Here is a 115343-nt window from a genome sequence, read left to right on the forward strand (position 1 = left end):
CCGGCGTCTCGCCGATGGAGACCAGCGAGGAACCCCAGACGAACAGCACCGAGAGGATCGAGCCCGTCCAGATCGCCGAAACCGGCGTGCGGTAGCTCGGGCTGACCTTCGACAGGCCGCGCGAGAACGGCAGGCCGCCGTCACGCGAGAACGCGAAGATCATGCGCGATACCGAGGTAACCGTGGCAAGGCCGCAGAGCCACTGCGCGAGCAGGATGAGGAAGTAGAGGATGTCCTTGAGAGCGGGGTTCACCTGCGTGTCCATTGCCCAGAAGAAGACGTTCCAGCCCTGTGCGGCGGCTGCCGCCATGCCATCGGTCGTCGTGCCGTCGGCATTGGTGACCGAGGTCGGGATCAACAGCACGAAGGAGCACAGCATGATGTAGCCGAACAGCGCCGACCACAGGACGGAGGAGACCATGCCGCGCGGCACGGACGTCGCCGCCTTGACGGTTTCTTCCGACGTGTGCGCCGAGGCGTCATAGCCGGTGATCGTGTAGATCGGCAGAAGCAGGCCGAGCAGGAACACCCAAGTGCCGGAGTTTTCCGGCCATACATTGCCGCCGGCCTCGCCGGAGAAGTTCGAGAAGGTGAAGAGGCGGCCGATATCGTAGCTGTCGGCGGCTGCCAGGCAGACGATGGCAAGCAGGATCGACGTCGCGAAGATCAGATAGCCGGAGAAATCCGTGAGCTTCGCGGTGAGGCCGATGCCCATGTGGTTCACGAGTGCCTGTGCGCCGGTGATGATCGCCAGGAAGATAATCCGGGTCATCGTCGTGTCTTCCAGGCCGAAATACGGCGTGCCGAACGAACCCATGAAGAAGTAGTAGGTGCCGACATTGATGGCGCCGAGAACCGTGACGAGGCCGAGCAGGTTGAACCAGGCGGTCAGCCAGCCGGTGAAGCGGTTGCCGAGGATCGAGCCCCAGTGATAGAGGCCGCCGGCCGTCGGATAGGCCGAGCTGATCTGCGCCATCGCCACGGCGAAGACGAGCGAGATGAAGCAGCCGAGCGGCCAGCCGATACCGATCGCGGCGCCCCCCGCGCCGGATGTCGCCTGCGCCAGCGAATTGATGCCGCCGGACAGAATGCAAATGATCGAGAAGGATACGGCAAAGTTCGAGAACTGGCTCATGCGCCGTTCGAGTTCCTGCGCGTATCCCATGGAATGCAGGACCTGCATATCCTCATGTTTATCGTGATCGGAATAATCTGACATCTTTTTCCCCTGTATCGACTGGTCCCTGGCGGAATTGCCGAGGCCCGCCTGTGTCTGAGGCCCACGAAATGCGTGGGATATGCGCCGCGGCCATGCCGCTCCCCGGGTCTTGTTCTTGATTATGCGGCGGGAAGGCTCTCGATGAGCAATCCCGTCAGATAGTCGGCCACGACCCTCTGGTCGACTTCGTCTCGAATGAGGTCGTTGCGGACCTCGATCATCACGTTGAGCAGGCCGTTGGAAAGGCCGTGCTCCTTCAGCGTATGCGTCACGCCGTCCTCCGGTCCATAGGGCTCGTTGCGGCGGATATTGTAGAGGCCGCCAGTGCCTGCGGTCAGCATCGCATCGGCAAGCCGCGCATCGGCATCATGCAGAACACCGATCTCGACCGCCCGCTGCTTGCCGAAATAGACCGGCGTGAAACTGTGCATGGTCACGATCACCGGCGCCCTGCCCTCCGCCATCCGGTCCTTCACCAGGCGGGAGAGTTTTTCGCGGAACGGCAGGTAAAGCGCTTCGGTGCGGGCATTGCGCGCCGCCTGATCGAGGCCGGCATTGCCGGAAATCGCGAAAACCTCGCTCTTCTCCGGCATGGCGGCCGGCGATTCCGGCGGGCGGTTGCAATCATAGACGAGGCGGGAGAAACGCTGGAAAATCAGTGTCGCATCAAGGCTCTTCGCCATAAGGCGCGACACGGCGAGCGCACCCGGATCCCAGGCGATATGGCTCGCTAGCGCCTCTTCGGACAGGCCGAGCGTGCCGAGCGATTTGGGCAGAAGACGCGATGCGTGCTCGCAGACAAGAATGATCCGGCCCCGCGCAGACGCGTTTTCAAGGGCGACGGGGTCGCCCTCCTCTCCAGTCAGAATTCCCATAGCCTGATCCCCTCGACCGGCTTTTGTCATTACTGAAAAGAATTCTTCACAGTTCGGCCGCTGTCAACGGGGTGTTGAAAAAATCTCTTCAAAAAAACATTTGACTCGAATTGTGACAGCGCGTTTTATTTCCAAAACCCCGGCGAAGACCGGGTGCAGGGGAATAATTTGACTCTCAACCAAGCATCCATGACGGTGTCGGATGTGATCGCTGCCCATTTCGACACGCTGACGCGCGCCGAACGGCAGCTGGCCACGTCGTTGCTCGACAACTATCCCGTCTCCGGTCTCGGCAGTATCACCACTGTCGCGGAGAATGCCGGCGTATCCACGCCGACCGTCGCGCGCATGGTGCAGAAGCTCGGCTTTCGCGGCTTTCCGGATTTTCAGGCCCGCCTGCACCACGAGCTGGAAGCCACCCTGTCGAACCCGATCACCAAACACGACCGCTGGGCGGCCAAGGCGCCGGGCACGCATATCCTGAACCGCTTCGCCGACGCGATCATGACCAACCTGCGCCAGACGCTCTCGCAGGTGGAAACGGCCGAATTCGACAGCGCCGCCACGCTTTTGGCCGATCGCCAGCGCAGCATCTACATTATCGGCGGCCGCATCACGAAGGCGCTTGGCGACTATCTCTTCACCCATCTCCAGGTCATTCGCCCGAACGTCACGCAGATCGCCTCCAATCCCAGCTCCTGGCCGCATTACGTGCTGAACATGAAGGCCGGCGATGTGCTGGTGATCTTCGATATCCGCCGCTACGAGCAGGAAATGGAGACGCTTGGCCGGGCGGCGCGCGAGCGCGGCGTGGAAATCGTGCTCTTCACCGACCAATGGGCCTCGCCCGTCGCCAAGGCGGCCGCGAAGGTTTTCCGGGTCCATATCGAGGCGCCGTCGGCGTGGGATTCGTCCGTCGTGACCCTGTTCATCGTCGAGGCGCTGATCGAAGCGGTGCAGAGTTCGGGCTGGGAGGAAACCAGCGACCGAATGAAGACGCTGGAGGGTCTCTTCGAGGCCAGCCGGCTTTTCCGCAAGCCTCGCCCGGAGGCCCCCGGCAAATCCTGACAGACAAACGAAAAAACCGAAACAAAACTGTCACATAACCTTCATCTGCCACCAGTATCAGCTTCGCCGAAGTTGACTGACACACCAAAGGAGAACACCCGTGATGTCACAAACGAAACGTCTGCTTTCGCTCTCCACCGCCCTGGCCATCGCGCTTCCCTCGCTCGCCTTCGCCGAGCCGAGCGCCGAGCTCATCGAAGCTGCGAAAAAGGAAGGCATGCTGACGACGATCGCGCTGCCGCACGACTGGTGCGGCTACGGTGACGTCATCGCCTCCTTCAAGGCCAAGTACCCGGAAATCCAGGTCAACGAACTGAACCCGGACGCCGGCTCGGCCGACGAAATCGAAGCCATCAAGGCCAACAAGGACAACAAGGGCCCGCAGTCGCCCGACGTGATCGACGTCGGCCTCGCCTTCGGCCCGCAGGCCAAGGCAGAAGGCCTGCTGCAGCCCTACAAGGTCTCCACCTGGGACGAAATCCCGGACACCATCAAGGATGCCGAAGGCTTCTGGTACGGTGACTACTACGGCGTGATGTCGCTGCTGGTTAACAAGGACCTCGTTGCCAACACGCCGAAGGACTGGGCCGACCTCCTGAAGCCGGAATATGCCGGTCAGGTTGCCCTCGCCGGTGACCCGCGCGCGTCGAACCAGGCCATTCTCGGCGTTCTCGCCGCCGGCCTTGGCAAGGGTGCGAAGTCCGGCAAGGAAGCCGGTGAAGCTGGCCTCGCCTACTTCGCCGAGCTGAACAAGGCCGGCAACTTCGTTCCGGTCATCGGCAAGTCCGGCACGCTCGCTCAGGGTTCGACTCCGATCGTCGTCGCCTGGGACTACAACGCGCTCGGCTGGGCCAAGACCCTCAACGGCAACCCGCCGACGGAAGTCGTCGTTCCGGCGACCGGCATTCTCGCCGGCGTCTACGTTCAGGGTATCTCGGCCTATGCGCCGCACCCGAACGCTGCCAAGCTGTGGATGGAACACCTCTACTCCGACGAAGGTCAGCTCGGCTGGCTGAAGGGCTATTGCCATCCGGCGCGCTTCAACGCCATGGTCAAGGCCGGCAAGGTTCCGCAGGACCTGATCGACGCCCTGCCGCCGGCAGCATCCTATGAGAAGGCCTACTTCCCGACGCTCGAGGAAGTGGATGCCAACAAGGCTGCCGTCACCGGCGCATGGGATAGCGTCGTCGGCGCGAACGTGCAGTAAACGACATACTTCGTCGCCCCGGCCTACAAACCGGGGCGACGATTTCGATATGCGCCCTGCATATTCCTCAAAGCGGAACCGATTTGAGGAATATGCAGGTTTTTCAAAATACTGCAGCTCCACGGGCCGAAACGGCGCGCGGCGTTGTGGCGACGGCAACCCCATGAGGCTCTCTTGATGTCTTCAGACAGCTCAGCCGCGGCACCTCAAACGCGAGCGCCCTTCCGCCTCCCGCTGCATTGGCTGGGTGCGGCACCGTTCGCGATCTTCGTCCTGTTGTTCCTGATCATGCCGACGATGCGCATCGTCATCGGCGCCTTCCAGACACCCGACGGGAGCTTCACCCTGGATAATATCCGGGGTCTGTTCACCACTTCCATCCTTTCGGCCTACTGGATCTCGATCAAGATCAGCATCGCCTCGGCCCTGCTCGGCTGCCTGATCGGCTTTTCCGTCGCCGCCGCCGTCGTGCTCGGCGGCCTGCCGAAATGGATCCGCGGCCCGCTGCTCACGTTTTCGGGCGTCGCCTCCAACTTCGCCGGCGTGCCGCTCGCCTTCGCCTTCCTCGCGACGCTCGGTCCGGTCGGCCTGCTCACGGTCTTCCTGAAGACCCAGATCGGTATCGACCTGCGCGCGCTCGGCTTCAACATCCTCTCCTTCTGGGGCCTGACGGTCACCTACCTGTTCTTCCAGATCCCGCTGATGATCCTCATCATCACGCCGGCCCTCGACGGCCTGAAGCGCGAATGGCGCGAAGCGGCCCAGATCCTTGGCGCGACGAATGCGCAGTACTGGCGCATGGTCGCCTTCCCGATCCTGCTGCCGTCCTTCCTCGGCACGCTGGCGCTGCTCTTCGCCAATGCCTTCGGCGCCGTCGCGACGGCGATCGCGCTGACCGGCTCCTCGCTCAACATCGTGCCGATCCTGCTCTTCGCGCAGATCCGCGGCGACGTGCTCGGCAATCCGCATCTCGGCTACGCACTCGCCTTCGGCATGATCGTCGTGACCGGCATCGCCAACACGATCTACATCTGGCTTCGCGCCCGCAGCGAAAGGTGGCTGAAATGAAGAAGTTCTGGGCCTGGGGCGCCCTTATCTTCGGGCTGCTCTATTTCATCCTGCCGCTGCTCGGCATGACGAACTTTTCCCTGAAAATGCGCCGTGGCGTCTATTCGCTCGACGCCTACGCCGTCGTGCTCGGCGACCCGCGTTTCCAGGAAACCTTCACCTATTCGATCCTGATGGCGCTCGCCACCATCGTCTTCGGCGTACTGCTGGTGGTGCCCACGGCCTATTGGGTGCGCCTGAAGCTGCCGGGCCTGCGCCCCTATATCGAGTTCATCACGCTGCTGCCGCTCGTCATTCCGGCGATTGTTATCGTCTTCGGCTATATCCGGCTCTACAACACGTCGAGCTGGCTGCCGCTGACCGGCACGACGACGGGCACGAACATTCTCTTGATGTTCGGCTATGCGACGCTGGCGCTGCCCTACATGTACCGCTCGGTCGATACGGGCCTGCGCTCCATCGATATCGCCACGCTCACCGAAGCCGCCCAGAGCCTCGGCGCCGGCTGGACGACGATCCTTGCCAAGATCATCCTGCCGAACGTGCTGGTCGCGGTCCTTTCGGGCGCCTTCCTGACCTTCGCCATCGTCATTGGCGAGTTTACCATGGCCGCCCTGCTCAACCGTCCGGCATTCGGCCCGTACATGCAGCTGCTCGGCGCCAACCGTGCCTATGAACCGGCAGCGCTCGCCGTGATGTCCTTCGCCTTGACCTGGGGCTGCCTCGGCCTGATCCAGCTTGTTTCCCGTTTCCAGAAGGGCGCGCAAAGCGCCGCCTAAGGATCTTTCATGAGCTTTCTCACCCTCACCAGCATCCAGAAGTCCTTTGGCCCCGTGCAGGTCGTCAAGGACTTCAACATGTCGATCGAAAAGGGCGAGTTCGTCTCGTTCCTCGGGCCATCGGGCTGCGGCAAGACCACCGTGCTGCGCATGATCGCCGGATTCGAGACGCCCTCGGGCGGCGGCATCACCATCGACGGCAAGAGCCAGGTGAACCTGCGCCCCAACCAGCGCAACATCGGCATGGTCTTCCAGGCCTACGCGCTGTTCCCGAACATGAACGTTGCGGAAAACGTCGCCTTCGGCCTCAAGGTCGCCGGTCGCCCGAAAGCGGAAATCGACCAGCGCGTCAAGGAAATGCTCGGCCTCATCAAGCTCGACCATCTCGCCGACCGCTATCCCTACCAGATGTCCGGTGGCCAGCAGCAGCGCGTGGCGCTCGCCCGCGCGCTTGCCCCAAAGCCGCAAGTGTTGCTGCTCGACGAACCGCTGTCGGCGCTCGACGCCAAGATCCGCGTGTCGCTGCGCGAAGAAATCCGCATGATCCAGCAGCAGCTCGGCATCACCACGGTCTTCGTCACGCATGACCAGGAAGAGGCCCTGTCGATCTCGGACCGCATCGTCGTCATGAATGCCGGCAAGGCCGACCAGATCGGCAAGCCCGCCGATATCTACAACCGCCCGGCCACCCGGTTCGTCGCCAACTTCGTCGGCACGCTGAACCTTATCGAGGCGAAAGTCGTTGACCCGGCAACGAACCGCGTGTCGATCGGCGATCAGGGTGTCACGCTGCGCGAGCCGCTCGGCACCGTGAAGGCCGGCGACACGGTCTCGCTGGCGCTGCGCCCGGAGGCCGGCTCCACCGCCCCCGATGCCAAGGGCGACACGGCACTGACCGGCGAGGTCATCTCGTCCAACTTCCTCGGCTCGGTCATCCGCACCCGCATGAAGGTCGGCGATGCCGTCATCTCCTTCGACATGTTCAACAGCCCCGGCCTCGTACCACCGGCCGTTGGCGAGACGTCGACACTGCGTTTCACCGCAGGCGACCTCCTCATCATCCGCGACTGAGACGGCAGTTTCATTCCAGGCCTTGCAAAAGGCTTGGAAAATTCTGTCGTGAATCGTGCGTTTTCCGTCGTCTGCGGATTTGATCTCCGCGCGATGGCCGGTTAATCTCGCATCGTTCTCAGGGCGGGGTGAAACTCCCCACCGGCGGTATCGGCAAGCTTTTCCGAAAGGAGGCTTTCCGGAGCCCGCGAGCGCCTTCCGCGAATGGAAGGGTCAGCAGATCCGGTGCGATGCCGGAGCCGACGGTCATAGTCCGGATGGAAGAGAGCAAGCAGGAGGCACCCGCCGCACGGTGGGTCAGCGTGCCTCGTGCGTGTTCGCCCAAGGGGATCATTGAAAAATGGCTCAACCCTTGAAAGGCCTAGATATGAATGCGAATGCCACCCCCGCCTCCCGGATCGCCGTCATCCGTGCCCGCTGGCACGCCGGCATCGTCGACCAGGCGGTCAACTCCTTCGTCGCTGAATGGAAAGCGCTCGGCGGCCGCGCCGAGGATGTCGACGTGATCGACGTACCGGGCGCGCTTGAAATCCCGCTGCACGCCCAGCTTCTCGCCCGGACGGGCCGCTATTCGGCGATTCTCGGTGTTGCCCTCGTCGTCGACGGCGGCATCTACCGTCACGATTTCGTCGCCGGCACCGTGGTCGATGCCATCGTGCGCGTTGGCCTCGACACCAATGTGCCGGTGCTGTCGGCCGTGCTGACCCCGCACAATTTCCAGGAATCGGACGCCCACATCGCCTTCTTCCGCGAGCACTTCGTGCTCAAGGGCAAGGAAGCCGCCAACGCCGCCCGCCAGATCATCGACGCCCGCGCGCAGGTGGCGCTCGCAGCGGTCGCTTGAATCGACACCTCAACGACCGGACTCAATCCGACAGGATGAGATGGCAAACCGTTGAAAAGACTCAAGGGAGCCCGGCAGCAATGCCGGGCTCAATTCGTTTGTCTGCAAGGCCCCCTCATCCGCCTGCCGGCACCTTCTCCCCGCTGGGGAGAAGGGGAAAACGAGACGTTGCATCCATCCCTTCTCCCCCACGGGGAGAAGGTGCCGGCAGGCGGTTGAGGGGGTACCCACCATCACTACCGCCCGGCCGGCTCGCCAAGCTTGGCTAGGATTGCAGGTTCTTCAGATAAATCGACAACAGCTGGATCTGCGAGGAAATCCCGAGCTTGCGGTAGACGTTGCGGCGATGGACCTTCACCGTGCCGGTGGAGATGTCGAGCTTGAGCCCGATCGATTCCGACGAATGTCCCTGAAGCACGAGTTCGATGATCGAGGCCTCGCGATCCGTGAGATTGAGCCTGCGCCAGACGCGATCCGCCGCGCTCACCGGCTCGCTGCGGCGTCCCCGCCCCTGTCCCACCTCTGCAAAGCGCCCGGCAAGATCACCCCAGGCCCGGCGCACGAAGGCAGTGGCGAAGGGTTCCACATCCTTGAGCAGGCCGAATTCACCGGACGGGAAGACGCCCGTCTTCTCCCGCCGCATCAGCGAGACGACGACCGTCACGCCATCCGTGATCGGCACGAAGAAGCCGAGCTCTTCGGCAAGCCGGGTCTGGGAGTAGTAGGTGCGGTAATATTCGCTGGAGAAGAAGCGATCCGGCGCCAGTTCCCGCATGCGGAACACGCCGGCCCGGGCCGCACGCGCCGTATGGTAGAACGGATCGAGCAAATAGGGTCCGGCCTGGTAGAGCGTCACGAAGATATGGTGGTCATCCGCATCGAAGGTGCTGAACAGATCGATCGGCCGGGCTTTGTCGCGATAGGCGAAAATCACCATGTCGTCGAAGCGCACCAGCGCCCGCATCATTGCCAGCAGCGTTTCGCCCGTCTTCCGATCTGACGTCTCGGCGGCGCCGGTCCAATCGGCAAGCGTTTGGAAAAGTGCCTTGAAATCGACCTGCATGGCGTTCCTGCTCCCCAAGTCCGCGCGCGCAAAACCTCTTCTGCTGCCGCACGGGTATACTCCTCCCATAGCCAATTTATGGATAAAATACCTCTCTCGGGGTATATACCAACCCGCAGGCCGCTGACTAGCATTCGACCTGACGGTGGCCATAGCGGCAGAGATCGCTGAGAGACCAACAACCGCAGGGAACAGACGTGACATCCGCACCAACGAACGACATCGAGTTCCGTTCGGTGACCAAGCGCTATGGCGCGGTGACCGCGGTCTCCGACATCAACCTCGCCGTGCCGAAGGGTGCTTTCGTGGCCCTGCTCGGCCCGTCCGGCTGCGGCAAGACCACCTGCCTGCGGATGATCGGCGGCTTCGAGCAACCCAGCGAAGGCGAGGTATTGATTGCCGGCAACGTCGCCAACGGCGTGCCGGCCTATCGCCGCCCCGTCAACATGGTGTTCCAGCAATATGCGCTCTTCCCGCATTTCGATGTCACGCAGAATGTCGCCTATGGCCTGAAACAGCTTCGCCCGAAGCTGCCGGCGGCGGAAATCTCGCGCCGAGTCGGCGAAGCGCTGGAAATGGTGCGCCTGTCCGGCTTCGCCAAGCGCCGCATCCACGAAATGTCCGGTGGCCAGCAGCAGCGCGTGGCGCTTGCCCGCGCCCTCGTCAACAAACCCTCCGTTCTGCTGCTCGACGAACCGCTGGCCGCCCTCGACAAGAAGCTGCGCTCGGCGATGCAGATCGAGCTTCAAACCCTTCAACGCGACCTCGGCATCACCTTCGTGCTCGTCACCCACGACCAGGAAGAAGCGCTGTCGATGAGCGACCTCGTCTGCGTGATGAGCGCCGGCAGCATCCGCCAGCTCGCAACGCCGCAGGAAGTCTACGACCGCCCGGCCGATCTCTTCGTCGCCGATTTCGTCGGCAAGACGAACCGCCTCGACGGCGTGCTGGAAGCCGGCGGCGCCGTGCGCCTCCGCAACGGTTCGGCGCTCGCCTCCTCGCGCAGCGACCTTGCCCCCGGTGCAGTCACCGTCGCGCTTCGGCCCGAGGCGATTCGCCTCTCCCGCCGTTCCGACGCAGCGGCGTTCGAAGGCATCGTCACCCATCGCATCTTCCTCGGCTCGGCCGCAGAATATTCCGTCTCCATAGAAGGCCTCGGCGACCTGCTGGTCACCGCCGAACGCCACAGCCAATCAGAAAACGACCTCGTCGCGCCGGGCGAGCGGGTCGCAATAAGCTTCGATCCCGGCACAGCGCATATCTTTCCGGCCTGAGGGAAACAGGCCCGTCACAACAACAAGGGAACAGTGTGATGTCGAAATGGTTCAGAGAGAATGCCCCGATCAGCGCCCGTGACCTGACGGAAGAGTTCATGCGCCTGAAACGCGGCTCGGTCACGCGCCGCCACTTTCTCGGCGTCACGGGCCTCGGCCTTGCCGCAGCGGTTCTTGCCCGCCAGCCGGGCCTCTTCGCCTCCGAAGCCCATGCGGCCGAAGATCTCGGCTCCACCATGTCGCTCGCCACCTGGCCGAACTACCACGACCCCGCAACCTTTGAAGCCTTCACCGCTGCGACCGGTGTCGCCGTCGAGGTCAACGTGTTCGGCTCGAACGAGGAGATGCTGGCGAAACTCCAGGCCGGCGGCACCGGCTGGGATCTTTTCGTCCCGACCAACTACACGATTTCCACCTATGTGAGCCTCGGCCTGATCGACCCGATCGACCTCGCCAAGGTGCCGAACTTCGATCCGAAAACGCAGAACACCCGCTTTACCAACGAGGGCACCGTCGATGGCAAGGTTTTCGCCCTGCCGAAGAACTGGGGCACGACGGGCATCGCCTTCAACTCCGACAAGATGAAATCGAAGGTCACCAGCTGGAAGGACTTCTTCGAACTTGCGATGACCGAGGCCGACGGCCGCGCCATGGTGCATGACTACCAGCTTACCACCATCGGCAATGCGCTTGTCTCGCTCGGCTTCTCGTTCAACTCTGTGAAGGCGGAAGAGCTTGCCAAGGCGGAAGAGTTGCTGATCAAGGTCAAGCCGCATCTCTATGCCATCAACAGCGACTACCAGCCCTCCATGCGCGCCTCCGACGCCTGGATGACCATGTGCTGGACGAATGACGGTGCGCAGCTCAATCGCGACATTCCGGAAATCCAGTTCGTGCTGGGCAGCGACGGCGGCGAGATCTGGTCGGATTTCTATGCCGTTCCGAAGAGCGCTGCCAACAAGCCGGCCGGCTATGCGCTGCTCAACTTCCTGATGGATCCGCAGAACGCCGTGAAGGAGCACATCGCCAACGGCGCACCGACGACCGACAGCCGCGTGATGTCGCTGCTGCCGGCCGATATCACCGGCAACAAGATCGTCTATCCGGATGAGGCAGCCCTGACGCCACTGGAATTCGGCGCCGCCGTGACACTGACCGACCCGGCGCGTGCGGAGCTGATGGCCCGGTTCAAGTCGGCTTAGCGGGAAAGGCATCTCCGCAAATCGATCTCCCCCACAAGGGGGGAGATTGGTTGGAGCGCGCAGCACAGTTCCTTCTCCCTGCCTGCGGGGAGAAATGGCCAGCCGGCCGGATGAATACGCAACAGGACCTCACGCAATGCCCCTGACAATGACGACGAAGAGACGGCTGGTGACGACGGCGCTGCTGGCGCCGGCGTCCGTCTGGCTGTTCGTCTTCCTTGTCCTGCCCTTCATCGCCATGGTGGTCTTCTCCGTCGGCGAGCGCGGACCGGCGGGCGGCTATCAACCGGCGTTCACCCTCGCGCAATATGCCAACCTGCCGGCCCGTGCCGCCGCCTACTGGAACACGCTGATGCTGGCGCCGGTCGGCGCCTTTCTCTGCCTCATCGTCGCCTACCCGACCGCCTATTACCTCGCGGTCAAGGCGCCGCCGCGTTATCGCCTGCTGCTCGTCTCGCTGGTCGTCGTGCCGTTCTGGACGAGTCTGCTCGTACGCACCTATGCCTGGATGTACATTCTCGGCTCGCGCGGCATCCCGAACCTGCTCGATATGATCGGCATCGCGGATGTCCGCCTGCTCAACACATCGGGCGCCGTGCTGCTCGGCATCGTCTACGGCTACTTGCCGCTGATGATCATGCCGATCTATGTCAGTCTCGAAAAGCTCGATCGACGCCTGCTCGAGGCTTCCGCCGATCTCGGTGCCAAACCCGTCTCGACCTTCTTTTCCGTCACCCTGCCGCTGTCGCTGCCGGGTGTCATGACGGGCGTCGCACTCGTCACCATTCTACTGCTTGGCGAGTATCTGATCCCGCAGCTTCTGGGTGGCGGCAAGGTGTTCTTCATCGGCAATGCGCTGGTCGATCTCTTCCTGCAATCGCGCAACTGGCCGTTCGGCTCGGCGATTGCCGTGACACTCGTCGCCGTGGTCGTGGTGGTGTTGATGGTCGCCATGCGCATCGCCTGGCGCATTTCCGGCACACGACAGGTGGATCTCGTCTGATGCGCGCGCTGATCACCTACGTCTATCTGTTCCTCTATGCGCCGATCGCACTCGTCGTGCTGTTCTCCTTCAATGCGGGGCGCAATGCGAGCGAGTTCACCGGCTTCTCCGTTGAGTGGTACGGCAAGGCGCTCGCCAATCCGTTCCTCATCACCGCGCTGCAGAACAGCCTGATCATCGCCGTCACCAGCGCCACGCTCGCCGCCGTCTTCGGAACCATGGCAGCGCTTGGCCTCGAACGGTTGGGCAGCCGCGCCCGCGCCGTCTTCGACGGCCTGCTCGCCGCGGCGATCGTCGTGCCGGGCGTCGTGATCGGCATTGCCACGCTCGTCGCCCTCGTCGCCGTCTTCGGCGTGATCAATCCCGCCATCGCCAGCCTGTGGCCGGGCGAAAGGCCGCCGCAGTTCGGCCTCGGCTATGGCTCGATCATCGCCGCGCACGGCCTCTTCACCATGGCGCTCGTCACGATGATCGTGAAGGCGCGCATCGCGACACTCGGGCGCGACATCGTCGAGGCATCGGCCGATCTCTACGCCACGCCGCTCACCACCTTCCGCCAGATCGTGCTGCCGCAGATCCTGCCTTCGGTGCTTGCCGGCTTCCTGCTCGCCTTCACCTTCTCTTTCGACGACTTCATCGTGGCCTTCTTCGTCGCGGGCTCGAAGACGACGCTGCCGATCTACGTCTTCGCCTCGATTCGTCGCGGCGTGACGCCGGAGGTCAATGCCATCGCCACCATGGTGCTGGTCGCGTCGCTGCTGTTGATCGTGATCGCCCGCCTGCTGATGCGGGAAAAAACCAGAAAAACGACTGCCGGGGAGTGAGACCGATGATCCTGAAGAACCGTGTCGCCATCGTCACCGGAGCGGGCTCCGGCATCGGCCGGGCCGGCGCGCGCATCATGGCGCGCGAGGGTGCCACCGTCTGCGTCGCCGATCTCAACGAGACGCGCGCCGCCGAGACGGTCGATTTCATCCGCGCGGATGGCGGCAAGGCGGAGGCGGTCATCGTCGACGTCACGGACGACGTGGAACTGAAGATGGCGATCGCCGGCGTGCTCTCCCGCCATGGCCGGGTCGATATCCTGCACAATCACGCCGGCGCCCAGGTTGCCGGCGATCTTGAAAGCGTGCCGCTCGACGGGCTGGATCTTTCATGGAACCTCAACGTGCGCGCTCACCTGATGGCCGCACGCCTCGTCATGCCGGCCATGAAGGCGCAGGGCAAGGGCGTGATCCTCAACACCGCCTCGTCCTCCGGCGTGCTCTACGACCGCGAGATGATCGCCTATACGACGACGAAACACGCCGTCATCGCCATGACGAAACAGATGGCCGGCGACTATGCCGGGCACGGCATCCGCGTCAACGCGCTCTGCCCCGGCTGGGTCGACACGCCCTTCAACGCACCCTTCATCACCCAGATGGGCGGGCGCGAGGCGATCGAGGCCTATATCAAGGAGAAGGTGCCGATGGGGCGGTGGGCCGATGTGGAAGAGATCGCCGAACCGATCCTCTTCCTCGTCTCCGACCGGTCAAGCTACATGACCGGTCAGATCCTTGTCGTCGATGGCGGCGAGACGGTGACCTAGAATATTTCCGCTTTTCTTCGGATCGCGAAAAAGTCCTATCTCTTTGCTTTTACGCAAAACCGCTGCGCACTTTTGCTGGAATAGCTTTAAGCGCCGACCGCGGCGCCCATCGGCCCCTGATGCACGACGATGCGGGCGTGATAGGGCACGCGCTTGTAGAGATCGAGCACATCCTGGTTGATCAGCCGCACGCAGCCCGAAGAGGTTGCCTTGCCGATCGACGCCCAGTCGGGCGAGCCGTGCAGGCGATACAGCGTGTCCTTGCCATTCTGGAAAATGTAGAGCGCGCGCGCACCGAGCGGGTTCTTGATACCAGGCTCCATGCCGCCATTCTCGACGGAGTACTTGGCAAGGCTCGGCGTACGGGCGATCATGTCCGCCGGTACCTTCCAGCGCGGCCAGGGCTGGCGCCAATGGATGATGCCCTCACCTTCCCAGGCAAATCCTTCGCGACCAATGCCGACGCCGTAGCGCATGGCAGTGCCACCCGGCTCCACCACGTAGAGGAAGCGGCCGGGCGTATCGACAACCACCGTGCCCGGCGCCTCGCCGGTCGGGTCCTTCACGCGCTGGCGATAATATTTCGGGTCGATCTTCGTATAGGGGATGGCGGGGATGAGATGGCCGCCGTCCTCGACGGCCGCATAGCGCGCCGCCAGTTCCTCGTCCGCTGCCGGCACGATGGGATAACTGACCTTCTGCGGTACCGGCGCGACCTTGACCGACGTCTCCGTGGTTGCGCAGCCCGCGAGCGTCGCAGCAGCGCCAAGGAAAAAGGCTCTGCGCGACAATGAGCACACCGTAGGCATTCTCGATAAGACTCCAATGGGATAGACAGATTGAAACCGATGGCTAGCCAAACGACGGGTGGGCTGGCAAGAAGCAGAGGCATCACATTCGCGGCACTGGTCGTTCATTCCGCCTGACCGATGCAAAGCAGCCACGTCCGGTGGGCGATGAGGGGAAAACGCGATGGCGCCTGTGGAAATCAACCCTGCCCACGTCCGGGAATTCGCCGACCCGGAAAGCTTCTATCGCTGGCTTGCCGAAAACCATGGCACCGCTCCCGAAGTCTGGATCAAGATCCACAAGCGCGGCTCGGGCCTCAAATCCATCAACGCCGAAGAGGCGGTCGAGGCGGTGCTGTGCTGGGGCTGGATCGACGCCATCCGCAAGGGGCTGGACGAGAAAAGCTTCTTCCAGCGCTATTGCCCGCGTGGCAAGAAGAGCGTGTGGAGCAAGAAGAATGTCGAGACGGTCGGCAGGCTGATTGCCGACGGCCGGATGACGGAACACGGGTTGAAGCAGGTCAACGCCGCAAAGGCGGATGGTCGCTGGGACAAGGCCTATGGCAGCGGCAAGGATCTTAAAATCCCCGCGGATCTGCAATTGGCTATCGATGCGGACCCCGCGGCCAGGGAGATGCTCGGGAAGCTCACCGAACAGAACCGCTTCGCGCTGGCCTTCCGCATGCACAACATCAAGACAGATGCCGCGCGTAAGCGCAACGTCGATACCTTCGTGGACATGCTGAAACGCGGCGAGACGATCTATCCGCAGAAGCAGAAGTAGATCGTCCCCCTTGCTCGCTTGAAACCCGTCACCGGTCAGTCGAGACTGGCCGACCGTGCGTTGGACTGGCCGTTCAGCCAGTTGTGCCAGTCGTTCTCGCTGCCGGCAAAGACGTTGAGGTCGATCTTGCCCTCGACGCCATGCGACAGGCCGGAGCCGGAATACTGCCAGAACATCCAGCGGCGGTTCGGATAGCGCTTCGAGGGATGCGCGGCGACCGAGCGCAGCCAGAACGGATGGTTCTTGAGCTCGCCGGAGAGGTTGTCCTCATAGAAATCCGGGGCCGTGTAGATGATCGGCCGCTTGCCGTAATGGCGCTCCAGCATATCGGAGAAGACCTTGATCTTCTCGACATACTGCGCCCGCGTCAGGCGCTTCTTGCAGCTCGATTCACCGTTGTATTCCGCGTCGATCACCGGCGGCAGCGCATCGGGATCCCTCGGCACGTTGCGGATGAACCATTCGGCCTGCGAGCTTGCAACCCGGCACCAGTAGAAGAAGTGATAGGCACCCCGGCGGATGCCAGCCTCCTTGGCCCTGCGCCAGTTCTTCTGGAACATCGGGTCGAGGTGGTCGCCACCGTCCGTTGCCTTGATGAAGGCGAAGTTGGCGCCCTGCGTGCGCAGCTTCACCCAGTCGATATCACCCTGCCAGCGCGAGACATCGACGCCGTGCACCTGATAGTGTTTTGGCGCGCGCTTGCCGAAGTTGATCGGATGCGCATCGCGGAACTGCTGGCTGTAGACGCGTGAACGCTTGCGCGAGCGCCCTTCGGACGGCATCTCGACAGCCGAAACCGCATCCTCCGGCCGCTCGGAAGGAACCGCCGATTGTTTCGTGACGGATTCGAAGACGTCGCTGCCCGGTCCCGGCCCGGCCCAGGCGAGCATTTCCGCGCCTTCGGTCTTCACCCGGCTCTCGCCGACAGCGACCTCGGGAACGGGGCTGTTGGCCTTGGAAACAGAGCTTGTGATTTCCGCCGACGGCTTTATCGACAGCGCCGCCGTCGGATTGGAGCTCGACGCACAGCCAGCCATGGAGGCACAGCCAAGGAGGACCGCTGAAAGGACCGAAAGACGCATAGGCACCCGCACGCAAAACTAACCGAAAGCCCCGCCCTTTCGACACATGGACGGAATTACTAACGGAAGATTACCGCGAAATGTTAAATGCGAGGTTTACGGCAGAGTCGACATTTCAGGTAGTTAGGCCCGAAAGCTCTCACGATTCCTGACGGCTGCGGTCACGAAAGCGTGTCCGCGCGGCGAAAGCCGATAACCGACGGCCAGGCTTTCCGTCAGTCCCAACGCCTTGAGCTGGCGTATCTTTCGCTTGAGAGCGAGCTTTTCGATGCCGAGCCGTTCGGCCATCTCTGCGGCCGTCCTGCCGTCCCGTTCTGCGATCATGGAAAGGGCGGCATTCGTCCATGCACCCGTCCGGTCGAGCCCCGCAAGCGCCTCCGTCAAGGCTGCGATGTCGCCGCCGTCGAGCGTATCGTTTTCACGCAGGTTTTCCCGCGGGTCCTTGCCAGCGACATGGAAGGCAATGCGGTAGAGTTCTCCGTCGGGCCGAAGATCGCGCGCTAGGTCTTCCCGCGAGGCATAACCTGCCGCCTGGACATCTCCAGCAGGAATGGCATCGGGGTCCACCTTTTCGATGCTGTCAATGGCAAGCACGCCCGCCGCAGTCAGCAGCGTGCCGCCCGCCCGCACCGTGGGCTTGGCCCAACGCCGAAAGGCGAGTGTCACCTCGCCTCTGCCGATCCTCTCAAGCACCTTCGCCTTGAACAGCATTCCAACCCTCAGGTGTTGCCGATCCTGACATAGCCGATCTGCTTCTCCTCGATCTCGTCGAACGATTCGTCGTAGCCGGCATCCGCATAACGGATCACACCGAGCGAGGTGTCGTTGGTCAGCGCATGCGAAAGCCGCTCAGTCGCCGCTTCCGTCCCGTCGGCGACCAGCGTGACGCCGCAGCTCGTCATATAGCCGGCATAGCCGCCGCCGCCGGAATGCACGACAACAAGATCGGCCATCGACGAGCACAGCAGCATGGCGTCAAGCAGCGGCCAGTCGGCGATGGCATCCGAGCCGTCCTTCATGCGCTCCGTCATGATGTTCGGATGCGCCATTGCGCCGGCATCGAGATGGTCGCGCGAAAAGGCGATCGGCCCCTTGATCTCGCCCGATGCCACGAGCTTGTTGACGGCCAGTGCGAGTTCCGTACGCTCGCCGTGGCCGAGCCAGGCGATGCGCGCCGGCAGCCCCTCGAAGGGCACGTTCTCGCGGGCAAGGCGAATCCAGTTGGTGACGATCTTGTTGTCCGGGAACATGTCCATGACGAGGTCGTCGATGCGCGCGATATCGCTCTCCTCGCCGGACAGCGCCATCCAGCGGAACGGGCCGATGGCCCGCGCAAAGAGCGGGCGAAGATAGGCTTCGGTAAAGATCGGAATGTCGAAGGCGTTCGCGACGCCGCCTTCCCGCGCCTGCGTGCGGATGAGGTTGCCGTTGTCGAAGACCTCCGATCCGCGTTCCTGGAACTCCAGCATGGCGGAGACATGCTCGACGATCGAGGCCCGGCTCGCCGCCATCAGCTGCCCCTGCCCGTCGTCGCGCAAGCCTTTCACCTGGTCGAGGTTCATGCCCTTCGGCACGTAACCGTAGACGAGGTCGTGCGCCGAAGTCTGGTCGGTGACGATGTCAGGCACGATGCCGCGCCGGGCGATCTCCGGGTAGATTTCCGCCGCGTTGCCGACGAGGCCGATCGAGGTCGCGCGTTTCGCCTTCACCGCCTCATCGATCATCGCCAGCGCCGTATCGAGATCCGACGCCACATGCTCCAGATAGCCAACCGCCTTACGGGCCGCTGCGCGCGCCGGATCGATATCGACGCAGAGGATCGCCGCACCCGCCATGCGGCCGGCGAGCGGTTGCGCCCCGCCCATTCCGCCGAGCCCGGCGGTTAGGATGAATCGCCCGGCGAGACTGCCGTCGAACCGCTTTTCGGCGATGCGCATGAAGATTTCATAGGTGCCCTGGATGACGCCCTGGCTGCCGATATATTGCCAGGCACCGGCCGTCAGCCCGCCCCAGCAGATCAGCCCCTTGCGCTGGAGTTCATAGAACACCTCCGCCTTCGCCCATTGCCCGACAATGTTGCAGTTCGCCATGATGACGAGCGGCGCCTTGGCATGGGTCTTCAAGAGCCCGACCGGCTTGCCGGACTGGATGACCAGTGTCTGGTCCTCGTCCATGTCCGTCAGCGCCTTGACGATCGCCCGATGCGCCGCCCAGTTGCGCGCCGCCTTGCCAAGCGCGGCATAAACGATGAGATTGTCCGGATCCTCGCCGACCGACAGCACGTTTTCGAGCAGCCGCAGCAAGGCCTCCTGCCGCCAGCCCTTGGCGCGCAGCACGTCGCCGCCGGGGATCGGATAGTTCGGATGGCGCGGATTGGGCTTCGGCATGGTGGTCCCTCTTGCGTGGAATATTGCGTTACTTCGGCGGCAGCGTGTCAACGAAGGCAACCGCCTCGGAAATCAGGCGCCGGCGCAGCACCGCGTCGGTGCAGGCTTCAGGCGAGGCTCGAACCCAGCCTTCCATCACCCGATCGCCCATGATCATCTGCGCGATGCCTGCCGTCTCCAGAGCCCAGGCATCGTTGCCCTTGCCAAGGCGGACCAGCATCCCCTCCTTGCGCGCGCCGCAAAGCAGCTTGCCGTCGAGAAGCCAGGCGAGCCCACCGAACATCGTTTTTTCGGAAAGCCCCGCACGAAACCCGAGATCGGCCCGCACGACATCTTCCAGATCCCTGTCCCGTGCCATCGCCCGTCACTCCGGTTATTTGGCCAATACATAACTCACGAGATCGATGCCCATCGCCTTCTCGACCGAAGGATAGACGGTCGGGTCGAGCACGCTGGAGGCCAGCGGAATGATGGTCTTCGGCACATGCAGCACGAAAACCCGCATGCCGACTTCAAGCTGGCCGACGCTGAGCGGCTCGCCGTCCGGCGAAAGCGTGGTGATGACATCCGGGAAGGTGGCAAGCCGTTTTCCTTCAGCCGATTCGACCGCCATATACTCGTTCATCACATGCAGGACCGCCGCCTTGTCGCCCGTGCCGAGCGTCACGGTGCCGATATCGAAGGCCTCCTTGGTGTAGACCACCGATTTGTCGGTGATCGTGCCTTCGGAGAGGATCGAACCGCCCGTCGTTTTGACCATCGCATCGATGATCGCCGAACCGCCCTTGCCTTCCGCCGCAATGATCGCCTCGCCGAGCGTCAGCGCCAGCGAAATGCCGCCTAGCGCCGCATTTTTGCGAACGTAGGAGGCACGCAGCGGGTTGCGGCAGGAGGCAATGAAGCCGCCGGACATGTCGGACGCCGTGCGCAGGATCGGCGAGACTTTCGCGGTCGCGCCACGAACGACAAGCTCGATATAGCGGTTTTCGTCGCGGTTTCCCCCGACGGCCGTCTGGATCATCTGCTCGGGCGAACCGGCCATGCCGATCGACCCCATATCGCCGGTCGGATGTGCACGCATGTCGCCCACCGCATCCAGCACCTTCGTGCCAAGGATGGCCGAGGGCAGCCAGCCGTTCAGCGTCGAGGACTTGCCGTTCTGCCCGACCATCAGTGCGGCGACCTTCTCGCCGAGCGCCTCCTGCAACAGCTCGACAGCCTTCACATAATCGACACCGCGCATTTCCCACGGCGTGGTCGAGGCCGGGGCGCCGATGGCGGCGGCCGTCGCCACCCAGTCGTCGTCCGAAAGCTCATCGATGGAAACCAGCTCGGGCTTGCCGATCGACACCGCCGCATAACCCAGCATGCGGCCATGATCTGCCCAGCCGCCACCACCTGCCGCATAGACCGAGCCGCCCTTGACCGCCGCTTCGACGTCTTTTTCCTTTAGAATCCGGCCCATTAGACGTCCTCCTGAATCACTTTCTGAAGTTTTTCGTCGAGTTGAATCACTGCATTAAGAAGCACCGCCGCGCCGAGCGCGATATCGTCCGTCTCGGCGAATTCTTCCGGTGCATGGCTGCGCCCGCCAAGGCAGGGCACGAAGATCATCGCCGAGCGCGTCACCCGCGCCATCCAGGCAGTGTCGTGCCCGGCACCGGAGGCCATGCGTCGATGGCTCGCCCCCACCGTCTCGCAGGCCGCATCCAGCACGTCGAGCAACAAGGGATCGCCGGGTGTCGGCATGTTATCGGAGATGCGGCGCGGCGCCTCGATGGCCGTGCCCGTCTCGCGGGCAAGCTGTTCGACCAGCAGGTCTACCGACCCGGCAAAGAGGTCCATCGCCGTGCGATCCTCCGCCCGCGCATCGATCAGCAGGCGCGCGCGGGACGGCACGACATTGGCGGCGTTCGGCTCGATGGAGAACTCGCCGACCGTCGCCGTGAAATGGCTTGGCCCGTCGGACAGCGATTTCGCCAGCGCCTCAATGCCCGTCACCAGCCGCGCAGCCGCGGCAAGCGCATCGGCGCGACTGCCCATCGGCGTCGTGCCGGCATGATCGGCCCGGCCTTCGACGATGATCTCGATGCGTGTGATGCCGGCAATCGCCGTCACCACGCCGATATCGCGTTTTTCCGTTTCCAGCACCGGCCCCTGCTCGATGTGCAGTTCGAGGAAGGCTGCAATATCCCTACGCGCCTCGGCCTGGATGCGGGCCGGATCGCCACCGGCGTCGCGGATGCCCTGCTCCAGCGTCAGCCCGCCGCTCTGGCGCGTCAGCCAGTCTTCCGGCAGCACACCGGCCATGCCGCGGCTGCCGATGCAGGAGACCCCGAAGATGGAGACTTCCTCGGCGAGGAAATCGACGACCTCCAGATCATGGTCGAGTTCGATGCCCTGGTCCGCCAGCGCGCGGGCCACTTCCAGCGCCACCGCCACGCCGGCAATGCCGTCATAGCGCCCGCCATCCGGCACCGTATCGGAATGCGAGCCCAGCATGATCGTGCCAAGACCGGGCTTTTTTCCCGGCCGGCGCGCCGTGAGATTGCCCGCGGCATCGATGCGCGTCTCAAGCCCCGCGGCCTGAAACTTGTCGAGAAGAAAATCCCGCCCCGCCGGGAACAGAGCGGTAAAGGCACGCCGTGTATAGGGCCGGCCGGGCTCGGTGAGCCGGGCGAGCCCGTCGATCACGTCCGCGATGCGCGCGGAATCGACCGGCAGATTGGTTTTTGGCGCCGCCATCAGCGGGCACCGGACGAAACGAGAGTCGGCAGCGGCCGCACGAAGGCGCCGGTGCCGGGCTCGGCCAGCACCCTGGTACCGTCGAAGGCAAGCCGGCCGCGCAGATAAGTCGCGGAAATGCGCCATGGCAGCTTGATGCCGTTATAGGGCGACCAGCCGACGACGTTGTGGCCGCTCGCGGCCGCGTCATAGGTGTAGGGCTCGGGCGTCAGCACGGTGATATCGGCATCCTTGCCGGCTTCGAGTGCGCCCTTCACATGATCCAGCCGGAAATGCCGCGCCGGGTTCAGCGTCATCAACTCGGCCGCCCGCGTCAGCGGAATGCCGCGTTCCAGCGCACCCTTGACGAAGAGCGGCACCATGACCTCCAGCCCCGGCACGCCGGAGGCATTGGCCAGCATGTCCGGATTGGTCTTGCGGTCTTCCGACCAGCTCACGTGGTCGGTGGAAACCAGCGTGACATTGCCCTCGGCGACATGCCGCCAGAGTTTTTCGACTTCGGCGCGCGGGCGGATCGGCGGATTGATCTTCGCCTTGCCGCCAAGCCGGCGCACGTCATTTTCCTCGTCGAGCGTCAGGTAGTGAATGCAGCACTCGATGGTGGCGCGAAAACCCTGGGCGCGATAGGCGGCGGCGATCTCGTAACCACGGCCAAGCGAGCAATGCACCACATGCGCCGGGCAGCCTGTTTCGGCACCGGTCTCGTAAATCTGGTTGGAGGCAAGCAGCTCCGTCAGCGGCGGGCGCGACATTCCGTGTGCGCGGTAGTCGGTGATGCCGGCGGCCTTCACCTTGGCGATCGCCGCGCGCACCGCCTCGTCATCCTCGTTGTGCACACCGGCGGTCAGGCCCGTCGGCGCAATGGCGCGGAAGCAGTCTTCCAGCAAGGCCGCAGGAATGCGCGGGAAACGCTTCGGGTCGGTCCCGAAGGTGGAAAACTTGAAGGCGGCGACGCCCGCCTCGACCATCTCGCCGATGCGGGCCGGTCCCTCTTCCGGGTCGACCGTGCCGTAAAGCGCGAAATCGACGCGCGCCTGCGGCGCGGCATGGTCGACCTTGATCTTCACCGCGTCCGCCGAGCAGACGAGATTGCCCTCGTCATAGGGCATGTCGACGATGGTCGTGACGCCACCGGCTGCCGCCGAACGCGTCGACCAGATGAAATCTTCCTGGTTCTTCTGCGACAGCGAATGGACCTGGGCATCGATGGCGCCGGGCAGGATCAACGCGCCGGAAAGGTCGTGCCGCTCCTTCGCCGCCGGCATCGCGCCCTGCCCGACATGCACCACCTTGCCGTCCCGCACGGCGACATGGCCGCCCTCGACGATACGATCGGCCAGAACCACGGTGCCTTTCAGAACGAGATCAAAGTCGGCCATTCGCGTATCTCCGTTACGGCGTGAGGGCGAAGAAAGCGTCGAACCCCGCCATGGGCGCGGCCTCAACGAAGGCGGCCAGTGCCTCCGGGCTCGCAAGATCGCGGTCGAGTGCCTCGATTTCGGCAGAAAGCGGCCGGTCCTTGCGATAGAACGGGCTGACCGCCCGTGTGCGCTGATAGACGATGGCGGCAACGCCTTCGGGATTGTCGCCGGCAAGGTCGATGGCCTGCGCCGACAGCATGGCTTCGAGCGCCGCCAACTGATGGAGATCCCGCACCTGGCTCTCCATGCGCTCGACGATCAGCGGTAGGAAGGTCGCCTCTTCCTCAAGGCCGCCGGCAACCACGATCGACTGCGCCGAGATCGGCACGGCGAGCGACTGGATGCGCATGTAAAGTTCGACGGCGAGTTTCAGCAGGGGACCAAAACCTGTCGCTGCCTCTCCGGGCGCAACAAGGTTGACCGGAAGGTTGCGACGCACGCCGTTCGAAAGCAGCACGCAGCGATTGAGCACATTGCGCGCCAGATGCGCAAAACCCGTCTGCGCAGCCTCGACATAGAGCGTCGTCGACAGCGGCAAAGAGCCACCGGAGGCCATGACATGATTGTCGATGACGACCGGATTGTCGTCCGACTGCGCCGTCGCCTCGACGATGCGCTCGGCGGCGTTCATCAGCGTATCGAGGCAGGCGCCGAAGACCTGCGCGGTCATCCGCAGGCTGAGCGGATCGTGGATTGCCGACGGTTTCGGCCAATGGCCGGAGGAGGCCTGCGCCTCGAACCAGCAGCCGGCCAGCGCCTCGCCATGCGCCGAGAGCCGCGCGGCCACCCGCCACGGGTCCGCCGAGGCGCCAAGCGCCAATGAGGAAAGAAGCCCGGTCACCATGAGATTGCGGATCGCCTTGGCCGCCTCGCGCACCACATTGGCGGCGGCGGCATGCGAGATGGCATTGACGCTGAGGGCGGCCAGCGCATCCCGCGGCTGCATGCGATACGGCTTGAGCCCGGCGCGCTTCAGCGCGTCCGCGGCCGGCAGCCGCACGCCGCCAAACCAGGCCTCACCCTCACCGGTCATGACCGAGGCGATCTGCCCCATCAGGCCAATATCGGCACAGCCCATCGAGCCATGGCGGCGCACGACGGGCACGACATCCTTTTCGAGAAGACCAAGGAAAGCACCGATCAGTTCCGGGCTGCAGCCGGAATAGCCGCCGAGCGCCGTGTTGACGCGGATCGCCATCGCCTTGCGCACGATCGGCAGGGCGAAGGGTTCGCCGGTGCCGAAATGGTGTGCCCTGACGAGGCTGTTGTTGAATTCGACAAGGTCGTCGGCTGTCCAGAGCTTGTCCTTCATCGAGCCGACGCCGGTGTTCGCGCCGTAGATCGGAAGCCCCGTGGCGAGGCGATCCGTGATGACGAGGCGCGATGCGCCGATGCGCCCCATGCCGATCTCGCAGGCGACCGGGCGGCGCGTGGCGGCGCCGATCGCCTCCAGCGTTGCGAAGTCGAGCGGTTGACCGGTCAGATAGAGCGTGTCGGCGGAAGCAAGCATTTTCAAGGAACCTGTTTTCACGGTGGATGTTATGCGGAACGCGGGCGAAGCGTATATCCCAAAGTCCGTACGGTTCATGCTATAAGCCGAACAGTCGTCGGACGCGGGAAGGAGCCGCCTGTGGATCTATCCACGCTTTGCCTTGTGCACAGCATTCTCGAAGAACGCGGCATCCGCAGGGCAGCGGCCGTTGCGGGGCGCCCCGCCTCCAGCGCCAGCGCCGCCCTCCGCCGCGTCGAGGCCGTTCTCTCCGTGCCGCTCGTGCGGCGGGACGGCCAGACGCTTGTGCCCACCCTCGAGGCTGAAGCCCGCCTGCCCCGCTTTGCCGACATCGCCCGCGCCGCCGACGCCCTGGCCACCCTCGGCAAAGGTGGACAGGCACGCGCCACCGTTTCGCTCGCCGCCCTCGCCCGCTTCGCGGCGGTGGCACGAGCCGGCAGCATCAACGCCGCCGCCAAAAGCCTCGGCCTTGGCCAACCGCAACTCACCCGCCAACTCAGCCATCTGGAGGCGGCGATCGGTTGCAAGATGCTCGACCGTTCGGCGACCGGCATAAGCTGCACGCCCGCCGGCCTCGAGGCCCTGGCTCTCGCCGAACAGATCGGTTCCGCCTGGGAACTGCTCTTCGCCGCCTCCGCCGAACGCTTCCGCCGCAGCGCCGCCACCTGGCGGCTTGGCACGATCATTCCCTTCGGTCATGAAAGCGAGATCGCCGCCATGCTGGCGGGCCTCGCGGTCGAGTGGCGCGCTGCGCGGCCCCGCCAGCCGCTCTTCCTCTCTTCCACCACGGCAGACGAACTTGTCTCCGGACTGAAGAACCGCCGCTTCGACCTGATCCTGCTCGACACGGACCGCTACCCCGCCGAATTCGAAGGCAAATTGATCGGCCGTTCGCAACTCGCACTTGCCGGTCCGCGCACGATGGAGGCGCCCAAACCGCAAGATTTCCCGGCACTTCTGCGCCGTTACCCGATCGCCGTGCCAAGTCCACGCAGCGGCCTGCGGCAGATGACCGACCGGTTTCTTGAGGCAACGCTTTCCGCCGCCGAACGCGCGCGCCTGACGCTGGTCGAGGTCGATTCGATCCCGGTCATCATCAATCTCGTGCTGGACCACGGCCATCTCTCGGTTCTGCCGGAGCATTCCGTCGCCAACATCAACCCGCCGCCAACGCTGCTGCCGCTGGATGCCGCCTACCAGCAATCGCTGAGCCTCGTCTGGCCGCGCGATGCACTCTCAAGGCAGGCGGCCGAAACGATGTTCGCGCTCCTTCCGAAACCTTAGCCCTTCGCCCCGGCGCGGAGGCGTCGACGGGTTTCGGTCGGGCTCTCGTGGTAATGCGCACGGTAGCTGCGCGAAAAGGCGGAGGAAGAATTGAAGCCCGTGAGCGCTGCGATATCGGCAAACTCGGCCTTGGTCTCGATGACCTTGCGCCGCGCCGCATTGAGGCGCAGCGCCAGATAGTGCTGGTGGGGCGCAACGCCCATCGATTCCTGGAACAGGTCCTGGAGGTGGCGGGCGCTGATACCGACGCGTTTGGCCAGCCGCGTCAGCGTCAACGGCGCGTCCACCGTCTCCTCCATCACCCGCACCGCCTGGCTGACGCGCTGGTCGGCGATGCGCATGTTGCCGAGCGCCGGCACCTGCAGCAGTCCGCCGGTCCGCTCGTGTTCGTAGATGAACAGCCGCGACACTTCGAGCGCCAGCGAATAGCCCTGCCGGCGGCGGATGATCTCCAGCATCAGGTCGAGCGTCGGCAAGGAACCGCCGGTGGTGATGCGCTTGCCGTCGATGACGTAGCGCTCGCGCATCACCGCGATCTGCGGATAGCGGGAGGCGAATTCCTCCATGTCCTCCCAGTGGATCGTCACGGAATGGCCGTTCAAGAGACTGGCCTCGGCAAGCAGCCAGCTTCCCGATTCGATGCCGGCCATCATCGTGCGGTGACGCGCCGTCTGCGAAAGCTGGCGCCGCAACAGAGGCGTCGCACTCATCTGCCATTGATAGCTCGAAAGCACGAACAGCGGCTCTTTCTCCCGCTCAGGCCGGAACAGGCCGTCGACCGGCACCGGAATGCGGCTCCGCGTTTCGACCGGCTGGCCGTCGGGGGAAAAAATCCGCCAGCGGTAAAGCGCCTGGCCGGAAATGCGGTTGGCAGCGCGCAGGGGCTCGATGACCGAGGCGACGAGGATGAGGTTCGTCTCGGGCAGCACGAGGATATCGATGTCGAGGGTATCGGAGGAGGGATCGAGCATGGCGGAAGCATGCGTGTTCATCTCTCGAATTGTCAAGAATGGATCCGAAAAGTGAAAGCATTGCGCCTTCTCTTGGCTCGTAATGGACCCAATGAGAATACTGGGAGAGATCGAATGCCCTTAGCCATGAACCGTGATGTCTTCATCACCTGCGCCGTCACCGGCTCCGGCGACACCGCCGGCAAATCGCCCCACGTGCCGCGCTCGCCCAAGCAGATCGCTGAATCGGCCATCGATGCCGCCAAGGCCGGCGCCGCTGTCGTGCACTGCCACGTCCGCGATCCGGAAACAGGCGCGCCGAGCCGCCGCAACGACCTCTACCGCGAAGTGACCGAGCGCATCCGCGATGCCGAGGTGGACGTGGTGCTCAACCTCACCGCCGGCATGGGCGGCGACATGATCTTCGGTGGCACGGAACAGCCGCTGCCGTTGAACCCCAACGGCACCGACATGGTCGGCGCCACCGAACGCGTGTCCCACGTCGCCGAATGCCTGCCGGAAATCTGTACGCTCGATTGCGGCACGATGAATTTTTCGCTCGGCGACTACGTGATGACCAACACGCCGTCCATGCTGCGCGCAATGGGCAGGATGATGACCGATCTCGGTGTCCGCCCGGAAATCGAGGCCTTCGACACCGGCCACCTCTGGTTCGCCAAGCAGCTCGTCGAGGAAGGCGTGATCGAGGATCCGGTGCTCATCCAGCTCTGCATGGGCATTCCGTGGGGTGCACCTGATGACCTCAACACCTTCATGGCGATGGTCAACAACGTGCCCGCCAACTGGACCTTCTCGGCCTTCTCGATCGGCCGCAACGCCATGGCCTATCCGGCCGCTGCGGTGCTTGCCGGCGGTAACGTTCGCGTCGGCCTGGAAGACAACCTCTATGTCGGCAAGGGCCAGCTCGCCACCAATGCGCAGCTCGTCGAAAAAGCCGTCAACATCGTCGAAAGCATGGGTGCCCGCATCATCGGCCCGGCCGAAGTGCGCGAAAAGCTGAAACTCCAGAAGCGGGCACCGAAATGAGCCAGATCAACAAGGCAGCCTGCGTCGGCGGCGGTGTCATCGGCGGCGCCTGGGTGGCGCGCTTTGCGCTCGCCGGCATCGACGTCAACATCTTCGATCCGCACCCGGAAGCCGAGCGCATCATCGGCGAAGTGATGGCCAATGCCGAGCGCGCCTATGGCATGCTCACCATGGCGCCGCTGCCACCAAAGGGCAAAGTCACCTTCTGCAAGAGCTTGGAAGACGCCGTCAAAGACGCTGATTGGATTCAGGAAAGCGTGCCCGAACGCCTGGAACTGAAGCGCGGCGTGCTGACCCAGATCGATGCGGCGGCAAAGCCCGATGCGCTGATCGGCTCGTCCACGTCCGGCCTGATGCCGACGGACCTGCAGCGCGACATGAAGCACCCCGAGCGCCTGTTCGTGGCGCATCCCTACAATCCCGTCTACCTGCTGCCGCTCGCCGAACTCGTCGGCGGCGAGAAGACCAGCAAGGCGACGCTCGAAGCGGCCAAGGCCAAGCTCGCCCCCATCGGCATGAAGGGCGTGATCATCAACAAGGAGATCGAGGCCTTCGTTGGTGACCGCCTGCTCGAAGCCGTCTGGCGCGAAGGCCTCTGGCTGATCAAGGACGATATCTGCGACACCGAGACACTCGACGACGTGATCCGCTATTCGTTCGGCATGCGCTGGGCGCAGATGGGCATGTTCGAGACCTACCGCATCGCCGGTGGCGAAGCCGGCATGCGCCACTTCCTCGCCCAGTTCGGCCCCTGCCTCTCCTGGCCGTGGACGAAGCTGACCGACGTCGTCGATCTCAACGACGAACTGGTCAACAAGATCGCCGACCAGTCCGACGCCCAGTCCGGTGCCCGCGGCATCCGCGAGCTGGAACGCATCCGCGACCAGAACCTCGTCGGCATCATGCATGCGCTGAAGGCCGGCGACGACGGCAAGGGCTGGGGCTCGGGCAAGCTGCTCGCCGAATTCGAGGAACATCTCTGGGCCAAGGCCGGCAAGGCGAAGGTCGAGGTTTCCGCAAACGAGCCGCTGCGCCTCGTCGACACCAAGGTCAACGCCGCCTGGGTCGATTATAACGGCCACATGACCGAGCACCGCTACCTCCAGCTCTTCGGCGACACCTCCGATGCGCTGCTGCGTCTCATCGGCGTCGATTTCGCCTATGTCGAGGCCGGGCACAGCTACTACACGGTGGAAACCCACATCCGCCACATCGGCGAAGCCAAGCTCGGCCAGGCACTCTACACGACGCTCCAGCTTCTGGCCTCCGACAGCAAGCGGCTGCACTACTTCACCCGCATCCACGATGCGGCGACCGGCGATGTCATCGCGACGGCCGAGCAGATGATGCTCCATGTCGACAGCAAGGCCGGCAAGAGCGTGGATGCGCCCGCGGACGTGCTGGCGAAGATCAAGCCGATCGCGGAAGCCCACGCCAAGCTGGCAACGCCCGAGGGTGCCGGCCGCAGCGTCGGGCAGAAGCACAAGTAAGGCGCAAGCCTCGCCCCCCTCTGCCCTGCCGGGCATCTCCCCCACAAGGGGGGAGATCGGCTAGGGGCAAGGCGGTGCCACAATTCAATCTCCCCCCTTGTGGGGGAGATGCCCGGCAGGGCAGAGGGGGGTGTCACACGCACCTCCCGTAAAAAGAATACTGGGAGGACATTTCAATGAATTTCGCATTGACCGACGAGCAGCAGATGATCGTGGATACGGTCCGCTCCTTCGTCGAAACGGAAATCTATCCGCACGAAAACGAAGTCGAGCGCACCGGCCATGTGCCGCCGGAACTTGGCCAGGAAATCGCCCGCAAGTGCAAGGACATCGGCTTCTTCGGCTGCAACATGCCGGAAGAAGTTGGCGGTGCCGGCCTCGACCACACGTCCTTCACCCTCGTCGAGCGCGAACTTGGCCGCGGCTCGATGGCGCTGACCGTATTCTTCGGCCGCCCCTCCGGCATCCTGATGGCCTGCAACGACGCGCAGCGCGAACAATACCTTCTGCCGGCCGTGCGCGGTGAAAAGTTCGATGCGCTCGCCATGACCGAACCGGATGCCGGCTCCGACGTGCGCGGCATGAAATGTTTTGCCCGCAAGGACGGCGACGATTGGGTCGTCAACGGCACCAAGCATTTCATCAGCCACGCGAACATCGCCGACTTCGTCATCGTCTTCATCGCCACCGGCGAAGAGGACACGCCGCGCGGTAAGAAAAAGCTCATCACCTGCTTCCTTGTCGATCGCGGCACACCCGGCTTCGAGATCCGCAACGGTTACGAGTCGGTCTCACACCGCGGCTACAAAAACTGCATTCTCAACTTCGACGAATGCCGCCTGCCCTCCTCGCAGATCCTCGGCGAAGTCCACAAGGGCTTCGACATCGCCAACGATTGGCTCTATGCGACCCGCATCACCGTCGCCGCGACCTCCGTCGGCCGCGCCCGCCGCGCCTTCGACTACGCATTGAACTATGCAGCCGAGCGAAAACAGTTCGGCAAGCCGATCGGCGCAAACCAGGGTGTCTCCTTCAAGCTCGCCGACATGATCACCGAGATCGACGCCGCCGACCTGTTGACGCTCAACGCCGCGTGGCGACTCGACCAGGGCCTGCCGTCGAACCGCGAAATCGCCTCGGCAAAGGTCTATGCCACGGAGATGCTCGCCCGCGTCACCGACGAGGCGATCCAGATTTTTGGCGGCATGGGCCTGATGGACGATCTGCCGCTCGCCCGCTTCTGGCGCGATGCCCGCGTCGAGCGCATCTGGGACGGCACGTCGGAAATCCAGCGGCACATTATCAGCCGCGATCTACTCAGGCCGCTGGGAGCGTAATGTCGACATGACACGTTCCCTCGACCGCCTCATCCGGCCCAGATCCATCGCCGTCTTCGGCGGCAAGGAGGCGCGCCGCGTCATCTTCCAGTGCGACAAGGTGGGCTTTTCCGGCGAGATCTGGCCCGTGCATCCGCGCGAGGAGGAAATCCTCGGTCGCAAATGCTATCGCTCCGTCGCCGACCTGCCGGGCGCCCCCGACGCCTCCTTTGTCGGTGTCAACCGCGAACTGACCATCGGCATCATCCGCGACCTCGCCGCGCGCGGTGCCGGCGGCGCGGTCTGTTACGCCTCCGGTTTCCGCGAAGCCGTCAGCGAGCTTGCCGACGGCGACGCCCTGCAGAACGCGCTGGTGGAAGCCGCCGGCGACATGCCGGTGCTCGGCCCCAATTGCTACGGTTTCATCAACATGCTGGATGGCGCCCTGCTGTGGCCCGACCAGCATGGCATGCTGCGTGTCGATAGGGGTGTCGCCGTCCTCGCCCAGTCTTCCAACATCATCTGCAACGTCTCCATGCAGCAGCGCGGCCTTCCGCTCGCCTATGTGCTGACGGCCGGCAACCAGGCGCAGACCGGCCTTGCCGATCTTGCCTGCGCCGTGCTGGAGGATCCGCGCGTCACCGCCGTCGGCCTGCATATCGAAGGGTTCGACAGCCTCGAATCCCTGGAACGCCTGGCTCTTCGGTCGCGCGAACTGAAAAAGCCGGTCGTCACCTTGAAGGTCGGCAAGTCGGAACAGGCACAGCTCGCCACCGTCTCGCACACCGCCTCGCTCGCCGGCAACGACGCCGTCTCCTCGGCCCTGCTCGCCCGCCTTGGCATCGGCCGCGTCGAAACGCTGCCGGAATTGCTGGAAACGCTGAAGCTGCTGCATGTCGCGGGGCCGTTGCCGAACTACGACATCTCCTCCATGTCCTGTTCAGGCGGCGAGGCCTCGCTGATGGCGGATGCCGGCGTGAAGCGGAAGGTCAATTACCGCGACCTCCGGCAGGAGCAGCGCCAGCCCTTGCGCGAAACGCTCGGGCAGATGGTGACGATCTCCAACCCGCTCGATTACCATACCTTCGTCTGGGGCAATCGCGAGAAGCAGACCGCCGCCTTCACGACCATGATGCAGGGCGGCTACGGCCTCAACCTCGTCGTGCTTGATTTCCCGCGCCTCGACCGCTGCGACGCCACCGACTGGCTCACCACCTGTCATGCCGCCATCGATGCTGCCAAAGCATCTGGGGCGAATGCGGGCATCGTCGCCAGCATGGGCGAGAACATGCCGGAAGAAACCGCCGAGATGCTGATGCGGAACGGCGTCGTGCCCTTCTACGGCATCGAGGAGGCATTGGCCGCCGCTGACGCTGCCGCAGGCATCGGCGAAGCATGGTCGAAGCCGCAATCCGCACCGCTTCTCAAGGCGATGTCCGACGAGGGCGAAGCCGTCACGCTGACCGAGCATGAGGCCAAGCAGGCGCTTGCCGTCCATGGCCTGCCGGTTCCGAACGGCTTTGCCGCCGAGACGGCGCAAGCCGCTGCCGATGCCGCCGAAAAGCTCGGTTTCCCGGTCGTGCTCAAGGGCCTCGGCGTGGCCCACAAGACGGAAGCGGGCGCGGTGAAGCTCAATCTCGCCAGCCGCGAGGCCGTGCTGGGCGCTGCGAAAGCCATGGCCGGCGTCGCCTCCGGCTTCCTCGTGGAAAAGATGGTGGGAAAACCCGTCGCCGAACTCATCATCGGCGCCCTGCGCGATCCCGTCGCCGGCCCGGTGCTCACCATCGGCGCGGGCGGTATTCTCGTGGAATTGCTCGAGGATTCCGCGATCTTGACGCTCCCGACGGATGAAAAGACGATCCGCGACGCGATCTCCGGCCTCAAGATCGCAAAGCTGCTGCATGGTTATCGCGGCGGTCCGCCGGGCGATATCGACGCGCTGGTCGGCGCCGTCGCATCAGCGGCATCCTATGTCGTTTCAAACGCCTCAATAATCGAAGAACTGGACGTTAATCCCATAATGGTGCTGCCCGCTGGCGACGGTGTCGTCGCAGCCGACGCACTGATCCGTCTGAGGAAAAAATCATGACTGGACCGATCCGCCAACGCCGCGAAGGTGGCATTCTCGAAGTCACGATCGATCGGCCCAAGGCGAACGCCATCGACCTTGCGACCAGCCGCATCATGGGCAAGGTCTTCGCCGATTTCCGTGATGACGAGAGCCTGCGCGTCGCCATCATCACGGGTACCGGCGAGAAATTCTTCTGCCCGGGATGGGATCTGAAGGCGGCGGCCGCGGGTGATGCCGTGGACGGCGACTACGGCGTGGGCGGTTTTGGCGGCATGCAGGAACTGCGTGATCTCAACAAGCCAATCATTTCTGCTATCAACGGCATCTGCTGTGGCGGCGGTCTCGAAATCGCGCTCTCGACCGACCTGATCCTCGCCGCCGAGCACGCGACCTTCGCGCTGCCGGAAATCCGCTCCGGCACGGTGGCGGATGCCGCCTCGATCAAGCTGCCGAAGCGCATCCCCTATCACATCGCCATGGACATGCTTTTGACCGGCCGCTGGCTGGATGCGCAGGAGGCGCACCGCTGGGGCTTCGTCAACGAAATCCTGCCCGCCGACAAGCTTTCGGACCGCGCCTGGGAGCTGGCCCGCCTGCTCGAAAGCGGCCCGCCACTCGTCTACGCCGCCATCAAGGAAGTGGTGCGCGCGGCCGAGGGCGAGACCTTCCAGACGACCATGAACAAGATCACCAAACGGCAATTCCGTTCGGTCGATGTTCTCTACTCCAGTGAGGATCAGCTGGAAGGCGTTCGCGCCTTCGCGGAAAAGCGAGATCCTGTCTGGAAGGGGCGATAGGACGACACCCCTGCATCGGGTGAGATCCGCGCCGTCCCATAAATTCTCCTTTTGGGAGAAATAGATAAATTAGGGCGTTACACGCGCCTGAGACGTGAATAACTTATTACGGACGAGCCGCCACGCGGCGAATGAAGGAGGCATTCGAAAAACAGGAAATGCACCAGCGCCGGCACAAAAAGTCGGCCGTAAGGTTGCCTTAGAGGCGAAAAACAGAAATTCTGCCAATCACAACGACAAATGCCCATTTCAGGGCGAGCAAAGGGAACAGGGGAATGACTGATTACACCAAATACCTCACCAGCCAGGTTTCGCTGGGCAAAATGAACCGCCGCGAATTCATGGGCCGTGCCGCTGCATTCGGCATCACGCTCGCCGTCGCCGGCACCATGTTCGACACCGCCGCCAAGGCCCAGGAGCCGAAGCGCGGCGGCAACCTCAAGCTCGGCCTCGAAGGCGCTGCTGCCACCGACTCGAAAGACCCGGCAAAGGCGCTCTCGCAGTTCATGTTTGTCGTGAACCGCAACTGGGGCGACATGTTGGTGGAATCCGAGCCGCTGACCGGCCAACCCGTTCCCGCACTCGCCGAATCCTGGGAGCCGTCCGCCGATGCCTCGACCTGGACCTTCACCATTCGCAAGGGTGTGAAATTCCACGACGGCAAGGAACTGACCGTTGATGACGTCATCAAGACCCTGCAGCGCCATACCGACGAGAAGTCGGAGTCTGGCGCGCTCGGCGTCATGAAGTCGATCAAGGAAATCAAGGCCGATGGCGACAAGCTCGTGCTCGTGCTCTCGGAAGGCAATGCCGACCTGCCGCTGCTTCTGACCGACTACCACCTCGTCATCCAGCCGAATGGCGGTCTCGACGATCCGAACGCCATGATCGGCACCGGCCCGTTCAAGGTCACCAGTTTCGAAGCGGGCGTGCGCGCCACCTTCGAGCGCAACAAGGACGACTGGCGCCAGGACCGCGGTTACGTCGATACGGTCGAAATGATCGCGATGAACGACGCAACGGCGCGTATCGCAGCACTGTCCTCCGGCCAGGTGCACTATATCAACCGCGTCGACCCCAAGACCGTCGACCTGCTGAAGCGCGCGCCGACCGTGGAAATCCTCTCCACTTCGGGCCGCGGTCACTACGTGTTCATCATGCATTGCAACACGGCGCCGTTCGACAACAACGACCTGCGTCTCGCGTTGAAATATGCGATGGACCGCGAGACGATGCTGGAGAAGGTGCTCGGCGGCTACGGCAAGGTTGGCAACGACTTCCCGATCAACGAGACCTATGCCCTCTTCCCGGAAGGCATCGAGCAGCGCGCCTACGATCCGGACAAGGCCGCCTTCCACTATAAGAAGTCGGGCCACAGCGGTTCGGTCCTGCTGCGCACGTCGGATGTCGCCTTCCCGGGCGCCGTGGACGCTGCCGTTCTCTACCAGGAGAGCGCCAAGAAGGCCGGCATCGAGATCGAAGTGAAGCGCGAACCCGGCGACGGCTACTGGTCGAACGTCTGGAACGTGCAGCCCTTCTCGACCTCCTATTGGGGTGGCCGTCCGACGCAGGACCAAATGTACTCCACCGCCTATCTCTCGAAGGCCGACTGGAACGACACGCGGTTCCTGCGCGAAGACTTCGACAAGATGGTGCTCCAAGCCCGCTCGGAACTCGATGAAGCCAAGCGTAAGGAGATGTACCGCGCCATGGCCATGATGGTGCGTGACGAAGGCGGCCTCATCCTGCCGATGTTCAACGACTTCGTGAACGCCGCCAGCAAGCAGGTGAAGGGTTACGTGCACGACATCGGCAACGACATGTCGAACGGCTTTGTCGCAACCCGCGTGTGGCTCGACGCCTGATGACCGGCGGCGGACCGGCGCACGGTCCGGAGCTGACAGCAACGACGACTGCGGGCGAAGCCCCGCAGTCTGTCGGCGTTGCCGGGTCGGTTGCGTCCACTGGAGCCCCCACCAACGAAGCCACGCCTTCGTTCTGGGCGAAACTCAGCAAGAGCAGCCCCTTGGTTGCGCTCATCCTGCAACGCCTCGCGCTCAGCGTGGCCTTGCTTTTTGCCGTGTCCCTGATGATCTTCGGGGGCGTGGAAGCCCTGCCCGGCGACTTCGCCACCACCTATCTCGGCCAGTCCGCCACGCCGCAGGCCATCGAGAACATCCGCAAGGATCTAGGCCTCGACCAGCCCGCCACCACCCGCTATTTCAAGTGGCTCGGCGGCGCCATCCAGGGTGATTTCGGCAGTTCCTGGGCTTCGAAAAACTCGGTCAGCGAACAGATCGGCAAACGCCTCGGCAATTCGCTGTTCCTCGCCTTCTTCGCGGCCATCATCTCGGTGCCCTTGGCTGTCGGCCTCGGCATGCTCGCGGTGCAATACCGAAACCGCCTGCCGGACAAGATCATCAACGTCATATCGCTGGCGGCGATCTCGCTTCCCGAATTCTTCGTCGGTTACCTGCTGATCCTGTTCTTCGCCGTGCAGCTCGGCGTCGCCACCTTCCCGGCGACCGTCTATGAATCGATGACGATCGGCCAGCGCCTGTCGGCCATCGCACTGCCGACGGCAACGCTTGTCCTCGTCGTGCTCGCCCACATGATGCGCATGACACGGGCGGCGATCCTCAACGTCATGTCGTCGGCCTATGTCGAAACGGCGGAACTCAAGGGCCTCTCCGGCCTGCGCATCATCGCCAAGCACGCCGCCCCCAACGCGCTCGCACCGGTCATCAACGTCATCGCGCTCAACCTCGCCTATCTCGTGGTCGGCGTGGTCGTCGTGGAAGTGGTGTTCGTCTATCCCGGCATGGGTCAGTACATGGTCGACGCCGTGACGGTGCGTGACATGCCGGTGGTGCAGGCCTGCGGCCTGATCTTCGCCGCCTTCTACATCTTCCTCAACATGTTTGCCGATATCCTTGCGATCATCGCGAACCCCAGATTGAGGCATCCGCGATGAGACTTTCTTCTATCCCCGTCAGCGCATGGGTCGGCATCCTGGGCATTGCCCTTGCCCTCTTCTGCGCCCTTTTTGCCCCCATCATCGCCCCCTACAGCGAGAGCCAGATCGTCGGCTCCGTGTGGGAACCGATGGGCGGCGAGTACCTTCTCGGCACCGACAATCTCGGCCGCGACCTCTTCTCGCGTCTGATCTTCGGCGCCCGCACCACGATCTTCGTGGCGCTGGCCGCAACCGTGCTGTCGTTCTCGCTCGGCATGCTCCTGTCGTTCACGGCCGCCGTCACCGGCGGGCTGGTCGACCAGGCCTTCTCGCGTTTCAACGACCTGATGATGGCGATCCCGACGCTGATCTTCGCCCTCGTCGTGCTGGCCGTTCTTCCCCAACAGCTCTGGATCCTCATCCTGGTGATGGCGGTCCTCGACTCAACCCGCGTCTACCGCATCGGCCGCGCCGTGGCGCTCGATGTGGCGGTCATGGAGTTCGTGGAAGCAGCGCGTCTGCGCGGCGAAGGCACCGGCTGGATCATCTTCCGCGAAATCCTGCCCAACACGCTCTCGCCGCTCTTGGCCGAATTCGGCCTGCGCTTCGCCTTCTCGATCCTGTTCCTCTCCACCCTCTCCTTCCTCGGCCTCGGCATCCAGCCGCCGGCAGCCGACTGGGGCGGCATGGTGAAGGACAACAAGGACGGCATCATCTTCGGCATTTCGGCCGCCCTCATTCCGGGCGGCGCGATTGCGGGGCTGGCCATCTGCGTCAACCTCGTCGTCGACTGGCTGATGAAACGCACCTCGAGCCTCAAGGGAGGGCGCGGCGATGCCTGATCTGCTGTCCGTCAAGAACCTCAAGATCGAGGCCACCAGCTATCCCCCGGGTGAACCGCCGAAAACCGTCACCCTCGTCGAAGGCGTGAACTTCGACGTGCAGAAGGGCAAGGTGCTCGGCCTCATCGGCGAATCCGGCGCCGGCAAATCCACCATCGGCCTCACCGCGCTTGCCTATGGGCGCGGCGGGGTGCGCATTACCGGCGGCGAGGTCAAGCTCAACGGCGAAGACCTGCTGAAACTCGGGCCCAACGGCATCCGCAAGGTGCGCGGCTGCAAGGTCTGTTACGTCGCACAATCGGCGGCAGCGGCCTTCAATCCCGCCCACCGGCTCGGCGAACAGGTCATCGAGGCGTCGCTGAAACACGGCATCATGACCCGTGCGGATGCGGAAAAACGCGCGCTCTACCTGTTCAAGGTGCTCGGCCTGCCGAACCCGGAAACCTTCGGCCAGCGTTATCCGCACCAGGTCTCGGGCGGTCAGCTTCAGCGCGCCATGACCGCCATGGCGCTCTGCCCCAACCCGGAACTCATCGTTTTCGACGAGCCCACCACAGCACTCGACGTGACGACGCAGATCGACGTGCTTGCGGCGATCAAGCACGCCATCGAGGAAACGCATACGGCAGCACTCTACATCACCCACGACCTTGCCGTCGTGGCGCAGATCACCGACGACATCCTCGTGCTCCGCCACGGCAAGATGGTGGAATACGGCTCAGTGAAGCAGATCATCGAGGCGCCGACGCAGGATTACACCCGCGCGCTGGTCAATGTGCGTGGCACCAAGCGCGAAGAGGCGCCCGATCAGTCGGACACGCTTCTGAAGGTGGAGAACGTCACCGCCGGCTATTCCAACGGTTTCAAGGTGTTGCAGAACGTCTCTCTGCACCTGCCGAAGGGCCAGACGCTGGCGGTGGTGGGCGAATCCGGCTCCGGCAAATCCACGCTTGCCCGCGTCATCACCGGCCTGCTGCCCCCGCAGGAAGGCACGATCAGCTTTGACGGCAAACCCTTGCCGAAGGCGCTGAAGGGCCGGTCGAACGACGAGCTTCGCCGCGTGCAGATGATCTACCAGATGGCCGACACGGCGATGAACCCGCGCCAGACGGTGCGCGACATCGTCGGCCGCCCGCTCACCTTCTATTATGGCATGCGCGGAGCCAAGAAGACCGAGCGGGTCAAGGAACTGCTGGAGCAGATCGAGATGGGCGGCCGCTTCGCCGACCGTTATCCGGCCGAGCTTTCCGGTGGCCAGAAGCAGCGTGTGGCGATCGCACGCGCGCTTGCGGCCCAGCCGGAACTCATCCTCTGCGACGAGCCGACCTCCGCGCTCGATCCCCTCGTGGCCGAAGGCATCCTGAAGCTGCTGCTGAAACTCCAGGACGAGACCCACGTCTCCTACATGTTCATCACCCACGACATTGCCATCGTGCGCGCCATCGCCGACAGCGTGGCCGTGATGCACCGAGGAAAACTGGTGCGCTTCGGCCCGAAATCGAAGGTGCTCTCGCCACCCTTCGACGACTACACCGACCTGCTCCTGAAATCGGTTCCCGAAATGGAAATCGGCTGGCTGGAGAAGGTGCTGACGACACGGCGCATGGAAAGCGCCGGGAACTGAGTGAGGCGGGCTGCTCCGGCAGCCCGTCGTTGGCAGCGATGTGCACGCTGCCCCTCATCCGGCCTGCCGGCCACCTTCTCCCCGCAAGCGGGGCGAAGGGATATGTCGCACTGGTTTCCAAAGCCAAAATTGCCGCGTAGGGCACGTCCCCTCTCCCCGCTTGCGGGGAGAGGGTTAGGGTGAGGGGCAACGCTTCAGGCGCAAGGCCAGAAACAAGACAGCCGCCATCCAGTGCTCAATTCTGCGTGCAGGCCACGTCCCCAAGACGGCTGGCGGACTCGCCCTCGGCCATCACCGTTTCCTCGCCGCGCGCCGTGCAATTGCCCTTCTCTCCAACGCCGGTGCGGAATTTCACCATCGGCTGGCCTTCGATCATGATGCTCGGCACGATCTCGTAGAGTTCCGGCGGGCAATTCACCACGTCGGAGAGGCGAAGCGCCGGCGCGCCGCCGATGAAGACGCTCTTCGAGCCGGACATGGCGCAGGCGGGAATGGGCACCGCCGCATCCTCTGCAAAGGACATGGATGGCCCCGCTAACAACACCACAGCGACACCTGTAAAGCGCAGAACAGTCATCACGCATCTCCCTTTTCACGCGCCGTCCGGGACAAACCCTTCAGCGTTTCGAGCGCCCGTTCGGCATCCCGCTCGGGAACGAATATATGGTCGTGATGGTAGCCGGCAACCACGTTGGCGCTGATGCCCGCCGCCGTCAGCGCCGTGGCGAAGGCCGCGGTCAGGCCGACGGCTTCCAGCGAGGAATGCACGGTCAGCGTGATCAGGCGCATCGGCGGGCTCGCGGCCAGTCCTTCTGCGGCCTCGGCTGGCAGGATCAGCGTGATGCCTTCCTCCTCCCGGAAGAGGCCGATCAGGCCACGGGAAAGGTGGTTTGCCAGGTCGTCAGCCGGCACGCTGGCATAGACGAAAACGCCCTCGACCAGCGCGGGCTGCATGGTCGCCAGCAGGTCGTCCAGATCGGTCACGCCGCTCATGGGTTCGCCATCCGGCGCACGGCATCACACAACGCAGTAAACCCCACCCTTGCACCCTCGCTCATGAAGCGCGCGCGCAACCATGCGTGAATCATCTGCTTCTCCTCGCGGTACTCTACCGGTACGCCGGAAAGGATCAGCCGGGCGGCATAGGCCCGTGCATCGTCGCGCAGCGGGTCGAAATAGGCACCGGTGATGAAGGCTGGCGGCAATCCGGCCAGGTTTTTCGATTGCAGCGGAAAGGCATGCACCGCATCCTCCGGCGCCTGGTAGATCTCACGATAATAGGCAACATCCGCCGTCGAAAGCCCCGGCGCCTCCGCCATGTCCTGATAGGAGCCGGAGACAAGATCACCGCCAAGGCCCGGATAGATCAGCGCCTGCCCGACAATGCCTTTCAGCCCCTCGTCCCGCGCCTTCAGCACGATGCCGGCCGCAAGGTTGCCACCCGCACTATCGCCGATCACGACAACCGGATGCGGCTCCAGCAGAAGATCGATCAGCACCGCCCAGCAATCATCAAACGCGGCAGGCCAGACATGCTCCGGGGAAAGCCGGTAGTCGACGGAAACGAGTTCGGCACCCGCCGCCTCGGCAATCTCGGCACAGATCGCGTCATGGCTATCGAGCGATCCCACAACAAAACCGCCGCCATGAATATAGAACAGCCGCGTCGCCGTCGTCACGGTCGCCGGTCGGTAGCGGCGCACCGGAATGCGCTCCGCCACCAAGTCATCCTCCTTGACCATGCCCGCCGGCGGTGGTGCATCGAAAGCGGCGCACAGCGCATCGTACCAGGCACGCTGCTGGGTGATATCGGCATCCACCGCATCGGCAGGATAAAAATCCTCGCAACGCTTGTGGAAGGCCAGAATGCCTTGCTCGGTCGGCATGGGGCGTTCGGTCATGGCGGCTCCTCGTCGGTTGCTGCCATCATAACAAGGCCGTGTCACAACGCCTGTCTCGTCCGCGGCTTTCCCAAGGAATTTTCGCCGCTTGCCTCTCCCGAGCCGGCCATATTAACTGCCGCCATGGCATTCACCTTCCGGCAATTGCAATATTTCGTCGCCGTCGCGGAGCAAGGCTCGGTAACGCGGGCCGCGCAGAACCTGTCGATCTCGCAGTCCTCGATCACCGAGGCGATCAAGGAGCTCGAATCGGATCTCGGCGTCGCCCTCTTCGATCGCCACCCGCGCGGCCTGACGACGACGCACAATGGCCACCAGTTCCTGCGTCACGCAACAAAGATCCTCGCCGATGTCTCGGATGCCCGCCGCTCCTTCTCCGACAGTCGCACGGCGGAAAAGGGCCAGCTCAATCTCGGCGTCACCTCGCTCGTTGCCGGTTACGTGCTGTCCGACCTGCTGTCGCGCTACCGCCGCGCCTTTCCGGGCATCGATGTCAGCGCCATCGAGGACAACGGATCCTATCTCGAACACCTCCTGGTCGGCGGCGAACTCGACGTCGCCGTCATGGTCATCTCCAACCTGCGCGACCGCATGGCGCTGCAGGCGGAAATCATCGAGACTTCACCCTATCGGCTCTGGCTGCCGATCGGCCATCCCCTCGTCTCCGCCGATATCATTTCCGTCAGCGATATCGCCAAGGAACCGCTGATCATGCTGACCGTCGACGAAATCGAGGAGAATACCGGAAAGCTGCTCTCGGCCCTCGGCGCCCGCCCCCACGTCGCCTTCCGCACCCGCTCGGTGGAAGCGGTGCGCAGCCTCGTCGCCACCGGCGCCGGCATCGCGCTCTTGCCCGACCTCGTCTACCGCCCCTGGTCGCTGGAAGGCGACCGCATCGAGAGCCGCGACGTCTCCGGCGCGCTGCCGGTCGTGCAGGTCGGCATGGTCTGGCGCAAGGGCTCCAGCCTGCCGCAGGCGGCGCGCGATTTCGTGGGGCTGGCAGAGGCGCTCAGGAGTGGGCGGGGACGATAATCAATGCAAGTCGATTTCCTTCCCTTCACGCACGACAACCTTTTGACGCTCCGTCGGTGGTTCGACGACAAGGAACTGTCAAATCGCCTTTCCTTTCCCGACGACACGTGGTTCGCCTATGTGACAAACGGGGACACGGCACGGTGCTGGATGGCCTATCGGTCCAACGAAGCCATAGCCGAGATCCAAGTCGATAGGGATGGTGAGCTTGGGTATATCGAACTCGCCGTGCGACCCGATCTGCGAGGCCGTGGCATGGGAACAGCCGTGCTTTCAGCATTCCTAGCGGGACCTGGAAAGGCCTATCTGATCCTCGATGCGCGTATAGATCCGGACAATTCCGTGAGTCTGGCGTGCTTCCAGCGTTGCGGCTTCGAAATCCGGCAGCTTTCGGATGCCGACGGCCTCGTACAAGTCGTCCGCCAGCAAATCTCAAGACCGTAAATCATGTCGATTTCGGAATTTCCGATAGCGACATTCTGATTAATGAATTTGCGAAAGCGGCGAAATCGCGGCACCTTTTCTCCCGGGAACAATACCGCACCAAGCGGATCACACCGGGAGACTGTCATGAAGCGACTTCTGCATTGCTGCACCGCGCTTACCCTTTCGCTCGCCTTCACCGCATCCGCCCTCGCGCAGGAGCCCCTGAAGGAACTTGGCCCCGGCGAAGGCGAGGTTTCGATCGTCGCCTGGGCCGGCTATATCGAGCGCGGCGAGACGGACAAGAACTACGACTGGGTCACCGAATTCGAAAAGAAGACGAGCTGCAAGGTTTCCGTGAAGACCGCGGCAACGTCCGACGAAATGGTCGCGCTGATGAACGAAGGCGGCTTCGACCTCGTCACTGCCTCGGGCGACGCATCGCTCCGCCTCGTTGCCGGCAAGCGCGTCCAGCCGATCAACACCGACCTCATCCCGAGCTGGAAGACCGTCGACGAGCGGCTGCAGAATGCGCCCTGGAACACGGTGAACGGCGTTCACTACGGCACGCCCTACCTCTGGGGCCCGAACGTGCTGATGTACAACACCGACGCCTTCAAGGACGAGGCGCCGAAGAGCTGGAACGTCGTCTTCGAGGAAATGACGCTGCCGGACGGCAAATCCAACAAGGGCCGCGTGCAGGCCTATGACGGCCCGATCCACATTGCCGACGCCGCGCAATATCTGATGGCGCACAAGCCGGACCTCGGCATCAAGAACCCCTATGAACTCAACGAAGACCAGTACAAGGCCGCCCTCGACCTGCTGCGCGTCCAGCGCACGCTGGTCGGCCGCTACTGGCACGATGCGATGATCCAGATCGACGACTTCAAGAACGAAGGCGTCGTGGCATCGGGCTCCTGGCCGTTCCAGGTCAACCTGATGCAGGCGGAAAAGCAGAAGATCGCCTCGACCTTCCCGGAAGAAGGCGTCACCGGCTGGTCGGACACGACCATGCTGCATGCCGAAAGCCAGCATCCGAACTGCGCCTATATGTGGATGGAACATTCGCTCTCCGCCAAGGTGCAGGGTGACGCGGCCGCCTGGTTCGGCGCGGTTCCCTCGGTTCCGGCGGCCTGCAAGGGCAATGCGCTGCTGACCGACGAAGGCTGCAAGACCAACGGCTTCGACAACTTCGAGAAGATCAACTTCTGGCGCACGCCGGTCTCGAAATGCGAAAGCCAGGGCGAATGCGTGCCCTATCACCGCTGGGTTTCCGACTATATCGGCGTGATCGGCGGGCGGTAACTTAGAACGGCGCCGCGTACACCAACCGATCTCCCCCCTTGTGGGGGAGATGTCACCGAAGGTGACAGAGGGGGGTGGCCGCAAAGCGGCAAAATCTTATGGAGCGGGTGGGCACCCCCCTCTGCCCTGCCGGGCATCTCCCCCACAAGGGGGGAGATCGGATAGACGCGCCGTTTCCCAGCCTTTGATCCCTTTGCGATGGGCGTTTCGTCCCTCGTCCAAGACAATCCCGGAGCCCCCATGACCGCCGTCCTGTTCCAGCAAGTCTCCCGCCATTTCGGCGCCGTGCGCGCCGTCGACAGCGTGGATCTCGCCATTGCCGAGGGCGAGTTCTTCGCGATGCTCGGGCCGTCAGGTTCCGGCAAGACGACGTGCCTGCGCCTGATGGCCGGTTTCGAGCAGCCGACATCCGGCCATATCGAAATCTTTGGCGAGACGGCGGAGGGCGTGCCGCCCTATCGGCGCAACGTCAACACGGTGTTCCAGGATTACGCCCTCTTCCCGCATCTCTCGATCCTCGAAAACGTCGCCTACGGGTTGATGGTCAAGGGTGTCGGCAAGGCGGAGCGCCTGAAGGCGGCGGAAGAGGCGCTCGCCATGGTCAAACTGCCCGGCTACGGCACGCGCCGGCCCGGCCAGCTTTCCGGCGGCCAGCGGCAGCGCGTGGCGCTCGCCCGGGCGCTCGTCAACCGCCCCCGTGTCTTGCTGCTCGACGAGCCGCTTGGCGCGCTCGACCTGAAACTGCGCGAACAGATGCAGGAAGAGCTAAAATCGCTGCAGAAGTCGCTCGGCATCACCTTCATCTTCGTCACGCATGACCAGGGCGAGGCGCTGTCGATGGCCGATCGCATCGCGGTCTTCAATGACGGCAAGATCCAGCAGCTCGGCACGCCGGAGGAGGTCTACAAGCGGCCGAAGACTCGCTTCGTCGCCGATTTCGTCGGCTCCTCCAATGTGCTACCGCCGGACTTCGTGGCAAGCCTCGGCTTCGGCAACAGCCATGCCAGCCTGCGGCCGGAGGATATCACGCTCGGCGAGGGCCCGGGCCGCAAGCCGTTTTCCGGTCGGGTGGTCGCGACCAGCTTCCTCGGCGCGGCGAACCGCGTGACGGTGGAGGCGGCCGGTGCGCGCGTCGCCGCCATGGTGCCTGCCTCGCTTGCCGTGCCGGCGCAGGGCGAGACGGTCACCCTCTCCTTCCTGGCCGAAGACCTGCACCAGATGGACGCCACCCCATGAGCGCCGTGGTCGACACCTCCATCCTCGCGCGCCGCGAAGGTGCCTCCGGACGGCTTTCGGATTTCTTCTGGCGCAACCCGAAGATCCTGCTCTTGCTGATGCTGACGCCGCCACTGCTCTGGCTCGGCGTCATCTATCTCGGCTCACTCTTTGCGCTGCTCTTGCAGAGCTTCTTCTCGATCGACGACTTTTCCGGGCTGATCAACTACGAGTTCACGCTCGCCACCTACCGGCAACTGCTCATCCCGTCGAACTTCGACATCATCCTGCGTACCGTCGTCATGGCCGCGCTGGTGACGCTCGCCTCGGCCATCATCGCCTTCCCGATCGCCTACTACGCGGCGCGCTATGCGAAGGGAAAGTGGAAGGTCATCTTCTATCTCGGCGTCATGCTGCCGCTGTGGTCGAGCTATCTAGTCAAGGTCTATGCCTGGAAACTGATCCTCGCCAAGGAAGGAATTATCACCTGGGCGCTCGCCAAGCTCAACCTGCTCTGGCTGCTCGAAGCCTGGCTTTCGCTTCCAGTCGTCGGCGGCTCGTCGCTGTCGATCAGTTATACCGGCACCTTCATCGTCTTCATCTATGTCTGGATGCCCTTCATGATCCTGCCGATCCAGGCAGCCCTGGAGCGCGTGCAGGGCAACCTGATCGAGGCATCGGCCGATCTCGGCGGCAACCCGGCACAGACGTTTCGCTACGTGCTGTTTCCACTGGCCCTGCCCGGCATCATCGCCGGCTCGATCTTCACCTTCTCACTGACGCTCGGCGATTACATCATCCCGCAGATCATCGGCTCGTCACGGCTGTTCATCGGCCAGGCGGTCTATGCCCAGCAGGGAACGGCCGGCAACATCCCGCTCGCCGCCGCCTTCACCGTCGTGCCGATCGTCATCATGGGCCTCTATCTCTGGATGGCCAAGCGACAGGGAGCCTTCGATGCGCTCTGACAAGAACACCTCCGCCCCCCTTGGTCTGAAGATCGCCGCCGGTGCCGGCCTCGCTTTCCTGCACCTGCCGATCCTCTTGATCTTCCTCTACGCCTTCACGACGGAGGAGAAGAGCTACCAGTTCCCGCCGCCGGGCTACACGCTGCAATGGTTCGCCGTCACCTGGAACCGGCCGGATGTCTGGGCTGCGATGGGCCTTTCCGTGCGCGTCGCAGCTATCTCGACGGCCATTGCCCTGGTGCTCGGCACGCTCTGCGCCGCCGCCGTGAGCCGCACGAAATTCTTCGGCCGCGAGACGATCTCGCTGCTGGTCATCCTGCCGATCGCGCTGCCCGGCATCATCACCGGCATTGCGCTGCGCTCCGCCTTCTCGTTTGCGGAAATCCCCTTCTCGTTCTGGACGATCGTGCTCGGCCACGCGACCTTCTGCGTGGTGGTCGTCTACAACAACGCCGTCGCCCGCTTCCGCCGCGTTTCGGGTTCGCTGATCGAGGCGTCGATGGATCTCGGCGCCGACAGTTTCCAGACCTTCCGCTACATCATCCTGCCGAACATCGGCACCGCATTGCTCGCCGGCGGCATGCTCGCTTTCGCGCTGTCCTTCGACGAGGTGATCGTGACGACCTTCACCGCCGGCCAGCAATCGACCCTGCCGATCTGGATGCTCGAAGAGCTTGTGCGCCCACGCCAGCGCCCGGTGACGAATGTCGTCGCCATGGTGGTCGTGCTCCTCACCTTCCTGCCGATCCTCGGCGCCTACTACCTCACCCGCGACGGCGACCAGGTCGCCGGCGCCGGCAAATGAACCAACGATAGGGAGAACCACGATGGACACCCAGATGCTGATCGGCGCACGCTTCGAAGCCGGCACCGAGATGGAAGAGCACATCCTGAACCCGAAGACCGGCGGCAAGATCGTCGATCTGCCGGAGGCCTCCTACGCGCAGATCGACGCCGCCGTGGACGCCGCCGAAAAGGCTTTCGTCTCCTGGGCGACAACCACGCCTGCCGAACGCTCCGGCTACCTCCTGCGGATCGCCGATGCCATCGAGAAGGACGCCGATGCCTTTGCGGCGCTGGAATCGCTGAACTGCGGCAAGCCGATCAACGCGGCGCGCAATGACGAACTGCCGGCCATCGTCGATTGCTGGCGCTTCTTCGCCGGCGCGATCCGCACATTGCAGGCGCCGGTCGCCGCCGAATACCTGCCCGGTTTCACCTCGATGGTCCGCCGTGACCCGATCGGCATCGTCGGTTCGATTGCGCCGTGGAACTACCCACTGATGATGATGGCCTGGAAGCTGGCGCCGGCCATTGCCGGCGGCAACACCGTCGTTTTCAAGCCGTCCGAACAGACGCCGCTGACGGCGCTGAAGATGGCCAAGCTTCTGGCCGATATCCTGCCGGAGGGCGTCGTCAACATCGTGCTCGGCCGCGGCGAGACGGTCGGCAACACGCTGATCAACCATCCGAAGATCAACATGGTGTCGATCACCGGCGACATCGCGACCGGCAAGAAGGTGCTGGCCGCCGCTGCAAAAACCGTCAAGCGCACGCATCTGGAACTCGGCGGCAAGGCCCCCGTCGTCGTCTTCGACGATGCCGACATCGACGCCGTCGTCGCGGGCATCCGCGCTTTCGGCTATTACAATGCCGGCCAGGACTGCACCGCTGCCTGCCGCATCTACGCGCAGGATGGCATCTACGAAAAACTCGTCGCCGACCTCTCCGCCGCCGTCTCGACCATCAAGTACAACGACCCGGACGACTCGCAAAACGAGATCGGCCCGCTGATTTCCAAGCGCCAGCGCGACCGTGTCGCGAGCTTCGTCGAGCGCGCCGCCGAGGTGAAGCATATCGAGATCACCACGGGCGGCCGCGCCGGCAGCGACGACGGTTACTTCTTCCAGCCGACGGTGGTGGCCGGCGCCACGCAGGACGACGAGATCGTGCGCCGCGAGGTCTTCGGCCCCGTCGTCTCGGTCACCCGCTTTTCCGAGGCCGAGCAGGCGATCACCTGGGCGAACGATAGCGACTACGGCCTCGCCTCCTCCGTCTGGACGAAGGATATCGGCAAGGCGATGAAGGCGGCAGCCCGGCTGCAATATGGCTGCACCTGGATCAACACGCATTTCATGCTGACGACCGAGATGCCGCATGGCGGCGTCAAGCAGTCCGGCTATGGCAAGGACATGTCGATCTACGCGCTGGAAGACTACACCGCCGTGCGCCACGTCATGATCAACCACGGCTGACGAACAGCCGTCCGCCGCCCAAGGCGGTCTCTCCCAGGGTGTTCTCCGCGCCCCGGGAGGTTGCCGTTTTTCGGAACAATTTCACCCGTCGCGCGTCTTCCTCCGATATCATCGGAGGCATCGCCATGCTGAAATGGGCACTGATTTTTCTTGTTATCTCGCTGATCGCCGGCTTCCTGGGATTCTCCGGCGTGTCTGCCGCGACGGCCACCATCGCCAAGGTTCTTTTCTCGATCGCCCTCATCATCTTCTTCATTTTCGTTGTGCTTGCATTCATGGCCGGCAGCCTCGCCTTCTGAGTGCAGATCATCCACAGTCCGTGTTGCAATCGCGCAACACGGACTTAAACATGAGTACTTGAGTCATATAATTCCTTGCGGCCATCCTTAATCCTGATGAAAACAATCATATTATTGATTGTCCGTCAGAAAGTGATCCGCATGCCCACTCGTTTCCGCACGATGTCTCGCCTGGCCCTCGCCGGCACCTCGCTCCTTACACTCACCACCGTCGCCATGGCGCAGGATCAGGCAGCAACCACGGCGGAAAGCGGCGCGACCGTTCTCGAAGAGATCGTCATCAACGGCGGCAGCGGCGGCGTGATCACGGCCGACGGGTATGTCGGCAAGAGCAGCGCCACGGGCTCCAAAACCGACACACCCTTCATCCAGAATCCGCAATCGATTTCCTCGGTCACCAAGCAGCAGCTGGAAGACCGCAATCCACAGACATTGCTGGAAACCATCGCCTATACGCCAGGCACGCGTGTCGGCGGCTACGGCTTCGACCCGCGCTTTGACAGCTTCACCCTGCGCGGTTTCGACGTTACCTATAACAGTGTCTATCGCGATAACCTGCGCCAGCCCGGCTTCGGCTCGTCACTGTTCAAGACGGAGCCCTACGGCCTTGAAGGTGTCTCGATCCTGCGCGGCCCGTCCTCGGCACTTTACGGTCCTGCCGGCGCCGGCGGCCTCTACAACCTCATCAGCAAGCGCCCGACGGAAGAGGCCTTGCGCGAAGTCGAGGTGCAGTATGGCAGCCACGATCGTTACCAGGGCCAGTTCGATTTCTCCGGCCCGGTCAACGAGGAAGACCCGTTCTACTATCGCCTGACCGGTCTGCTTCGTGAGTCGGACACCGAACAGGTCGGCGTTCCGGATAACCGCGCCTATATTGCGCCAGCCTTTACGTGGAAGCCGGACGAAGACACGAAGCTCACCATTCTCGGCGAATATTCCCGCACCGAGACCGGTGGCACGGCGGCTTACTTCTTCGACGGTGCGGCCGGCAAGGTCACCGACATCTTCGCGGGCAATCCGGCCTTCAACGATGCCATCCAGGACCAGGGCCGTATCGGCTACGAGTTCGAGCACCGCCTGAACGACGTCTTCGTCTTCCGCCAGAACGCCCGTGCATCGTGGCTCAATATCGACGCCGACTGGGCGTTCGCATCCGAGCGCAACGAAGACGATCCGACCCTTCTCGAAGGCACGGCAGGCACCTATGAAGAATGGCTGAACACCTACACGATCGACAATCAGCTCGAGGCGAAATTCGAGACAGGTGCGTTTGAGCACACGTTGCTCGGCGGTATCGATCTGACCAAGATCTACTGGAAGTCACTCAACGGCTACGGCTCTACGCCGCCGATCGACACCGACAATCCCACGGCGGGGCGTCCGGTTGGGCCGATCGCCTTCCAGACGAAGACCGTACAGGACCAGATCATCACCGGCCTCTATCTTCAGGATCAGATTCGCTACGACGCGCTTACGCTGACGCTTGGCGGCCGTTACGACTGGGTATCGACCGATACCGACGATACCGACCTGACCTCCGGCACCGTGGGCACGACCAAGCAAAGGGACCGCGACTTCACCTGGCGCGCCGGCGTGACCTATGAAACGCAATGGGGCATCACGCCCTATGCCAGCTACTCGACCGCATTTTCGCCGAATGGCGGTGTCGACGTCGAAACCCGCGATCCCTTCAAGCCGACGGAAAGCGAACAGCAGGAAATCGGTGTGAAATACCTGCTGCCGAACAGCAACACGCTGCTGACGGCCGCCCTCTTCAATATCGATCAGAAGAACAGCCTGTATTATGAGGTCGTGACACTCCCCGACGGCACCGTCACCAATGCGCAGGTCCAGCGCGGCGAAATCCGCTCGCGCGGCTTCGAGTTCGAGGCAAACACCTCCTTGGACAACGGCCTGTCGCTGATCGCGTCCTACACCTATACCAAGACCGAAATCCTCGATGGTCCGACCGGCACCGTCGGAAAAGAAGTCTCTTCCGTGCCAAACCACATGGCGTCGCTTTGGGCGCATTACGCCATGCCGGAAGACGGCGCCTTGGCCGGTCTCGGCGTCGGCGCGGGCGTGCGTTTCCTGGGTTCGAGCTATGGCGACGACAAAAACACGACCACGAACAGCTCGCGCGCCCTCGTCGATGCGTCGATCTCCTACGATTTCGCCGCGATCAACAAGGACTTCGAAGGTTTGAAGCTTCAAGTGAACGCGACGAACCTCTTCAACCGCCGCGACTCCGTATGCTCGGCCGGCTATTGCTACCGTGACCAGGGCCGCACGGTTATCGGCAGCTTGAAATACTCATGGTAAGCCCTTGACGATCCAATCCTCCCAGGACGGTGAGACCGCTTTCAGGCCCAACGGTCTGAAGGCGGTCTTTACCGGTGAACATGCTTGGTGCGGCGAGAAGATGATGCTCTCGTCGGACCTCGAGGGCGCCATCCCACTTGGCGATTTCCTGGCCGGAGACGGCTTTGCCGAAACGCTCGACCGCTATGCGGCAAGCCACGGCAATGCCGACCGGCGGGCGGCGGCCTCCTTCTGGTCGCTGTATTATTTTTCGGCGCTGACGATCCCCTATGTCGTGGCGCGACGGGCGGAAATGACGCTGCCGATCGCCTTCGACGAGATGACCATCGCCATCGGCGAGGACGGCCTGCCGCGCGCCTTCGGCCTGCCGCATGAGGGTGACTGGAGCGATGGCAAGGATCTTGTCGATCTCATCACGCCGCTGGTCGATTGCCACCTTTCCCGCGCTATCGCGCTGCTCAAAGAAAAATCCGGCATCGCGCCAAAACTTGCCTGGAACAACGCCGCCGTCTACATCGACTACGCCTTCAACACGACCGACCAGGCACCGCCCGAGGGCGAAGACCACTGGCCGTCGCGCCCGCTTTTCGATTGCCCGCTGCTCGCGAACGGCAGCCGCAATCCCTTCCACGGCTGCCTGCGCCACGAATTGGAGGCCGGTGCCGTCCACTGTCGCCGCAAGGTCTGCTGCCTGCGCTATATGCTGCCCGGCATCCCGGGCTGCGGCGAACTCTGCGCCCTTCCGGAACTGAGAAAACAATGATCCTGCGCCTCTTCACCTTCCTCGCTGCCGTCCTGCTGTGGGCTACCTTCCCCGTCCGCGCCGAGGTGCAATACCCGCTGACCGTGACGGATGCGCTCGGCCGCGAGGTCACCATCCCGGCGGAACCGAAGGCCATCCTGCTCGGCAGCGGCTTCAATCTCGTCGCGCTTTCGCTGATCCACCCCGACCCGGTAAGCCTGCTTGCCGGCTGGGCGGGTGACATGAAGGGCGACAATCCGGAAATCTATGCCCGCTTCAAGGACAAGTTCCCGAAGATCGCAGACGTGCCGATCATCGGGGATGGCATCACCATGTCCTTCGAAACCGTGCTCTCGCTGAAGGCGGATCTTGCCATCCTCGCCAACTGGCAGGCCGACACCGAACTCGGCAAGCAGGCCATCACCTATCTGGAGCAAAGCGGCGTTCCGGTCTTCGTCGTCGATTTCAACAGCGACGCGCTGAACAACACCGCCGGCAATATGCGGCTTCTCGGCCAGGTGCTGAACCGGGAGGAGCAGGCGAACGCTTTTGCCGACTTCTACGAGGCGCGTGTCAAACGTATCCGCGATCGTGTTGTCCAGCATCCCGAACCCGGCCCGACCGTGCTGATGGATGCGTTCCCGAACCCGGAAAAGTGCTGCTATGCCTATGGCACCGGCGGCTTCGGCGCCTTCATCGCCATCACTGGCAGCCGCAGCATTGCCGAAAGCCTGCCGGCGCAAGGCGGTATCGTCAATGCGGAATTCATCGTCGCGGCCGATCCCGACGCCTATATCGCCACCGCCTCACCGGGCGGCACCTACAGCTCGTTCTCGATTGGCCCCGGCGTCGATCCCAACGAAGCGCGCGAGACGCTGGCCCGTGCCGTCACCAGCCCGTTCCTCGCAAACCTCAAGGCTGTGAAGGAGAAGCGTGTCTACGGCCTCTGGAACTTCTTCAATGCCGTGCCGCTCAACATCCTTGCCGCCGAAGCCTTCGCGCACTGGCTGCGGCCGGAGATCTTTGCCGATGTCGATCCCGACCAGACATTGAAGGAAATCAACGAACGCTTCGCCGCCGTACCCTTCGACGGTGCCTACTGGATCAGTCTCAAGCCAAAGTGAAGCGTCTGACCTTCCGGCCGCTCGTCGCGCAGGCTATAGCATATTCAGGAGGACCTGAATGATCTGGGCATTTGCAGTCGCGGCGGCGGCAATTCTGTATCTCGCATTGCGTTTCCGGCGCTTTCAGAGCTGGGTCGAGCCGGCCCTCACCATCGTGGTGGCCCTTGGCCTTGCGAGCGCCCTTCTCATCTGGTTCGTCGATGAACGCGCGCCCTCCGGCGAGGCCGTGACGCCAACCCCCGCGGTACCGGCCCTCACGGAAGACACGGTCGAGCTTTCGGAGATGCAGGCGGCTGCCGGCCAGACGAAGACAAGTTTTCGCGTGACCGGCCGCATCGCCAACAAGGGCACGTCGCCCATGCAATCCTTCCGGCTCGATGTCGTGCTCTCCGATTGCCCGAGCGGGACGTGCCGGGAGGTCGGCCGCGACAGCGCGCTGATCGTGTTGCGCGTGCTGCCGGGCGAAAGCCAGCCCTTCAGCACCTTCGCCGTCTTCCCCGGCAGCGATCTCAACCCTGTCACGACTCCCGAATGGGATTTCGGCGCACGCGATGTGCGGGCGGTCACCCGTTAGACAGCCGCGACAAGCTCTGCCGTCCTGAGTACTGTGGCAAATTCGTGCCGGAGCGTTGCAACATGCGCGCGGTGGATATCCCTTGCAGGGATCGTGCCGCCCTCGCCGTCCGGCAGGTTGAAGCAGTCGCAAGCATCTTCGACCAGAATGACGTGGTAGCCCATATTGGCGCCGACGCGCACGCTGGTCGAGACGCACATATCCGTCGAGATGCCGAACAACACCACCGTCTCGGCGCCGAGGCGGCGCAGGCGCAGATCGAGGTCCGTGCCGATGAAGGCGGCATTGACGCTTTTCGTCACCAGCGGTTCGCCGGCCAGCGGCGCGAAGCCGGGCCGAAGCGCGTTGCCCGATGCGTCTGGCCGCAGGGTCGAGCCCGGCTCGACGCTGTCGTGGCGGACGTGGATGATCGGGCGCCCGGCACCCCGCCAGGCGGAAAGCAGAGCGAGACCGTTTTCATCCAGCCGGTCGTTCCAGCGCTGCGGCCAGGGCGCTGCATCGAAGGCGCGCTGCATGTCGATCGGGATCAGGACGGCATTTTCCGGTATGGTCGGCATCGGTCTCTCCTTGAAACGATGACCGACAAATAGTTGCTTTCTTGTCCGGTTTCGCGCAGCAAGGTGACGGATGGCCGGACAATCGTCCGAAAGAAGGGAGGAAACACCGGATGAACGAACTGGACGAAAAGGACAGGCTGCTGCTGGCGGCCCTTCGGGCCGATGCTCGCCAGAGCCTGGTGGAGCTTGCACGCCATACCGCGCTCTCCCGCAGCGCCGTGCATGAGCGCATCCGACGGCTGGAGGCCAGAGGCGTGATTGCCGGTTATACGGTGCGGCTCGGCATCGACAAGGAGCGGCCGGGCGTGGAGGCGCTGATCGCCATCGGCTTCCAGCAAGGCCGCAACTGCGACCATATCGTGCCGCATCTTACCGGCATTCCGAATATCGTGACCTGCTGGTCGCTCGCCGGGCAGACGGACCTCATGCTACTCGTGGAATGCGCCTCGAATGCCGAACTCGACACCGTGCGCCGGCAGATCGCAACGACGCCCGGCATCGCGACCGTACAGACGCATGTCTCGCTCCGCACCCATTTCGACCGCCGCGGCGGCTAGCATGGATGCGAAAACCATCGCATTACCAAACGGTTAGAGCCGCCCGTTGAATCACTATCGAACGGGTCAGAAATAGATCCTGAACTTCTCCCGCACCGCCTGGTCCGTCGCAAAGTCGAAGAGCGGGCCGCCGGCTTCGGCGAGGATGCGGTTCTTACGTTCGATCGCTTTCTGCACGAGGTCGGGCCGGCCGATCTCCGCCCATTCCTTCGGGCTCGTGCGGTCGGCAACGGCGGGATAGACATATTCCGTCTGCATCAGCGAGAGCGTCTGCGGATCACCGAGATAGTGGCCCGGACCGTCAAGGCAGACCGAGCGCATCGTCTCCAGCGAGACCGAATCCTCCGTCACGTCGATGCCGCGCACGCAGCGCTGGACCTGTCCGAGCAGGTCGTCGCCAAGCACGAGGCTTTCCAGGCAGAACCCGAGCAGCGAGGCATGCATGCCGACCGCCTCATAGACCATGTTGAGGCCGGAAAGCCCCGCCATGACATTGGAGATCGCCTGCTCCCAGCCGGCTTGCATATCGGGCAGCTTGGAATCCGCGATGCCGGCGGCGGCACCGCCGGGAAGCCGGTAGAACTGGTGCATCTGCGCGCAGCCGGCGGTCAGCAGGGCCTGCTCGCCGGAGCCGCCCGACATGGCACCGGTGCGCAGGTCCGAGACAAAGGGCCATGTGCCGAAAATCGCCGGATGGCCGGGCGCCATGGCGTTGACATAGACGACGCCCGCAAGGCACTCGGCGACCGCCTGCACGATGGCGGTTGCGAGCGGCGCCGGCGCGGTCGCCCCCGCCTGCCCCGCCGACAGCAACAGGATCGGCATGCCGGCCCTGATGCAGGCCTCCATGGTGATGCAGCTTTCCTCGGCAAACTTCATCGGCGGCACGACGAAGCAGTTGGAATTCGAGACGAACGGCCGTTCACGCCATTTGTCTTCGCCGCCGGCCATCATGTGGATGAGGTCGAAACAACCCGCCACATGGGAAGGATCGGAGAAGCTGGTGCCGACATGCTTGGAGGTGCCGGCACAGCAACCGTAGAGCGTGTTGATATCCATCAGGAAATTGTCGGGCACGTCGCGGCAGACCATCGCGCGTTGGAAGAAATGCACGTTGTCGAGGTGATGGACGAGCTGGGAGGCGTTGAAGAGGTCCTTCGCCGTCGATTCCCGGTACTCCCGCTTCTCGACATCGACGATATGCACCGCTGCACCCGCCGTGCCGTAATAGACGCGCGTGCCCGACAGCTCGAGATCGTATTTCGGATCGCGGCCATGGAGGGTGATGTCGCGCGCGGCGAGCGCCAGCATGTCCTCCACAAGCGCGCGCGGAAAGCGCAGCCGCCCGTCTTCGCCGAGAATGGCGCCGGCCCCCGTCATGATCTCCACGCCGGATTTCGGCGCATTGGCGAGGCCGATATTTTCCAGCGCATCGAGGGCCGCTTCATGGATGCGGCGCACACCGGCCTCCGTCAACGGCTTGTACTGGCCACCCGGCAGGCCCGGCCGTACCGGCCGGACATTTTCCGCCAGGGGCGCTGCGCGCATGGCAACGCGGGCAGCGCGGCCGCCGGAACGCCGGGACAAAACTGCCTGTTCACTCATGGTCCGTCTCCCCCGCCCCCGCGGCAAGCATTTTGTTGATGAGATCCCCCGACGCAGCGGCGGACAATTTGGCGAAACTGCCATCCTTCACGATGGCCTCCATCTGCTCGGCGATGGCCGCGTGGGTGACGCGGGCGATCATCGAGCCGAGCGAGATGCGGCGCGCGCCGATTTCGGCCAGTTGCGACACGGTGAGTTGACGTAGCGGCCCGGCGGCGAGCGCATTGACCGGCTTTGCGACGGATTGCACCACGCGCTTCAGTTCCGCTGCGCCGGGCGGCACGGGCACATAGACGAGGTCGGCGCCCGCCTTCTCGAAGGCCTGGATGCGCCGGATGGCCTCATCGAGATCGTAGACGCCGTTCATCACGCCGTCCGCGCGGGCGCAGAGAATGAAGGGACGGCCGAGTGACCGGGCAGCATCGGCGGCGGCGCGGATGCGATCGACGGCCAGATCGAAACCATAGGCCGGGTTGCCATCGACCATCTGCGTGTCTTCGATCGAGCAGCCGGACAGGCCGACTTCGGCGGCGAGCCGGATGGTTTCGGCAACATCCTCCGGCGCATCAGCAAACCCGTTCTCGAAATCACCGGAGACCGGAAGTGGCGTTGCGCGCACCAGGTCTTCCGCGTGCTTCAATGACTCATCGCGTGTCACGCGGCCCATATCCGGCCGGCCGAGCGTGAAGGCAAAGCCGGCGGAGGTGGTGGCAAGCGCCACGGCGCCGGACGCCGCCATCATGCGGGCGGAGCCGATGTCCCATGGATTCGGGATGACGAAGCAACCCGACTGGTGGAGGTCGTGAAACCGCTGATGGCGTTCGGCAAGCGTGGTCATGCGCGTACCCTTTCCGACTTGGGATCATACATCGGCGCCAATGAGGCCTCGGCCTTCACCCGCACGCCGGCAATCTCGACCTCGTAGCTGGAAGCCAGCACATCCGCCTCGCTCTGGCCTTCGCACGGCACGTAGCCCAGGCCGATGGCGCCGCCGAGATAGTGGCCGTAGTTGCCCGACGTGATCGTCGACACGATCCTGCCGTCGCGCACGAGGGCCTCGTTGTGGAACAGCAGCGGCTCGGGATCGGCAAGTTTGAACTGCACCATGCGGCGCTTCAGCCCTTCTTCCTCCTTGCGCAACACCGCACCACGGCCGATGAAATTGCCCTTCTTCGTACGCACGGCAAAACCGAGGCCGGCTTCCAGCACATGGTCCTCGTCGGTGATGTCGTGGCCGAAATGGCGGAAGGCCTTTTCGATGCGGCAACTGTCCAGCGTGTGCAGGCCGCAGAGTTTCAGGCCGATATCCGCGCCGGCCTCCTCCAGTGCTTCAAAGACATGCGCCGTCTGGTCGGTGGAGACGTAAAGCTCCCAACCGAGTTCGCCGACATAGGTGACGCGGTGGGCGCGGGCGAGACCCATGCCGATCTCGATCTGCCGCGCCGAGGCGAAAGGATGGGCGGCATTGGAAAAGTCGTTGGGGCTCACCTTCTGCATGAGATCACGCGCCTTCGGTCCCATGACGCAAAGCACGCTTTCGGCCGCCGTGACATCGGTGATGACGACGAATTCGTCCGTCAGATGCTTGCGCAGCCAGGCGAGATCGCGCTGCAGCGTCGCGCCCGGCACGACGAGGAAGAAGGCGGTTTCCGAAAGCCGCGTCACCGTCAGGTCGCTCTCGATGCCGCCGCGCGGGTTCAGCATCTGCGTGTAGACGATCTTGCCGGGTGCAACGTCCATCTGGTTGGCGCAGAGGCGTTGCAGGAAGGCGAGCGCATCGCGGCCCTCGACGCGGATCTTGCCGAAGGAGGTCATGTCGAACAGGCCGACGCCGTTGCGCACCGCAAGGTGTTCCTGTTTCTGGTTCTCGAACCAGTTCTGCCGCTTCCACGAATAGCGGTATTCCCGCTCCTGCCCCTCGTTGGCGAACCAGTTGGCGCGCTCCCAGCCTGCGACTTCGCCAAACACCGCGCCGCGCACCTTCAGGTGTTCATGCAGCGGCGAACGGCGAACGCCGCGGGCCGTCGCCATCTGGCGATAGGGGAAGTGGTCGGCATAGAGCAGGCCGAGCGTCTCGGAGACACGATCCTTCAGATAGGTCCGGTTCTTCTGGAACGGCTGGGCGCGGCGGATATCGACCTCCCACAGATCGAACGGCGCTTCGCCGTCGTTCATCCATTGCGCCAACGCCATGCCAGCGCCACCGGAGGAGACGATGCCGATGGAATTGTAGCCGGCGGCGACCCAGTAGCCCTTCAGTTCCGGCGCCTCGCCGAGATAGTAGCGATCGTCCGGCGTGAAACTTTCCGGGCCGTTGAAGAAGGTGTGGATGCCGGCCGTTTCCAGCATCGGCATGCGATTGATGGCGTTTTCCAGGATCGGTTGGAAGTGATCGAAATCCTCCGGCAACTGGTCGAAGCAGAAGTCTTCTGAGATACCGTCCATGCCCCAGGGCTTGGCCTTCAACTCGAAGGCGCCGATCAGCATCTTGCCGGCATCCTCCTTGTAGTAGGTGCATTCGTCCGGCACGCGCAGCACGGGCAGTCGCTGCAGGTTCGGGATCGGCTCCGTAACAATGTAGAAATGCTCGCAGGCATGCAGCGGCAGTGTGACGCCGGACATGTCGGCGAGCGTACGCCCCCACATGCCGGCGGCGTTAACCACGTTGTCGGTCTCGATGGTGAAGGTCTCGCCGTTCTGCTCGCAGGTGACGCCCGTCACCCGGCCGTCCCTGGTGAGAACCGAGATCACCTTGACGTTCTCGATCACCGTCGCGCCGTTCTGCCGCGCGCCCTTGGCCAAAGCCATCGCGATATTGGCCGGGTCGCACTGGCCATCGAGCGGCAGGTGCACGGCGGCCTTCACATCGGCCGTGTTGAGGTGCGGATACATCGCCTTCACCTCATCGACGGTGATTTCGCGCACATCGACATCAAAGGCGCGGGCAAGCGAGGCCTGGCGGTAGATCTCTTGCCTGCGCTCTTCGGTGAGCGCCACGGTCATCGAACCGCACTGGCGCATGCCGGTGCCGATGCCCGTCTCGGCCTCGAGCTTGGTGTAGAGGTCGGCGGAATATTTGGCGAGCCGCGTCATGTTCTGCGAGGCGCGCAACTGCCCGATCAGACCCGCCGCATGCCACGTCGTGCCGGATGTGAGCTGCTTGCGCTCCAGAAGCACCACATCCGTCCAGCCGAGCTTGGCCAGATGATAGGCGACCGAACAACCGGATACGCCGCCGCCGATGATGACGGCTCTCGCCTTGGAGGGAATGGGCTTCGTCATGCACGCAGTCTTTCATTGTTGGGGTCGAACAGCGGTCCATCGGGCTGGACGGTCGCCTTGAAGCGGTCGCCGTAGATTTCCACCTCGATTTCCGTGCCGGGCACGGCGAGGTCGGCCTTCAGCATGCCGAGCGCGATGGATTTTCCGGTGCGGTAGCCCCAGTTGCCGGAGGTCGTCTCGCCGACCACCTTGCCGGCGTGCCAGAGCGTCGACATGTAGGGCGCGTCGCAGTCGCCGGCCTCCACCGTCAGCGTCACGAAGCGCTTGGTGACGCCCTGCTGTTTCTCGCGCTCCAGCGCCGCCTTGCCCTTGAAATCGGGCTTCGCCCAGTCGACGAAACGGTCGAGGCCGCCTTGCAGGATCGTGTAGTCCGTCGAAAGGTCGCCCTTCCAGGCACGATAGCCCTTCTCGATACGCAGGCTGTCGAGCGCTTCCATGCCGAAGGGCTTGAGGCCGTGCTTCTGGCCTGCATCCCAGACCGCATCGAAGATCGCCTTCGTGTCCTCGACCTTCGTATGGATTTCCCAGCCGAGTTCGCCGGCGAAGGAAACGCGCACGAGCTGGCACCAGCGGCCGGCGATCTGGCAGCTCTGATGCGTCAGCCAGCCCTTCTGGAGATCCGCATCGGTGACCTCGGCGAGGATGGCGCGGGATGTCGGGCCAGAGAGGATCTGGCAAGAGAAGTTGTCCGTCACATCGTCGATGGTGAAGGCGGCATCCTTGGGCGCGTGCTTTTGCAGCCACTCCAGATCATGCCACTGGGCGGTCGCGGCGGTGATGAGGAAGAAGAAATCCTCGTCCAGCATCATCACCGACATTTCCGTGACGATGCGGCCCTTGTCGTCGGAGAAATAGGCAAGCCCGATACGGCCGGGCTTCGGCACCTTGCCGGTAATAAGCGACGAAAGCCAAACCGTCGCCCCCTCACCCTTCACACGGAAACGCGAGAAACCCGGCAGGTCGAGAATGCCGGCGGCCTCGGTGACGGCACGGCATTCCTCCTCGATGCGCGGCCGCCAGGGGCCTTCGCGGTTCCAGGTCTGGGTCGATTCTTCCGACGTGTCGTCGCCAGGCTTGGCGTACCAGTTGGCGCGCTCCCAGCCGTTATAGGGCTTGAACTGCGCGCCCAGCGCCTTCATGCGGTCATGGATCGGCGAGTGTTTCATGTCCCGCCCGGCCGGCCAGGCGTGTTTGGGAAAGTGCATGGCATATTCGTGGCCGTAGATTTCCATGCCCTTGGCGACGCAATAGTCCTTGTCGGCGGCAAACGACGTGTAGCGGCGCGGATCGCAGGACCACATGTCCCATTCCGTCTCGCCTTCCGTCACCCACTCCGCCAGCACCTTGCCTGCCCCGCCGGCCTGGCAGATACCGAAGGTGAAGACGCAGGCCTCGAAGGCATTCGGCACGCCGGGCATCGGGCCGATCAGTGGGTTACCATCAGGCGCATAGGGAATGGGGCCATTGATCATGCGCGACAGGCCGGCGGTGCCAAGGATCGGCACGCGCTCGACGGCGTCGTTGAGATACCATTCGAGGCGGTCGAGATCGTCCGGGAAAAGCTGGAAGGAAAAGTCGTCCGGCATCGGATCATCGGGCGTTACCCAATGCGCCTTGCAGTTGCGCTCATACGGACCGAGGTTCATGCCCGTCTTTTCCTGGCGAAGGTAATAGGAGCTGTCGACGTCGCGCAGCAGCGGCAGCTTGTGGCCGGCCTCGCGCGACCAGGCGGCCAGTTCCGGGATTTCCTCGAACAGCATGTACTGATGGCTCATCACCATCATCGGCACGTCGCGACCGAACCATTTGCCGACCTCGCGGGCATAGTAGCCGGCGGCATTGACCACCTTCTCGCAGCGGATGTCGCCCTGCGGCGTGGAAATCACCCATTCTTCGCCCTCGCGGCGCACGCCGGTGGCGGGACAGAAGCGGAAGATTTTTGCGCCCATGTCACGCGCGCCCTTGGCCAGCGCCTGCGTCAACTGTGCCGGGTCGATGTCGCCGTCATTGGGGTCGTAGAGCGCACCGGTCAGGTCATGCGTTTCAAGGAAGGGGTATTTTCCGCGCATCTCATCGGGCGAGAGGATGTCGAGATCCATGCCCTGGTAGCGGCCCATGCCGACGACACGCTTGAACTCCTGCAACCGCTCCCTCGAGTGGCCGAGGCGGATGGAGCCCGTGACATGGTAGTTCATCGGGTAGTCGACGAGATCGCCGAGTTCGCGATAGAGCGACGCGGAATAGCGCTGCATGTTCATCAGCGACCAGGAGGACGAGAAGGTCGGCACGTTGCCGGCGGCATGCCAGGTGGAGCCGGCCGTCAACTCGTTCTTTTCCAGGAGCACGCAGTCCGTCCAGCCGGCCTTGGCCAGATGATAGAGCGCGGACGCGCCGACGGCACCTCCGCCGATGATGACGACGCGCGCATGGGATGGCAGTCCGGACATTCTTTCTCCCCTTTTTTGCAGGGAATTTGTGGCAACCAAAACGCCCGGCAGCAAGCTGCGGAATTCGCTTTATTAATCGAGAATGCCGATTACACTGGCGCCAAACACTCACGAAATACGGCGCATTCATGCAAATCATCCTGATTGAGACATTCCTCGACCTGATGGAAACGAAGAACTTCAACCGCACGGCGGAGCGGCTGAACATCACGCAATCGACCGTCACCCACCGCATCAATGCGCTGGAGGCGGCGTTCGCGCGAAAACTCTTCGCGCGCAACAAGGGTGGCACGCAGCCGACCGCCGCCGGCCTGCGCTTCCTCGATCATGCCAAAGCCCTGCAACATCAATGGCATGAGGCCACCCGCGCGGTGGAGACGGCCGGCGCCTACGAGCGCTCCATGCGCATCGGCCTGCAGCACGACCTCGCCGCTCACTTTGCCGGCGACTGGCTGGCGGCGGTGCGCAAGGAACTGCCGGCCACCTCGATCTATCTGGAGGTCGATTATTCCAACCAGATGAACCGCGATCTCGGCGCCGGCGACCTCGACCTCGCCATCCTCTTCACGCCGCACTACCTGCCGGACCTGCACTACGAGCGTATCGGCGACGTGCATTACGAGATGGTGAGCAACAAGGTGACGCGCATCGAGGATGTGAGGCCAGAAGACTATATCCAGGCTGTCTATTCTCCGGCCTTCGACCGCCTGCACAGGCAGGCGCACCCGGACCTCTCCACCGCGCCGATCGCCAGCGGCGAAACGACCGCCATTCTCGCGCTGATGCAGAAACTCGGTGGCTCGGCCTTCGTGATGGCTGCGGATGCGAAGCGCCTGCTGCGGTCGGGGGCTGCAAGCCGGGTCGCCGGTGCGGAGCCGATCGCGCAAGCCGTCTACGCCGCCGTCAACGTGCGCACCCGCCATGCCCACCAGCACCGGCGCATTATCACCGTCCTTCAAACCCTGCTTGCCACGCTTGGCCATTGAAACCGAACGGACCGATGCCTATTAACGGCAAATCGCATCTGACGAAGGAATCGCCCATGGCCGCCCGTGACCGCTACTCGCGCAAGCTCGAATGCGCCATGTGCGGCAATTCCGGTTATGCCGAAGTGTCCGAAGACGACATGCCGACGCGGAAGAACCCGGATTTCACCGTCGATTCCCTGCCGCGCGGCTTCCTCACCGAGCGGCCGTCGAAATATCCCGAAAAACACATGATCCGCTGCCGCTGCGGCCATGTCTTCAAGTTCCAGCAGAAGACGGTCTATGCCGAAGGCGGCGAGCCGAGGCGGTAACCCTACCCCCGCCCCACGAACGGCATCATCGTTGCCATCACGGTCATCGTCAGGACATTGGCATCGAGCGGCAGGCTCGCCATGTAGATCACGGCATCGGCGACGTGCTTGACCGGCATGGTCGGTTCGCGGGCGATCTCGCCATTGGCCTGAAGCACGCCGGCATTCATCTTCGAGGTCATGTCCGTCGCGGCATTGCCGATGTCGATCTGGCCGCAGGCGATGTCATATTTGCGCCCGTCGAGCGCTGTCGACTTGGTGAGGCCGGTGATGGCGTGTTTCGTCGCCGTATAGGGCGCGGAGTTCGGTCGCGGCGCGCTGGCGGAGATCGAGCCGTTGTTGATGATGCGGCCGCCGCGCGGGCTCTGGTCCTTCATGATCCTGAACGCCTGCTGCGTGCAGAGGAAGGCGCCGGTCAGGTTCGCGCCGAGAACATTTGTCCACTCTTCGAAAGGAATGTCTTCCAGAAGCGCTGGCGAAACGTTCGAACCGGCATTGTTGACCAACACGTCGAGCCGGCCGAAATCGCGTTTCACCTGCGCGAAGGCGGCTGCCACCTGTGCCGGATCACCGACATCGCAGGTGATCGCCTTGACCGGATTACCGGTCTCGCCGGAAATCCCTGCCGCCGCCTCTTCCAGCACCGCCGCCCGGCGGCCGGTGATGACGACCGCATAACCCTCCGCGCTCAAACCGCGCGCGATGGCCAGGCCAATGCCCGTGCCGCCGCCCGTCACGAGCGCAATCCTGTCCTTGCCGGTCCTGCCCCATTCGGTCATTCCGGGTCATCCTCCTGTTTCCGATGCGCAATGGTTTCGACGAAAACCCGTTGCGAGGCAAGCGTCCCGTCAACCCTCTGGCCTGCGTTTCGCCACGTCGGCCTGGGTGATCAGCCGGGCACTTCGCTGGCCGGTCAGGTAGATCCACAACCAGCTCATGGCAACGGCGAGGCGGTTGCGCAGGCCGATCAGGAAATAGACATGGGCGATGCCCCAGGTCCACCAGGCAAGCCGCCCCTTCAGCTTGATCCAGCCGAGATCGACGATGGCAGCGCGCTTGCCGATGGTCGCGAGATTGCCGTCGCTGCGATAAGCGAAGGCTTTTGGCGCTGGTTTGCCGGCAAGGCGGGCGGTGATCGTATCCGCCACGTAGCGCCCCTCCTGCTTTGCCGCAGGCGCAACTCCCGGCACGATCTTGCCATCAGCCGTCGGCACATGGGCGGTGTCGCCGATGACAAAGACATCCGGATGGCCGGGGGCAGTCAGATCCGGCGCGACCAGAACGCGCCCTGCCCTGTCCGCCGGTGCGCCCAGCCATTCGGCCGCAGGTGAAGCCGCCACGCCGGCCGCCCAGAGGATCGTCGCGGCCGGCAGCAACTCCTCGCCGAGTTCGATACCCGCCTCACCGCATTGCGACACGGCCTTGCCGGTGCGAACCTCGACGCCAAGCCGGGTCAGCGCACCTTCCGCATAGGCCGAGAGATCCTCGGTGAACCCCGCCAGGATGCGCGGGCCGGCCTCGACCAGCACGACACGCGCCTCCCGCGTGTCGATGTTGCGGAAATCGCGGCGCAGCGTCTCGTGCGCGAGTTCGGCAATGGTGCCGGCGAGCTCGACGCCGGTCGGGCCGGCGCCGATGATGGCAAAGGTCAACAGGCGGCGACGCTCGGCCGCATCGGGCTCCCATTCGGCCTGTTCGAAGGCAGCAAGAATGCGGCGGCGGATGGTCGTCGCATCCTCCAGCGTCTTGAGGCCGGGCGCGTAGGGCTCCCAGGCGTCATTGCCGAAATAGGCGTGGCGCGCGCCGGTGGCGATGATCAGCGTGTCGTAGGCGATTGCGCGCGCGTCATCCAGTAAGACGGTTTTTGCCTGCGTGTTCACGCCGGTGACGGTGCCGAGCAGCGTGGTGACATTCTCGAAGCGGCTCAGCAGCGAGCGGATCGGCCAGGCGATTTCCGAGGTGGCGAGCGACGCCGTCGCGACCTGGTAGAGCAGCGGCTGGAACAGATGGTGGTTGCGCCGGTCGATGACCGTGATGCGGACATCGCCTTTGGCGAGATTCCGCGCCGCCTCGAGCCCCCCGAAACCCGCCCCGATGATGACGATGTGGTGGTGGTCGCTTGGCGTCATCCTGATGCTCCGTCGCCTTCTGGGCGACGCGTCAGGCGCGGGCCCTTCCGGTGCCGGACGTTAGCCTTTCTCACGTTGCGGTGCCACCAAAAAGCCGACGCAATTCGCATCCGCAAAAAGGAACGTCCATGCCGACGACAGCCGGCATGGACGCGCTTGGGAGGATCGCGCAAGGCTTTCGCTTTACGCATCCCGCGGGAGGCCTAGAACAGGGCGGCCGTGTTCTTCAGCGTGACCCAGATACCCCACAGCAGCGGGATACCGACAACGGCCCAGGCCATCGCCGCCTTGGCATCCAGCCCGCCCGTGCCGATGCCGAAGGAACCGGTCGGACCGGCATTCGCAGCCGCGGTCTTGGCCTGCAACGAGGCGACTTCCGCATCCGACATGAACCATTTGTCGGCAAGCGGCCGCACCAGCGCATTGGCAACGAGGCCGAGCGCCAGCATGCCGGCCAGGATGTACATCGTGCCGGTATAGAGCGCCGGGCCCGGCTCGACGCCGGCGGCGATCTGTGCCTCGCGGATGTAGTTCACCACGACCGGGCCGACGATACCCGCCGTCGCCCAGGCCGTCAGCAGGCGACCGTGGATGGCGCCGACGAACTGCGTACCGAAAATATCGGCGAGGTAGGCCGGGATGGTGGCGAAGCCGCCGCCATACATCGACAGGATGATGCCGAAGGCGAGCACGAAGAGCGCCTTGTTGCCCATATCGGCCAAGGTCGGCGCAATGGCATAGAGTGCAATGCCGAGCACGAAGAACGTGTAGTAGGTGTTCTTGCGGCCGATCTTGTCGGAGAGCGACGCCCAGAAGAAGCGCCCGCCGATGTTGAACAGCGACAGGAGGCCGGTGAAGCCGGCGGCAATCGCCGCGATCGCAGCTTTCTGGTCGGTACCGAGCTGGCTGAAGGTCAACTCCGGCTGACCGATGAGACGACCGCCAAAGATTTCCTGCAACATCGGCGAGGCCATGCCGATCACGCCGATACCGGCCGACACGTTCAGGCACAGCACCAGCCAGATCAGCCAGAACTGCTGGGTCTTGTGCGCATCGCGCAGGTGCACGTGCTTGGTGGTGATCATGGTCGACTTGGAGGCCGGCGGCGTCCAGCCTTCCGGGCGCCAGCCGGCCGGCGGAATGCGGTAGCCGAATGCGCCGCCCATCATGAAGCAGAAGTAGATCGCCGCCATGACGAGGAAGGTCTGCCACACGCCGGGGCTCACATCCGTCTTGAAGGCGTTCATCAGCAGGTTGGCGAGCGGCGCACCGATCATCGCACCACCGCCGAAACCCATGATCGCCATGCCGGTCGCCATGCCGCGCCGATCCGGGAACCACTTGATCAGCGTGGAGACCGGGGAAATGTAGCCGAGGCCGAGACCGACGCCACCGATGACGCCGGCGCCGAGCCACATCAACCACAACTGATGGGTCATGACGCCGATCGCCGCGACGACGATGCCGCCGCACCAGCAGCACGCCGACACGAAGCCGGCCTTGCGCGGGCCGACGCGTTCCAGCCAGCCGCCCCAGATGGCGGCGGAACAGCCGAGCAGCACGAAGAACAGCGTGTAGATCCAGCCGAGATCGGCGACGCGCCAGTTGCAGCTCGTGGTGAAGAGCGCGGACAGAAGGTTCAGGTCGGCGCAGGCCGGGTCGGCCGCGGGGATGGCCTTGGATAGCGGCAGCCAGAACACGCTGAAACCGTAGGCCATGCCGATACAGAGATGGATGGCGAGCGCTGCCGGCGGAACAAGCCAGCGGTTGAAGCCGGGTTTGGCGATGATGCGCTCCCGGTCGAGGATGCCACCGGAATAGGGTCCGGCATAGGTCTCGGTCGATGCAGTCATTGGGTCTCCTCCGCGACGCACCCCTCGGTGCGAAGATTTTCGTGATGGGGAGCCGGGCGAAAACCACCCCTTCGGAGCCATACGCCTGCACCCTCCATGCAGACGCCAGGTCGCCGAACCTCCCGCCCGGGACACTGCAAGGCCCGTGCCAGAGAGGAGTTCTTTTGAAATCAAAGAATTGAAGGGAAGAGCGGAATCAAAATGGACAGTTTGTCCGGATGCCGCGGACAATTTGTCCGCCCACGTCTACCACCTTGCCGACGAGGAAACGCCCATAGATCGCGCGTTGGCCCGTCCGTCCCTACTACCCGCCCCTACGCTGCCTCGGGCAGCCAGACGGTGAAGGTTGCGCCCTCGCCCGGGCGGCTTGCCACCGAGATGGCGCCGCCCTGCCGCGTCACCAGCGTCTGGCTGATGGAGAGGCCGAGACCGGTGCCCTCCTGCCGCTTCGTCGTGAAGAACGGATCGAAGACCTTTGCCGTCCTCTCGGGATCCATGCCGATGCCCGTATCGCTGACGACGATCTCGACCCCGGCGCGCTCGTTGCGGTCGCTGTCCCGCGTCTCGATGCTCAGCCGGCCGCCATCCGGCATGGCATGGATGGCATTAACGATGAGGTTGACGACCACCTGCTGAAGCTCGGTGCGGTTCATCAGCACCAGCCGCCCGGCCGTGTTGTCCAGCCGCACCTCGATCGCCGCCCTTGTCAGCAGATGCTGCACGAGCGGCATGCAATCCGCAACCGCCATGCCCGGTGCGTGGCGATCGACGAAGCCGGCGAATTCCTCCGGCTTGGCGAACTGCAGGAGCTTGGTGACGATCTGGCTGATGCGCTGGATCTGCTCGTCGAGAAGCTGGAACTCGACTTTCGCCAACTCCGCCTTCTCGCCCACCACGGCGCGCACCACCTCCAGATTACCCTGCATGACGGCGATCGGATTGTTGATTTCGTGCGCCACGCCGGCCGTGATCTCGCCGATGGCCGCGAGCTTTTCCGACAGGATGAGCTGCTTGGTGGTGGCTTCGAGCTGGCGGTTGGCAAGCTGGAGTTCGCGGGTGCGTTCGTCGACGCGCGCGTTCAGTTCCTCGTTCCAGCGGCGCAGCTCAAGGTCGTTCTGTTCGAGCTGGTTCAAGAGGTCATCGAGGTGCACGGCGACGCGGCCGATCTCGTCCTGGCTGTCGACGGGTCCGGTGCGCGCGCCAAGATCGCCGCTCTCGACCCGTGCGATGGTGGCGTCGACCCGCTCCAGCGGCTCGAAGATGCCGCGCGCCCAGCGCAGGAAGATCGGCACGCTGGCGGCGGTGATCGCGAAGAAGGCAGCGACGATGGTGAGCACCGTCTGGTACTTTGCCGCCGTGAACGGCGCCTCCAGAAAGCCGACATAGAGCATGCCGACCCGCTTGCCGTGGCTGTCGCTGATCGGCTCATAGGCGGAAATGTACCAATCATTGACGACGAAGGCGCTGTCGAGCCACGTGCGCCCCTCGCCGAGCACGGCAGAGCGCACGGCGGCGGAGACGCGCGTGCCGAGCGCACGACGCCCCTCGAACAGGCGGACATTGGTGCTGATGCGCACATCGTCGAGGAACAGCGTCGCCGTGCCCTGACTGCCTTCCGGCAGGCTCGCCTCGCGATAGACGAGGTCGTTGATCGTGTCGATGAAGACGAGGTTCTGGTTGAGCAGGATGCCGCCGACCAGCACGGCCTTGCCGCCATCGCCGAGCGTGACGGCGCTGGCGCTCTGCACCACCATCCCGCGCCCCTCCTCCGTGCGCTCGGTCGGCACCGCGTTCGGCGTCTGCACAAGCGGCAATTTTGCGCGGGCGGCAAGGCCTGGAGACAGCGTTTCGAGGTCGGCATTGTCGAAAATGTCGATGCCCGTCGCCGGCTTGCCGGCGAGCGCATCGCGGATGACCGGCCAATCGGTGCGAAGCGTGCCGGCGGTCTCTTCCGTGACGGAGGCGACAAGCCGACCATCCGGCGCCATCACATAGAGGAAATCCAGCTCGAGCCGCGCCCGGGATTCTTCAAGCAGCGTCTTCAGCGCCGTGCCATCACCCGCGACATCGCGAAAGCGCGCCGAGGCGCCGAGTGCCGTGATGTGCTCGCCGGTATTGTCGAGGATATGGGCGAGGTACTGGTGCGCGATCGTCAGGTCGCCGTTGACCTTGGAAATCAGCGTCGCATCGAATTTTTCGTTCCAGCGATAGACCGTGACGCCGAGCAGCAGCGGCAGGATCACCAGCATGGGCAGGAGTGCGATGGCAAGCAGCCGGTAGCGCACCGAGCGCGCCGGCCGGATGGTGCCGACTGGCTTGCCGTCAGCCATCCCAGGCCGCCAGCTTGCGGTCGATCGTCTTGCGGGAAATGCCGAGCTGGCGCGCCGCCTCGTCACGCTGGCCGTTGCAGGCGGCGAGCACCGCGAGGATGTGGCGTCGCTCGACATCCGCCAGCGACCCGGTCTCCGCGCTCACGGGAATGGAGCCGCCCGGCCCAAAACCCTCCGGGAAGCGGCCGAGGATCAGCGTGCGCTCGATGAGATTGCGCAACTCCCGTACATTGCCGGGCCAGTCATAGGCGGAAAGCGCCTGCCGCGCCGCGGCATCGATCGGCACGGCGGGCATGGCAAGCTGCGCCGACAGCTTCTTCATGAACAGCGTCGCAAGCTCCACGGCGTCGCCATCCCGCTCTTTCAAAGGCGGGAGATGGATCTGCATGACATTGATGCGGAAGAACAGGTCGGCGCGGAACCGTCCCGCCTGCACCTCCTTCTCGAGCTCCGCATTGGTGGCGAAGATGAAGCGCAGATCGACCGGTACCTCGCGTTCCGAGCCGACCGGCCGCACCTTGCGGTCTTCCAGAACACGCAGCAGCTTGCTTTGTGTCGCCGGCGGCATTTCGCTGATTTCGTCGAGAAACAGCGTGCCACCCTGCGCATGCAGGAACAGGCCCTCGCGTGCCCGCTCGGCACCGGTGAAAGCGCCTTTCAAGTGGCCGAACAATTCGCTCTCGATCATATCCGGCGGGATCGCCCCGCAATTGACCGGCACGAAAGGTTTCGCCGAACGGTCGGACAGGGTGTGCAGCGAGCGGGCCGCCACTTCCTTGCCGGTGCCCGATTGGCCGGTCAGCAGAACGGATGTCGGCAGCGGCGCCACCCGGGCAATCGTGTCGCGCACACGGGCGATGGCGGCGGATTCACCGATCAGCCGGTCACGCAGCAGGATGTGGTCGGAGGTCGCCTTCAGCTCGTAGCGCAGCACGTAGTTTTCGCGCTGCAGGCGGATGCGATCAAGGCAGCGCGCCACGGCGTTGAGCAACTGGTTGGAACGGAACGGTTTGAGGACAAAATCGACCGCCCCCGCCCGGAGCGCCTGGATGGCGGTTTCGAGATCGGCATAGGCGGTCATCAGGATGGCATCGGCGAAGAAACCGATGGCACGCTGTTCGGCAAGCCATTCCACGCCGTTCTTGCGCGGCATGATGTTGTCGAGGATCACCACGTCGAAGTGATACTGATCGAGTTTGCGCGAGGCCTCGTCCGTATCGGCCGCCAGTTCCAGGCGTTTGCAGCGCGGCCCGAGCGTGCGCATGAGAAAGTTGCGCATGCCCGGTTCGTCATCGACGACGAGGATCGAGGCTTGCGCCAGCCATGGTCCGAACTCCGGATCGGCGGACGTATCGCGCAGAGCGCGCACGGCTTCAGTCGGCACCAGCTTCCTCCCAGGTAGCGCTTCGGGCATCTACCATAAAAAGGTGCCGCCACGAGCACAAGGCACCCGCGGCGGCAAGACTGGAGGAGGATTCAGGAGTGTAGATGAATACGCTCGCGGCGTTCTCGCATCGCCGCAAGTTCTTCTTCGATATGAACTTTCCGCGCATCGTCCATCGCCACGGCAATGGTCTGGCTGATGATGCGAACACTGTCATCCGACATGAACGGCGATGCGCCACGGCATTCCGCTGCATGAAGCTTGCAAAGCGCACTGGCCAGCAGCTGCGCATAGTCTTCCGGTTTGCGACCCATATTCCCCATTCCTTCTTGATTATAACCACAGAAAACCACAGAAGAATGCAAAAAGCCACACATTTCTCACATGCCCATGGAAAAAATTGGGGCATCGGGCACACCCGCCCCCATGCCGCAATGCTGGAAAACAAGCATGTCCAGAAACGGAGCAAGCCGCGCGCCGTCTATCGGTCATTTTGTGGCAAGGAGGTGACGCCCGCGTGAAAACCGTCAACACGCCGGAGAACAGCCGGCGACAGGACAAACCTGCCCTCATCGGCATGAGCATCAAGGAAGATCAGAAAGCGGGACTGTTTCGCGGCAATACAGTCGCCCGTCACACCCCGCCAGTCCGCATGGCAGCGGCGCACGGCGGGTGTTTTGCATTGGATGCGCTAAAGCGTGTTGTGGCCTTGCGACAATGAGTGCGAAAGACCAGGAACCCGAAGCGCGAGGAGCGCGCTTCGGGTTCCTGGTCCTTTGCGGATTACTCGGCAAACAGCTTCCAGCGGGTCGGCCGGAAACGAATCGTCGTCCCGGTCGCCGCCAGGGCGTCGAGCGGCACTTCGATCTCGACATGATGCGGCTCGCCGGGCTTGCCGATGTCGAGGTCGGCAATGCGCGTTCCGGCAAGGCGCCGGGAGGTCGCGACGCGGCCCTCAAGGGCGGGTGCTGCCGGATCACCGACGAGCGCCACATCCTGCGGGCGGAAGAAGAGCGTGCCGGTTCCCGATGCCATGTCGTTGGCGCGCGGCGCGACGCCGATGGGTTCGCCCTGAAAACGGACCGTATTGTCCGCCACGCTGACCGGCACATGGGCGCTGTCACCGATGAAGGAGAAGACGAAGGGCGAGTTCGGGCGATCGTAGACGTCGTCGGAGGAACCCACCTGCTCGATCGCGCCCTGGCTCATGACGACGACGCGGTCGGCAAGTTCGAGGGCTTCTTCCTGGTCATGCGTGACGAACACCGTTGTATGACCGGTGCGGTCGTGGAATTCGCGCAGCCAGCGGCGCAGTTCCTTCCGCACCTTGGCGTCGAGCGCGCCAAAGGGTTCGTCGAGCAGCAGTACCTTCGGCTCGATCGCCATGGCGCGTGCAAGTGCCACGCGCTGGCGCTGGCCGCCGGAAAGCTGGTTCGGGTAGCGCTTCTCGAGGCCCGAAAGCTGTACCATCTCCAGAAGATCCGCAACGCGGCGGCGGATTTCGGTTTTCGGCGGCCGCTGCCCGCGCGGACGCACCGTCAGGCCGAAGGCGATGTTGTCGGCGACCGTCATGTGGCGGAAGAGCGCGTAGTGCTGGAACACGAAGCCGACATGGCGTTCCTGCACGGTCCTGTGCGAGGCATCCTCGGCACCGAAGAAGATGCTGCCACGTGTCGGCGTTTCGAGACCGGCGATGAGGCGGAGCAGCGTCGTCTTGCCGGAGCCGGAGGGGCCGAGCAGCGCGATCAGCTCACCCGAACGAATGTCGAGCGAGACATCGTTCAGCGCCGGGTAGCGGTCGAATTCCTTGCGGATGTTTTTAACACTGACGTCCATTGCGGGCGTTGCCTTTCAAATCAATGCTTACGACCGGCAGCGATTTCCGCGCCGTAGTGAAGTTCAAGCGCCGTCTTGACGACGAGCGTCACGAGGGCCAGCGCGGCGAGCAGCGACGCCACTGCGAAAGCGGCGACGAAATTGTACTCGTTGTAGAGGATCTCCACATGCAGCGGCATCGTGTTGGTGAGGCCCCGGATGTGGCCGGAGACCACCGAGACCGCCCCGAATTCGCCCATGGCGCGCGCATTGCAGAGCAAGACGCCGTAGAGCAGCCCCCATTTGATGTTGGGCAGCGTCACGTACCAGAAGGTCTGCCAGCCGGAAGCCCCGAGCGACAGCGCCGCCTCCTCGTCGCCGGTGCCCTGTTCCTGCATCAGCGGGATCAGCTCGCGCGCGACGAAGGGAAAGGTGACGAAGATGGTGGCGAGCACGATGCCCGGCACCGCAAACAGGATCTCGATGCCGTAGCTTTTCAGCCAGGGCCCCAGAACGCTGCCCGCGCCGAACAGCAGCACATAGACCAGACCCGAAATGACCGGCGAAACCGAGAATGGCAGGTCGATCAGCGTCGTCAGGAACGCCTTGCCCTTGAATTCGAACTTGGCGATGGCCCAGGCCGCCGCCACGCCGAAGACGAGGTTGAGCGGCACGGCGATGACCGCCACCAGCAGCGTCAGGCGAATGGCGGCGAGCGTATCGGGATCGCCGAAGGCGGCGAAAAACTCGCCGCTCCCCTTGCGGAAAGCCTCGATGAAGACGGCGGCGAGCGGCAGCAGCAGGAAGAGCGCCAGAAACAGGAAGGCCGTCGTCATCAGCGCATACCGGGCGAGCGGTGCTTCCGTCGTCGGCGAGCGCAGGCGGCGGGGACTATGCGCCATAACCATACCTCCTGCGGCTCCAGGCCTGGATGAGATTGATGACGAGCAGCATGACGAAGGACAGCGCCAGCATGATCGTCGCAATCGCCGTTGCAGCGCCGTAGTTGAACTCCTCAAGCCGGATAACGATGAGGAGCGGCGCGATCTCGGAGACGTAGGGAATGTTGCCGGCGATGAAGATGACCGAGCCGTATTCGCCGACACCACGGGCGAAGGCGAGCGCAAAGCCCGTCAGGATCGCCGGCGCGAGGCCCGGAAGCAGCACGCGGCGTATCGTCTGGAAACGGTTGGCGCCAAGCGTTGCCGCCGCCTCCTCGACCTCGCTGTCGATCTCTTCCATGATGGGCTGGACCGTGCGCACCACGAAGGGCAGGCCGATGAAGACCAGCGCGATGACGATGCCGGTCGGGTTGAAGGCCGCCTTGATGCCGAAGACGTTCAGCACCTGGCCGACCCAACCGTTCGGTGCGTAGAGCGCGGCAAGCGCGATGCCCGCCACCGCCGTCGGCAGCGCGAAGGGCAGGTCCACCACCGCATCGATGATGCGCCGGCCGGGGAACTCATAGCGCACGATGACCCAGGCCACGATGACGCCGAACACGACATTGACCAGCGCGGCGATGAAGGCCGTGCCGAAGGAGACCTCGAGCGCCTTTATCGTGCGCTCGTCGGCCAGGATTGCGAAAAACTCCTCCCCGGACAGGGAGGCGGACCGCCAGACGAGGCCGGCGAGCGGGATGAGGATGATGAGGGTCAGATAAGCGAGCGAAAAGCCGAGCGTCAGTCCGAAACCCGGAATGACACTCGGCTGTCTCAGTCGCCACCGCACCGAAGCAGCAGCAGATGTCGTCAAAGCTCTCAGTTCCCCGGCTTGTAGATCTGGTCGAAGACGCCGCCGTCACCGAAATGCTCGGGCTGTGCCTTCACCCAGCCGCCGAAGATCGGATCGTCGATCGTCACCAGCTTAATGTCGGGCAGCTGTTGCAGCAACTCGGGCTTCACCAATTCGCGCTTCGACGGACGGTAAAAATGTTTTGCCGCGATGTTCTGGCCTTCCTCGGAATAGAGGTAGGCAAGGTAGGCTTCCGCCTGCTTGCGGCTGCCCTTGGCATCGACATTGCCGTCGACGACAGCGACCGGCGGTTCGGCCAGGATCGAGATCGGCGGAGCGATGATGTCGAAGGAATCCGCACCAAACTCGGCGCCGGCCAGATAGGCTTCGTTTTCCCAGGCGAGCAGGACGTCACCGATCTGGCGCTGCGCGAAGGTGGTCAGAGAGCCGCGTGCGCCCGTGTCGAGAACCGGCGCGCGTTTGTAGAGCTCGGCGATGTACGCCTTGATCTTGTCCTGGTCGCCGCCGAATTCCTCGTTCGCCCAGGCCCAGGCAGCAAGGTAGTTCCAGCGCGCGCCACCCGAGGTCTTCGGGTTCGGCGTGACGATCTGCACGTCACCCTTCACCAGGTCGCCCCAGTTGTGGATGCCCTTGGGGTTGCCCTTGCGCACCAGGAACACGATGGTCGAGGTATAGGGCGAGGAATTGTTCGGCAGCTTGCCGCGCCAGTCCTTGGCGATCTTGCCGCTCTTTTCAACGATGGCGTTGATGTCGCTTTCGAGCGCCAGCGTCACGACATCGGCCTCAAGGCCGTCGATGACCGCGCGGGCCTGCTTGCCCGAGCCACCGTGCGACTGCTGCACCGTGACGTCTTCGCCCGTCTCGGCCTTCCAATGTTTCGCAAAGGCTTCGTTATAGTCCTTGTAGAGTTCGCGCGTCGGGTCATACGACACGTTGAGCAGCGTCGTTTCCGCGAACGCCGTCGTGACGCTGCCGAGCGCAAGCCCGACCCCAAGAAGCAAAGCCCCTACCCGTTTTACCAAAATCGACATCTCCAACCTCCTGGATGCTTATCCCGTCTAATACTCTATTGAATTAGTAGAGTTAGTCAACAATACCCGGGAAGTTTGCAAAACAGGTTCTCTTTCGACGCGAAACCGGCAAAACGCGCATCGCAAACACCCGCCGCATGGAACGGATATTGGGAGGAAACGCGCCCACGGGAGTATATTCGTTCCGGGAGAGGTACGAAATCGGCGCGCGCACGGCGCTGCCTCCGCGGGAATAACCAATTGCAAATTGCAATCAGTTTCACGATAATGGACCAACCAGATGGAGGAGAACATCATGAAGCCCGTTCTTTATGCGCACCCATTTTCGAGCTACTGCCAGAAAGTGCTGACGGCGCTTTATGAAAACGGCACCGAATTCGAGTACCGCATGCTCGACCACAATGATCCCGATACGCTCGCGGACTTCGAGACACGCTGGCCGATCAAGCGTTTTCCGATCCTCGTCGACGGTGACCGCACGCTCATGGAGGCAACCGTCCTCATTGAATATCTCGGGCTCTATTATCCCGGCCCGGTCAAACTCATCCCGGACGATCCGAAAGCGGCAATCGAGGTGCGCATGCTCGACCGCTTCTTCGACAACTATGTTTCGACGCCGCAGCAGCGGATCGTCTTCAATTCGATCCGGCCGGAGACGGACCGCGACCCCTATGGCGACACCGAGGCGCGCGAGATGCTGGCACGCGCCTATGCCTGGCTCGACCATCACATGGAAAGCCGCCTCTGGGCCTGCGGCGATGCCTTTACGCTGGCCGATTGCGCCGCCGCCCCCTTCCTCTTCTACGCGGATTGGACGCACGCCATCGACCCGGCCTTCACGCATGTGCATGCCTATCGCAGGCGCCTGCTGGCACGGCCGTCCTTTGCCCGCGCGGTAGACGAAGCACGGCCCTATCGAAAGTACTTTCCGCTGGGCGCACCCGACCGGGATTAACCCGCCGGGCAGTGCCGGCGCTCGGCCGTCGTTGCCGCACGCTCGATCCCGGTCACGGTGAGCGACGGGGCGCTTTGTCCGCCACGTTCGAAGCGGCCGGTCAGCACCAGACGACCGAAATAGAGCGCGTCCGTCTCCCGGATGCGCTGCTGGTCCGCCTCTGAAAGCCGGCTTGTGTCAGGATAGATGCCTTTGAACGCCTGCCCGGTCGCCAGATTGCGCACGGTCGAGGACGGGCATGGCGCCTTGAAGCACCGAAGCCCATTGTCGCAGACGATGTACCGCCCCTCCGCCGCGGCAAGTGGTGACGCGAGCAGGAGTAAGAGAGCGACGGCAGGTTTCAGCGGCATGCGGCATCCTCCGAAGGGATTGCGGCCAAACAGCGGTTACTTGCGGCCGTCCCGCTCGTTGCGCATTTCGGCAAGTGCGCGAACCGCATCCCGCTGGCCGGTCTCGCCAAGCGCCTCGAACAGGCGAAGCGCATCGACACGCATGCCGAGGTTCTTGTAGGCATAACCACGCATCACCATGAGGTCGGTCGGCTCGGCACGCAGCTGTGCCCGCTGGTCAAGGTACACCAGCGCTTCGCGAAAACGGCCGGCGCGGAAGCTGCTGACCGCACGATCGGACAGGATGGCGAGCTGCAATTCGGCGCCACGGCTGCGATCAAGCTTGGCCTTGGTGGCGGCGACCGCCGCATCGCTGGTCAGCCCGGCGCGCAGGTAAGCAAGACTCTGGCCGTAGGCGGCATCGCTGCGTGTGCGCCCCCCGCCCGACAGCGCCGCTTCGAAAGCCTGCGCCGCCTCCAGCGGCCGATTGATCTCCATCAGGCACCAGCCGAGCGACAAGGCACCTGCCGGCGGCAGACCGCGCGGGTCGCGCGTGCTGCGGCAGTCCATCGAACCGCCGGCCCGCCGTGTCGTGCGTGCCGCGCGCTGTGGCCGTGCCGAAACTTCCTCGACCACTTCGCGAACGGGAAGGCGGCGTTGCGTGCGGACAAGGCGCTGCTCACGCTCGCGCAGGGCGGGCGCCGCGTCATCGGTCGTATCGCGTTCACCCAGCCGGGCGATGCGCTCCGAACGTCCGGCCCACGCCTGCTTGACCGCAGCGAGACCGGCCTCGTCCTCAAGCCGCAGCCGTGCGACACCGAGGCCATAGGCAGCAGGTTCGTAATCCGCCTTCCATTTCAGCACGAGCGCGAACCATTCCTCGGCCGTCTTCGGCTGATCCATGGCGAGCGCATACCAGCCGAACTGCTCGCCGGTCTCCGGGTGCTTTTTCTCGAGCGTAACCTGCGCGATGCGGTTCAGCACATTGCCTTCGATCTTCTTTGGCGGATCGAGCGCGAGAAGGTTGGTGGTGGCGGCAAGATAGGTCTGCATCGCCTGGTCGGAGCTGGTGCGCCAAGCATACATCACGTCCTCGGCCTCGGCCGGCATCTTGCGGGCGAGCAGGATCAGCGCCAGGCCCTGCGAGGCCGAGGCGGAATCCTCGACGGCACGCGCCTTGCGGAAGAACGGCTCCGCCAGTGCATTCTGGTCACGGCGCAAATGATACCAGCCGAGCAGCAGCGCGTCGGACGCAAGCCCCTCGTCCGCCACCAGCTTTTCGACGATTTTCAGATAGGCCGGCGCCACGGTGAGCGTGGCGTCCTCGTCTCCGTCGCCGACGAAGCGGCGGGCAAGGTCGGCGCGGATGGGATCGAACTCCTTGACGCCGTCAGCGCCGGCCCGTTCAAGGGCAAGCAGCTCCTGCATGTCGGCATAATTGAGCAAGGTCGATGCCTTCTGCACGCTTGCAAGCCGGATCGGCCCATCTGTGCAGTTGGCGAGCATATAACCATAGGCATCCTTGGCGCGCTGGACACGCTCGGTCTTCACGAAAGCCTCGGCCACGCGCCAGAGCACATCCGCATCCGAACAGGTCAGCAGGCTCGGGGTTTCCGCGCCGAGCCGCACGACGTCCTCGCTGCGGCCGGCATTCGAGGCCGCCACAAGCTCAGCGCGCTTTTCCGCCACGGCAAGGCGGTCGACAAGGTCGGCCGGCGGCGTCCATTGCGGGTCTTCCTGCTGGCGCTTGGTGATGGCGGCACGCACATCCGCATAACGCGATTGGCTGTAGAGCGCCCACATGGCCTCAAGCTGCTTGTCCTCGTTCACCGGCACGGCAAGCGGGTTTTCCGGCGGCGTCCAGGTCGGATAGAGCGTGCGCAACCGGGCGATCTCGGCGTTGAGCCGGGCCGTGTCGCCCCGCGCCGCGAAGTAGCGCAGCGCGCTTTCGTCGACGACGGGCTTGTTCTGCGTGACCTCGACCGCCGGTGTCGTCTGCGCCTGCCCGGCACCGGCCTGGGCAAGCTCGACGCGCGGCCGCTTTGCCGACAGGGGCTGCGCATCGTCCCCACCAGGGACAGCGCCGTGCGTATCCGGCCCGAGACGCGGCAGGCCCTTCACCAGATCTTCAGGCACGCCGAAGGACACGCCTGCGACGCTGGCCGCGCCGGCGGAGACGAGGACGAGCGCCATGAGGATCGACTTCATCCCGAATTTCCTTCGGTACATCACTCACATCCGACTCCGGCTTGGACCGCGACGACACCATGCGTCAGGAACGCAGAGACATGTCGCCACGTCCCCCAAGAAGAGCCAACCAGACCTGATAAAAGCGCGATAGGGTTAACGGCCGGTAAACGGGTCGGGTCAGGATTCCCGTCCGAAGCGGCGCAAAAGCCCCGATGTGGCGATTCCGAGGAGGATCGACAGCACACAGAACACCGCGGCATAGGCGAGAATGTTGGAAGAGAGCCAGTTTGCAGCGACAAGCCGCATATTGGCGAAGGTCCAGGGCTGCGTGGCGACGAATCGGGTGCGGCTTACCGCGCGCGTGTCGAGTGCTTCGGTGTTCCTGCTGTCCAGGCTGACATAGCCGTCGAGCTGCTGCCAGCGCGGATCCTGCGCCACGGCGGTCATGCCACCTTCAAGATCGGTGCCTGTCGGTGCGGAAAGCACCGTCCAGGTCGCCGTACGCTCGGGGCTGTCGCCCTGTGCAATGAAGAAGCGCGCCGTATCGGGGGGCTCGATCGGGGCCTCATCGCCCGGCAGCAGGCGCAGCGACGAAATTGAAATATCGAGCGTATCCTGCAACCAGGTCTCCAGCGCGGAAATCTGGCCGTTCCACGAGCCCTCGCGCACCCTCGATTGCCACGAATCGAACGTCTCCCGCGTCGCTTCCTTGCGCCCCTCCCCCGCGACCTGCGCCCCCCAGGAGGAGGCGCTTTCGGCAGCGATATGCGTCTGGCCAAGCACCAGCGGCGGAAGCTGGGAAATGGTACCGATCAGGATGGCATTGCGTTCGCCGATCGCCAGCGCCGACGCTTCCGGCCGAATCTGAAGCGCGCGCCCGCTCGAAACCGCAAGCTTGCCAAGGAAGGTGGCCCCCGTCGAAAGCGTCGCGGTGTCGAGGCGATCCAGATAGAGCGCGATCGGATCGACCTGGCCATTATAGGGGAAGCCGGTTCCCGAAAGAGCGGAAAGGTTCGGCAGCTGCCCGATGCGGGCAAAGCGCGGCGTCCGGAATTCGGATGTGTCGAAAAGCGCAAACCGCGGCTCCTCCAGCGCGCTGGCGCCGGGCGCACAGACCCTGTCCGCCTGGGTCATAAGAACCGCTTCGATATCGATGCGGTTCGGCCCGGGCCGGAAATGCCGCATGGTCACGCGGATCGGCAGATGGCGAAAGATGCCGCCATTCCGGTTGGTGATCGGCACCGTCGAGGCGATGTTGCCGTTGACATAGATATCGACGTGGCTGCCGGGCAGCACTTCGGGCGAATAGGCCGCGTCGAGCAGCAGCGTCGCCTCGCCATAGGCGTCGGCGTAGAAATCCGATGGAATGCCGAGGTCGAAGCCGGTGCGGAAGCGGCGGCCGCTGAATTCGCTGGTGCGCGCGCCGAAGGAGGCAAGCGTACGCGTGGTGGCACCGGTCAGCAGCGGCATCTCGCTGGCATTGCGCTGGCGCACGCTCAAGGCTTCGCGCGTGACGCCCAGCGGGCGGTCGATCGGCGAGACCATGCCCTCCACCGCCCCTTCGATCGACGGCCAGTCCGGGCCGCTGACGACGAAGACCTTGCGATCGCCGGCCGGCGCATCCACGAAGGTGGCGACGGCCGATGTCCGCGCCGTGGCAGGCAGGGCCGGCAGCAGCGGCGCGAGATCGCCGGCAGTGCCGACCAGCACCGTCAGTTCGCCGGCGGCCGCCGTCGCCGGCAGCGCCTCGGCCACGGCGAAGGTCTGGTTCGGCATCTTCGCCATCAGCGCAAGGCCCTGGCTGAGACGCATCAACGCATTGGTGCTGGCAGGCTGGCCCATTTCCGGCACGACCATGACAAATTTGGTCTGGCCGGTCGGGCCGAGACCGATGGCCGCTATGTCGTCCGTCGTCAGCAACCGGCCGCTCGTATCCGCCGGCACCGTGAGATAGGTGCGCGCGGGATCGAGCGCCGTCCACAGGTCATAGGTGGAACGGATCGTGCAGTCGGTGCGGTGACGGTGGATGGCGTTGAAACTCACCCGGTTGACGCCCGGCCGCAGCAGGCCCGGCGGAAGGTCGAAGCGGATATCCTTCGTGCCCTCCGCCGATTGCACCGGCATCTCCCCCACCATGACGTCGTTGACGACGACGGTGAGCCTCGAAGATTCCGGCGCGACCACGACGGCGTTGGAATAGCCGAGGCTGATCGACGTGGCGCCACCCGCCTGTTGCGGGGTCAGAAAGACAGGGAAGGAATGGCCGGCGGTTTCACCTTCCAGCAGCAGCGATTTCGCCGGGATGATGTAGCGACGGGTGCCAAGATCGGTTGCGACCGCCTTCTTTTCCGGCACCTTCACATCCTTGACCGTTGCACCGCCGCCGCTTTGCTCCGGCGTCTTTTCAACAGTCGGGCCGCGCTCCCCCGACATGTCGAAGGGTGTTGCTCCCTCCTGCGCGAAGGCAACCGAGGCAGCCAGCGAAACGGCGAGGCCGACCAATGCGGCTTTTGCGCGTACGGACATCACGCCGCCTCCCCCTTGCGCCCGCCTCGCATGCTGCGCACAAGATAAAGCAGCCCGCGGCTGGTCTGGTAGACCGCAATGCCGAGAAACCACAGCGAGCCGCGGAAGAGACCAGGATTGTAGCGTCGCGACACCTGGAAATCGCTCCACTGATTGGAGTTCGCAAAGATCAGGTCGGCAACGAGCGAATGGTGCCGCGCGGCCTGCGGCATGAAACGGCAGCCGACGGCGACGACGCTGCCGAGATTTTCGACATTGCGCACATCGACGGGCAGTGTCTCCTCCTGCTCCGAGCCATAGGGCATGAAGCGGAGGAAACAGTTTTCGCCGACGGCAATATCGGGCTCCAGCCCGAAGACCTGCACGCGAGCGCCATTGGCCGAGACATTCTCCAATGTCGAAGGATATTCGCGCTCGCCGATGATGAAGGTGCAGCGGCGCTTGACCGTCACACGCCGGCTGGATGCCCTCTCGCTCCGCTCCGAGACCACGCCGAGCGCACAGCCGGCGATGATCAGATTCAGCAGGTTCCAGCCGCCGACGACGAAGGTCACGTCCGCCTTGTAGGGCTCAGAATAGAAGCGATAGATGCTCATCAGGAACGCGATGAACAGGATGCCGAAAATCACGAAGAACGGCCGGCTGATCTCCGAAAGCCGCGACACCTTGATCGACTCGTCCTTCGCCGTAACCTTGAAGGTCGGCTTGGTCGGATTGAGCATGACCGAAACGACGGCTGGCAACAGGTGCACGCTCTGCACATATTCGTAGAGCTCGGAAATCCACGGCCAGCGGAACGAGCCGTAGAGATAGTTCTGCATCATCAGGTTCACGAGCATGTAGGCGAGCGTATAGCCGAGGAACTCGCCACCCGAGGCCGTGAAGATTTCCAGATCAAAGAACAGGTAGAAGAGCGGCGCAAACAGGAAGATCGTGCGCGGGAACGGAAACAGCCAGAACAGCATCGACGACATGTAGCAGAGCCGCTGCGGCAGCGAGAGCCCGCGCTTGAACAGCGGGAAGCGGAAGCGCAGGATCTGCATCATGCCCTGCGCCCAGCGGCTGCGCTGGCCGATGAAGCTGGCAAAGGTCGCCGGCTGCAGGCCGGCAATCAGCGGTTTGTCGACATAGACGCTGTTCCAGCCGCGTGAATGCAGCGCCAGCGCCGTCTCGCAGTCCTCGGTGATCGAAAGACCGCTAAAGCCGCCGGCCTCGTTCAGTGCACGGCGGCTGAGCAGCGCGGCCGAGCCGCAGAAAAAGGCGGCATTCCACTTGTCGAGGCCGCGCTGGATGATGCCGTAGAACATCTCGTTCTCGCTCGGCATCGTCTCGAACGTGCGCAGATTGCGCTCGAGCGGATCCGGGTTCAGGAAGAAGTGCGGCGTCTGGACGAGGAACAGCTTGGGATCGTCGGCAAAATAGCCGACCGTTTCACGCAGGAAGTCCCGCGCCGGGGCATGGTCCGCATCGAACACCGCGATCAACTCGCCGGTCGAATGCTGCATGCCGTTGTTCATATTGCCGGCCTTGGCATGTTCGTTGCGGGCACGGGTGAGGTAGTTGACGTCGAGGTCGCGGCACAGCGCCTGAAGCTCCCGGTGGCGGGCGGTCGCCGTCTGCGCCTCGATCACCGCGGCTGCATTGCGCTTCTGCTCCGTGCCGCCGTCATCGAGCAGCCAGATCGTGAGTTTGTCGGCCGGATAATCCATCGCCTTGGCCGCAGCGAGCGTATTGGCGAGAAGGGCCGTATCCTCGTTGTAGCTCGGCACGAAGACATCGACAGAAGGAAGCGGCCCGCCGCCTGCCGCCCGGCTCTTGCGTGGCGGCAACGGCATGGCGACAACGAAGAGGCTGAGCGCCAGCATCATCACGCTGTACATTTCAGCGAGGTAGAGCAGAAAACCGGGGATGAAGTTTTCCAGCTGGTTCAACGGCGGCAGCGTGCTGGTCGTGCGCCAATAGACGTAGCGCAGCACGACGGCCGTGCCGAAGGCCAGCGCAATCAGCCGCCAGATGCCCTCAGCGCGCAGCACCTTGATCACCGCCATGAAGGTAACGACAGCAATGCTGGCGATGAGCTGCGTCTGCAGATTGATCGGCAGGGTGATCACGAGGATCACGAGGGCGGAGACAAGCGCCCACAGAATTATCGTACCGGTATGTCTCATATGCCGTCCTTCGCCGTCATAGCGCCTGTCCGGAACCTTACGCACCATTATGTTAAGCAAAAATTAGGGTGCGCGCCTGATAAATCAATTACAGGTTGCCGAACCCGACGCATCCGCAACACAAACGGGCGATGGCACGACCACCGCTTCATCTCCTGCGGTCGTTCCACTCCCCGATGGCGAGGGAACGAGCACCGCCTTGTCCGTATCGATCACATCCGCTGCCCGCGCGGGCTTTTCTTCCGGCAACCGCCGTTCCCGGACGACGCGCTGCGGCGTTTCCCGGCGCACGATAACCGGAACCTTGCGGTCCTCGACCGTAACCCGCAGCGGCTCCCCGCCACCGATCTGGCTGTCGACGGATGCCGGCGTGGCGTAGGGGTTCCACGTCTTGCCGGCAAAGCCGCCGACGATGGTGTAGCCATACATCAGTTCGACCAGGTCTTTCTCCGACGCGCCCGACTGGCAGACCCTCAGACGAATCTGGATCGTCCCGGAATTGTTCATCCGGTTGCGTTCCGCCTCATCCGAGCGGACCTGCTGCCAGCCGTACAGGCAGCCGTCGTCACCCGTCCCGCGGCCATAGGCATAGCCGAACGGCCCATAGCTGTTGCGCACGAAATTGGACGAGATCGCAACCGGACGGCCTGCGAAATACTGTCGGATTTCCGCCCGGATCGCCGAATGCAGCACCGGCTTGAAGGCCAGCGTACCGCCCGGCATCGCCACCGTCTCAGCCGGACCGAAGGCCTGTATGCTCAGGAAATTCTGCCCGGACGTCGCCGCCGAGGTGGAAAGCACGACCTGTTGCTCGATCCCGTTGGTGTATTGGCGCTGGATCACGCTGACGATCGACAGCGTCCCCGGCGCGGGAAGCACCAGCGCGCTGGTGGCCGGAACGGTCGTGGACTGTGTCGCAACACCGACACCCGGCCGCGCTGCACAGCCGCCAACCAGCGCCACCGCCGCGACCGCAGCGCCAAGGGTCGCCCTACGGAACGCCCTGCCGTCACGATCAAAAAAACGAATCGCCGCCGAATCATCCATGCAGCACTCATATTTCGCGTTGACGCGAATAGGAATGCCCAGAAGTAACGAGGCTATGGCACCACCAGCTTCATGCAAGACAGATAACTGCGGCCGATGCGCACCTCGCTGCCATCCTGAAGCTCCACAGCCCAAGCACCGTGCCGCCCCCGGCGAAACCCCTTGATCGCTGCGACACGTAGGATCGTGCTGCGATGCACGCGCACGAACTGCTCGGCCGGCAGACGCCCTTCAAGCGATGCCAGCGTCTCGTCGAGCAGGTAGGTCTCACCCTCCGCATAGATCCGGGCGTAATCCCGCTCCGCGTCGATGCGCGTCACGCCGGCGGCAGCCACACGCACCAACTTGCCTCGTGACCGCACCCAGAACGGCGGCAGGCCATTCTGCTCCTGCCGCACCGCCTGGCGGAGCGCCTCGAACGCCGTCGTCATCTCCGTCAGACGCTCGGCGGCATTGCGCGTTTCAACGCGCTGCCGGACACGTGCAAGCGCCGCGGCAAGGCGCACCTCCTCCACCGGCTTCGTCAGATAATCGACCGCATCGGCGGAGAATGCGGGCAGCGCGTAGTGACCAAAAGCGGTGACGAAGACGACAGCGGGGGGATTGTCCCTGAGTGCATCGACAACATCGAAACCATCGCCACCGGGCATCTGGACATCGAGAAGCAGGAGATCGGGCGCATGGCTGCGTGCTGTATCGATCGCCGCAGTGACGTCCCCTGCCTCCGCGACCACACGCACGCCACCGATCGACGCCAGCAGGCGCGAAAGACGCCGACGCGCGATCGGTTCATCATCGACGACGATCGCCGTCAGATCCGCAATGTCGGTCATGAACGCACCAATGGCAGGGTCAACGAGACAGCGAAGCGGCCGGGCCGGACATAGCCGCTTGAAAGCATCGCCCCTTCCGGAAAATGGGTCGCCATGCGGTCGGCAACATTCCTGAGCCCGATGCCCATGCCGGGCGGCATCGTGCCTGCCATGTCCATGGGCACGTCATTCTCGACCGTCAGGGCAAGGGCTCCGTCCTTCACCTCGGCGCGCAGCGCGATCTCCACGGCACCACGTGTCGCACCGACACCATACTTCACCGCATTCTCGAAGATCGGCTGAAGGATGAGCGGCGGCACACGAACATCCTGCGCCGCATCCTCCACGGAGAACACGACGTTCATGCGGTCGGAAAAGCGCGTGCTTTCCACCGCCAGATAATCCGATTGCAAGGCAAGTTCCTCGCGCAGCGGAATGTCCTCGGTCGGATCAAGCGACAATGTCTTGCGCAGAAAGCCGGAAAGCTGGAGCACCATCGCCCGCGCATTGGTATTGGCGCCCTCCTCGATAAGCCCGGCCATTGAATTCAGGGTATTGAACAGGAAATGCGGATTGACCTGGTAGGCAAGCGCACGCATCTGCGCCGACAGGGCCTCCTCCCGCAGCGCCGCCATGCGGCGTTCCCCGTCGGCAAGTGCGAAACTGTAGCTGAGCGCGAGATAGAGGCAGCACCAGCCGAAGAACAAGGACATGCCGAAAATCAGCCCGAAGGCGAACTCACGCGTGTCGAAATATGCCGGCTCCGGATAGACGCACACGACGTAGATGAAGAAATCGACGACCGCCGAAACCGGCGCGGCAAGCAGGGAAAGGCCGAACGCGGCCGCAGCCTGCTGCCACAAGGGACGGGTGAGCGTTCGCTTCAACAGCCAGGTCATGCCGATCGTGAGCAAAAGCGCGAACGCAATCGAGGCGAGCTTGCCCGGCGCCGATTCGACCGGATCGGTTCCGGCAATACCCCACAACACGCTGGTCGACACGAAGACGGCGGCCCAATAGGCCGCAGCAAGCTTGCGGATGGCTGCCCGTTGCTCGCCCCGCCCCCAATCGCGTGCCTTGTCGTCTCGCGCTGCCAAACCGAAGCCGGCCTCGGTCAGACTGGCCATATCTTACCCCACAATCCTTGACACCTTTTGCGGGACTATTTCTCGCAATGATCCAACTGTCGATAGACGTTCGTCGCCACCACAGTGCCATTCGCAGAAAAGCGCTCACTCCGTAAACCCCGCCGTGCTCTGTGCCTGACGCGGCGGGAATGATCGAGATTCGGCGACCAGCGACGTTTTTCGTGCGGTCGAGGATTGATCCTGCCGTGCCGCGCGCGGGTTTTGCCGTCCGTCGCAGCCAACAGAATCCCGTATCGATTTCGAGGAGTTCATTCCTATGTCCAGCATTCCCGGCAACACATCGACGAACGCAACCATCATCAAGGGGCAGACCATCAAGAACGCCCTGACATCGGCCGGCGACGCCGACTGGTTCAAGGCCGCCTTTTCCGCAGGGCTCGACTACGGCTTCCGCCTTTCCGGCGACGGTTCCGGCAACACCCTGCCCGACCCCGACCTCTATCTCTACGACGCCAACGGCAATTACCTTGAAGGCGAGACGAATTATTCGTCGAGCAGCATGACGATCAGCTTCTCGGCGCTTGCCGGCGGCACCTATTTCGTCGGCGTCAAGGATAATGGCGACGACTTCGGCAACTATATCCTCACCTGGCTTGGCAACGACACGATCCGCCGCGACGTCAACACCACCTCTACCCTCTCCCAGGGGCAGACGATCAAAAGCGCGGTGGACGTTGCCGGTGATTCCGACTGGTTCAAGATCACCCTCAAGGCCGGTCTCGACTACGGCTTCGCCGTGTCGGGCGACGGTAGCAACGCCTCGCTGCCGGACACAGACTTGTTCCTGCGCGACGCGAACGGGAACTGGCTTGCCGGCGAAACGAATTACAGCAGCAGCAGCTATTCTCTCGCCTATGCGGCAAGCCAGACCGGCGTCTACTTCCTCGACGTCAAGGACAACGGCAACGACGTCGGCAACTATAACCTGAGCTGGGTCGGCGCCGACACCATCCTGCGAAACACATCGACCACCGCCGTGCTCGGCACCGGCAAGAGCATCGCGAGCGCCGTGGACGTGCAAGGCGATTCCGACTGGTTCAAGGTCAGCCTCAAGGCCGGCATCAGCTACGCCTTCACCGTCACCGGCAGCGGCGCAGTCGGCCTCCCTGACGGCGACATCTTCGTGCGTGACGCCAACGGCACCTATTTGGCGGGCGAGACCAACTACTCATCCGCAACGGGCCTCGTCACCTTCACGCCCTCCGCCGGCGGCACATACTTCATCGAAGTCAAGGACAATGGCAACGACATCGGCAAGTACATCGTCGCCAATCCCAGCCTCGACACGATCTTCAACAACACGAAGACGACCAGCAGCATCCTGGTCGGCAGAACCCTCACGGGCAAAATCGATGTTCAGGCAGACAGCGACTGGTACGGCTTCAACGTCAAGGCGGGCGTCACGTACACGTTCACCACGGGCGGCACCGGCAGCGCGGCCGCAAGCGGCCTCAAGCTGGTCCTGCGCGATGCCAACGGCAATGTGATCAGCTCGGATTCAGACACGTCTGCCGTTATCGAGTTCACGGCGTCCAATACCGGCAAGGTCTATCTCGACATCGCCGGCTATTCCTCTTCCGTCAAGGGCAACTTCTATCTCTCCGCGGTGTCGAATGAATCACTGCTGAAGGGTTCCTCGGCGGCTGACGGCCTGACGGGGGGCGACAATAACACAACGATCTTCGGCTACGCCGGCAACGACCGCCTCTCCGGCGGTGGTGGAAACGACCTCCTGGTCGGTGGGGCCGGTGCGGACAAGCTTTACGGCGGTACGGGCGTCGATATCGCCTCCTACCGCGACGCCACCTCCGGCGTAGTGGCCAGCTTGCTGAGCCCGTCAAAAAATACGGGGGAAGCCAAAGGTGACAGCTATTCTTCGATCGAAGGTCTCACCGGCTCCGCCCATGCCGACGTGCTCGAAGGCAATAGCGGCGCAAACCGTCTGAGTGGCTCTGCCGGCAACGACAAGATTTATGGCGGCGCAGGTGCCGACGAACTTTATGGTGGCGCCGGCGCAGACGAACTCTACGGCGGCACCGGTGTCGATACCTTTGTCTTTAAGAGCTACAGCGACAGCACCACCACCGCGCGGGACATGATCTACGACTTCTCGAAAAGCCAACGCGACAAGATCGACCTTTCAACCATCGATGCCAGCACCACTGCGTCAGGCAATCAGGCGTTCACGTTCATCGGCGAGAAGGGGTTCAGCAACAAGGCGGGCGAACTACGCTACATAAACAGCGGCGGCGATACGTTCCTCTACGGCGATGTAAACGGCGACGGAAAGGCCGACCTCGCCATCCGGCTCGACAATACGATCGAGTTCGTGAAGGGTGACTTCATTCTCTAAATACCCTTAGGGCCACGACGCCAACAAGACGCCCCGGCATCATTCGATGCCGGGGCTTTCGATTCCTGTTAGCGTTCGACTTACTTCAGCTTGGCGCTGACGGCGTCGATGCCGGCGCGGGCGCATTCGTCGTCGATGTCGCCGCTCGGCGCACCGCCGACGCCGATGGCGCCGATGGTTTCTTCACCGACCTTCACCGGCACGCCGCCGGCCAGCACGAGCAGGCCTTCGATCGAGACGAGCTGCGCGGCAGCCGGGTTCTTGCCGACATTTTCAGCGATCTTCTGGGTCGGGGCGCGCATGGAAGCTGCCGTGAAAGCCTTGCGGACAGCGCTGTCGAGGGTGTGCGGGCCGGCACGGTCGGCGCGCAGAACGGCGCGGGTGACACCGGCACGGTCGACGACGGCGACCGTCACGTTGAACTTCTTGGCGGCGCAGGCCTTGACGGCAGCGTCGGCGGCTTCGACCGCGATGTCGAGCGGCATGTTGCGCTCGGTGAGAACGTCAGCCTGGGCGGCACCGGCAAGGGTCAGAGCGGCAAAGGCGGTGGCAACGAACGTCTTCATGTCTATCTCCATATGGGGCCGCGCGGTCTCGTTGGCGGCGACGCCCTGTTTTCGGAGATTTCCACCCGCTGCGGTATCGGTGGATGGACGGAGCGCAGTCCGTAGGACTACGGAGCCTGCCCGATCAACGCCAGCCGCGCGAACTCCGCCACCGAGGTCGTGCCGAGTTTCTGGGCAATGTTCGCCCGGTGCGTGTCCACCGTGCGGGGCGACAGGGTCAGCGTTTCAGCAATCTCCCGCGTCGACCAGCCGCGCCCGACCATGTCCAACACCTCGCGCTCGCGATCGGTGAGCTGCGCAACGAGCTGCGCCGCCTCCGCCCGCTCCGCCTGCTGGTCCAGCGCGCCCGATGCCTGTTGCAGCGCCTCGATCAGCACCTGTTCGTCGATCGGCTTCGTCAGGAAATCGACAACGCCGGCCTTGAAGGCCCGGCGGCAGGCATGCACGTCGCCATGACCGGTACAGATGATCGTCGGCCAATCGCAGCCGATCGCACCAAGCTTTTCATGCAATTGCAAGCCGGTGATCGCCGGCATGCGCAGGTCGAGGAGCAGCACCCCCGGCTTCAGCTTCGGCGCCCGCGCGAGAAAGGCAGTCGGATCACCGAACGTCTCGATGCGGATGCCGTAGGTGCCGAGCAGCAGCGACAGGGCGCTGCGCACCCCTTCGTCGTCATCGACCAGATAGACCGGCGCCATTGTCATTCCGCTGCTTCCTCCCGTCTTTCCGCGGTCCGCGCCGCGGGCAACCGCACGGTGAAGACTGCACCGCCCGCTACCCCGTTCTCCGCGACGATACTGCCGTCAAAGCGCTCGACGATGCTTTCGCACAGGCTCAATCCCAGCCCCATGCCGTCCGGCTTGCTGGAGAAGAATGGCTCGAACAGCCGCGGCAGAATGTCGGCAGGAATACCGGTTCCATTGTCGGCGACGACGATCTCGAAATTTTCTTCCGAACCCGGCCTCAACGAAACCAGAACCCGGCCATCCACCCTGTCCGCCTGCTCCACCGCATCGGCCGCGTTGCGAATGAGATTGTGGATCACCTGTTCGATCTCCACGGGGTCGATCCGTGCCAGGGCGGGCGTTTCGGGCAGTTCCACGTCGAGCACGATGCCGCGCCGGTCGAGGTCGATGCGCGACAGCGCCACGATATCGGCGACGTGGCGGCCGAGATCGTGCACGCCCGCCTCCAGGGCACTTTTACCGACATAGGCGCGCAACCGCACGAGAATATCGGCGGCGCGCTTGGCCTGAAGCACATTTGCGGCGAGTACGCTATCGATCGGCGTATCCTGCAAGCCGCTCGCCGCCGCGATGCGCCGTCCCGCCTGGCTCTGGCTGAGCAGCGCCGTCAGCGGCTGGGTCAGTTCGTGGGCGATGCCGGAGGCCATTTCGCCCATGCTGTTGATACGCAGCGCATGGGCAAGCTTGGTCTCGTGCTGGCGAAGCGCCTCGCGCCGGGACGCGGCCTCCGCCGCCTCGCGGGCAAGGGCCGCATCCTGCCGATGCCGCAGCAATGAGCGAACGAGCGCGAGCCCGGAAAGCGAGATCGCCGCGAACAGCGCAAAGGGCAGCGGTGGAAGAAGCTGCGGCAACGTCACCTGCCGCCCTACGGATAGCCGCAACGGTTGCGTGGCGCTTGCGATCGGCGCGTCGAACCGAACGGTACGGGCGAAAAGTGACGATGCCGCCAGCTGTCTTGCAGGCATTCCCAGCAGCAATCCCTGCCCCGTCGAAAGCGTCAGCGATGCCCAACGCGGCGATTCTTCACCTTCGACGAGTTTAGCGCCGTCAATGTCGAGGCTCACGGCAAGCGTATCGTTCATGCGCTTCATGAGGCGATAGTGGCCGGGCTTGCCATCCGGACCGTAGGCCGCCTTGCCGGATGCAAGTCCCTCGACGGCCCGGGCAACCGCCAACGGATCCACCGTCGACCCGTCCGCGGACGTCGCGGAACTCACCACGCTCGCCCCCTCGCCCGGCGACAGGCGGATGAGGTCGATCGCGACGATGCGCGGATAGAACCGCAGGATCGATCGTGCAACGAGGTCGAAATCCTGCGACGGCTGCGCCTGCGCAAGGCCAAGGGCGCTCAGGCTCGTCAGATGCGCATCATGCTGGGCGACGCGCTGGGAAATGGCGCGTTGCAGCGAACGGCCGCTTTCCGACACGTCCTGCTCCAGCACCTGCCGATGGCTTGTCGCCGAATAGAGGCCGAAAGCGACAAGCAGCAGCAGCCAGCCACCGACAAGGGCGGCCGAGGAACGAAGAAAAGTCAGGCGTCGATGCATCGAAGGTGAGCCGGGTCGAGGGTCTGGGGTAAGCATCATAGGGCTTGCCTCCTCCCTTGGCGATCCGCAGCATCACGGATGCGGCAGCACCGGCAGCGAGAGCGGCGCCAGCTCGGATGCCGATCGCCCGCGCGGATCGTTCGCCTGCAAGCGGCGCACCGCGAAATCCTGTACCGCCTGCAGTTCCGCCAGGGCACCATCGTAGTCGACGCGGGTCGGCCGGTCGTTTTCCATGACGCAGGCGCCGTCGACATAGACGGCCGCGACCGCGCGCTCGGCGGCGCAGTGCAACAGGTTGCGCAAGGGATCGTAGACCGGCTGCATGCCGGGATGCTTCAGGTCGATCAGCGAAAAGTCCGCCTTGGCGCCCTCGGTTATGCGGCCAATGTCGCTGCGGCCAAGGGCACTGGCACCGGCGAGTGTCGCCACCTCGAAAATATCGGCCGTCGAGACGTCGAACACCGTGCCACCGGCGATACGGGCATTGATCAGAGCCGTCCGCATCTCCTCCAGCATGTTGAAGGGGTAACTGTCGGTGCCAAGCGCCACGTTCACGCCACTGCGGCGATAGCGACCGACCGATTGCAGCACCATGCCGCTCCGCGCAAAAGTGACGGGGCAATGGGCAACGCTCGTCCGGCTCGCGGCAAGACGGTCAAGATCCTCAGCCTTGCGCTGGCGCGTCCAGGTATGGCTGTCGATGAAGATGCAGTGGCCGAGGATGAGGTCCGGACCGAGAAGGCCAAGCTTTTCGAGATATTGCACGGCGGTTAGGCCGTGGCGACGCAGCAGTTCCTCGTGCTCGGCCATGGTCTGCGCGGCATGAATGGTGATCGGCACCTTGCGGCTGCGGGCCGCCTCCGCCGCTTCCTGCAACAGCTCGGGCGAGCAGGTCTCGACCTGCGCCGGGGCAACTATGCCGCCGAGACGGCCGCAGGCATGGGCCTCGGCCGCATCGACCGTTTCCAGTGCGCGCGCAAATGCATCCCGGCCGCGGGCGGCGTCCCATTTGAAATCGAGCCGGTGGCTGTTCTCGACATGCCAGGCAGCCTCCCGGAAACCGGGCGCGACATAGGCGCGGGCACCACTTTGCGCCAGCGTCGGCAGCCAGCATTCGTGCGAGCCGGCAATATCGACGAAGGTGGTGACGCCGCTGCGCAGCAGGTCGCCGAGCATGACGGTGAGCGCCGCCTGCACCGCGTCGTCGCTAATCTCGATGAGCGTCGAGTATTCGTACATCGCCTGCCCCCAGAGGGTGGCGGTGCCCTGGTCCTCGAACAGGCTCTTCGAGATCGGCTCCTCGCCGGAATGGCAATGCACATTGACGAAGCCCGGCAGGACCATGCGGTCACGGCCGGAGATTTCCCGCACGAACGGGCCGTCATAGCGGCCGCCGACATGCAGGAAACCGCTGTCGTCGAAGGCGACGTCCGCATCGTTGAGATAGGCATGGCCGCCCCTCGCCGCATCATAGGCGACGACGGTGTGGGCGTTTCGGATGACGGTAATGTCAGGCATGTGTCGTCCTGAAATGGTTTTCGAGGAAGCGGCTATAGGCGCCCATCAGGGCACTGAAGGTGAAGTAGACGGCAGCGGCGACGAGGTAGCCTTCGAGCACCGCGATGCCCTGCCATTCCGGATCGCGAATGGCGGAGCGCACCGTGTCGAGGAAGTCGACGAGGCCGACGATGGTGACGAGCGTCGTGTCCTGGAAGAAGCCTATGAACAGGCCGACCATCGGCGGAATGACCTTCTTCAACGCTTGTGGCAGCACGATCTTGCGCATGACCTGCCAGTAGTGCAGCCCGAGCGACTTGCCGGCCTCATGCTGGCCGGCCGGCACGTCCTGCAAGCCGCCGCGCACGATCTCGGCGATATAGGCGGAGGCGAACAGGATGATCGCCACCTGCGCACGCACCAGCTTGTCGATGGTGACACCATCCGGCATGAACAACGGTAGCATGACCGTCGCCATGAACAGGATGCTGATCAGCGGCACGCCGCGCACGATCTCGATGAAGCCCACGGCCAGCACCCGGATGGCCGGCAGGTTGGAGGCGCGCGCCAGCGCCAGCACGATGCCGAGCGGCATGGCAAGCGTCAGCCCGATGAAGGACAGCAGGAAGGAGAGCGGCAGGCCGCCCCAACTCGTCGTCGGCACCGGCGTCAGGCCAAAGACGCCGCCGGCCATGAGGATATAGAGCACCGGCAGGATGACGACGATCCAGGCGAGGAGCAGGTTGCGGCTCCAGAAGCGCGGCACCATCGAAACGCCGCAGGCCCCGAAGAGCAGCAGAAGCGCCAGCAGCGGGCGCCATTGCTCCTCATAGGGGTAGAAGCCGAAGACCATGTAGCGCAGCTTTTGCGCCACAAACGGCCAGCATGCGCCGCTTGCCACCTTGCAGGCTTCGCCCGCACCGGAAAACACGGCGTCGATGACCAGCCAGCCGAACGCCAGCTTGGCGATGAAGAGGATGCCGGCGATCGACAGGAGACTGACGATCGTATTGCCGGGTGTGCCGAAATAGGCGGAGAATTTGCCGAGGCGCTGGGCAGTTGGCGCCGGCTGCGGCGGGGCCAGAGCAAGCATTTGAACGTCGGCCATATCAGCGCTCCTTCAGCGCGACATGCGCATTGTACCAGTTCATGACGAGCGAGATGGTGATCGACAGCGCCAGATAGACGCCCATGAAGATCGCGATCGTCTCGATCGCCTGGCCGGTCTGGTTCATCACGGTGTTGGACACCATGACGAGGTCCGGATAACCGATGGCAATCGCCAGCGAACTGTTCTTGAAGACCGTGAGATAGGTGTTGGTCAGCGGCGGGATGATGATGCGCAGCGCCTGCGGCAGCACGACGAGGCGCATGGTCTTGCCACGCGCAAGACCGAGTGCCGCAGACGCTTCCCACTGTCCCTTGTTCACGGCCTGGATGCCGGCGCGCACGATTTCCGCGACATTGGCCGAAACGCTGAGCGCCAGGCCGAAGAGCAGCGCCACGAATTCAGGCCGAACATGCAGCCCGCCCGTCAGGCGGAATTTTCCGGCGGTCGGGAAATCCCAGTTCACCGAAAAGCCGTTGACCAGCCACAGCAGAAGAACCGGCGCGAGCAGCACGCCAAGGGCGATGAGGCCGCCATGATTGGACCGACCGGTCGCGACCCGCTTGCGTGTCGCCGCAACGCGGATGAGGAAGGCCGCCGCCGCGCCGCCGAGAAGGCAGGCGAGAAGCGCATAACCACCGCTTTCCACGAAAGCCGCCGGCACGACGAGGCCGCTGTTGGAGAGGTAGACGCCCGGCAGAAGGTTCAGCGCCTGCTTCACCGGCGGCAGGATCAGGATGATCAGCGAATACCAGAGGAAGAGATAGAGCAGCAGCGGCACGTTGCGCAGAAGCTCGACATAGACGAGCGCAAGGCGGGCGAGCAGCGGGTTGCGCGACATGCGGGCAATGCCGACTGCCAGACCGAGCACGGTGCCGAAGAAGGCCGCGAGCAGCGAGACCTTCACCGTATTGGCGATGCCGACCAGGATCGCCCTGCCGATCGTATCGGTCGCTTCGAAAGCAATGGCCGCCTCGGTGATGACAAAGCCTGCGGGCCGCGTCAGGAAATCGAAACCGGTCGCGATGTTCTGCTTGGCAAGGTTGCCGCTCGCCGTAGCAAACATCGTCCAGCCGACGAGAACGACGAAGCCGACCGCGACGACCTGATAAAAATAGGCGCGAAAGCGCATGTCATGCAGGAAAGTCATGAATCCTCGCCGCCGGACTTGGGAAAGAAATGGGCGCGCGCACCGCCATGCGCGCGCCCGGGACGATCGCTAAAAGGAAAAAGCGATCAACGGATCGGCGGCGAGTAGATCATGCCGCCAGCATTCCACAGCGCATTCGGACCGCGCGTCAGGCCGAGCTTGGTGCCCTCGCCCACGTTGCGCTCGAACACTTCGCCGTAATTGCCGACGCTCTTGATGACGTTGTAGCCCCACTTGTTGTCGAGGCCGAGCATCTTGCCGAGCTCTTCCGTGGCGCCCAGCATGCGCTGCACGTCGGGGTCTTCGCTCTTCAGCTTCTCGTCGACATTCGCCTGGGTGATGCCCTTCTCTTCGGCCGCCATCAGCAGCCAGACCGACCAGGATACGATGTCGCCCCATTGGGAATCGTTCTGGCGGAAGGCCGGCGCGAGCGGCTCCTTGGAGATCGTCTCCGGCAGCACGATGTAGTCGGCCGGGTTGTTGGCGACGGCGCGGATCGAGGCGAGGTCAGAACGGTCCGAGGTGATCGCCTCGCAGCGGCCGGAATAGAAGGCGGCGCGGTTCTCGTCCGGGCTTTCGAAGACGACGAGTTCGAACTTGCCGTTGATGGCGCGGAAGAAGTCGGAAATATTCTGCGCCGTCGTGGTGCCCGGCAGGGTGCAGATTGCCGCTTCCGTCAGTTCCTTGGCGCTGGAAACGCCGAGCGACTTCGGCACCATCAGGCCCTGGCCGTCGTAAAACACGGTCGGACCGAAATCGAGGCCAAGCGACGCGTCACGCGAGAAGGTGTGGGTGGTCTGGCGCGACAGAACGTCGATTTCGCCGGACTGCAGCGCCTGGAAACGGGTGTTGATGTTGGTCGGGACGAACTCGACCTTGTCGCCATCGCCGAACACGGCAGCGGCGATCGAACGGCAGATATCGGCATCAAAGCCCTGCATGCGACCCTTGTCGTCGGGCGCTGCAAAACCCGGCGTCGCGAGCGAAACGCCGCAGACCAGCTTGCCACGCGCCTTGACGGTTTCCAGCGTGCTGGCTGCCGAAGCCTGGCCGGCCATCGTCAGGCCCAGTGCGGCTGCGCAGATCGAAAGAAGTGCCTGTTTCATGCTTCCCCTCCCACGGGTGTTGTTGGATGCAGACGGCATGCCGCCCTCCAGCAGCCGCCACTTCAGTGCGATCTTTCAGACCGCAATAATTGTGTACAATGTAAAAAATGGATCATCAACAGTTCGCTACATAGAATGTCGACAATCCATCCAAAACTCCGATGTGCAATGGACATGAGCCTATGTTGGGCAGGCATCAACCAGTTGCCGCGCAGCAGACCGGCACTATCGATGTGCGTTGAACGCGGGTTTAGTTCGAAAAAATATGACGGTTTCAACTTCTCGTATGCGATTTACGTCTGACACTCGACTGACGCCTCTGAGGTCAAGCCGCTTCGCGCAGATTCCGAAATATGGCTCTTCCGTAATTGACGAGGGCACGCGACAATCACAAACGGCGAGCAAGGCGTCGGGGCATCGGCGATGGAACCCCATCGGCCACGGAGAAGACATGACTGTCGAAACACGGAACGGGGATGATCAGGTCGCGGCGATTGCGGATCTCGCCATGGCGCTGCTGGAGGGCATCGGCCGGCTGGACTTTCAGGAGCGCATCATGAATGCCCTGAAGCAGCAGGTCACCTTCGACGCGAGCCTCATCCTGCTCTACCGCCGCGGCTTGGCACCCAAAATCCTGTTCAACGACACACGCACAGACCGGGGCCTGTCCAACATCCAGCAATATCTGCAGGGCTACTACCGGCTTGACCCGTTTTACCGCCTGACGCTGGAAGAAGGCATCGACGGCGTGCACCAGTTGAGCGAAATCGACAGCAGCTTCGGTGACAGCGACTACTACCGCGAATACTACCAGTATTCGGGCCTGCAAGACGAAATCAACGTGCTCGTCAGCCTCGACACGGACACCAAGTTCGCTATCTCGCTTGCCCGGCGCCATGCGCGGCCGGGCTTCAAAAGCCGGGACCTGACATTTTTGCGCACCGCGACGCCTCTTCTGGTGAAGGCCATCGTCCGGCATTACCGTGATCTCCGCCCCGGGGGACAGGAAGGCGAGGCGCAACTGCAAAGCGCGCTGGCGCAGGCGGTGCGCAATTTCGGCCGCAGCGTTCTGACAAATCGCGAATGCCAGGTGGTGCAGCTGATCCTGCGGGGTCATTCAGCGAAGGAGATCGCGGCAAAACTCGGCATCGCGCCGACGACCGTGAAGCTGCATCGCCGCAATCTTTATGCGAAGCTGGACGTCACCTCACAAGCCACTCTGTTCTCGCTGTTCCTCGATGCCGTCTGCTCGGCGGAAAACGCGTTCGACGACCCGCTTGCCGGCTATCTCACGCGTCGCGCCCGGCTGACAGGCGATATGCTGCACGCCTGACAAGACGCGAGGGCACCCGCAGCCGGGTCGGAGCAATCCGCCCGAACCTTTCCAAAATTCTTCGGGAACATTCGCCGCCCTTGCCGGTTGAGAGACCGTCAACGACATTGGGCATGATCGCAGATGCCGGACCAATCAAAGCTTTTCCCTGACCACAGAAGGCTGTCGGGCGAGCGTTATACAGTGGACGCCTTCCGTAGCGCCTATGACCTGCCGCAGCAGGAGGCCAAGCGCCTGTTCGACAAGTTCGGCCCTTCCAAGCGCGAGCTTGATCTTCTCATGCGCGCGCGCCGAAACCCTGCGCAGTTCATGAATTTTTGAGGAACCGACCATGACGATCGAAAAACCGAAACCCGGCGCTCCCGGCAGCACGCAACAGCCAGCGCGCGGGCCCGACCGCGACGCTGTCAACGAGACGAAGGACGGCGAGCAGCTCAGCGAAGACGAAGAGATCAAGCGGGAGCAGGCAACCAATCCCACACTGATGCCGATCGGCGATCCGGCCGGCGCAGCCTGAACAAAGTTTCCCCGCCATGCCGGAAGACTGCCGACATGGCGGGGAAAATGTGAGGCGACTCGGCCATGCCGTAAACGCCTTTATTCTAACGTCCTTCCGTTCAAGCCGCCGCCAGCGCGCCCTGCGCCTTCGGCACCGGCTTGAACGTCATGGCGATCAGGAAGGCGCCGATGCCGATGCCTGCAGAGCCGGCATAGAGCCATGTGTAGCTGGCAAAGGTATCGTAGATCAGCCCGCCGGCGACGGGCCCCAGCGCCATGCCGAGGCTTCCCGCCATGGCCGTGCCGCCGATAACCGTACCCATCAGCCGCAGCGGAAAGTTTTCCCGCGCGATCACCGCATAGAGCGGCATCACGCCGGCATAGATGAAGCCGAAGATGGCTGCGACGACATAGAACGAGGCAAGCCCGCCGGCAAACACATAGGCGAGTGCGCCAAAAGCCTGCGCGAGCAGCCCGAGCACAAGGATTTGCTTGGCGCCGAACCGGTCGCCCAGGATGCCGAAGGCGATGCGGCCGCCCATGCCGGCGAGGCCCTCGATGCTGTAGATCGAAACCGCCGCGATCATCGGGATGCCGCAGGTGATGGCGTAGCTCACCGTATGGAAGATCGGCCCCGAATGGGTCGCGCAGCAGAAGAAGTTCGTCAGGCACAGGATGATGAACTGCGGCGATGTCATCACATCACGCGTCGTCATGCCCTCCTGCGCGCCATCGACCTCGGCAAGGCTTTCGCCCCCCGCCTCGAGGGCCGGCGGGCGCCGGATCAGGAACGTGGTGGGGATCATCACAACCGCGACGACGACGGCGATGATCTGCATCGAGGTCCGCCAGTCGTGCAGGGACACCAACCAGGCGGCGAAGGGCGCCATGGTCATCGGTGCCATGCCCATGCCGGCCGAAACCAGGGAAACGGCAAGGCTGCGGTGCGTATCGAACCAGCCCGTCACACAGGCCATCATCGGCGCGAAGACCGCCGCCGCCGCCACACCCACGAGCAGGCCGAAGACGAACTGGAAGGCGACCAGCGACGTCGCGACGCTGGCGAGCCCCAGGCTCGCCGCCAGAAGCACCGAACCCGCCAGCACCACCGGCCGCGGCCCCACCCGGTCGGACAGCCCACCCCAGAACATGCTGGCAAAGGCCATGGCGAGGAAGCCGATGGTCATGGCGGTGGAAACGCCGGTCACCGACCACCCGGTGTCCTTGGCAATCGGCAACAGGAAGACCGGCAGCGAAAACATCGCGCCAATGGCGATGCAGCCAAGCAGGCCGCCCGCGGCGACGATCACCCAGCGATAATGCGTATGGATCATTGTCATCTCCTTCGCGGCCGGCCGATTGTGGCCTGGACCGCCCCAAAATCAATATTGATCGTGCCGCCTTACCCATTGCATCGGATAGCGAAGACCGTCCTCATCACGGCCCTTCGGCACGAGGTCGAGGAAGTGATAGGCACCGTTCACCATCTCGACGCCGCGCGCGTAGCAGGAGTAGGTGTGGTACACCTCGCCCGGCCCGCTCCTGTAAAAGACGCTGACGCCGACCATTTCCGACATCGTGTTCGCACGAATTTCAAAATTGTAGGTGGCACGACCGGCGGCCAGCTCCTCCGGCGTCGCGGAAGCCTGGTAATCGAAATTGAAATCGCTGCCGCCCGACGATACCCAGGGGAAATTCCAGCCCATGCGTTGCCGATAGGCCTCGATCTTTTCGAAGGGCGCACGCGAGATAGCCTTGAAGGTCACGTCGCGCTGGGCAAGATGGATCGGGATGCCATTGAAGTTGTCCGCCCAGAACGAGCAATGTGTGCAGCCCTCCTGCCAGTCCGGGCCGAGCATGAAGTGATAGACAAGGAGCTGCGAGCGCCCGTCGAACAGCTCTTCCAGCGACTGCCGGCCGTTCGGCCCCTCGAATTCGTAGCTTTTTTCCACCCGCTCCCAAGGCATCGCCATGCGACGGCGGGTCAGCGCCTCGCGCTTTCGCGTGAATTCCTTCTCTTCGGCGAGCAATTCAAGGCGGGCCTTCAGCCAGTCCTCGTGCGAAACGGCTTGATTGCGCATCACGAACATCCTTTCTTCTGTGTCGATGAGCCGAGGATAGACACCGCTTTCGCCAGCGCGGGAGTTACAAGTGTGACGGGAAAAGCATGGACTCGATGATCACTGCGGCTGCCAGGGCCCTTGCCACCGGCGATCCGCTCGGCGCGCTGAACCGCGTGGCGCTGCGCAACGACGCCCCGGCCCTGGCGCTGCGCGGCATCGCGATGGCCCAGCTTGGTGATCTCGACCGGGCAAAGGTGTTGCTGAAGGGTGCCGCCGGCGCCTTTGGCCCGCGCGAGGTTGTCGCGCGGGCGCGCTGCGTTGTCGCCGAAGCGGAAATCGCCCTCGTTTCGCGCGATCTGACCTGGCCGGTGAAGGCGCTCGCCGCAGCGGGCGCGACGCTGGCGGCCCATGGCGACTGGCTGAATGCCGCGCACGCTCGCACCCTTGCCATTCGTCGCCTGCTCTTGATCGGCCGGCTGGACGATGCTGCGGCCTTGCTCGCTGACGTCGATCCCGCCACCCTACCCCCGCCGCTGCGGGCCGCGCATGAACTGGCGGCAGCCGGCATAGCAATCCGCCGCTTGCACATGACGATTGCCCGCAATGCCTTTTCACGCGCCATCGAGGCCGCAAAGCTTGCGCGCATCCCGGCTCTCATCGAGGAAGTGGAAGCCGACGCCGCAATACTGCACAAACCGGCAGCCCGCCTGATTGAAAACGGTGCGGAGCGCTCGCTGCTCCCGGACGATGTCGAGGCGCTGCTGACGACAGACAGTCTGGTCGTCGACGCCTGCCGTCATGTCCTGCGCTGCGGGGAAGTTAAGCTGTCGCTCGCGACGCGACCCATCCTCTTCTCCCTGCTGCGCACCTTGGCCGAAGCCTTTCCCGACGATGCCAGCCGGGAAACCCTGCTGCTGCGAGCCTTCCGGGCAAAACATGCCGATGAATCGCATCGTGCCCGCCTGCGCGTGGAAATGGGCCGTCTGCGCGCCGAACTGGCATCATTGGCCGACATTACCGCCACCCGGGACGGCTTCCTGCTGGCGCCGCGCGGTGGCCGGCCGGTCGCCGTGCTCGCCCCGCCGCGCGATGAACCACACGCCGATGTGCTGGCGCTCTTTGCCGATGGGGAGGCCTGGTCCAGTTCGGCGCTCGCCATTGCGCTCGGTACCAGTGCCCGCACGGTACAGCGCGCACTCGAGCAGCTTTCCGCGGCGGGCAAGGTGCAGTCGATCGGCCGCGGGCGCACCCAGCGCTGGCTGACGCCGACACCCGGCGCTTTCTCGACACTCTTGTTACTCCCGGGTCCGCTGCCGGGCGATTAGGATCACACCATCAACGATCCAAAGGAGATGACAATGACCACCACCCAAGCAGACATCATCCGCGAATACGGCCCCTTCCCGGGCCTCGATCAGGTTCATGGCGTGACCTATGACGGAGAAAACGTCTGGTTCGCCTCCGGCGACAGTGTCAATGCGGTGAATCCCGACGATGGCAGCGTGCTGCGTTCCATCGATGTCGCCGCCCATGCCGGCACCGCCTATGACGGCCGCCACCTCTTCCAGATTGCCGAGGACCGCATCCGCAAGATCGATCCCGCCTCCGGCAGCGTGCTCGCCACCATTCCCGCCCCCGGCAATGGCGGCGATTCCGGTCTTACCTGGGCGGAGGGTTTTCTCTGGGTCGGCGAGTATCGCAGCAAGCAGATTCACCAGATCGAACCGGAAACCGGCAAGATCGTCCGCAGCATCCAGAGCAACCGCATGGTGACCGGCGTGACCTGGGTGGACGGCGAACTCTGGCACGGCACGTGGGAGGGAGAGGAAAGCGACCTGCGCCGTCTCGATCCGCAGACCGGCGCCGTGCTCGACACCATCGTCATGCCCAACGGAACAGGCGTTTCCGGGCTTGAATCCGATGGCGCCGACCGGTTCTTCTGCGGCGGCGGCAGCAGCGGAAAGATCCGCGCCGTCCGCCGGCCGCGTTGAGCGTTACAAGCCGTGGGTGCCGTCATAGCCGTTGATCGGTGGCGGCGCCCAGCCTTCCGGCAGGCCCTTGGGCTTGTAGATTTCCACGACCATCGGGTAGCACTTGGCCGTATCGGAAGAATGCTGCGCCGAACAATCCCCGCCCGGGCAGGCCGACATGCAGCCGAGAAGATCGATCTCGGCGAAGAATTCCAGATAGTCGCCCGGCCGCACCGGGCTCGCCTTCATGAAATACTGCCCGGTATCGCGGGTGAAGCCGGTGCACATGAAGACGTTCAGCACGTCGTGCACATAGGTTTCCGCCTCGCGCGGGGCCATGCCGGTTTTCGCGGCGAAGGCGCGGGTGAGGTTGGAGTGGCAGCAATGGTGGTACTGTCCGCCATGGCTCAAGAGATTGTGCGTATAGGGATCGCAGCGCGTGCCGATCACGTCATGCACCGCCCCGCCGAAATCGTCGAAACCGTACCAGTCCAGCGTGTCGTGCGTGATGGTGGCGATCGGGCGCAGATAGGGGAAATTGGAAAAGAGCTGGTCGCCGAGGCCGACATGCGTGCCGTTCAGCGCCCGCGTCTTGCCGGTGAACAGCCGTTCCTTGAGGTCGTTCGCGTTGAACAGGTTAAGGTCGCCGACCTGTGGCCCTTCGCTGGAGACGATGCGGCAGAAATGCCCCGCCGGCACCGACCACGTTGCCGCTTCGCGCGGCGGCACGATGACGGTTTCGACGAGTGTCAGGTCATCCCGCACAGCGCGGTAGGCCGACAGATCCGGACGCGGCAAAGTTTCAACCGGATAGCAGACCACCGGCGCGATGGCCTTGCGGGCAGCGGCATCCGCCGGTGCGGCTGTTATAGGATTGGGCTTCATGACATTTCCCCCTCTTCCACCCGCTTGCCGCCGGAATTCTCCTCCGCGCAAACGCAAACTTGTTGAATGACAATATTAGTATTGTTCAACAAGATCGATTTCAAGCGGGAAGACGACAGCGACGGGCTTGGCCACGACGCGCACGACAGGAACGGTCATCCGCGCTCCTTCACCGTCTCCATCGCCACGTTGGTCGATGTGCTTGCGACATAGGGCAGGTTGGAAATCCGCTCGCCGAGCACGAGCCGGTATTTCTTGATGTCACGCGTGCGGATCTTCAACAGATAGTCGAAACGGCCGGCGATCATGTGGCACTCTTCCACCTCCTTGATCTTGCGCACCGCCGCATTGAAACTGTTGAGCGCGTCCTCCTGCGTGTTGGTGAGCTTCACTTCGGCGAAGGCGATGTGGTCGAGGTTCATCTTGGCCGGATTGAGGATCGCCTTGAACCCCTGGATGAAGCCGTCCGCGATCAGCCGCTTGAAGCGGTTCTGGCACGGTGTCTTGGACAGGCCGACCTTTTCCGCGAGCTCCGCCACGGGAATGCGGCCGTTCACCGCGAGTTCCTCGAGGATTTTCCGATCAAACGCATCCAACGACCCATCAACCTGCACTATTTCAGGCAAATCACCCTCCATTCAAGCAAAAATAGACCCATATAGCCTAACACGGCACGATATGAAGTCCATTTGCTTCTAGGGCTCGTGATATTGTCCCGCGCAGTTTCCAGGAATGATTGCACGACATCCGACCGCCTCTTGCGTGACCGGGTGCAGGCGATGTTCCGGCGCCAGACGACAGGGGATATTGGTGCAAGACAACAGCTTCGATGATAGCATGCCGCCGGACCTCGTCCGCCACTACAAGCCGCTCGCCATTCCGGCGCTTGTCGCGGCGTGCAACATCAGGGCCGAGCGGTCCGAGCGCGCGCAAACGGGCCTTCAATCCGGGCGCGCCTTACCGTTTCATGATGTCCCGGACGACCGGGACGCGCCTGCCGTCGCCTTCATTCGCTGACCCTATCTCCTACCATTGATCCGCTTCTCATAGGTCCTTCCATGCAGAATCCCGCCGCCGACGAAACCCTCATCCCCTTCGCACAGTTCGCCCCGCCGGTGCGACCGCAGAGCGATTTGCGCAAAGCGATCACCGCCGCCTATCGCCGTCCCGAGACGGAATGCCTGCCGCCGCTGGTTGCCGCAGCGCGCGTCACCGAAACGCAGCGCTACGACATCCGCGCCACTGCCCGCACGCTGATCGAGGCGCTGCGCGCCAAGCACAAGGGAACGGGCGTCGAGGGGCTGGTGCAGGAATATTCGCTGTCGAGCCAGGAAGGCGTGGCGCTGATGTGCCTTGCCGAAGCGCTGCTGCGCATTCCGGATACGGACACCCGCGACGCGCTGATCCGCGACAAGATTTCCGAAGGGGACTGGACCTCCCACATCGGCGGCGGCAAGTCGCTGTTCGTCAACGCCGCCACCTGGGGCCTCGTCGTCACCGGCAAGCTCACCTCTACCGTCAACGATCGCGGCCTGTCCGCCGCCCTGACCCGCCTGATCGCCCGCGCCGGCGAACCGGTCATCCGCCGCGGCGTCGACATGGCCATGCGCATGATGGGCGAGCAGTTCGTCACCGGCGAGACGATCGAGGAAGCGCTGAAGCGCGCCAAGCCTCTCGAAGCCCGCGGCTTCCGCTATTCCTATGACATGCTTGGGGAAGCTGCGACGACCGGCGCCGATGCCGAGCGCTATTACCGCGACTACGAGAAGGCGATCCACGCCATCGGCACCGCATCGGCCGGCCGCGGCATCTATGACGGCCCCGGCATCTCGATCAAGCTTTCGGCGCTGCACCCGCGCTACAGCCGTGCACAGGCCGCCCGCGTGATGGACGAGCTGCTGCCAAAGGTGAAGGCGCTCGCAGTACTCGCCAAGAAATACGACATCGGCCTCAACATCGACGCGGAGGAAGCCGACCGGCTGGAGCTCTCGCTCGATCTGCTCGAAGGCCTCTGCTTCGATGCCGACCTTCAGGGCTGGAACGGCCTTGGCTTCGTCGTGCAGGCCTATGGCAAGCGCTGCCCCTTCGTGCTCGACTACATCATCGACCTCGCCCGCCGCTCTGGTCGGCGTGTCATGGTGCGCCTCGTCAAGGGCGCCTATTGGGATGCCGAGATCAAGCGCGCGCAGCTCGACGGCCTTGCCGACTTCCCCGTCTATACGCGCAAGATCCACACCGATGTCGCCTATGTCGCCTGCGCCCGCAAGCTGCTCGCGGCCCCGGACGCAGTCTTCCCGCAGTTCGCGACCCACAACGCGCAGAGCCTCGCCACGATCTACCAGCTCGCCGGCCCGGATTTCGCCGTCGGCAAATACGAGTTCCAGTGCCTGCACGGCATGGGCGAGCCGCTCTATGACGAGGTTGTCGGCAAGGACAAGCTCGATCGCCCCTGCCGCATCTACGCGCCGGTCGGCACGCATGAGACGCTGCTCGCCTATCTCGTCCGCCGCCTTCTGGAGAACGGTGCCAACTCCTCCTTCGTCAACCGCATCTCGGACCCGAAGGTCTCCGTCGAATCGCTGATCGCCGACCCGGTCGACATCGTCGCCGCCATGCCGGTGGTCGGCGCGCCGCACGACCAGATCGCGCTACCGAACGCACTGTTCGGCAAGTCCCGCGAGAATTCGAAGGGCCTCGACCTTTCCAACGAAGAAACGCTTCAGGGCCTGTCGGCCGAACTGGCCGGTACCACCGCCAAGCAATGGCACGCGGCACCCCTCCTGGCAGACGGCAAGGCCTGCGGCGAAACGCTCGACGTGCTGAACCCGGCTGACCACCGCGACGTGGTCGGCCGCATCACGCAGGCGAAGGTCGAGGATGCCGAGGCCATCGTTGCCGCGGCGGCCGATCATGTCGCCGCCTGGTCCACCGTTTCGCCGGCCGATCGCGCCGCCTGCCTCGACCGGGCAGCGGACATCATGGAAGGCCGCATCGAGCCGTTGATGGGCATCATCATGCGCGAAGCGGGCAAGTCGGCGGCCAATGCCATCGGCGAAGTTCGCGAGGCCGTCGATTTCCTGCGCTACTACGCCGAACAGGCCCGCCGCACGCTCGGTCCGTCCCACCTGCCGCTTGGCCCAATCGTCTGCATCAGCCCGTGGAACTTCCCGCTCGCCATCTTCACCGGCCAGGTTGCAGCCGCCCTCGTTGCCGGCAACCCGGTGCTGGCAAAACCTGCCGAAGAAACGCCGATCATCGCCCATGAGAGCGTGAAGATCCTGCATGAGGCCGGCGTGCCGGTCGGCGCGCTGCAGTTCGTGCCCGGTGATGGCCGCCTCGGTGCCGCCCTCGTCGGCGCGCAAAAGACGGCCGGCGTGATGTTCACCGGCTCGACCGAAGTCGCCCGCCTCATCCAGGTGCAGCTTGCCGAGCGGTTGTCGGCCGGCGGCAAGCCGATCCCGCTGATCGCCGAAACCGGCGGCCAGAACGGCATGATCGTCGATTCCTCGGCACTCGCCGAACAGGTGGTCGCAGACGTCATTGCGTCGGCCTTCGACAGCGCCGGCCAACGCTGCTCGGCGCTACGCGTGCTCTGCCTGCAGGACGACGTCGCCGACCGCACGCTCACCATGCTGAAGGGCGCCCTGCAGCAGTTGACGCTCGGCCGCACGGACAGCCTGCATGTCGATATCGGCCCGGTCATCACTGCCGAAGCCCGCGACGGGATCGCGAGCCACATCGAGCGCATGCGCGGCCTCGGCAACAAGGTCGAGCAGCTGCCGCTGCCGGCGATTGCCGAACACGGCACGTATGTCGCGCCGACCATCATCGAGATCAAGAAACTCTCCGATCTCCAGCGCGAGGTCTTCGGCCCCGTGCTGCACGTCATCCGCTTCCGTCGCGCGGATCTCGACAAGCTGATCGACGACATCAACGCCTCGGGCTACGGCCTGACCTTCGGCCTTCACACGCGCCTCGACGAGACGATCGCGCATGTGACGAGCCGCATCAAGGCCGGCAACCTCTACGTCAATCGCAACATCATCGGCGCGGTCGTCGGGGTTCAGCCGTTCGGCGGACGCGGACTGTCCGGCACCGGCCCCAAGGCCGGCGGTCCACTCTATATCGGTCGTCTCGTGCAGAAGGCGCCAGTGCCGCCGCAGCAGGATTCGGTCCACACCGACCCGGCGCTGCGCGACTTCATCACCTGGCTCGACCGCAAGGGCAGGACGGCGGAAGGCGAGACCGCGCGCGGCTTCGCAAACCGCTCGGCACTCGGCCTGCTGCGCGAACTCGCCGGCCCCGTCGGCGAGCGCAACCTCTATGCCCTGCACCCGCGCGGCCGCATTCTCCTGGTGCCCGAGAGCGAAACCGGCCTGCTGCGCCAGGTCGCGGCTGCGCTCGCGACAGGCAACGAGATCGCCATCAACGAGGTCGCATCCCTGAAGTCCACGCTGGCGGACCTGCCGACCTCGGTCGCTGCCCGCCTCTCGTGGACCTCCGAATGGGAAAAGGCCGGCCCGTTCGCCGGAGCACTGGTCGAGGGGAATGCCGAGACCGTGCTCGCCGCCAACCGCCGCATCGCGGCCCTGCCCGGCCCGCTGGTGCTGACGCAGGCGGCAACGACCGAGGAACTGGCAACCGACCCGGAAGCCTATTGCCTCAACTGGCTGCTGGAAGAGGTCTCGACCTCCATCAACACCGCCGCCGCCGGCGGCAATGCCAGCCTGATGTCGATCGGCTGATCCCAACCGGTGCAGGCACCCGAACCGGTTGCCTGCACCAATCTCTGCCTCTCAGGCGATCCCTGCGAGTTTTTCGAGATCGGCCCGAGCGCCCGGCCCGCCTGCGACGACCGGTGCGCCCTTTGTCAGCAGTTCGCCCTCTGTCGGGAACGGGTGATACCAACCACCTGCCTCCTTCACGAGGCAGTAGCCGGCCAGGCAATCCCAGGCGTGCATGTAGGGCTCGTAGTAGCCAACAAGCCGACCGGCAGCGACATAGGCGAGCATCAGCGCACCGGAGCCGTTGCGCACGAAATTGCCACCTGCCTGTAGCAACTGGCTCACCATGCCCGCCACGAATTCCGGCGCGACATAACTGTTGACGCCGATGCCGGTCAGGGCATTCCGGATCGTGCGGGACGGGTCGAGCGTCAGCACCCTGCCGTTGAGCTTGGCGCCCTTGCCGATGGCGGCGGCATAGAGTTCGTTGTGGCAGGGCGCGCCGATGACACCGACGACGGGCACGCCCTCATGCAGCACCGCAATGGAGACGCACCAGTTCGGCATGCCGCTGACGAAGGGCGCAGTGCCGTCGATCGGATCGACGACCCAGGTATAACCCGAACTGCCGGCAGTGAGGCCGAATTCCTCGCCGAGGAAACCGTCCTCCGGCAGGTGGGCCGCAACCCGTTCGCGGATCAGTTTTTCGACGTTGCGGTCGGCGATCGAGACGACATCCTGCATGTCGCGCTTGGTTTCGATCACCAGCGTGTCGCGCCGGTTGAAATAGTCGAGCGCCATGGCGCCCGCTTCCTGGGCAAGGGCTTTGGCGAGGGCGAAGCGGGTGTCGAGGGCACTTTCGGGTGACGTCATGCTGATGGTCCTTGCGGTGGTCATGGTCATTAGCTGTTGATGAGCGCGATGCCGCGGCTGCGGAAGCCAAGCGTCGCATCGGAGGCGGCCGGCAGGATACGATCGACGGCGTCGTCGACGATGAAGAGTGTGCCGACCTCCGTTTCCACCTCGTATTCGACATGGTCGCCCAAGTAGGCAGAATGCAGTATGCGACCGGCAAGCCCCTCCCCGCGCCCTTCGGACAATGAGACGGCACCGGGGCGCACGGCAAGGCTCGCCGCACCCGGCTTGGCCCTGCCCGCCGGCACGCAATGCTGGAACCCGCCGATGCGGATCTCGGCCTCGCTGCCATTGATACCGATCACCTCGCACGGGATGACATTCGCCTCGCCCATGAAATCGGCGATGAAGGAGGAGGCCGGCTGCTCGTAAAGCTCGCGCGGGGCGCCCGACTGAGCGATCTCGCCATCCTTCATGATGATGATGCGATCGGAGACGGCAAGCGCCTCGTCCTGGTCATGCGTCACATAGACGGCGGTGAAGCCGAGCCGTTGCTGGAGTTCACGGATTTCCGTGCGGACGCGGCGACGCAACCGCGCATCGAGGTTGGAGAGCGGCTCGTCGAGCAGCAGGACCTGCGGTTCCAGCACCAGCGCGCGGGCGACGGCGACGCGCTGCTGCTGGCCGCCGGACAGTTCGGCCGGCAGGCGCTGCCCCATGCCGGCAAGGCCGACCAGAGCCAGTCCTTCCTCCGCCTTCTCCCGCGCTTCCTTGCGGGAGAGACCGGAGGATTCGAGGCCGTAGGCGACGTTTTCAAGCGAACTCATATGCGGGAAGAGCGCGTAGGACTGGAACACCATCGAGACGTCGCGCTCGTTGGCCGGCAGCATTGTGACATCCTTGCCGCCGATGAGGATTTTCCCCGCCGTCGGATGTTCGAGGCCGGCCAGCATGCGCAGCGTCGTCGTCTTGCCGCAGCCCGAGGGGCCAAGCAGGGTGACGAGCGTGCCGGGTTCGATGGTCAGCGACAGGTCTGCAATGGCGGTGAAGGCGCCAAACGTCTTCTTCACGTTCTGGAAGACGACGGAACCGGCTTTCGGGGTGATCATGCGGTTTTCTCCTGATGGGAGGAAGCGGATGGGGTGACGCCGGCGACGCGGTTTTCGCGCCGGAGGCGGCGTTCGCCCACGAGAAGCTGGAAGCCGGTGATGACCGTGATCATCACGACGATCAGCATGGAGGAATAGGCGATCGCCACGCCGTATTCGCCATTCTCGACGAGGCCGACGATGTAGGAGGTCGCCATGTTATATTCGGCGCTGACGAGGAAAATGACCGCGCTGATGGAGGTGATGGCCCGCACGAAGGAATAGACGAGGGCCGCGGTGATGGCGGGGCGCAAGAGCGGCAGGATGACCTTGCGGATCGTGCGGAAGCTGTTGGCGCGCAGCGTCAGCGAGGCCTCGTCCAGGCTCTTGTCGAGCTGGCTCATCGCCGCAATCCCGCCGCGCACGCCGACCGGCATGTTGCGGAAGACGAAGCAAGCAATCAGGATCAGCGCCGAGCCGGTCATTTCGAGCGGCGGCAGGTTGAAGGCCATGATGTAGCTGACGCCGATGACCGTGCCCGGAATGGCAAAGCTCATCATCAGCGCGAATTCGAAGGCGTTTTTGCCGGCGAATTTCTGGCGCACGATGATATAGGCCGTCAGCAGGCCGACGGCGGCCGTCAGCGGCGCGGATATCAGCGCGATCTCCATCGTCGTCCAGAACGAGTTCCAGGCGACGCCCGTCCAGGCAATCCCGTTGTCGAAGCTGATCGAGAAGGCTTTGGCGTAGTGGTCGAGGGTCAGGGAATTGTCGAGCCCCCAGGTCTTCACGAAGCCGCCGACGAGGATCATGCCGTAGATGACGAGCGTGAAGAGGCCCCACGGAATGACGACGGCGTGCACGCCGATCGACAGGCCGCGCGGGAGCGCGATGTGGGCGCCGCTGTCGCCCTTGCCAGTGACGGTGGCGAAGCTCTTGCCGGACAGCCAGAACCGCTGGGCGAGGAAGGCGGACAGCGTGAAACACAGGAGGACGGTGGCGAGCACGGCGGCGCGCGAGGGATCGTTCTGCGAGCCGACGACGGCGAAGAAGATTTCCGTCGACAGCACGCCGTGGCTGCCGCCGAGCACCAGCGGGTTGCCGAAATCGGCCATGCTTTCGATGAAGCCGATAAGGAAGGCGTTGGCGAGACCGGGCTTCATCAGGGGCAGCGAGACACGCCAGAAGGTGCGCCAGCGGTCGGCGCGCAAGGTCTGCGAGGCCTCCTCCATCGACGGGCTGACACCCTCGACGACACCGATCAACACGAGGAAGGCAATCGGCGTGAAGGACAGAACCTGGGCGATCCAGATGCCGGTGAGACCATAGAGCCAGCGGCCGGGCTCGATGCCGAACAGGTCGGACAGGCCCTGCGTGATGACGCCGGCACGGCCGAAGAGCAATGTCAGCGCAAGACCGATGACGAAGGGCGGCGTGATGATCGGCAGGATCGTCAGCAGGCGCAGGCCCTTCTTGTAGGGAAAGCGCGTGCGCGTGGCGACGAGCGCGAAGGCAAGGCCGAGCAGTGTCGAACCGAGGCCGGTCATGATGGCGAGCCAGAGCGTGCGCCAGGCGACACCGCAGCGTGCACCGCCGGTCAGGCAGCCGAGGCTCCAAATGCCGGGATCCTGCATGTTGCGGATGAAGTTGTCCGGGTTGAACGAGCCGTCGAAATCCTGCACCGCGCCGATGAACATGCTACCGATCGGGTAGAAGACGAAGACGGCGACGAGGAAGACGAGCAGCGAAATCGCGCTGACGACGAAGGCATCCCCCTTCATCACGCCGCGCTCGGCAAGGCCGAAGGCAAAGAGCAATACGAAACAGACGGCCGACAGAACCGCGCCCGCGCCCGTCGACGGCTGGCCATCGGAAAGCGGGCCGAACAGGGCTTCGCTGATCGTCCATGTCCAGCCGGTGAAGCCGATCGCGAGGCCCTGCAGCGAGAGGAACAGCACGCCGAGCGCCCCCACCCAGGCCAGCACGGCACCGCGGCGCATCGGGTCCGCCATGCCGCGCGCCGCGCCCGCGACGAGGAGGAGCAACACGGCGACGGCGAGCCACAGCCGACCGTGCATGGCGACCTGCACCAGATTGGGCGCCGCTTCGGAGGAAAGGGGGAAACCGGCGAGCCAGCCGAACCCGTAAAAGCCGCCCTCGATCCGGTACCAGGGCAGAAGGGTCAAAGCGACCGCGCCCAGGATCAGGACCATGTCCAGCCTGCGATTGCCATGCGTCATGGCCGACCTCGCTGTTTTATTGTTTGTGGAAAGGCGGCGCCCGGGGGAGACGGGCGCCGCCACTCAGGACATCATCAGTTGGCGACGGCGCCGACTTCGTGGTCCCAACGCTCGAGCAGCGCCTTGCGCTTGGCCGGATCGCCATAGGTCTTGAAGTCGTAGTCGATCAGCTTGATATCCTCGAAGCGCGGTGCTTCCTTGGGAATTTCAGCGCTCTTGTTGGAGGGAAGCTGGAAGGACTTTGCATCCTTCATGCGCGACTGGACGTCCGCGGACAGCGCCCAGTCGTACCAGATCTTCGCATTGTCGAGGTTGCGCGCACCCTTGATGATCGACATGGAGCCGATCTCGTAGCCGGTGCCCTCACAGGGCGTGATCGACTTGACCGGGAAACCTTCCGCCGTCTGCGCCACTGCATCGTGCACGAAAACGATGCCGAGCGCCGTCTCGCCGCGCGCGGCCGCCTTGACGGGTGCCGAGCCGGACTTGGTGTATTGCGAGATGTTGTCGTTGAGCTTTTTGAGGTAGTCGAAGGCCTGGTCCTCGCCCATGATCTGCACGAGGGAGGCGAGCGCCGTGTAGGCGGTGCCGGACGAGTTCGGGTTGGCGATCTGGATTTCGCCCTTCAGTTCCGGCGCCAGCAGGTCGGCCCAGCAGACCGGCTCCTTGAAGCCCTTCGACTTGAAGATTTCCGTGTTGTAGCCCCAGCCGAGCGCGCCGGCATAGACGCCGACCGTCTTGTAGCCCGAGCTTTCGGCCTGCTTCTTCGCCCAGTCGTTCAGCTCGTCGAGCTTCGGCGACTTATATTCCAGCGTAAGGTTTTCGGACGCCGCCTGGAGGTGGGGATCACCCGTGCCGGCCCACCAGATGTCCGTTTTCGGATTGCGGGCTTCCGCGCGCACCTTGGCATAGGTCTCGCCGGACGACAGGCGCACCATGTTCACCTTGATATCGCTGTGCGCCTTCTCGAAGTCACCCTTCATCTGCTCGCAGATAACGACATCGGCCGAGCAGATGAGGTTGAGGTCACCGGCCGCCTGCGCCGGCAGCGCCGCAAGCGCCGTACCGGCGAAAAGCATAAGGGAAAGGGTCTTGGTCATGGGGGCATCCTCCTGTTGCCTGGTTTTGGATTTTTGGCGCTGGCGAGCCACGGCAAGGCCATCGGCCTGCTTGCGAGCGGCACGTTCACGATTTCGGAATTCAGTTGGCGTTGGCGGTCAGTTCGTCGCGGATATCACCGCATCGAACCGTTCGAGCAGCCGACTTCGCTCTTCCGGCGAGCCGAAGGTGGCGAAGTCATAGTCCACCATCTTGATCAGCGAGATATCCGGCGCCGCAAGCGGCAGGGCTGATTTCGCATTGGACGGCACCTGGTTTTGGCCGGACGCGGCACCGGTGCCCTGCCCTTCCGGGCTCAGCGCGAAATCGACGAAGCGCTTCGCCTCTTCCGGATGCCGGGCGCCCTTGACGATGCTGACGGCGCCGATCTCGTAGCCGGTGCCCTCGCAGGGCGCGACGATGACCAGCGGCGAACCCGCCTGCTTCTGCGTGACGGCGTCATGCATGAAGGAAATGCCGATCAGAGTTTCACCGCGCGCCGCAGCCTTGACCGGCGCGGAACCGGCCGTCGTGTACTGGTCGATATTGCGGTTGAGCGCTGCGAGGAACCGGAAGGCCTCATCCTCGCCGAAAAGCTGAACAAGGGTCGCGAGCGTCGTAAACGCGGTGCCGGAAGAATTCGGATTGCCACTCTGGATGCGGCCGCGATAGGCGATGTCCGTCAGGTCCTTCCAGCAGGTCGGGGCCGGCAGCTTCAGGTCGCGCAGCAGATCGGCATTGTAGGCAAAGCCGAGCGCTCCCGCATAGATGCCCGCCGAACGGCCGCCGGACATCGCGAAGAAATTCTGCGCCCAGGGCAGCATGTCGCGCTCATGCGCCGGCTGGTAGGGTTCCAGCAGGTCTTCGGATCCGCCCTGCAAATGGGTGTCACCCGTGCCGCCCCACCAGACGTCGACGGTCGGGGCCGCCTTTTCCGCGCGGATCTGGTTGAGGATGTCGCCGGTGCTCTTGCGGGTCATCGCGATGTCGAGACCGGACTTGGCCTCATAGGCCGTCTTCATCGCGGCGCACCACGCCTCGTCGACACCGCACAGCACGGTGAGCGATGGGGCCGTCATGCCGGCCGTGGCGCCGCATAGCCACAAAGCCACGCCCGCGCCGAATGCGGTGATGCCTCTCACGATGTTCCTCCCATTTGGAACGATGAACGTCCCAATCTCCGCAGTCAGGATGTCATATCTGCCGCGCGCCGCAAGCCGCAGAATGGTTACCGTTCTTACAGCCTGGAACACCATTGGCATGGCAAAAATGACAAAGATTACAAATGTGACACGTCGCATAACGCGAGGCCGCTTTGAAGATTGTGACCGCGCCTACTATGATGCGTGCGGGAGGACGTGCATGTGTTGAATGAGAGGATACGGATTCTGATCGTCGAGGACGATCCGGATATGGCGGAGCTCATCTCCGACCTCGTGGAGGCGGAAGGCTGGATACCCTTGACCGCCCCCTCGGCGGAAGAGGCGACGGTCGTACTTGCGCGCGAAACGGTGCATCTGGTGCTCGTCGACCATAACCTGCCCGGCACCTCGGGCCGCACCTTCGCCCAGCGCCTGCGTGCGCAAACCAATATCGGCATCGTCATGGTGACGGCGGCGGGCAGTGCCGCGGACCGGGTGCTGGGGCTGGAGACGGCGGCGGACGACTATGTCGTCAAACCCTTCGAGCCGATCGAACTCACGGCGCGCATCAAGGCCGTATTGCGCCGGACGATCCCGTCGCTGAAGCCCGAGCGTGAAACCGAGCGTGAGCACGAA

General features: G+C 63.9%; 101 protein-coding genes, 1 pseudogene and 1 riboswitch (2 of these 103 only partly in view). Of the genes and pseudogenes, 49 read left to right on the forward strand and 53 right to left on the reverse strand.

Annotation, left to right across the window (positions count from 1 at the left end):
* Nucleotides 1-1219 carry the 5' portion of an amino acid permease gene (locus GR138_RS02115; RefSeq protein WP_160856953.1) on the reverse strand. Its footprint begins 365 nt before the window's first position, so the window shows 1219 of its 1584 coding nt (coding positions 1-1219); the start codon lies at nt 1217-1219; its stop codon lies beyond the left edge, outside the window.
* A 119-nt stretch (nt 1220-1338) separates the two neighbouring features.
* Nucleotides 1339-2094, reverse strand: coding sequence for an N-formylglutamate amidohydrolase (locus GR138_RS02120; protein WP_160856954.1), 756 nt, complete (start codon nt 2092-2094; stop codon nt 1339-1341).
* A 189-nt stretch (nt 2095-2283) separates the two neighbouring features.
* On the opposite strand from GR138_RS02120, the gene GR138_RS02125 reads away from it, so the two are divergent.
* The 6 genes from GR138_RS02125 (at nt 2284) to GR138_RS02150 (ending at nt 8131) form a co-directional block, all read left to right on the forward strand.
* Nucleotides 2284-3162: a MurR/RpiR family transcriptional regulator gene (locus GR138_RS02125; RefSeq protein ID WP_160857401.1), complete on the forward strand. Its 879-nt coding sequence runs from the start codon at nt 2284-2286 to the stop codon at nt 3160-3162.
* Nucleotides 3163-3265: 103 nt separating this feature from the next.
* Nucleotides 3266-4369, forward strand: a complete 1104-nt coding sequence (locus tag GR138_RS02130) for an ABC transporter substrate-binding protein (RefSeq protein WP_202402469.1) — start codon at nt 3266-3268, stop codon at nt 4367-4369.
* 177 nt (nt 4370-4546) lie between these two features.
* A complete protein-coding gene (locus tag GR138_RS02135; RefSeq protein WP_160856956.1) occupies nt 4547-5437 on the forward strand; it encodes an ABC transporter permease in 891 nt (296 codons plus the stop codon).
* Nucleotides 5434-6216: an ABC transporter permease gene (locus tag GR138_RS02140; RefSeq protein WP_160856957.1), complete on the forward strand. Its 783-nt coding sequence runs from the start codon at nt 5434-5436 to the stop codon at nt 6214-6216. Before GR138_RS02135 ends, GR138_RS02140 begins: the two co-directional genes overlap by 4 nt.
* A 9-nt stretch (nt 6217-6225) precedes the next feature.
* Nucleotides 6226-7287 carry an ABC transporter ATP-binding protein gene (locus GR138_RS02145; RefSeq protein ID WP_160856958.1) on the forward strand — a complete coding sequence of 354 codons (1062 nt, stop codon included), beginning with the start codon at nt 6226-6228 and terminating at the stop codon, nt 7285-7287.
* Nucleotides 7288-7397: 110 nt separating this feature from the next.
* Nucleotides 7398-7560: riboswitch (FMN riboswitch) on the forward strand.
* A gap of 94 nt (nt 7561-7654) precedes the next feature.
* The gene (locus GR138_RS02150) at nt 7655-8131 is read left to right on the forward strand and encodes a 6,7-dimethyl-8-ribityllumazine synthase (RefSeq protein WP_160856959.1); all 477 of its coding nucleotides are present in this window, start codon (nt 7655-7657) and stop codon (nt 8129-8131) included.
* A gap of 265 nt (nt 8132-8396) precedes the next feature.
* Here the strand turns inward: GR138_RS02150 and GR138_RS02155 are convergent, their stop codons facing one another.
* On the reverse strand, nt 8397-9194 hold the full coding sequence (locus GR138_RS02155; RefSeq protein WP_160856960.1) for a helix-turn-helix transcriptional regulator: 798 nt from the start codon (nt 9192-9194) through the stop codon (nt 8397-8399).
* A 197-nt stretch (nt 9195-9391) separates the two neighbouring features.
* Between GR138_RS02155 and GR138_RS02160 the strand changes: the two genes are divergently transcribed.
* The 5 genes from GR138_RS02160 to GR138_RS02180 all read left to right on the forward strand — a co-directional run bounded on the left by GR138_RS02160 (nt 9392) and on the right by GR138_RS02180 (nt 14264).
* The gene (locus tag GR138_RS02160; protein ID WP_160856961.1) at nt 9392-10468 is read left to right on the forward strand and encodes a polyamine ABC transporter ATP-binding protein; all 1077 of its coding nucleotides are present in this window, start codon (nt 9392-9394) and stop codon (nt 10466-10468) included.
* A gap of 38 nt (nt 10469-10506) precedes the next feature.
* On the forward strand, nt 10507-11670 hold the full coding sequence (locus tag GR138_RS02165) for a polyamine ABC transporter substrate-binding protein (RefSeq protein WP_160856962.1): 1164 nt from the start codon (nt 10507-10509) through the stop codon (nt 11668-11670).
* Between the two features lie 136 nt (nt 11671-11806).
* On the forward strand, nt 11807-12673 hold the full coding sequence (locus tag GR138_RS02170) for an ABC transporter permease (protein WP_160856963.1): 867 nt from the start codon (nt 11807-11809) through the stop codon (nt 12671-12673).
* Nucleotides 12673-13497 (forward strand): ABC transporter permease, encoded by an 825-nt coding sequence (locus GR138_RS02175; RefSeq protein ID WP_160856964.1) that lies wholly within the window; start codon nt 12673-12675, stop codon nt 13495-13497. The genes GR138_RS02170 and GR138_RS02175 overlap by 1 nt, the downstream gene beginning before the upstream one ends.
* 5 nt (nt 13498-13502) lie before the next feature.
* Nucleotides 13503-14264, forward strand: a complete 762-nt coding sequence (locus GR138_RS02180) for an SDR family NAD(P)-dependent oxidoreductase (protein ID WP_160856965.1) — start codon at nt 13503-13505, stop codon at nt 14262-14264.
* A gap of 86 nt (nt 14265-14350) precedes the next feature.
* Here the strand turns inward: GR138_RS02180 and GR138_RS02185 are convergent, their stop codons facing one another.
* Nucleotides 14351-15073 carry a L,D-transpeptidase gene (locus tag GR138_RS02185; RefSeq protein WP_160856966.1) on the reverse strand — a complete coding sequence of 241 codons (723 nt, stop codon included), beginning with the start codon at nt 15071-15073 and terminating at the stop codon, nt 14351-14353.
* 163 nt (nt 15074-15236) lie between these two features.
* Between GR138_RS02185 and GR138_RS02190 the strand changes: the two genes are divergently transcribed.
* A complete protein-coding gene (locus GR138_RS02190; protein ID WP_160856967.1) occupies nt 15237-15836 on the forward strand; it encodes a YdeI/OmpD-associated family protein in 600 nt (199 codons plus the stop codon).
* A 35-nt stretch (nt 15837-15871) separates the two neighbouring features.
* Here the strand turns inward: GR138_RS02190 and GR138_RS02195 are convergent, their stop codons facing one another.
* The 8 genes from GR138_RS02195 to GR138_RS02230 form a co-directional block, all read right to left on the reverse strand.
* Nucleotides 15872-16918: a glycoside hydrolase family 25 protein gene (locus GR138_RS02195; protein WP_160856968.1), complete on the reverse strand. Its 1047-nt coding sequence runs from the start codon at nt 16916-16918 to the stop codon at nt 15872-15874.
* Nucleotides 16919-17041: 123 nt separating this feature from the next.
* Entirely contained in the window at nt 17042-17629 is a 588-nt protein-coding gene (locus tag GR138_RS02200) for an ASCH domain-containing protein (protein WP_160856969.1), read from the reverse strand.
* 8 nt (nt 17630-17637) lie between these two features.
* Nucleotides 17638-19305, reverse strand: coding sequence for a urocanate hydratase (locus GR138_RS02205; RefSeq protein WP_160856970.1), 1668 nt, complete (start codon nt 19303-19305; stop codon nt 17638-17640).
* Nucleotides 19306-19333: 28 nt separating this feature from the next.
* Nucleotides 19334-19663 carry a TfoX/Sxy family protein gene (locus tag GR138_RS02210; RefSeq protein ID WP_160856971.1) on the reverse strand — a complete coding sequence of 110 codons (330 nt, stop codon included), beginning with the start codon at nt 19661-19663 and terminating at the stop codon, nt 19334-19336.
* Nucleotides 19664-19678: 15 nt separating this feature from the next.
* The gene (locus GR138_RS02215) at nt 19679-20770 is read right to left on the reverse strand and encodes a DUF917 domain-containing protein (RefSeq protein ID WP_160856972.1); all 1092 of its coding nucleotides are present in this window, start codon (nt 20768-20770) and stop codon (nt 19679-19681) included.
* Complete coding sequence (locus GR138_RS02220; RefSeq protein ID WP_160856973.1) at nt 20770-22050, reverse strand: Zn-dependent hydrolase; 1281 nt, start codon at nt 22048-22050, stop codon at nt 20770-20772. Before GR138_RS02220 ends, GR138_RS02215 begins: the two co-directional genes overlap by 1 nt.
* Nucleotides 22050-23429, reverse strand: coding sequence for a dihydroorotase (locus tag GR138_RS02225; RefSeq protein ID WP_160856974.1), 1380 nt, complete (start codon nt 23427-23429; stop codon nt 22050-22052). The genes GR138_RS02220 and GR138_RS02225 overlap by 1 nt, the downstream gene beginning before the upstream one ends.
* A 13-nt stretch (nt 23430-23442) precedes the next feature.
* Nucleotides 23443-24981, reverse strand: coding sequence for an aromatic amino acid lyase (locus GR138_RS02230; RefSeq protein WP_160856975.1), 1539 nt, complete (start codon nt 24979-24981; stop codon nt 23443-23445).
* 120 nt (nt 24982-25101) lie between these two features.
* Between GR138_RS02230 and GR138_RS02235 the strand changes: the two genes are divergently transcribed.
* Nucleotides 25102-26265 (forward strand): LysR family transcriptional regulator, encoded by a 1164-nt coding sequence (locus GR138_RS02235; protein ID WP_160856976.1) that lies wholly within the window; start codon nt 25102-25104, stop codon nt 26263-26265.
* On the opposite strand, the gene GR138_RS02240 is transcribed toward GR138_RS02235, so the two are convergent.
* Entirely contained in the window at nt 26262-27257 is a 996-nt protein-coding gene (locus GR138_RS02240) for a GlxA family transcriptional regulator (RefSeq protein WP_420853601.1), read from the reverse strand. The two genes, GR138_RS02235 and GR138_RS02240, sit on opposite strands and share 4 nt — an antisense overlap.
* Nucleotides 27258-27350: 93 nt before the next feature.
* On the opposite strand from GR138_RS02240, the gene bcoG reads away from it, so the two are divergent.
* From bcoG to GR138_RS02285, 9 genes and pseudogenes are all read left to right on the forward strand, one after another.
* Nucleotides 27351-28262: a 3-dehydrocarnitine:acetyl-CoA trimethylamine transferase BcoG gene (gene bcoG / locus GR138_RS02245; RefSeq protein ID WP_160856977.1), complete on the forward strand. Its 912-nt coding sequence runs from the start codon at nt 27351-27353 to the stop codon at nt 28260-28262.
* Nucleotides 28259-29752: a carnitine 3-dehydrogenase gene (locus tag GR138_RS02250; protein WP_160856978.1), complete on the forward strand. Its 1494-nt coding sequence runs from the start codon at nt 28259-28261 to the stop codon at nt 29750-29752. Before bcoG ends, GR138_RS02250 begins: the two co-directional genes overlap by 4 nt.
* 176 nt (nt 29753-29928) lie before the next feature.
* Complete coding sequence (locus GR138_RS02255) at nt 29929-31089, forward strand: acyl-CoA dehydrogenase family protein (protein WP_160856979.1); 1161 nt, start codon at nt 29929-29931, stop codon at nt 31087-31089.
* A gap of 7 nt (nt 31090-31096) precedes the next feature.
* On the forward strand, nt 31097-33157 hold the full coding sequence (locus tag GR138_RS02260; RefSeq protein WP_160856980.1) for an acetate--CoA ligase family protein: 2061 nt from the start codon (nt 31097-31099) through the stop codon (nt 33155-33157).
* A complete protein-coding gene (locus GR138_RS02265; RefSeq protein WP_160856981.1) occupies nt 33154-33936 on the forward strand; it encodes a carnitinyl-CoA dehydratase in 783 nt (260 codons plus the stop codon). Before GR138_RS02260 ends, GR138_RS02265 begins: the two co-directional genes overlap by 4 nt.
* A gap of 275 nt (nt 33937-34211) precedes the next feature.
* Entirely contained in the window at nt 34212-35801 is a 1590-nt protein-coding gene (locus GR138_RS02270) for an ABC transporter substrate-binding protein (protein WP_160856982.1), read from the forward strand.
* Nucleotides 35802-35959: 158 nt separating this feature from the next.
* Nucleotides 35960-36910, forward strand: a pseudogene (locus GR138_RS02275) (ABC transporter permease); the annotation flags it as partial.
* Nucleotides 36907-37734: an ABC transporter permease gene (locus GR138_RS02280; RefSeq protein WP_160856984.1), complete on the forward strand. Its 828-nt coding sequence runs from the start codon at nt 36907-36909 to the stop codon at nt 37732-37734. The pseudogene GR138_RS02275 and the gene GR138_RS02280, both read left to right, overlap by 4 nt.
* Entirely contained in the window at nt 37727-39358 is a 1632-nt protein-coding gene (locus GR138_RS02285) for an ABC transporter ATP-binding protein (protein WP_160856985.1), read from the forward strand. The genes GR138_RS02280 and GR138_RS02285 overlap by 8 nt, the downstream gene beginning before the upstream one ends.
* A 235-nt stretch (nt 39359-39593) precedes the next feature.
* Here GR138_RS02285 and GR138_RS02290 read toward each other — a convergent pair whose 3' ends face one another.
* The 3 genes from GR138_RS02290 to GR138_RS02300 are packed head-to-tail and all read right to left on the reverse strand — an operon-like array spanning nt 39594 to nt 41259.
* Complete coding sequence (locus GR138_RS02290; RefSeq protein WP_160856986.1) at nt 39594-39935, reverse strand: PAAR domain-containing protein; 342 nt, start codon at nt 39933-39935, stop codon at nt 39594-39596.
* Nucleotides 39935-40351, reverse strand: coding sequence for an ACT domain-containing protein (locus GR138_RS02295; RefSeq protein WP_160856987.1), 417 nt, complete (start codon nt 40349-40351; stop codon nt 39935-39937). The genes GR138_RS02290 and GR138_RS02295 overlap by 1 nt, the downstream gene beginning before the upstream one ends.
* Nucleotides 40348-41259: an alpha/beta hydrolase gene (locus GR138_RS02300; protein WP_160856988.1), complete on the reverse strand. Its 912-nt coding sequence runs from the start codon at nt 41257-41259 to the stop codon at nt 40348-40350. The genes GR138_RS02295 and GR138_RS02300 overlap by 4 nt, the downstream gene beginning before the upstream one ends.
* 123 nt (nt 41260-41382) lie before the next feature.
* On the opposite strand from GR138_RS02300, the gene GR138_RS02305 reads away from it, so the two are divergent.
* From GR138_RS02305 to GR138_RS02360, 12 genes are all read left to right on the forward strand, one after another.
* Nucleotides 41383-42291, forward strand: coding sequence for a LysR family transcriptional regulator (locus GR138_RS02305; protein ID WP_160856989.1), 909 nt, complete (start codon nt 41383-41385; stop codon nt 42289-42291).
* 3 nt (nt 42292-42294) lie between these two features.
* Entirely contained in the window at nt 42295-42735 is a 441-nt protein-coding gene (locus tag GR138_RS02310; protein WP_160856990.1) for a GNAT family N-acetyltransferase, read from the forward strand.
* Nucleotides 42736-42861: 126 nt separating this feature from the next.
* The gene (locus GR138_RS02315; RefSeq protein WP_160856991.1) at nt 42862-44022 is read left to right on the forward strand and encodes an ABC transporter substrate-binding protein; all 1161 of its coding nucleotides are present in this window, start codon (nt 42862-42864) and stop codon (nt 44020-44022) included.
* 240 nt (nt 44023-44262) lie between these two features.
* On the forward strand, nt 44263-45258 hold the full coding sequence (locus tag GR138_RS02320) for an ABC transporter ATP-binding protein (protein ID WP_160856992.1): 996 nt from the start codon (nt 44263-44265) through the stop codon (nt 45256-45258).
* Nucleotides 45255-46205: an ABC transporter permease gene (locus GR138_RS02325; RefSeq protein ID WP_160856993.1), complete on the forward strand. Its 951-nt coding sequence runs from the start codon at nt 45255-45257 to the stop codon at nt 46203-46205. Before GR138_RS02320 ends, GR138_RS02325 begins: the two co-directional genes overlap by 4 nt.
* Complete coding sequence (locus tag GR138_RS02330; RefSeq protein ID WP_160856994.1) at nt 46195-47010, forward strand: ABC transporter permease; 816 nt, start codon at nt 46195-46197, stop codon at nt 47008-47010. Before GR138_RS02325 ends, GR138_RS02330 begins: the two co-directional genes overlap by 11 nt.
* Before the next feature lie 22 nt (nt 47011-47032).
* Nucleotides 47033-48460 (forward strand): gamma-aminobutyraldehyde dehydrogenase, encoded by a 1428-nt coding sequence (locus GR138_RS02335; protein ID WP_160856995.1) that lies wholly within the window; start codon nt 47033-47035, stop codon nt 48458-48460.
* 125 nt (nt 48461-48585) lie between these two features.
* Complete coding sequence (locus tag GR138_RS02340; RefSeq protein WP_160856996.1) at nt 48586-48759, forward strand: DUF1328 domain-containing protein; 174 nt, start codon at nt 48586-48588, stop codon at nt 48757-48759.
* Between the two features lie 141 nt (nt 48760-48900).
* Nucleotides 48901-51081 (forward strand): TonB-dependent siderophore receptor, encoded by a 2181-nt coding sequence (locus GR138_RS02345; protein WP_160856997.1) that lies wholly within the window; start codon nt 48901-48903, stop codon nt 51079-51081.
* A gap of 100 nt (nt 51082-51181) precedes the next feature.
* Nucleotides 51182-51844, forward strand: a complete 663-nt coding sequence (gene fhuF / locus GR138_RS02350) for a siderophore-iron reductase FhuF (protein ID WP_160857403.1) — start codon at nt 51182-51184, stop codon at nt 51842-51844.
* A complete protein-coding gene (locus GR138_RS02355) occupies nt 51841-52947 on the forward strand; it encodes an ABC transporter substrate-binding protein (protein ID WP_160856998.1) in 1107 nt (368 codons plus the stop codon). The genes fhuF and GR138_RS02355 overlap by 4 nt, the downstream gene beginning before the upstream one ends.
* 58 nt (nt 52948-53005) lie before the next feature.
* Nucleotides 53006-53521, forward strand: a complete 516-nt coding sequence (locus GR138_RS02360) for a hypothetical protein (RefSeq protein WP_160856999.1) — start codon at nt 53006-53008, stop codon at nt 53519-53521.
* On the opposite strand, the gene GR138_RS02365 is transcribed toward GR138_RS02360, so the two are convergent.
* On the reverse strand, nt 53518-54078 hold the full coding sequence (locus GR138_RS02365; protein ID WP_160857000.1) for a cysteine hydrolase family protein: 561 nt from the start codon (nt 54076-54078) through the stop codon (nt 53518-53520). The two genes, GR138_RS02360 and GR138_RS02365, sit on opposite strands and share 4 nt — an antisense overlap.
* Nucleotides 54079-54188: 110 nt before the next feature.
* On the opposite strand from GR138_RS02365, the gene GR138_RS02370 reads away from it, so the two are divergent.
* On the forward strand, nt 54189-54635 hold the full coding sequence (locus GR138_RS02370) for an Lrp/AsnC family transcriptional regulator (protein ID WP_160857001.1): 447 nt from the start codon (nt 54189-54191) through the stop codon (nt 54633-54635).
* A 66-nt stretch (nt 54636-54701) separates the two neighbouring features.
* Here the strand turns inward: GR138_RS02370 and GR138_RS02375 are convergent, their stop codons facing one another.
* Genes GR138_RS02375 through GR138_RS02390 form a run of 4 tightly spaced genes read right to left on the reverse strand, consistent with a single transcriptional unit; the run spans nt 54702 to nt 61969 of the window.
* Nucleotides 54702-56240 carry a trimethylamine methyltransferase family protein gene (locus GR138_RS02375; protein ID WP_160857002.1) on the reverse strand — a complete coding sequence of 513 codons (1539 nt, stop codon included), beginning with the start codon at nt 56238-56240 and terminating at the stop codon, nt 54702-54704.
* Complete coding sequence (locus tag GR138_RS02380; protein ID WP_160857003.1) at nt 56233-57078, reverse strand: isocitrate lyase/PEP mutase family protein; 846 nt, start codon at nt 57076-57078, stop codon at nt 56233-56235. Before GR138_RS02380 ends, GR138_RS02375 begins: the two co-directional genes overlap by 8 nt.
* Nucleotides 57075-59522 carry a GcvT family protein gene (locus GR138_RS02385; protein ID WP_160857004.1) on the reverse strand — a complete coding sequence of 816 codons (2448 nt, stop codon included), beginning with the start codon at nt 59520-59522 and terminating at the stop codon, nt 57075-57077. The genes GR138_RS02380 and GR138_RS02385 overlap by 4 nt, the downstream gene beginning before the upstream one ends.
* The gene (locus GR138_RS02390; RefSeq protein WP_160857005.1) at nt 59519-61969 is read right to left on the reverse strand and encodes a GcvT family protein; all 2451 of its coding nucleotides are present in this window, start codon (nt 61967-61969) and stop codon (nt 59519-59521) included. Before GR138_RS02390 ends, GR138_RS02385 begins: the two co-directional genes overlap by 4 nt.
* Nucleotides 61970-62097: 128 nt before the next feature.
* On the opposite strand from GR138_RS02390, the gene GR138_RS02395 reads away from it, so the two are divergent.
* Nucleotides 62098-62955, forward strand: coding sequence for a LysR family transcriptional regulator (locus GR138_RS02395; protein WP_160857006.1), 858 nt, complete (start codon nt 62098-62100; stop codon nt 62953-62955).
* A gap of 56 nt (nt 62956-63011) precedes the next feature.
* Nucleotides 63012-63266: a hypothetical protein gene (locus tag GR138_RS02400; RefSeq protein ID WP_160857007.1), complete on the forward strand. Its 255-nt coding sequence runs from the start codon at nt 63012-63014 to the stop codon at nt 63264-63266.
* Nucleotides 63267-63268: 2 nt separating this feature from the next.
* On the opposite strand, the gene GR138_RS02405 is transcribed toward GR138_RS02400, so the two are convergent.
* The 5 genes from GR138_RS02405 to GR138_RS02425 all read right to left on the reverse strand — a co-directional run bounded on the left by GR138_RS02405 (nt 63269) and on the right by GR138_RS02425 (nt 70962).
* Nucleotides 63269-64045, reverse strand: coding sequence for an SDR family oxidoreductase (locus GR138_RS02405; RefSeq protein ID WP_160857008.1), 777 nt, complete (start codon nt 64043-64045; stop codon nt 63269-63271).
* Between the two features lie 69 nt (nt 64046-64114).
* A complete protein-coding gene (locus GR138_RS02410; protein WP_160857009.1) occupies nt 64115-65395 on the reverse strand; it encodes an NAD(P)/FAD-dependent oxidoreductase in 1281 nt (426 codons plus the stop codon).
* 203 nt (nt 65396-65598) lie between these two features.
* On the reverse strand, nt 65599-67248 hold the full coding sequence (locus GR138_RS02415) for an OFA family MFS transporter (RefSeq protein ID WP_160857010.1): 1650 nt from the start codon (nt 67246-67248) through the stop codon (nt 65599-65601).
* 314 nt (nt 67249-67562) lie between these two features.
* Nucleotides 67563-69578, reverse strand: a complete 2016-nt coding sequence (locus GR138_RS02420) for a sensor histidine kinase (RefSeq protein WP_160857011.1) — start codon at nt 69576-69578, stop codon at nt 67563-67565.
* Nucleotides 69571-70962 (reverse strand): sigma-54-dependent transcriptional regulator, encoded by a 1392-nt coding sequence (locus tag GR138_RS02425; protein ID WP_420853603.1) that lies wholly within the window; start codon nt 70960-70962, stop codon nt 69571-69573. Before GR138_RS02425 ends, GR138_RS02420 begins: the two co-directional genes overlap by 8 nt.
* A gap of 104 nt (nt 70963-71066) precedes the next feature.
* Between GR138_RS02425 and GR138_RS02430 the strand changes: the two genes are divergently transcribed.
* Nucleotides 71067-71483, forward strand: a complete 417-nt coding sequence (locus GR138_RS02430) for a hypothetical protein (protein ID WP_160857013.1) — start codon at nt 71067-71069, stop codon at nt 71481-71483.
* Nucleotides 71480-71683 carry a hypothetical protein gene (locus tag GR138_RS02435; protein WP_160857014.1) on the forward strand — a complete coding sequence of 68 codons (204 nt, stop codon included), beginning with the start codon at nt 71480-71482 and terminating at the stop codon, nt 71681-71683. Before GR138_RS02430 ends, GR138_RS02435 begins: the two co-directional genes overlap by 4 nt.
* 62 nt (nt 71684-71745) lie before the next feature.
* Here the strand turns inward: GR138_RS02435 and GR138_RS02440 are convergent, their stop codons facing one another.
* Genes GR138_RS02440 through GR138_RS02455 form a run of 4 tightly spaced genes read right to left on the reverse strand, consistent with a single transcriptional unit; the run spans nt 71746 to nt 75563 of the window.
* The gene (locus GR138_RS02440; protein ID WP_160857015.1) at nt 71746-72798 is read right to left on the reverse strand and encodes a sulfate/molybdate ABC transporter ATP-binding protein; all 1053 of its coding nucleotides are present in this window, start codon (nt 72796-72798) and stop codon (nt 71746-71748) included.
* A 20-nt stretch (nt 72799-72818) separates the two neighbouring features.
* Entirely contained in the window at nt 72819-73685 is an 867-nt protein-coding gene (gene cysW / locus GR138_RS02445; RefSeq protein ID WP_160857016.1) for a sulfate ABC transporter permease subunit CysW, read from the reverse strand.
* Entirely contained in the window at nt 73669-74532 is an 864-nt protein-coding gene (gene cysT / locus GR138_RS02450) for a sulfate ABC transporter permease subunit CysT (RefSeq protein WP_202402470.1), read from the reverse strand. Before cysT ends, cysW begins: the two co-directional genes overlap by 17 nt.
* Nucleotides 74533-74537: 5 nt before the next feature.
* Nucleotides 74538-75563 carry a sulfate ABC transporter substrate-binding protein gene (locus GR138_RS02455; protein ID WP_160857017.1) on the reverse strand — a complete coding sequence of 342 codons (1026 nt, stop codon included), beginning with the start codon at nt 75561-75563 and terminating at the stop codon, nt 74538-74540.
* Between the two features lie 295 nt (nt 75564-75858).
* Here GR138_RS02455 and GR138_RS02460 point away from each other — a divergent pair, with 295 nt between their 5' ends.
* Nucleotides 75859-76518 (forward strand): glutathione S-transferase family protein, encoded by a 660-nt coding sequence (locus tag GR138_RS02460; protein WP_160857018.1) that lies wholly within the window; start codon nt 75859-75861, stop codon nt 76516-76518.
* Here GR138_RS02460 and GR138_RS02465 read toward each other — a convergent pair.
* The 7 genes from GR138_RS02465 to GR138_RS02495 form a co-directional block, all read right to left on the reverse strand.
* A complete protein-coding gene (locus GR138_RS02465) occupies nt 76515-76868 on the reverse strand; it encodes a hypothetical protein (RefSeq protein WP_160857019.1) in 354 nt (117 codons plus the stop codon). The genes GR138_RS02460 and GR138_RS02465 overlap by 4 nt on opposite strands.
* A 36-nt stretch (nt 76869-76904) precedes the next feature.
* The gene (locus tag GR138_RS02470; protein WP_160857020.1) at nt 76905-79055 is read right to left on the reverse strand and encodes a tetratricopeptide repeat protein; all 2151 of its coding nucleotides are present in this window, start codon (nt 79053-79055) and stop codon (nt 76905-76907) included.
* Between the two features lie 159 nt (nt 79056-79214).
* Nucleotides 79215-81563, reverse strand: a complete 2349-nt coding sequence (locus GR138_RS02475; protein WP_160857021.1) for a cellulose biosynthesis cyclic di-GMP-binding regulatory protein BcsB — start codon at nt 81561-81563, stop codon at nt 79215-79217.
* Nucleotides 81563-83731, reverse strand: coding sequence for a UDP-forming cellulose synthase catalytic subunit (bcsA, locus tag GR138_RS02480; RefSeq protein ID WP_160857022.1), 2169 nt, complete (start codon nt 83729-83731; stop codon nt 81563-81565). Before bcsA ends, GR138_RS02475 begins: the two co-directional genes overlap by 1 nt.
* An 84-nt stretch (nt 83732-83815) precedes the next feature.
* Nucleotides 83816-84778: a cellulose biosynthesis protein BcsN gene (bcsN, locus tag GR138_RS02485; RefSeq protein ID WP_160857023.1), complete on the reverse strand. Its 963-nt coding sequence runs from the start codon at nt 84776-84778 to the stop codon at nt 83816-83818.
* A gap of 53 nt (nt 84779-84831) precedes the next feature.
* Nucleotides 84832-85611 (reverse strand): LytR/AlgR family response regulator transcription factor, encoded by a 780-nt coding sequence (locus tag GR138_RS02490; protein ID WP_160857024.1) that lies wholly within the window; start codon nt 85609-85611, stop codon nt 84832-84834.
* Nucleotides 85608-86717, reverse strand: a complete 1110-nt coding sequence (locus GR138_RS02495) for a sensor histidine kinase (RefSeq protein WP_160857025.1) — start codon at nt 86715-86717, stop codon at nt 85608-85610. Before GR138_RS02495 ends, GR138_RS02490 begins: the two co-directional genes overlap by 4 nt.
* Before the next feature lie 277 nt (nt 86718-86994).
* Between GR138_RS02495 and GR138_RS02500 the strand changes: the two genes are divergently transcribed.
* Nucleotides 86995-89091: a pre-peptidase C-terminal domain-containing protein gene (locus GR138_RS02500; RefSeq protein ID WP_160857026.1), complete on the forward strand. Its 2097-nt coding sequence runs from the start codon at nt 86995-86997 to the stop codon at nt 89089-89091.
* A gap of 80 nt (nt 89092-89171) precedes the next feature.
* On the opposite strand, the gene GR138_RS02505 is transcribed toward GR138_RS02500, so the two are convergent.
* The 7 genes from GR138_RS02505 to GR138_RS02535 all read right to left on the reverse strand — a co-directional run bounded on the left by GR138_RS02505 (nt 89172) and on the right by GR138_RS02535 (nt 96811).
* A complete protein-coding gene (locus tag GR138_RS02505; RefSeq protein ID WP_160857027.1) occupies nt 89172-89657 on the reverse strand; it encodes a GlcG/HbpS family heme-binding protein in 486 nt (161 codons plus the stop codon).
* A 107-nt stretch (nt 89658-89764) separates the two neighbouring features.
* On the reverse strand, nt 89765-90361 hold the full coding sequence (locus GR138_RS02510) for a response regulator transcription factor (protein WP_160857028.1): 597 nt from the start codon (nt 90359-90361) through the stop codon (nt 89765-89767).
* Nucleotides 90358-91950, reverse strand: a complete 1593-nt coding sequence (locus GR138_RS02515) for a sensor histidine kinase (RefSeq protein WP_160857029.1) — start codon at nt 91948-91950, stop codon at nt 90358-90360. Before GR138_RS02515 ends, GR138_RS02510 begins: the two co-directional genes overlap by 4 nt.
* 72 nt (nt 91951-92022) lie before the next feature.
* Complete coding sequence (locus GR138_RS02520; RefSeq protein WP_160857030.1) at nt 92023-93468, reverse strand: amidohydrolase family protein; 1446 nt, start codon at nt 93466-93468, stop codon at nt 92023-92025.
* Nucleotides 93461-94555: an amino acid ABC transporter permease gene (locus GR138_RS02525; RefSeq protein WP_160857031.1), complete on the reverse strand. Its 1095-nt coding sequence runs from the start codon at nt 94553-94555 to the stop codon at nt 93461-93463. The genes GR138_RS02520 and GR138_RS02525 overlap by 8 nt, the downstream gene beginning before the upstream one ends.
* Nucleotide 94556: 1 nt before the next feature.
* Entirely contained in the window at nt 94557-95705 is a 1149-nt protein-coding gene (locus GR138_RS02530; protein WP_160857032.1) for an amino acid ABC transporter permease, read from the reverse strand.
* A gap of 86 nt (nt 95706-95791) precedes the next feature.
* A complete protein-coding gene (locus GR138_RS02535; RefSeq protein ID WP_160857033.1) occupies nt 95792-96811 on the reverse strand; it encodes an amino acid ABC transporter substrate-binding protein in 1020 nt (339 codons plus the stop codon).
* A 451-nt stretch (nt 96812-97262) separates the two neighbouring features.
* Here GR138_RS02535 and GR138_RS02540 point away from each other — a divergent pair, with 451 nt between their 5' ends.
* The 3 genes from GR138_RS02540 to GR138_RS02550 all read left to right on the forward strand — a co-directional run bounded on the left by GR138_RS02540 (nt 97263) and on the right by GR138_RS02550 (nt 98661).
* Complete coding sequence (locus GR138_RS02540; protein ID WP_160857034.1) at nt 97263-98144, forward strand: helix-turn-helix domain-containing protein; 882 nt, start codon at nt 97263-97265, stop codon at nt 98142-98144.
* Nucleotides 98145-98267: 123 nt separating this feature from the next.
* Nucleotides 98268-98465, forward strand: coding sequence for a hypothetical protein (locus GR138_RS02545; RefSeq protein WP_160857035.1), 198 nt, complete (start codon nt 98268-98270; stop codon nt 98463-98465).
* Nucleotides 98466-98475: 10 nt separating this feature from the next.
* Nucleotides 98476-98661 (forward strand): hypothetical protein, encoded by a 186-nt coding sequence (locus GR138_RS02550; RefSeq protein ID WP_160857036.1) that lies wholly within the window; start codon nt 98476-98478, stop codon nt 98659-98661.
* Nucleotides 98662-98761: 100 nt separating this feature from the next.
* Here GR138_RS02550 and GR138_RS02555 read toward each other — a convergent pair whose 3' ends face one another.
* Nucleotides 98762-99976 carry an MFS transporter gene (locus GR138_RS02555; RefSeq protein WP_160857037.1) on the reverse strand — a complete coding sequence of 405 codons (1215 nt, stop codon included), beginning with the start codon at nt 99974-99976 and terminating at the stop codon, nt 98762-98764.
* Between the two features lie 48 nt (nt 99977-100024).
* Nucleotides 100025-100723: a DUF899 domain-containing protein gene (locus GR138_RS02560; protein WP_160857038.1), complete on the reverse strand. Its 699-nt coding sequence runs from the start codon at nt 100721-100723 to the stop codon at nt 100025-100027.
* Nucleotides 100724-100809: 86 nt separating this feature from the next.
* Here GR138_RS02560 and GR138_RS02565 point away from each other — a divergent pair, with 86 nt between their 5' ends.
* Nucleotides 100810-102030 carry a helix-turn-helix domain-containing protein gene (locus tag GR138_RS02565; RefSeq protein WP_160857039.1) on the forward strand — a complete coding sequence of 407 codons (1221 nt, stop codon included), beginning with the start codon at nt 100810-100812 and terminating at the stop codon, nt 102028-102030.
* A 33-nt stretch (nt 102031-102063) separates the two neighbouring features.
* The gene (locus tag GR138_RS02570; protein WP_160857040.1) at nt 102064-102696 is read left to right on the forward strand and encodes a Vgb family protein; all 633 of its coding nucleotides are present in this window, start codon (nt 102064-102066) and stop codon (nt 102694-102696) included.
* Between the two features lie 3 nt (nt 102697-102699).
* Here GR138_RS02570 and GR138_RS02575 read toward each other — a convergent pair whose 3' ends face one another.
* Together GR138_RS02575 and GR138_RS02580 are read right to left on the reverse strand one after the other, a co-directional pair.
* Complete coding sequence (locus GR138_RS02575; protein ID WP_160857041.1) at nt 102700-103560, reverse strand: urea carboxylase-associated family protein; 861 nt, start codon at nt 103558-103560, stop codon at nt 102700-102702.
* A gap of 155 nt (nt 103561-103715) precedes the next feature.
* Complete coding sequence (locus GR138_RS02580; protein ID WP_160857042.1) at nt 103716-104198, reverse strand: Lrp/AsnC family transcriptional regulator; 483 nt, start codon at nt 104196-104198, stop codon at nt 103716-103718.
* A 172-nt stretch (nt 104199-104370) separates the two neighbouring features.
* Between GR138_RS02580 and GR138_RS02585 the strand changes: the two genes are divergently transcribed.
* The gene (locus GR138_RS02585) at nt 104371-104577 is read left to right on the forward strand and encodes a hypothetical protein (RefSeq protein WP_160857043.1); all 207 of its coding nucleotides are present in this window, start codon (nt 104371-104373) and stop codon (nt 104575-104577) included.
* A 41-nt stretch (nt 104578-104618) separates the two neighbouring features.
* Nucleotides 104619-108305, forward strand: a complete 3687-nt coding sequence (gene putA, locus GR138_RS02590) for a trifunctional transcriptional regulator/proline dehydrogenase/L-glutamate gamma-semialdehyde dehydrogenase (RefSeq protein WP_160857044.1) — start codon at nt 104619-104621, stop codon at nt 108303-108305.
* Between the two features lie 51 nt (nt 108306-108356).
* On the opposite strand, the gene GR138_RS02595 is transcribed toward putA, so the two are convergent.
* From GR138_RS02595 to GR138_RS02615, 5 genes are all read right to left on the reverse strand, one after another.
* Nucleotides 108357-109157 carry an inositol monophosphatase family protein gene (locus GR138_RS02595; protein ID WP_160857045.1) on the reverse strand — a complete coding sequence of 267 codons (801 nt, stop codon included), beginning with the start codon at nt 109155-109157 and terminating at the stop codon, nt 108357-108359.
* 29 nt (nt 109158-109186) lie between these two features.
* Entirely contained in the window at nt 109187-110248 is a 1062-nt protein-coding gene (locus GR138_RS02600) for an ABC transporter ATP-binding protein (RefSeq protein ID WP_069058189.1), read from the reverse strand.
* Nucleotides 110245-112467, reverse strand: a complete 2223-nt coding sequence (locus GR138_RS02605) for an ABC transporter permease (RefSeq protein ID WP_160857046.1) — start codon at nt 112465-112467, stop codon at nt 110245-110247. Before GR138_RS02605 ends, GR138_RS02600 begins: the two co-directional genes overlap by 4 nt.
* Nucleotides 112468-112541: 74 nt before the next feature.
* Nucleotides 112542-113567, reverse strand: coding sequence for an ABC transporter substrate-binding protein (locus GR138_RS02610; RefSeq protein WP_160857047.1), 1026 nt, complete (start codon nt 113565-113567; stop codon nt 112542-112544).
* A gap of 117 nt (nt 113568-113684) precedes the next feature.
* Nucleotides 113685-114707, reverse strand: a complete 1023-nt coding sequence (locus GR138_RS02615; protein WP_338091030.1) for an ABC transporter substrate-binding protein — start codon at nt 114705-114707, stop codon at nt 113685-113687.
* A gap of 222 nt (nt 114708-114929) precedes the next feature.
* Here GR138_RS02615 and GR138_RS02620 point away from each other — a divergent pair, with 222 nt between their 5' ends.
* On the forward strand, nt 114930-115343 hold the 5' portion of the coding sequence (locus GR138_RS02620) for a response regulator (protein WP_160857048.1). The gene runs 327 nt beyond the window's last position; the window shows 414 of its 741 coding nt (coding positions 1-414); the start codon lies at nt 114930-114932; its stop codon lies off the right edge, out of view.

This window comes from Shinella kummerowiae (assembly GCF_009827055.1).
Lineage (GTDB): Bacteria > Pseudomonadota > Alphaproteobacteria > Rhizobiales > Rhizobiaceae > Shinella > Shinella kummerowiae.

What these genes read in the sequence shown, in the direction of transcription:
- GR138_RS02430 (WP_160857013.1), top strand. Translation starts at nt 71,067, where the DNA reads ATGAATACGCTCGCGGCGTTCTCGCATCGCCGCAAGTTCTTCTTCGAT.
- GR138_RS02345 (WP_160856997.1), top strand. Translation starts at nt 48,901, where the DNA reads ATGCCCACTCGTTTCCGCACGATGTCTCGCCTGGCCCTCGCCGGCACC.
- GR138_RS02525 (WP_160857031.1), bottom strand. Translation starts at nt 94,555, where the DNA reads ATGGCCGACGTTCAAATGCTTGCTCTGGCCCCGCCGCAGCCGGCGCCA.
- GR138_RS02140 (WP_160856957.1), top strand. Translation starts at nt 5,434, where the DNA reads ATGAAGAAGTTCTGGGCCTGGGGCGCCCTTATCTTCGGGCTGCTCTAT.
- GR138_RS02355 (WP_160856998.1), top strand. Translation starts at nt 51,841, where the DNA reads ATGATCCTGCGCCTCTTCACCTTCCTCGCTGCCGTCCTGCTGTGGGCT.
- GR138_RS02265 (WP_160856981.1), top strand. Translation starts at nt 33,154, where the DNA reads ATGACTGGACCGATCCGCCAACGCCGCGAAGGTGGCATTCTCGAAGTC.
- GR138_RS02120 (WP_160856954.1), bottom strand. Translation starts at nt 2,094, where the DNA reads ATGGGAATTCTGACTGGAGAGGAGGGCGACCCCGTCGCCCTTGAAAAC.
- GR138_RS02440 (WP_160857015.1), bottom strand. Translation starts at nt 72,798, where the DNA reads ATGGACGTCAGTGTTAAAAACATCCGCAAGGAATTCGACCGCTACCCG.
- bcsN (WP_160857023.1), bottom strand. Translation starts at nt 84,778, where the DNA reads ATGGATGATTCGGCGGCGATTCGTTTTTTTGATCGTGACGGCAGGGCG.
- GR138_RS02195 (WP_160856968.1), bottom strand. Translation starts at nt 16,918, where the DNA reads ATGCGTCTTTCGGTCCTTTCAGCGGTCCTCCTTGGCTGTGCCTCCATG.
- GR138_RS02495 (WP_160857025.1), bottom strand. Translation starts at nt 86,717, where the DNA reads ATGGCCAGTCTGACCGAGGCCGGCTTCGGTTTGGCAGCGCGAGACGAC.
- GR138_RS02380 (WP_160857003.1), bottom strand. Translation starts at nt 57,078, where the DNA reads ATGACCACGCTTGCCGAACGCCATCAGCGGTTTCACGACCTCCACCAG.
- GR138_RS02280 (WP_160856984.1), top strand. Translation starts at nt 36,907, where the DNA reads ATGAGACTTTCTTCTATCCCCGTCAGCGCATGGGTCGGCATCCTGGGC.
- GR138_RS02290 (WP_160856986.1), bottom strand. Translation starts at nt 39,935, where the DNA reads ATGACTGTTCTGCGCTTTACAGGTGTCGCTGTGGTGTTGTTAGCGGGG.
- GR138_RS02595 (WP_160857045.1), bottom strand. Translation starts at nt 109,157, where the DNA reads ATGACGTCACCCGAAAGTGCCCTCGACACCCGCTTCGCCCTCGCCAAA.
- GR138_RS02410 (WP_160857009.1), bottom strand. Translation starts at nt 65,395, where the DNA reads ATGACGCCAAGCGACCACCACCACATCGTCATCATCGGGGCGGGTTTC.
- fhuF (WP_160857403.1), top strand. Translation starts at nt 51,182, where the DNA reads ATGATGCTCTCGTCGGACCTCGAGGGCGCCATCCCACTTGGCGATTTC.
- GR138_RS02475 (WP_160857021.1), bottom strand. Translation starts at nt 81,563, where the DNA reads ATGTCCGTACGCGCAAAAGCCGCATTGGTCGGCCTCGCCGTTTCGCTG.
- putA (WP_160857044.1), top strand. Translation starts at nt 104,619, where the DNA reads ATGCAGAATCCCGCCGCCGACGAAACCCTCATCCCCTTCGCACAGTTC.
- GR138_RS02400 (WP_160857007.1), top strand. Translation starts at nt 63,012, where the DNA reads ATGGCCGCCCGTGACCGCTACTCGCGCAAGCTCGAATGCGCCATGTGC.
- GR138_RS02220 (WP_160856973.1), bottom strand. Translation starts at nt 22,050, where the DNA reads ATGGCGGCGCCAAAAACCAATCTGCCGGTCGATTCCGCGCGCATCGCG.
- GR138_RS02610 (WP_160857047.1), bottom strand. Translation starts at nt 113,567, where the DNA reads ATGACCAAGACCCTTTCCCTTATGCTTTTCGCCGGTACGGCGCTTGCG.
- GR138_RS02575 (WP_160857041.1), bottom strand. Translation starts at nt 103,560, where the DNA reads ATGAAGCCCAATCCTATAACAGCCGCACCGGCGGATGCCGCTGCCCGC.
- GR138_RS02170 (WP_160856963.1), top strand. Translation starts at nt 11,807, where the DNA reads ATGCCCCTGACAATGACGACGAAGAGACGGCTGGTGACGACGGCGCTG.
- GR138_RS02420 (WP_160857011.1), bottom strand. Translation starts at nt 69,578, where the DNA reads ATGGCTGACGGCAAGCCAGTCGGCACCATCCGGCCGGCGCGCTCGGTG.
- GR138_RS02510 (WP_160857028.1), bottom strand. Translation starts at nt 90,361, where the DNA reads ATGACAATGGCGCCGGTCTATCTGGTCGATGACGACGAAGGGGTGCGC.
- GR138_RS02580 (WP_160857042.1), bottom strand. Translation starts at nt 104,198, where the DNA reads ATGGAGGGTGATTTGCCTGAAATAGTGCAGGTTGATGGGTCGTTGGAT.
- GR138_RS02175 (WP_160856964.1), top strand. Translation starts at nt 12,673, where the DNA reads ATGCGCGCGCTGATCACCTACGTCTATCTGTTCCTCTATGCGCCGATC.
- GR138_RS02310 (WP_160856990.1), top strand. Translation starts at nt 42,295, where the DNA reads ATGCAAGTCGATTTCCTTCCCTTCACGCACGACAACCTTTTGACGCTC.
- GR138_RS02145 (WP_160856958.1), top strand. Translation starts at nt 6,226, where the DNA reads ATGAGCTTTCTCACCCTCACCAGCATCCAGAAGTCCTTTGGCCCCGTG.
- GR138_RS02185 (WP_160856966.1), bottom strand. Translation starts at nt 15,073, where the DNA reads ATGCCTACGGTGTGCTCATTGTCGCGCAGAGCCTTTTTCCTTGGCGCT.
- GR138_RS02530 (WP_160857032.1), bottom strand. Translation starts at nt 95,705, where the DNA reads ATGACTTTCCTGCATGACATGCGCTTTCGCGCCTATTTTTATCAGGTC.
- GR138_RS02130 (WP_202402469.1), top strand. Translation starts at nt 3,266, where the DNA reads ATGTCACAAACGAAACGTCTGCTTTCGCTCTCCACCGCCCTGGCCATC.
- GR138_RS02360 (WP_160856999.1), top strand. Translation starts at nt 53,006, where the DNA reads ATGATCTGGGCATTTGCAGTCGCGGCGGCGGCAATTCTGTATCTCGCA.
- GR138_RS02340 (WP_160856996.1), top strand. Translation starts at nt 48,586, where the DNA reads ATGCTGAAATGGGCACTGATTTTTCTTGTTATCTCGCTGATCGCCGGC.
- GR138_RS02470 (WP_160857020.1), bottom strand. Translation starts at nt 79,055, where the DNA reads ATGAAGTCGATCCTCATGGCGCTCGTCCTCGTCTCCGCCGGCGCGGCC.
- GR138_RS02505 (WP_160857027.1), bottom strand. Translation starts at nt 89,657, where the DNA reads ATGAAGACGTTCGTTGCCACCGCCTTTGCCGCTCTGACCCTTGCCGGT.
- GR138_RS02150 (WP_160856959.1), top strand. Translation starts at nt 7,655, where the DNA reads ATGAATGCGAATGCCACCCCCGCCTCCCGGATCGCCGTCATCCGTGCC.
- GR138_RS02315 (WP_160856991.1), top strand. Translation starts at nt 42,862, where the DNA reads ATGAAGCGACTTCTGCATTGCTGCACCGCGCTTACCCTTTCGCTCGCC.
- GR138_RS02455 (WP_160857017.1), bottom strand. Translation starts at nt 75,563, where the DNA reads ATGTCGATTTTGGTAAAACGGGTAGGGGCTTTGCTTCTTGGGGTCGGG.
- GR138_RS02300 (WP_160856988.1), bottom strand. Translation starts at nt 41,259, where the DNA reads ATGACCGAACGCCCCATGCCGACCGAGCAAGGCATTCTGGCCTTCCAC.
- GR138_RS02225 (WP_160856974.1), bottom strand. Translation starts at nt 23,429, where the DNA reads ATGGCCGACTTTGATCTCGTTCTGAAAGGCACCGTGGTTCTGGCCGAT.
- GR138_RS02560 (WP_160857038.1), bottom strand. Translation starts at nt 100,723, where the DNA reads ATGCGCAATCAAGCCGTTTCGCACGAGGACTGGCTGAAGGCCCGCCTT.
- GR138_RS02330 (WP_160856994.1), top strand. Translation starts at nt 46,195, where the DNA reads ATGCGCTCTGACAAGAACACCTCCGCCCCCCTTGGTCTGAAGATCGCC.
- GR138_RS02230 (WP_160856975.1), bottom strand. Translation starts at nt 24,981, where the DNA reads ATGCTTGCTTCCGCCGACACGCTCTATCTGACCGGTCAACCGCTCGAC.
- GR138_RS02295 (WP_160856987.1), bottom strand. Translation starts at nt 40,351, where the DNA reads ATGAGCGGCGTGACCGATCTGGACGACCTGCTGGCGACCATGCAGCCC.
- GR138_RS02600 (WP_069058189.1), bottom strand. Translation starts at nt 110,248, where the DNA reads ATGATCACCCCGAAAGCCGGTTCCGTCGTCTTCCAGAACGTGAAGAAG.
- GR138_RS02240 (WP_420853601.1), bottom strand. Translation starts at nt 27,257, where the DNA reads ATGAACACGCATGCTTCCGCCATGCTCGATCCCTCCTCCGATACCCTC.
- GR138_RS02515 (WP_160857029.1), bottom strand. Translation starts at nt 91,950, where the DNA reads ATGCATCGACGCCTGACTTTTCTTCGTTCCTCGGCCGCCCTTGTCGGT.
- GR138_RS02395 (WP_160857006.1), top strand. Translation starts at nt 62,098, where the DNA reads ATGCAAATCATCCTGATTGAGACATTCCTCGACCTGATGGAAACGAAG.
- GR138_RS02520 (WP_160857030.1), bottom strand. Translation starts at nt 93,468, where the DNA reads ATGCCTGACATTACCGTCATCCGAAACGCCCACACCGTCGTCGCCTAT.
- GR138_RS02180 (WP_160856965.1), top strand. Translation starts at nt 13,503, where the DNA reads ATGATCCTGAAGAACCGTGTCGCCATCGTCACCGGAGCGGGCTCCGGC.
- GR138_RS02255 (WP_160856979.1), top strand. Translation starts at nt 29,929, where the DNA reads ATGAATTTCGCATTGACCGACGAGCAGCAGATGATCGTGGATACGGTC.
- GR138_RS02390 (WP_160857005.1), bottom strand. Translation starts at nt 61,969, where the DNA reads ATGTCCGGACTGCCATCCCATGCGCGCGTCGTCATCATCGGCGGAGGT.
- GR138_RS02550 (WP_160857036.1), top strand. Translation starts at nt 98,476, where the DNA reads ATGACGATCGAAAAACCGAAACCCGGCGCTCCCGGCAGCACGCAACAG.
- GR138_RS02200 (WP_160856969.1), bottom strand. Translation starts at nt 17,629, where the DNA reads ATGCTGTTCAAGGCGAAGGTGCTTGAGAGGATCGGCAGAGGCGAGGTG.
- GR138_RS02285 (WP_160856985.1), top strand. Translation starts at nt 37,727, where the DNA reads ATGCCTGATCTGCTGTCCGTCAAGAACCTCAAGATCGAGGCCACCAGC.
- GR138_RS02320 (WP_160856992.1), top strand. Translation starts at nt 44,263, where the DNA reads ATGACCGCCGTCCTGTTCCAGCAAGTCTCCCGCCATTTCGGCGCCGTG.
- GR138_RS02250 (WP_160856978.1), top strand. Translation starts at nt 28,259, where the DNA reads ATGAGCCAGATCAACAAGGCAGCCTGCGTCGGCGGCGGTGTCATCGGC.
- GR138_RS02570 (WP_160857040.1), top strand. Translation starts at nt 102,064, where the DNA reads ATGACCACCACCCAAGCAGACATCATCCGCGAATACGGCCCCTTCCCG.
- GR138_RS02500 (WP_160857026.1), top strand. Translation starts at nt 86,995, where the DNA reads ATGTCCAGCATTCCCGGCAACACATCGACGAACGCAACCATCATCAAG.
- GR138_RS02260 (WP_160856980.1), top strand. Translation starts at nt 31,097, where the DNA reads ATGACACGTTCCCTCGACCGCCTCATCCGGCCCAGATCCATCGCCGTC.
- GR138_RS02325 (WP_160856993.1), top strand. Translation starts at nt 45,255, where the DNA reads ATGAGCGCCGTGGTCGACACCTCCATCCTCGCGCGCCGCGAAGGTGCC.
- GR138_RS02210 (WP_160856971.1), bottom strand. Translation starts at nt 19,663, where the DNA reads ATGGCACGGGACAGGGATCTGGAAGATGTCGTGCGGGCCGATCTCGGG.
- GR138_RS02545 (WP_160857035.1), top strand. Translation starts at nt 98,268, where the DNA reads ATGCCGGACCAATCAAAGCTTTTCCCTGACCACAGAAGGCTGTCGGGC.
- GR138_RS02535 (WP_160857033.1), bottom strand. Translation starts at nt 96,811, where the DNA reads ATGAAACAGGCACTTCTTTCGATCTGCGCAGCCGCACTGGGCCTGACG.
- GR138_RS02270 (WP_160856982.1), top strand. Translation starts at nt 34,212, where the DNA reads ATGACTGATTACACCAAATACCTCACCAGCCAGGTTTCGCTGGGCAAA.
- GR138_RS02335 (WP_160856995.1), top strand. Translation starts at nt 47,033, where the DNA reads ATGGACACCCAGATGCTGATCGGCGCACGCTTCGAAGCCGGCACCGAG.
- GR138_RS02365 (WP_160857000.1), bottom strand. Translation starts at nt 54,078, where the DNA reads ATGCCGACCATACCGGAAAATGCCGTCCTGATCCCGATCGACATGCAG.
- GR138_RS02405 (WP_160857008.1), bottom strand. Translation starts at nt 64,045, where the DNA reads ATGACCGAATGGGGCAGGACCGGCAAGGACAGGATTGCGCTCGTGACG.
- GR138_RS02165 (WP_160856962.1), top strand. Translation starts at nt 10,507, where the DNA reads ATGTCGAAATGGTTCAGAGAGAATGCCCCGATCAGCGCCCGTGACCTG.
- GR138_RS02215 (WP_160856972.1), bottom strand. Translation starts at nt 20,770, where the DNA reads ATGGGCCGGATTCTAAAGGAAAAAGACGTCGAAGCGGCGGTCAAGGGC.
- bcsA (WP_160857022.1), bottom strand. Translation starts at nt 83,731, where the DNA reads ATGAGACATACCGGTACGATAATTCTGTGGGCGCTTGTCTCCGCCCTC.
- GR138_RS02460 (WP_160857018.1), top strand. Translation starts at nt 75,859, where the DNA reads ATGAAGCCCGTTCTTTATGCGCACCCATTTTCGAGCTACTGCCAGAAA.
- GR138_RS02385 (WP_160857004.1), bottom strand. Translation starts at nt 59,522, where the DNA reads ATGACGAAGCCCATTCCCTCCAAGGCGAGAGCCGTCATCATCGGCGGC.
- GR138_RS02565 (WP_160857039.1), top strand. Translation starts at nt 100,810, where the DNA reads ATGGACTCGATGATCACTGCGGCTGCCAGGGCCCTTGCCACCGGCGAT.
- GR138_RS02370 (WP_160857001.1), top strand. Translation starts at nt 54,189, where the DNA reads ATGAACGAACTGGACGAAAAGGACAGGCTGCTGCTGGCGGCCCTTCGG.
- GR138_RS02190 (WP_160856967.1), top strand. Translation starts at nt 15,237, where the DNA reads ATGGCGCCTGTGGAAATCAACCCTGCCCACGTCCGGGAATTCGCCGAC.
- cysW (WP_160857016.1), bottom strand. Translation starts at nt 73,685, where the DNA reads ATGGTTATGGCGCATAGTCCCCGCCGCCTGCGCTCGCCGACGACGGAA.
- GR138_RS02415 (WP_160857010.1), bottom strand. Translation starts at nt 67,248, where the DNA reads ATGACTGCATCGACCGAGACCTATGCCGGACCCTATTCCGGTGGCATC.
- GR138_RS02540 (WP_160857034.1), top strand. Translation starts at nt 97,263, where the DNA reads ATGACTGTCGAAACACGGAACGGGGATGATCAGGTCGCGGCGATTGCG.
- GR138_RS02135 (WP_160856956.1), top strand. Translation starts at nt 4,547, where the DNA reads ATGTCTTCAGACAGCTCAGCCGCGGCACCTCAAACGCGAGCGCCCTTC.
- GR138_RS02490 (WP_160857024.1), bottom strand. Translation starts at nt 85,611, where the DNA reads ATGACCGACATTGCGGATCTGACGGCGATCGTCGTCGATGATGAACCG.
- GR138_RS02375 (WP_160857002.1), bottom strand. Translation starts at nt 56,240, where the DNA reads ATGAGTGAACAGGCAGTTTTGTCCCGGCGTTCCGGCGGCCGCGCTGCC.
- GR138_RS02125 (WP_160857401.1), top strand. Translation starts at nt 2,284, where the DNA reads ATGACGGTGTCGGATGTGATCGCTGCCCATTTCGACACGCTGACGCGC.
- GR138_RS02555 (WP_160857037.1), bottom strand. Translation starts at nt 99,976, where the DNA reads ATGATCCATACGCATTATCGCTGGGTGATCGTCGCCGCGGGCGGCCTG.
- GR138_RS02605 (WP_160857046.1), bottom strand. Translation starts at nt 112,467, where the DNA reads ATGACGCATGGCAATCGCAGGCTGGACATGGTCCTGATCCTGGGCGCG.
- bcoG (WP_160856977.1), top strand. Translation starts at nt 27,351, where the DNA reads ATGCCCTTAGCCATGAACCGTGATGTCTTCATCACCTGCGCCGTCACC.
- GR138_RS02205 (WP_160856970.1), bottom strand. Translation starts at nt 19,305, where the DNA reads ATGCCGAAGCCCAATCCGCGCCATCCGAACTATCCGATCCCCGGCGGC.
- GR138_RS02305 (WP_160856989.1), top strand. Translation starts at nt 41,383, where the DNA reads ATGGCATTCACCTTCCGGCAATTGCAATATTTCGTCGCCGTCGCGGAG.
- GR138_RS02465 (WP_160857019.1), bottom strand. Translation starts at nt 76,868, where the DNA reads ATGCCGCTGAAACCTGCCGTCGCTCTCTTACTCCTGCTCGCGTCACCA.
- GR138_RS02155 (WP_160856960.1), bottom strand. Translation starts at nt 9,194, where the DNA reads ATGCAGGTCGATTTCAAGGCACTTTTCCAAACGCTTGCCGATTGGACC.